The sequence below is a fragment of the Streptomyces sp. CA-250714 genome (assembly GCF_050936705.1).
Lineage (GTDB): Bacteria > Actinomycetota > Actinomycetes > Streptomycetales > Streptomycetaceae > Streptomyces.
On sequence record NZ_JBNJMI010000002.1, the window covers coordinates 2378724 to 2492846 of the forward strand.

Consider the following 114123-nt stretch of genomic DNA (forward strand, 5'->3'; position numbering starts at 1 on the left):
CTCCGTCGCGATCCGCCAGGAACGGCGGAAGCAGTTCCTGGCCTCCGGAGCCCGGCTCGCCGCTGTGATTTGGGAACCAGCGCTGACGTCCTCCATGCCGAGTGCGAAGACGCACCGAGCCCAACTACTCGACTTGCTGTGGCTTCAACAGCAGCCGCTGGTCAGCCTCCAGGTACTCCCGCTCGGCGAATGGTCGGCGGCGGCCAGCTCACCACCGTTCGCCATGCTGTCCTTCGACGGGGAGTGGGCACCCTCTGCAGTCGTCCAGGACACCCATCAGGAGAGCGTCGTACTGGAGGATGAAAACCTGACGACCCCCTACGCCCACGCCTTTGACGCTCTGCGCTCTGCCGCCCTGACCAACGAACAGACGCAGGACTTCATCCAGAGGCTCGTCAGCAGCATCCCCGAGGAAGAGGAACCAACGTGAGCAGCAGGACCGTCGTCGGCCGCTTCCGCAAATCGTCCTACTCAGGCGCCGGTCAGGCCAGCGAGTGCGTGGAAGTTGCCCGCACGGCCGACGGCGGACGCGCGGTCCGCGACAGCAAGGATCCCGCGCGGGGGACCGCGTACTTCTCACCTACGGCTTGGCAGACGTTCATCACCGATCTGAACAGGAATAGGGCGTCATGAAGAAAGCAATCATCACCACGCCGTTCCGCAAGTCGTCTTACTCCCACGGCGACCACAGCGAATGCGTTGAGGTCGCCCACACCACCACCGGCGGGCGCGCGGTCCGCGACAGCAAGGATCCCGCGCGGGGGACCGCGTACTTCGGGGCGGAGGCGTGGGGGGAGTTCATCAGCGGGCTGCGGGGCCGCCCCGTACCGCAGTAGGGGGCCGGCATTGGCTCCGTGGTAGCTAGGGCACCGCACAGTCGGCGCCCTAGCTTCGCGGTCATGAACGTTTCCCGGAATGTCGCGGCGCCCACACCGGCCCTCAAAAGAGGGTTCGCACGGCAGTTGGGAGAGGCGGTCATCCTCTTCCCCCTTGGGCTGTTCGCCCTCGTCATGGCACTCGGAGGGCAGGGCGGGCCCGCCCGGCGGGTGCTGCGGGCGCAGCCGGGGGCGAGCGCGGTGCGGGTCATCGCGCATGCCGCGCTCACCGTGCTGCTGGGCGTACTGGCGCTGATACTGGCGGGGGTGCTCGCCCTCGGCACCGCCCGCGGGCTGTTCTACGGCTTCGTGGACAGCGGTCCGTACGACGACTCCTGGGGCGGGCCCAGCAAGGCCGGTGCCTGGCTCGCGCATTTCGGGGTGAGCCTGCCGATAAGCGCGGCGGCGATCGGGCTGCTGTACGGTCTCGCCGCCCTGCACCGGCGGCTGACGGCCCCGCTGCGCGGCGAGCGCAGGCCCGCATGGGTGCTGCCGACGGTGCTGCTGAGCTGCTTGGCCACCGCGCTGTTCCTGTTCGCGTTCATACGGCAGCTGAACTGAGCGACGGCCCTCACGGAGGGTTCTACTCCTCCCCCTGGGACCAGGCGGCGACCGGGAGGGAGAGGTAGACGCCGAAGTCGTCGAGTCCGGTGGCCTCCTCGATGCTCTCGTGGAGCAGATCCACGCGCTCCTGACGGTTGGCGGCCCTGCTCTCGAACCACTTGGAGCGCACTTCGATCACAACGTCCAGGCCGCAGCGGTCGAAGGGGCCGAGCTTCCGGAATCTGAGCTCCACATCGCCTGGCTGCAGGTCGCCGTCATAGGGCTCCTCGGGGCACTCCACGGCTACGGACACCAGGTGCGGCAGTACCGAGCCGAGTTCGAGAAGCAGCTCTTCGGAAACGTCCGGTGCATAGGTGACTTCAACGAGCGGCATCGGTTCACTCCTGACCGGGCGCTGTGCGGGCCCGTCGGCGACAGTGGCAGCTGTAGGCATACGTGAAGCCCCCGACCGGCGCAAACGCAAAACGGGGTGCGCGGCCGGTCGGCCTTCGGTTTGATGAGCGCATGCTCTCCGCCGACCGCATACTCGCCTTCGCGGCCATGTCGTTCGTGCTCATCGTCGTTCCGGGGCCCAGCGTGCTGTTCGTCGTCGGGCGGGCGCTGGCGCACGGGCGGCGGGCGGCGCTCACCACGGTGGTGGGCAACACCCTGGGCGCGTATGTGCTGGTGATCGCGGTGGCGCTGGGGGTCGGCACGCTGGTGGAGCGGTCGGTACTCGTCTTCACGGTACTGAAGCTCGCCGGCGCCGCCTACCTCGTCCATCTGGGCATCAAGGCGTGGCGGCAACGCCGTTCGTTGCAGGACGCGTTCGAGAGCACGGCAGCCGCGCACGGCGGGCTGCGCACGCTGTGGGAGGGCTTCGCGGTCGGGGTCGCCAACCCGAAGACGATCGTGTTCTTCGCCGCCGTACTACCGCAGTTCGTGGACCGTGAGCAGGGGCACGTGGCCTTGCAGATGCTGCTGCTCGGCCTCGTCTTCAACGCCATCGCCGTCGTGTGCGACGGCACCTGGGGGCTGGCCGCGGCCACCGCGCGCGGCTGGTTCGCCCGGTCTCCGCGGCGACTGTCCATGGTCGGCGGCGCGGGCGGGCTCGCCATGATCGGGCTCGGTGTCACCGTCGCCGCGACTGGGCGCAAGGAATAGGCCGTGTCCTGATCGGCCCCGCCCGCCCCCGCCGCGACAAGCGGTTATACGGATCACGCATAGGTGCGGGCGGCGGCGTATTTCCGTGGGCGCCGAGGGAGTTCCTACGTTCCGGGGCGTGGCAGCAGCCGCTGCTCCCCCCTGCGAACCCCTGAAGGAACTCCCTCATGCGTCTCATCTCTCTCCTGGCTGTGGGCGCGTTCGCGCTCGGGCTCGATGCCTATGTGACCGCGGGGCTCTTGCCCGACGTCGCCGGTGATCTCGGCTCGTCGATCGCCGCCGCCGGACAGATGGTCACCGCGTTCACGCTCGCGTATGCCCTCGCTTCGCCGCTGCTCGCCGCACTCCTGCCGGCGCAGCGGCAGCGCGCGGGATTGCTGGGGGCACTGGGACTGTTCACCCTCGCCAACGCGGGCAGCGCTCTGGCGCCCACGCTGGGTGTTCTGCTGCTGAGCCGCGCGGTGGCCGGGGTGGGCGCCGGGGTGTACCTCGCGCTGGCCGCTGCCTCGGCCGCTTCCGTGACCGGTCCCGAGCACCGTGGGCGGGCGCTGGCGATGCTGATGGGCGGAATGAGCGGGGGAACCGTGGTCGGGGTACCGGTCGGCGTGCTGGTCGCCGAGCACGCCGGATGGCGCTCGACGCTGTGGCTGGTCACCGCGTTGGGGGCGGCGGCCTTCGGCGGGCTTGTAGCGCGGCTGCCGCGCTTCGGCGAGGGAGAGGGCAAGGGCGACGGCGGCTCCGGCGGCGAGGGTTCCGCCGTCGGGCTGCGGCAGCGGATGGCCGTGCTGGCCGACCGCCGGGTGACCTCGATCGTGACCGTCTCGTTCCTGGCTGCCGTCGCCAGCCTCGGCCTCTACACGTACCTCGCCCCCGTCATGGCCGCCCGCCCCATGGGCGAGGTCGACGGGATCACGCCGTATCTGTGGGCGTGGGGCATCGGCGGCGTGGCCGGCAGCGTGCTGGTCGGGCCGCTCGTGGACCGGCTGCGCAGGCCGTACGCCGTCGTCACCGGTATCGGGCTGCTGCTCGTCCTGGCGCTGGCCGCGCTGCGTCCGGCGGCCTCGCTCTCGCCGCTGCTCGCACTGGTGCCGATCGCGCTGTGGGGTGCCGTGGGGTGGGCGCTCCAGGTGCCGCAGCAGCACGATCTGATCGCGGCACAGGGTGCGGGCGGCGGCCCGGTGGCCGTGGCGCTGAACGAGTCCGCGCTGTATCTGGGCAGCGCGGTGGGCTCGGGGCTGGGCGGGCTGGCCTTCGGGCTGGGCTGGGACGCCTCGGTGCTCCCCTGGTTCGCGGCGGCCTTCGCGGCACTCGCGCTGCTCGTCCATCTGACCTGGGTACGGGCCACCACCGCGCGGCACGCGGAGCGCACCGGGGAGCCGTGCCGGGCCGAGGTCTGAGCCTGCTGTGTTCACGCCTACTCTGGGATGGACACGTCGGACAGGGAGCGGCCAGGCAGTGCTCGACAAGGACATAAGCCTTCGCCACCTGCAGGCGTTCGCGACGCTGGCCGAGACCCTCAATTTCACCCAGGCCGCAGCAGAGCTGGGCGTGCGGCAGCCGACGCTGTCCCGCACGGTTCGCCGCCTGGAGGAGCAGATGGGGGTCAGGCTGCTGGAACGGAACACTCGCACCTGCGCCCTCACACCTCAGGGCGCACGCCTGCGCGACGAGCTGGCCGATCTGCTGCCGCGCCTGGAAGCCGCGCTGTCGCCGGACGAGCCGGGCACGCTGCGGCTGGGCTTCACCTGGCTGCTGCCCGGCGCCTGGCTGCACGAGGCGATCGAACGGTTCGAGGACGAAACCGGGACGCGCGTCGTCCTCTCCCGCAAGGACGAGCTGCTGGCGGGCATCACCCGCCGCGCCGTCGATGTCGCCCTGTTGCGGATCAAGGAGGTCCCACGCGGGTTGCGCGCCCGCGAACTGGGCCGGGAGCGGCAGGTCGCGGCGGTGGCCCGCAACTCGCCGCTTGCCGCGCTGTCCTCGCTGGCGTGGACGGAGCTGGCCCGGCATCCGATCGTCGCCAACACGGTGAGCGGAACGGTGCGCGGTGAGTGCTGGCCGGCCGAGCACCGCCCCGAGACGATCGTGGAGTGCGCCAACTTCGACGAGTGGCTGGAGCTGATCGCGGCGGGCCGGGGCATCGGCGTGGGCCCCGCACTGCTGAGCCGCCGCCGACCGCACCCGGCGGTCACCTTCGTCCCGCTGACCGGCGTCGAACCGGTGCCCCTGCGCCTGGTGCACCCGGCGCAGGGCTCGCACCCGCACGCGGAGCGGTTCACGCGGATCGCCGAGCGGGTGCTGGCCGAACACCGGCAACGACTGGGCGACGGCCCCGCGGCAGCCGCCTGACGGCGGGCGTCCCCTGTCCCCCCGGGCACCCCGCAGCCGCGACCAACCGGCAACGTCCCGCAGTCAACGACCCACAACCGGCGCCCCGCACACGACGATCAACAGCCGACGCCCCGCACCCGCGACCAACCGGCAACATCCGGAAGGCAGGCGTGCCCCCGGCACCGGTCGCGCGGGCGGTCACCGTCTCGGCGTCACGCCCGGTGGTACTGGATCGGGCGGCGCGGCTCGGCGCCGAGTTCGGCCGCGGCCTCGTTCGCCCAGCACGGCCGGCGCAGCAGTTCGCGGCCGAGCAGCACCGCGTCGGCCTGGCCGGAGGCGACGATCTGCTCGGCCTGCCGGGGCTCGGTGATCAGGCCGACGGCGCCGACCGGCAGGTCCGTCTCCTTCTTGACCCGTTCCGCGAACGGCACCTGGAAGCCGGGCGCCGCCTCGATACGGGCGTCGGGCGCGTTGCCGCCGGTGGAGGTGTCGAGCAGGTCGACTCCGCGGGCGAGCAGTTCCTTGGCGAGGCGGACGGTGTCATCGCCGGTCCAGCCCTCGCGGCCGTCCTCGGGGTTCTCGGTCAGCCAGTCGGTGGCGGAGATACGGAAGAACAGCGGCAGTTCGTCCGGCCACACCGCTCGCACTGCCTCGACGACCTCCAGCGCGAACCGCGTACGGCCCTCGAAGGAGCCGCCGTACTCGTCGGTGCGGCGGTTGGTGAACGGCGAGAGGAACTCGTTGATCAGGTAGCCGTGCGCGCCGTGGATCTCGACCACTTTGAACCCGGCCTCGTGCGCACGGCGGGCGCTGTCCGCGAACTGCCGCACAACTCCGGCTATCTGGTCCCGCGTCAGCTCACCCGGAGTCGCGTGCGCACCGGAGAAGGGCAGCGGGCTCGGGGCGACCGGCTGCCAGCCGTGATCGCGGCCGGGCGCCAGGGGCGCACCGCGCTCGACCCAGGTGCGCTCGGTGGACGCCTTGCGTCCCGCGTGCGCCAGCTGGATACCGGGGACGGTGCCCTGCTCGGACAGGAAGCGGGTGATACGGGTGAACGCCTCCTGCTGGCGGTCGTTCCACAGCCCGAGGTCGTAGGGGCTGATCCTGCCCTCCGGGGTGACCGCCGTCGCCTCGACCAGCGCCAGCCCGAGCCCGCCCGAGGCCCGCGCGCCCAGATGTGCGAGGTGCCAGTCGGTGGGGACGCCCTGCTCCGGACCGTCGGGGGCGGCCGAGTACTGGCACATCGGCGCCATCCAGACGCGGTTGGGCACGGTCACCGACCGCAGGGCGAGGGGCTCGAACAGTGCGCTCACAGCGCTCTCCATTCCATTGAGGGCCGAACAGCGCTATTACGGTAACCATCGTACTACGGCACCTGTCAAACTTTGATGACTGCCGTACTATGAAAGCGTGCCGACGACAACCGCCGTACGCGAACTCCCGCACCCCGCACGGGAAGAGATCCACCTGGAGGCAGTGCTGCACGCACTGGCCGACCCGGTGCGGCTGCGGATCGTCACCTGCCTGAACGCCTACGGCGAGGGCGAGGGCAACGGGGCCACCTGCTCCCAGATCGAGCTGCCCGTCTCCGCCTCGACCGCCACCCACCACTTCCGCGTGCTGCGCGAGGCGGGCGTCATCAACCAGTGCTACCGCGGCACCGCCAAGATCAACTGCCTGCGCCGGGCCGACCTCGACACCCGCTTCCCGGGGCTGCTGGATGCGGTATTGAGGGCAGCAGCCAGCTGAAACCCACCCTTTCGGGGCCCCGCCAGGTGATCCGCTCACATTGTCGGTGCGCCTGGCTACGGTGAGTTGTGTCTGGAACTCAGCACCTGGAGGGCGCATCATGACAGTGATGCTCGATCGACCGACAGCCATAGATTCCCCCGAGGAACCGGAACCGAACCCGGCACTACAGCCCAGCTTCGATTCGCTGTTCTGGACGCTCTTGACCATGGAGGTGCCCGAAGGCTTCCGGGCAGAGATCGTCGGGGGAAACATCGTCATGTCACCGTGGTCGAAGGGGTACTACCTCGATGTGATGGACTCGCTCGTCGAGCAGCTGATGCCAAGGCTGCCGAAGGATCAGCGCGTCTCATATGCCCCGTTCCTCTTTGCCCTGCCCGGACAGGAACGAGCCTACGGACCGGACATCTACGTGGCGGCACGCGAAGCATTCCGGACGTACGACAGGTACATCGACGGCGAAACCCTCACGCTCGTCGCCGAGTTGACCTCGAACGCGACGCGCGATGTCGACTGGAACGACAAGCTGCCGGTCTACGCCAAGGCCGGTATCCCCGTGTACCTGCTGCTCGACATGCAGGACCGCTCCATCTCCGTGTTCTCGGACCCCACGCCGGAGGGATATGCCGAGCGCACGACATGCCGGTTCGGCAAGCCTGTGCAGCTGCCCTCGCCGTTCGACTTCGAACTGGACACCGTCCCATTCGATGCGGCGCCGGGGAAGAAGGCCACAGAGCCGGAAGCCCCGGAAAAGGAGGCGTGAGCGGGGCCCGCTCTGTCAAAGTGCCCGCATGGACAGACAGATGCGCTCCCTCCTCGCCCACACCGACCACCCCATCGCGGCACCGCTGGACGACTCCTCCGTCGACCGGCTGCTCTCCCGTGCCGTCATACGCGGCGACGAACGCGTGCTCGACCTCGGGTGCGGTGAGGGGGCGTGGCTGCTGCGCGTCCTTAGGCGGCATCCGGGCGTGACGGCGGAGGGTGTTGACGTCTCAGCAGGCGCCCTGGAACGCGCCCGGCAGCGCTCCCAAGAAGCGGGGCTCGCGGAGCGGCTGACGCTGCACCGTACCGAGGCGGCGGCGTTCCCGGCTCAGCGGCGCTTCGACGTGGTGCTGAGCGTGGGCGCGGCGCACGCGTTCGGCGGGCTGCTGCCCACCCTGGACGCCGCACGCGGGCAGTTGGCGCCCGGCGGCACCGTGCTGGTCGGTGACGCGTACTGGGAGCGGGAGCCGAGCCCATGGGCGCGCGAGACGCTGGGCGAGTACGAGGACCTGGCGGGAACGGTCGAGAAGGTCATCGCGGACGGCTGGACGCCGGTCTACGCGCACCTTTCCACCCGGCACGAGCTGGACGACTACGAGTGGAACTGGACCGGCTCCCTGGCCCGCTGGGCGCTGGACAACCGCGAGCACCCCGACAGCGCCGAGGCGCTGCGAGCCGCGGCCCTGCACCGGGACGAGTGGCTGCGCGGCTACCGGGAGAGCTTCGGCTTCGTCTGCCTGGCGCTGCGCCGCACCACCGAGTGAGCCCGTTGCATACGTACGAGGCCCGGCACCCCCTCGCGGGGTGCCGGGCCCTCGGCGTACGCGTGGCTCAGCAGCCGAGGAGGCGGCCGGCCAGGTAGCCCTCGATCTGGTCGAGGGAGACGCGGTCCTGCTTCATGGTGTCGCGCTCACGCACCGTGACGGCGTTGTCGTCGAGGGTGTCGAAGTCGACGGTGACGCAGAACGGGGTGCCGATCTCGTCCTGGCGGCGGTAGCGGCGGCCGATGGCACCCGCGTCGTCGAACTCGATGTTCCAGTGCTTACGCAGCGTCTCCGAGAGGCCACGGGCCTTGGGCGAGAGCTGCTCGTTGCGGGAGAGCGGCAGCACGGCGACCTTGACCGGGGCGAGCCTGGGGTCGAGGCGCATCACGGTGCGCTTCTCCATCTTGCCCTTGGCGTTGGGCGCCTCGTCCTCGATGTAGGCGTCGAGCATGAAGGCGAGCATCGCGCGGTTCACACCGGCCGCCGGCTCGATGACGTACGGCGTCCAGCGCTCGCCCGCCTCCTGGTCGAAGTACGACAGGTCGTGGCCGGACGCCTTGGAGTGCGCGGTGAGGTCGAAGTCGGTGCGGTTGGCGACGCCCTCCAGCTCGGAGAACTCGCTGCCGCCGAAGTTGAAGCGGTACTCGATGTCGGCGGTGCGCTTCGAGTAGTGGGAGAGCTTGTCCTTCGGGTGCTCGTACCAGCGGATGTTCTCCTCGCGGATACCCAGGTCGCGGTACCAGGCCCAGCGCTGGTCCATCCAGTACTGGTGCCACTCCTCGTCCTCGCCCGGCTTGACGAAGAACTCCATCTCCATCTGCTCGAACTCGCGGGTACGGAAGATGAAGTTGCCCGGAGTGATCTCGTTCCGGAACGATTTGCCCATCTGCGCGATACCGAACGGCGGCTTCTTGCGCGAGGTCTGCTGAACGGCGGCGAAGTTGGTGAAGATGCCCTGCGCGGTCTCGGGACGCAGGTAGGTGACCGAGCCGGAGTCCTGGGTGGGGCCGAGGTGGGTGGAGAGCAGCCCGGAGAACTGCTTGGGCTCGGTGAAGCCGCCCTTGTTGCCGCAGTGCGGACAGTTGATGTCGGCCAGACCGTTCTCCGGCTCGCGGCCGTGCTTGGCCTCGTACGCCTCGGTCAGGTGGTCGGCACGGAAGCGCTTGTGGCACGAGGTGCACTCGGTGAGCGGATCGGTGAAGGTGGAGACATGACCCGATGCCTCCCAGACCTCGGGGGCCAGAATCACCGACGAGTCGATGCCCACCACGTCGTCGCGGGAGGTGACCATGGAGCGCCACCACTGGCGCTTGATGTTCTCCTTCAGCTCCACGCCCAGCGGCCCGTAATCCCAGGCGGCCCGCTGGCCGCCGTAGATCTCACTGCACGGGTAGACGAAGCCACGGCGCTTGCTGAGGCTGACAATTGTGTCGATCTTGTCGGCGGCCACGGTGCTCTCTTCATTGACGACGAGACGGAATACCTCAGATTACTGGGGGCCGTAGGGGGCGCGGCAAATCGGTTCCGGCCGGGGTTCCGGCAGCGGTTCCGGTATCGCACTGTGATCACGGAGCGCAAAGCTCTAGTTGACAATCGTTTCCAATTTCGCTGAAAATGACTGTCATGAACATCGGCCCCCGCCCCCGTCGGCTCATACGCACCAGTGCCACCCTCAGCGCTCTCGGCCTGGCCTCCCTCTCCCTCGCCGCCTGTGGCAGCGGCTCGGGCGACAACGGGAAGGTCCAGGTCGCCGCGTCCTTCTATCCGATGGCGTATCTCGCTCAGCAGATCGGCGGGGAACACGTCGAGGTGCAGAACCTCACCAAGCCCGGCACCGAGCCGCACGACCTGGAGCTGAGCCCGAAGCAGACCGGGGAGCTCAGCGAGGCGGACATGATCGTCTACCTCAAGGGCCTGCAGCCCGCCGTGGACGAGGCGGTCGACCAGTCCGGCGTCAAGAACGTCGCGGAGGCAAGCTCCTTCACCACCCTGGAGAAGCACGGGACCGACGTGCACGGCGAGGAAGGCCACGACGAGCACGGGCACGAGGAGCACAAGGAGAAGAGCCACGAGGAGAAGGGCCACGACGAGCACGAGGGCCACGACCACGGCGACAACGCCGCGGGCGACCCGCACGTCTGGCTCGACCCGGTGCGCTACGCCGAGGTCGCCGAGGGGGTCGGCAAGAAGCTCCAGAAGGCGGACCCCGACCACAAGGACGAGTACAAGAAGAACACCGAGGACCTCGTCTCCCGGCTGAAGAACCTCGACAAGGACTTCAAGGACGGTCTCAAGAAGAAGAAGACCGACACCTTCATCACCACACACGCCGCCTTCGGCTACCTCGCCGAGCGCTACGGTCTGCACGAGGAGGCCGTCACCGGTATCGACCCGGAGTCGGAGCCCAGCGCGGCGCGGATGAAGGAGCTGCACAAGGTCGCCAAGGAGGACGACGTGGACACCGTCTTCTTCGAGAACACCGCCAGCGACAAGACCGCCAAGACCCTCGCCGGAGACCTGCGTCTGAAGACCTCGGTGCTCAGCCCCATCGAGACCATCAAGGACCCGAAGAAGGACGACTACTTCTCGGTGATGCACCAGAACCTGACCGCGCTCAAGACGGCGCTCGACGCGCAGTGAGCCAGGACGGCACCCGGCGCGCGGTCGCTCAGTGAGGACGTGAGGCATGACGAGGACGACAGCGGCCCCGGACGGCGCCGGCATAGCCGAGGCACCGCCCGCCATCGCCCTGCGCGGTGCCACCGCCGCGCTGGGCGGGCGGCCCGTGCTGCGCGGAGTGGATCTGACGGTGGAGCGCGGCGAGACGGTCGCGCTGCTGGGCGCCAACGGCTCGGGCAAGTCCACCACGATCCGGGCCGTACTGGGCCAGGTGCCGCTCACCGGCGGTGAACTGGAGCTGTTCGGCACCCCGTACGCGCGCTTCCGCCAGTGGCGGCGGCTCGGCTATGTGCCGCAGCGCTCCACGGCCGCCGCCGGGGTCCCGGCGACCGTCCGCGAGGTCGTGGCGGCCGGCCGGCTGGCGCGGCGACGCTTCGGGCCGCTGGGCCGCGAGGACAAGGCCGCGGTCCGGCACGCGCTGGAGCTGGTCGGCATGGCGGACCGGATGCGGGACGCGGTCGAGTCGCTCTCCGGCGGACAGCACCAGCGGGTGCTGATCGCCCGGGCGCTGGTCGCCGAACCGGAGCTGCTGATCATGGACGAGCCGCTGGCCGGCGTGGACATGGCCAACCAGGAGGTGCTGGCCGACACCCTGCGCCGGCAGGTGGAGCGGGGCACCTCCGTACTGCTCGTACTGCACGAACTCGGCCCGCTCGCGCCGCTGATCGACCACGCCGTCGTACTGCGGGACGGACAGGTCGAGCGGGTGGACAACCCCGACCGGCTGCACGATCTGGCCTGCCATCCGCACGGCTCCGTACCCGCCGCCGAGGCGGCACCGAAGATCGAGACGGGGTTGCTCTCATGATCGAGATGCTGGACTTCGCGTTCATGCAGCGGGCGCTGCTCGCCGCGCTGCTGGTCGGCATCGCGGCGCCCGCCGTCGGCATCTACCTCGTACAGCGCCGCCAGGCGATCATGGGCGACGGCATCGGCCATGTCGCGCTCACCGGTGTCGCGCTGGGCTTCCTGCTGAGCACCAACCCGGTGTGGATGGCCGTGCTCGTCGCCTCGCTGGGCGCGATCACCATGGAGCTGATCCGCTGGTACGGCAAGGCGCGGGGCGACATCGCGCTGGCGATGCTGTTCTACGGCGGTATGGCGGGCGGCGTCATGATCATCAACCTGTCGCCGAACGGCTCCAACGCCAACCTCACCACCTACCTCTTCGGCTCCATCACCACCGTCTCCCCCGAGGACATCACCGCCATCGTCGGACTGTCCGTCTTCGTGCTGCTCGTCGCGCTCGGGTTGCGGCGGCAGCTTTTCGCCGTCTGCCAGGACGAGGAGTTCGCGCGGGTCACGGGGCTGCCGGTGCGGCTGCTGAACCTGCTGCTGGCAGTGACGGCGGCGGTGACGGTCACGGTGGCGATGCGGGTGGTCGGACTGCTGCTGGTCAGCGCGCTGATGGTGATCCCGGTGGCCGCGGCGCAGCAGGCCACCCGCGGCTTCGCCGCCACCCTGGGGCTGGCGATGGGCTTCGGCGTCGCCGTCACCCTCTCCGGCACGATGACGTCCTACTACGCCGACGTGCCGCCCGGCGCCAGCATCGTCGTCCTCGCGATCGGGCTCTTCTGCTTGGTCACGGCACTGGCCGCGCCGCTGGCCCGGCGCCGGGCCGCACGTGACGGAGGAAGGACTGTCGCCGGAGGGGAGTCAGAGGGCACCCTGGTAGCGGACGGGAAGGAGAACGCCGCCGAGGGCACGGGGCCGGTGGACCGCCCGAGCAGGGTGTAATACCCGCGCTCCGGGAGCGCCTGGCACAATGGGTGCCCGCGAACGCCGCACCGACCCGGAGTCGCCTCGGCGCCTCCCCGGAGCCGACGAACGTAAGGAGCCAGAGCGTGACCACCGCAGGTCCCCCTGTACGCGGCCGGTCGACCCGGCAACGCGCCGCAGTCTCCGCGGCACTCGCCGAGGTCGAGGAGTTCCGCAGCGCGCAGGAACTGCACGACATGCTCAAGCACCGGGGCGACTCGGTCGGGCTCACCACCGTCTACCGAACCCTCCAGTCCCTCGCCGACGCCGGCGAGGTCGACGTGCTGCGTACGGACGACGGCGAGGCCGTCTACCGGCGCTGCCACAGTGACGACCACCACCACCATCTGGTCTGCCGCGCCTGCGGCAAGGCCGTCGAGGTCGAAGGCCCCGCGGTGGAGAAGTGGGCCGCCTCGGTCGCCGCCGAGCACGGGTTCGTCAACGTGGGCCACACGGTGGAGATTTTCGGCACCTGTGGAGATTGCGCGGCGAGCCACTAGGGCTTGCCCGGCGCCCCGAAGGGGCGCGGGGAACTGCGCGACCAGCCACGACGTAGCCGCAGCCGCCCGCGAACGGCACCAATCACCCGCTCCGCGCTGAGATGCGCGCCTCCACCCCGTCCAAAATCGTCGTCAGGCCGAAGGCAAAGTCGCCGGTGCCCTCCCAATCGTCGTCCGGGGGGCCGTCATCCAGTTCGCCGGAGGCGAGCAGCCCGCGGATGGCGGGAAAGTCACCGGTACCGGTGAGGTCGGTCAGCAACTGCCAGTACCGCTTGTGCGCGTCCTCCCAATCGGCGCCGTGCGACCGGCTCGCCTCGTCGATGTCCGCGAGGAGGGCGACGTTGCTGCGGGCGTGGCCACTGAGGGTGATCAGGACGCCGAGTTTCTCCTCGGCGTCCAGCCCGGTGTCCCGCAGATAGGCCAGTGCCTGCTCCATCCACTCCACCCCGTGCGGGGACAGCGGTGGAGTGCCGATGGGGATGCGGACGATCCACAGATGGCGCCGCAGCACGGCGTGGTAGGCGCGCGCCCAGTGCTCGATGCCGGCACGCCAGCCCTCTTCCGCTGGCGGGCCCGGCACGGGGGCGCCGATGGCCGCGTCCTCCATGAGGATCAGTAGGTCGTCCTTGCCCGCGACGTAGCGGTAGAGGGCCATGGTCGAGACGCCGATCTCGGACGCGACGCGGCTCATGGAGAGCGCGGCGAGCCCCTCGGTGTCGGCGATGCCGATGGCGGCCGCGACGATCCGCCGTACGTCCAGCCCGCGGGCCGGGCCCTTGCCCGGCCGCTCCTTCAGCCCCCAGGCGGCGGCCACGCCTGCCGGGAGACCGCCCGCCGACTGCTGCTCCCGCTTGGTCATCGTCCGCCGTTCCACCCTTCGGGTTGCCATTCACCACTCGGAGCGTGTATAGCATACGCAGTAAAGTTTATTGCATACGCAGTAGTGCGTATCGGATACACAGAAGAGGGGGGACGCGCCATGTACCCAGCGCCGGAGGCGAGTTGGGCGATCGAGACGCAAGGGCTGAGCAAGGCGTACGGCTCCGTACAGGTGCTCCAGGGGCTCGATCTGCGGGTGCGGCGCGGCAGCGTCTTCGCACTGCTCGGTCCGAACGGAGCGGGCAAGACCACCACCGTCCGCATCCTGGCGACGCTGACCCGCGCCGATGCGGGGCGGGCCACCGTGGCCGGTCACGATGTGGTCGCCGCGCGGTCCCGGGTACGCCGGGCCATCAGCCTCACCGGGCAGTACGCGGCGCTCGACGAGGAGCAGACCGGGCTGGAGAACCTGCGGATGATGGCGCGGCTGCGCGGCCGCTCACGCGCCGCCGCGCACACCCGCGCCGAGGAGCTGCTGGAGCGGTTCGCGCTCACCGAGGCGGGGGGCCGCCGGGTGTCGACCTACTCGGGCGGGATGCGGCGCAGGCTGGACATAGCGGCCGGGCTCGTCAGCGATCCGGAGGTGGTCTTCCTGGACGAGCCGACGACGGGGCTCGATCCGCGCAGCCGCCGCACGATGTGGCAGACCGTCGGTTCGCTGGCCAAGGCGGGCGTGACCGTCTTTCTGACCACGCAGTATCTGGAGGAGGCCGATCAGCTGGCCGACCGGGTGGCCGTGCTGGACAGCGGCAGGGTGCGGGCGGAGGGCACGCCCGAGGAGCTGAAGAAGACCGTCACGGCCCAGCGGCTGGATCTGACGATGGCCGGGCACGCGGCGTACGCGGAGCTGGCCGGGCGGCTGGGCGGGCGCGCGCTGCACCGGGTGCCGGAGGAGCTGGTGCTGGGTGTGGCGACCGACGGCAGCGCGGCGCATGTACGGGCGCTGCTGGACGAGTTGGACCCCACGCGCGAGCAGATCGCGCGCTTCGCGCTGCACAGCGCCACCCTTGACGACGTCTTCCTGGAGCTGACCCATGAGTGAGTACGTGGTACTGGCGGGCCGTTCCATCCGGCTGACCCGGCGCAATCTGGATGCGGTGATCATGGCACTGGTGCTGCCGGTGCTGCTGATGCTGGTGTTCGTCTACTTCTTCGGCGGCGCCATCGAGGCGAGCACCGGGGAGTATGTGACCTATGTGGCGCCCGGTGTGCTGATCCTGTGCGCGGGGTACGGCGCCTCGATGACGGCGACCACCGTCTCCAACGACATGACGGGCGGCATCATCGACCGCTTCCGCTCGATGGACACCGGCCCCACCGCCGTGCTGACCGGCCATGTCGCGGCGAGCGTGGCACGCAACGCGGTGGCCACGGCGGCCGTACTGGCCGTCGCGTTCGCGATCGGGTTCCGGCCGCACGCGGGAACAGCCGACTGGTTGGCGGCAATCGGCATCCTGCTGCTCTACATCACCACGCTCTCCTGGCTGGGTGCCGCGGCGGGCCTGCTGGCCAAGACCCCGGAGGCGGCCGGCGGGTTCACCTTCGGCATGCTCTTCCTGCCGTACCCCAGCAGCGCGTTCGTACCGATCGACACCATGCCGGACTGGCTGCACGGCTTCGCCGACAACCAGCCGGTGACCCCGGTGATCGAGTCGCTGCGCGGGCTGCTGCTGGACCAGCCCACCGGCAACAGCCCCTGGCTGGCGTCGGCTTGGTGCCTGGGGCTGCTGGCGGTGACGCTGCCGTTGTGCGCGGCGCTGTTCCGGCGGCGCACCGGCTGACGGCGCGACAGGGCGAGGGGGGCTGACCCGGCGTCAGGAGGCGGGGGGCGCCGGGTCGGAGGTCCAGTGGCGGCGGCCGAGGCTGATCAGGCGGAGCCTGCGGCGGGCCTTGTGCGCCACGACGTCCTCCGGCGGGCCCTCGCCCTGGGCCGCTTCCAGGAAGGCGGAGGCGGTCATCACCATCTGGTCGACGTACGTCTCGCCGAGCATGCGCAGATCCGCCGAACTCCAGCCGCGGGAGACCTCGTCGCGGGCGAGCGCCTCGGCCACCTCCTCCGCGAACCGGTTGAGCTGGGCACCGATGGCGATCCGTACGGCGGCCACCCCGCCATGCCGTTCGCGGCATACGAAGCGGATGTGCTCGGGGTGTTCGTGCACATAGCGGGCGATGGCGTCGACGAGGTGGTCGATGCGCTCACCGTCCTCGCTGCGCTCGGTCAGCCCGGCCTGTATCACCGCGTGCAGGCTGCCCAGCGACTCCTCGACCAGGGCGACACCGAGATCGCTCACGTCCCGGAAGTGCCGGTAGAAGCCCGCGGGTGAGATGCCGACGGCGCGGGTGATCTCGCGCAGGCCGAGGCTGCTGAGGCTCTGCTCCTCCAGCAGCGCCAGTCCGGCGTCCAGCAGCGCGCGGCGCGTCCGGGCCTTCTGGAGGTCCCGCTGCGAGTGGGGGGTGGGGGTGGTGCTGCTCATGGTCTCAGTAAACAGTTGTGCGCCGAGCGCCGCAATGCTGTAGTGTCGAACTCAGTGAACAACTGTAACGACAGTTGTTCACTGAACGTTCAAGCGCACGACGACCGCTCACACACAACGAGTTGGGAGAGAGGAACAGATGATCTTCCTCGTCGCAGCGTTCCTCCTGCTGGGCGTACTGGTGGGCCCGCCGGCCCAACTGCCGCCCGAGGTGACCCTCTCGGCAGCCGCGGTCATCGCCGCCTGGCTGCTGGTCTTCACCGTCCGCGAGCGCACCCGCCGCAACCGGCAGAGGAGTTGACCATGACCACTGTGCTGCTCCGCAAGGGCCGTACCCGGACGGGCGACGCCGACGACATGGCCGTGGCCTCGTTCGTCATGGGACTGGTCGGGCTGCTGGTGTTCAACATCGTCCTCGGCCCCTGCGCCCTGATACTGGGCGGACTGGCACTCGCCCGCGGCACCACCCGGCGCGGCCGCGCCCTGCTGGGCACTGCGTTGGGCGCCGCCGACCTGATCGTGCTGGCCGTACTGGTGACCGCGAACGGCACGGTCTCCTGGAGCTTCGGGAGCTGACGGAGGGCGCCCCGTCAGGGGCGCGGGGAACGGCGCGCGCAACCACAACGCGCCCGCAGCCCGCAGCCAGCGGCAAGGGGCACCCGCTCACGCGCCCTTCGCGGCGCCCTGCTGGCCCTCGTCATTGCGGGCACCGCCAAAGCGGCGGTCGCGCTGGGCGTACTCCAGGCAGGCCGCCCACAGATCGCGCCGGTCGAAGTCCGGCCACAGCACGTCCTGGTAGACCATCTCCGCGTAGGCGCTCTGCCAGATCAGATAGTTGGACGTACGCTGCTCGCCCGACGGGCGCAGGAAGAGATCCACGTCCGGCATGTCGCGGTAGTACAGATACTTCGCGAACGTCTTCTCGTTGACCTTGGCCGGATCCAGCCGGCCTGCCGCCACATCCTCGGCGATGCCGCGCGCCGCGTCCGCGATCTCGGCGCGGCCACCGTAGTTGACGCAGAAGTACAGCGTCATCGCTTCGTTGTCCTTCGTCTGCTCCTGGGCGACCTGGAGCTCCTGCACGACGGACTTCCACAGCTTGGGCATCCGGCCCACCCAGCGGATGCGGATCCCCAGCGCGTCCATCTCGTCCCGGCGACGGCGGATCACATCGCGGTTGAAGTTCATCAGGAAGCGCACCTCTTCGGGCGAGCGCTTCCAGTTCTCGGTCGAGAAGGCGTACAGCGACAGGTTCTTCACACCCATCTCGATGCAGCCCTTGAGCACGTCCATGACGACGCCCTCACCGACCTTGTGGCCTTCCGTACGCGGCAGCCCCCGCTGCTTGGCCCACCGGCCGTTGCCGTCCATGACGACCGCCACATGGTTCGGGACCAGCTCGCCCGGGATCTTGGGCGGCCGGGCACCCGAGGGGTGCGGTTCGGGCGTCGCGTACTCGCGCTGCTGCGACCAGGACAGCATTCCGCGGCGTGCCATCGGTACTCATCTCCAGCGGGCGGGGCTCGGGGGCAGTGCTGACCCGCCCGAGCCTAGCCGCTCCTGGCCGCCGGACGCCTGCCGGACGTAGCGCAGGGAGCGCAGCCCGCGCTCCAGGTGCCAGTGCAGATACGCCGAGACCAGGCCCGAGCCCTCCCGGCAGTGCCGGGGCTCGGCGGCGTCCGCCGTCTCCCAGTCACCGGTCAGCAGGGCACCCAGCAGCCGCAGCGCCTCCGGGGAGGGCACCACGCTGCCCGGGACCCGGCAGTCGGCACACACCACGCCGCCCGACGCGACGGAGAAGAACCGGTTCGGTCCCGGCAGTCCGCACTTGGCGCAGTCCGCGAAGCTGGGCGCGTAGCCGCCCATCGCGAGGGAGCGCAGCAGGAAGGCGTCCAGCACCAGGCCCGCGCCGTGCTCGCCCGTCGCGAGGGTGCGCAGGCCGCCGACCAGCAGCAGATACTGCTGCACGTTCGGCTCGCCCTCGTGGTCGGTGAACCGCTCGGCGGTCTCCAGCATCGCCGTACCGGCGGTGTAGCGGTCGTAGTCCGCCACGATGCCCTGGCCGTACGGGGCGATCGTCTCCGTCTGCGTACAGAGGGGGAGGCCGCGCCCCACCAGTTCGCTGCCCCGTGCGAAGAACTGCACGTCGACATGGCTGAACGGCTCCAGCCGCGCTCCGAACTTCGACTTCGTCCGCCGCACCCCCCGCGCCACAGCGCGCACCCGCCCGTGCCCCCGGGTGAGCAACGTGATGATCCGGTCGGCCTCGCCGAGCTTCTGCGTACGCAGCACGATGCCGTCATCACGGAACAGGGTCATGGCCCCATTCTCCCGCACGCACGCGCCCCGAAGGGGCGCGGGGAACGGCGCGAGCAACCACAACGCAACCCGCGGTCGACGACGGGCGGGCAGGGGCACCCCCTCGCCATCAGGGGGCGCCCGGGGTGATGAGGGCGGACTCATAGGCGGCGATCACAAGTTGTGCGCGGTCACGCACGGAGAGCTTGCCCATGATGCGGCTCACATGCGTCTTCGCGGTGAGCGGCGACAGCGCCAGCGCCTCGGCGATCTCGGTGTTGTTGAGGCCGCGCCCGACCAGGGCGAGGACTTGGCGCTCCCGCGCCGAGAGGGCGGCGAGGGCCTCCGGACACGGCCCGAGCGGCGCGTCCGGCGTCGGCGCCCGCAGTACGCGGGCGATCAGCCGTGCGGTCGGCCCCGGCGAGAGCAGCGCCTCTCCCGCGGCGACGGTACGTATCGCGTCCAGCAGCTCGGCGGGGCGGGTGTCCTTGACCAGGAACCCGGAGGCCCCGGCACGCAGCGCCTCGACCACGTGCTCGTCGGTGTCGTAGGTGGTCAGGACGAGGACCTTCACACTGTCCAGGTCCTTCTGGGCGGCGATCTGCCGGGTGGCCTCGATGCCGTCGAGGTCGGGCATGCGGATGTCCATGACGACGACATCCGCGCGGGAGGAGCGGGTCAGTGCGACCGCTTCCCGGCCGGTCGCCGCCTCCCCCACCACGGTCATGTCCTGAGCGGAGGCGATGAGCATGGCGAAGGCCGCTCGCACCAGCGTCTGGTCGTCGGCGAGGACGATCCGGATGGGGCCGCTGCCGCCCCTGGTGTCCCGTGCGGTTTCCGTCATGTCAGGGATCTCCTCGGTGCGGCGACGGACGTCGGTGCGGCAACGGACGGTCGGGCGGGCAGCAGGGCGGTGACGGCGTACCCGGGACGGGGAGCGCGGGGCCCGGCCTCGAGGGTGCCGCCGACGCTGCGGGCCCGCTCCCGCATCCCGGCGATACCGAACCCGCCGGGGCCGCCCGCCCCCTCCCCGGCGTCCGCCGGGGCGCCGCCGCCCCCGCCGTCGTCGACGACACTGACCCGCAGTGCCCCGCCCACCCCCTCCACCACGGCCCGTACGGAGACGGAGGCCCCCGCGTGCCGTACGGCGTTGGTCAGCGCCTCCTGAACGATGCGGTAGGCGGCGGCGCCCACAGCCGGCGCGGGCGCCAGGGCGTGCGCCGAATCGCGGAGGGACAGTTCGACGTGCGCGCCCGCGTCGCAGGCCGCCCTGGCCAGGTCCGGCAGCCCGGACAGGCCCGGCAGCGGCTCCTTCCCGTCCGCGTCCCCGGCGCGCAGCACCTCCAGGGTGGTGCGCAGTTCGGCACGTGCGCCCCGGCAGGTGTCGGAGATGCCCTCCAGTGCCTTGGCGACCGCCTCCCGGTCCAGCCGTTCGGGGTCGGCCATCAGCACGTGCGCGGCGACGGAGGTCTGCACACCGATCAGGGTGATGCTGTGCGCAAGCAGATCGTGCAGGTCGCGGGCGATACGCAGCCGCTCCTGCGCGACGCGGCGGGCCGCCTCCTCCTCGCGGGTGCGCTCGGCCCGTTCGGCGCGCTCCACGACGGCGGTGAGGTAGTTGCGGTGGATCCGTACCGTCTCACCGAACAGCACACACACCACGATCCACCCCGACGAGCGCATCATGTCGCTCAGCTCGTGGGTCTTCCCGGCGGTGCTCATCACCGTCACCATCAGGCCGACGATCCCGCAGAGGGTGGCGAACGAGCGCAGCGGCGGCCCCACGACGGCCATCGAGTAGAGCGCCACCAACGCCCCCGGTACGGCGGCCAGATGGGAGAAGTCCTGCGCGTGGTACGGGCCGACGCACACCAGGATCCCCAAGACCGTCAGCCACGGCGCCCGGCGGCGGAAGACCAGCAGCGCGCCGGAGCAGGTCAGCAGCGCCCAGCCGAGCAGCGTGGGGAAGCGCCCGTTGGCAGGCGAGGCGGCCAGCGCCATGGCCGTCTGAACGGCGCACACGGCCACCGCGAGCAGCACATCGCGCCGGGTGACCGGCGCTCCCTGCTGCGGAGGCTGCAGCAGGGAGCGCCGTACGAGCGCGTTCAACGGATCCTGAGGCATCTGCACAGGCCCAATCCTGCGCCAGGGGCAGCCGGTTGCGGCAGTGGGTCACGCCTCTCACTCACGGCGTGCGCCCTCGCCCTCCGTACGGAACAGCCGGCCCGGCCACCACATCCACCGCTTCAGCAACTGGCTTGCGGAAGTGACCAGATACGTCCGCACCAAGAAGGTGTCCAGCAGCACGCCCACCGCGATGACCAGGCCCATCTGCGCCATCAGCACCATCGGCAGCGTCGCCAGCACACAGAAGGTGGCGGCCAGCACGATGCCCGCGGAGGCGATCACCCCGCCCGTGGTGCGCAGCGCGGTCAGCGAGGCCTCGGCCACGGGCACCCCGCGCAGCGACTCCTCACGGGTGCGGTGCATCAGGAAGATGCCGTAGTCGACGCCGAGCGCGACGAGGAAGACGAAGGTCATCAACGGGATGCCCGGGTCGAGCCCCTCGAAGCCCAGCACCGGCTCGAAGACCAGCCCGCCCAGGCCCAGCGCGGCCCCCCAGGAGGCGACGACGGCGACCGTCAGGATGAGCGGCGCGACGAGGCTGCGCAGCAGCGCGATCAGGATGACCAGCACCGCGACCAGCACCAGCGGGATCACCACCTGGCGGTCGTCCGCGTTGGTCTCCTGCAGGTCCAGCTGTTGCGCGCTCGGCCCGCCGACCAGCGCCCCGGCCCCGTCCAGCGCGCTCAACTCGCCGCGCAGCTGCCGGATGGTCCGCTGCTCGCCCGCCGATTCCGGCTTGTCCTTGGCGTACACGGCGAACTCCGTCCAGCCGCCGCCGCTGCGCCCCTTCTCGACCCGAACGACACCGTCCGTACCGCGTACGGTCCGCTCGACGTCCCCGGCCGCCGCGGTGCGGGCGAGGACCGTGACCGGCTGGCTGCTGCTCTCGGGGAACGCCTGCTGCACCGTCTCCTGTGCGGAGACCGACTCGGGCTTCTTGGTAAATGTGTCCTGTTCGCGCAGGTCACCCGGCATCGCGAAGGAGCCGAGGGAGAGCGCGCCGAGCAGCAGCGCGCCGCCCACCAGGACGGTGACCGGGCGGCGCCCGGCCGAGCTGCCCATCAAGGTGAACATGGTGCGGCGGACCGGCTGCTTGCTGCCGTACGCCGGGATCAGCGGCCAGAACAGCCGCCGCCCCAGCAGGACGAGCAGCGCGGGCAGCAGCGTCATCATCGCGGCGAGCGCGCAGACGACGCCGACGGCGCCCACCGGACCCAGCGCGTTGACGCTGTTCAGGTCCGCCGCCAGCAGGCACAGCAGTCCTGCCGCGACCGTGCCGGACGAGGCGAGCACCGCGGGCCCGCAGCCGCGCAGTGCGGCGGTCATCGCGTCGAACGGGCGCTGGTGGCGGCGGAGTTCCTCGCGGTAGCGGGACACCAGCAGCAGGGCGTAGTCGGTGCCGGCGCCGAAGATGAGCACCGTCATCACCGAGGTGTTCATGGTGGTGGCCGTCAGATCGAACGCCTGCACAAGCCCGTAGACGAGCGCTCTGGCAGCCAGCGCCGCCACCCCGACCACCAGCAACGGGACCAGCCACAGCACCGGGCTGCGGTAGGTGAGGATCAGCAGCAGTGCGACGACCACCGCCGTGCCCAGCATCAGCGTCCCGTCGACGGACTCGAAGATCTCACTGCTGTCCGCGGCCATCGCCCCGGGACCGCCCAGCTCGACGGTCAGCCCGCGCGGATCGTCCGCACCGCCGTCCCGGATGATCCGGTCCCGGATATCGTGCACCGCTTTGTCCCGTACGTCCTCGTTGCCCATCCCCGTGAGGGAGAACGCGGTGAGGAGGGTCTTGCCGTCCTTCGCGGGGACGGTGCGCGGGAGGGCGCCGTTCTTCTCGCCCGCGAGGGCGTAGCTGTCGGTGATCCGGCGTACCTGGTCACGGGCCGACTCCCGGTCGGCCGCGGTCAGCCCGCTGTCGCGGTGGTGGACGAGCAGCAGTGCGCTGGTGCTGCCGCCGGGCAGTTCCTCCACCAGGTGCTGCACGCGGGTGGAGTCGGCGCTGCCGGGCAGGTAGTCGGTGGGCTTGTCGCGGGTGACGTCCATGAGCTTTCCCGCGAACGGCGCGGCCAGCGCGAGGACGACGACCCACAGTGCGATGACGGCCCACGGTACGGCGCGGGGGCGGCGGCCCGTGGGGGGTTCGTCGCCGGGTGGTGGCGTGGGCGTGTCCGCCCGCTCGGTCACTTCGATCGTGGGTCCCATCCGGGTCCCCCTTTTCCGTCGGGAAACTGACTCCCGACCAGGCTTCCGGCCCGCCGCGCCCGGATCGTCGCCCCCACGACCGAACCCCCCACTACCACCGCGGTCGGCCCGGGGCGCCCGTTACTCCCCCGGTCGTACTCCCGCCGTGGGTCTCCCCCTCCGAGCCCGCCCGTGGCCGGTCAGCGGCTGGGCCCTCGCACCACGCGGCGCAGCCAGTGGAAGGAGTCCTTGGGGGTGCGCTCCAGCGTCGCGTAGTCCACGTGCACGAGCCCGAAGCGTTGCGTGCGGCCCTCGGCCCATTCGAAGTTGTCCAGCAACGACCAGACGAAGTAGCCGCGTACATCGATCCCTTCGGCCAGTGCCGTGTGCAGGGCACGCAGATGGGCGTCGAGGAAGGAGATACGGCGCGCGTCCTCGGTGCGGTCGGGGTACGCGCAGCCGTTCTCGGTGATCAGGACGGGCGGCAACCGGTCGCCGTACCGGTCGCGCAGTGTGCGCAGCGTCTGGGTGAGCCCCTCGGGGACGACGGCCCAGCCGAACCCGGTCCGCTCCCGGTCGGGTATCTCGTGGAAGGCGAAGGGGAGTCCAGCGGGGATGCCGATGCCCGCGAAGTCGCCTGCGGAGTCCCCCGCGCCGACCAGAGTGGGCTGGTAGTAGTTGACGCCGTACCAGTCGAGGGGTTCGGCGATCACCTTCAGGTCCTCGTCGACCGGCCCCGGCAGCAGCGCGGCCAGCTCCGGATCCGGGTAGCGCCCCAGCAGCAGCGGATCCGCGAACAGCCGATTGCTGACGGTGTCGTAGAAGTCGGCCGCGCCGGTGTCCGCCGCGCTGTCGGACAGCGGCTGGACGGGTCCGTGCGAGTTGGCGATGCCGATGGAGCGGGCGCCGTGTGCTCGCAGTACGCGGACGGCCAGTCCGTGCCCGAGCAACTGGTGGTGCGCGGCGGGCAGCGCGTCGAACAGCAGCCGCTTGCCGGGCGCGTGCACGCCGAGGCCGTAGCCGAGCAGGGTCACTTCGGCGGGCTCGTTGAGCGTGATCCAGTGCGCCACCCGGTCCCCGAGGCGGGCGGCGACCGTATCGGCGTAGTCGGCGAACCGCTGCGCCGTCTCCCGTCGCAGCCAGCCGCCGCCCTCCTCCAGCGCGAGCGGGGTGTCCCAGTGGAAGAGGGTGGGCGCCGGCTGGATACCGGCTTCGCACAGGGTGTCGACGAGCCGGTCGTAGAAGTCGAGCCCCGGTGCGTTGACCCGTCCGCTGCCGGAGGGCAGCACGCGGGGCCAGGAGATCGAGAACCGGTATGCGCCGACGCCGAGTTCGCGCAGCAGCGCGACGTCCTCGGGCCAGCGGTGGTAGTGGTCGGTGGCGACGGCGGCGTCGCTGCCGTCCTTGATCCGGCCGGGTTCGCGGACGAAGGCGTCCCAGGCCGACGGCCCGCGCCCATCCTCGTCTGTCGCGCCCTCGATCTGGAACGCGGAGGTCGACACGCCCCACAGGAACCCGTCGGGGAAGGCGGGCAGCGGCTGTCGGCTCGTCATGCCGGGAGCCCACCAGCGTCCCGGTCAGGAGTCAATACCCGTGCTTGACGTGCTCCCTGGCCTAGAGTCCAGGGATTCCAGCCTGGGTCGTCCGACCCTTCCGGGGGCTTCCTGCTTCACCGCGCTGTGCGGGCACGTGTGCCCGTCTTACCGGCACTCCACAGGCGTTTAGTGTCTCCGCCCGTCCGGCGGCGACGATACGGCGTCCTTCGAAGAGAACGTTGCGGGCTGCGTTGTGGTCGCGGTCGTGCACGGTGCCGCACACGCCGCACGTCCACTCCCGGACGTGGAGGGGCTTCGGCCCGTCCCGGAATCCGCAGGCCGAACAGACCTGAGAGGAGGGGAAGGCCCGGTCCACCTTGGCGAAGGCGCGGCCGTGCTTGACCGCCTTGTACTCCAGCATGCCGACGAACGCGGACCATCCCGCGTCGTGCACGGACTTGGCGAGCCGGGTGCGCCCGAGGCCGGACACCGCGAGGTCTTCCACGTACACCGCTTGGTTGTCGCGGATGATCTGTGTGGATGCCTTGTGGTGCCAGTCCCGGCGCCGGTTGGCCACGCGGGCGTGCTGGCGTGCGACCTTGATGCGGGCCTTGGCCCGGTTCTTCGATCCCTTGGCCTTGCGGGACAGCTCCCGCCCAAGCCGCTTGAGCTTCTTCTCGGCCCGGCGCAGGAAGCGGGGGCTGTCGATCTTCCGGCCATCGGACAGGACGGCGAAGGCGGACAGGCCGAGGTCGATACCGCACTCTGCCTCCACCTGGGGAAGGATGTCCGGCTCGGTCTCGACGACGAAGCTGAGGAAGTACCGGCCGGAGCTGTCTTTGGTGACGGTCAGGGACGTGGGTGCGGCCGGAAGCCGGCGGGACCATTTGACTTTGAGGTTGCCGACCTTGGCCACGTACACCGTGCCGTTCTCCTGAAGCGAGAAGGCGTTGGTGTTGAGGCGGATCGACTGCCGGGTGTCCTTCTTCGATTTGAAGCGGGGCGGGCCGACCTTGCGGCCCTGCCACTTGCCCTTGATCGAGTCGAAGAAGTTCTTGTAGGCAGTGTCCAGGTCCCGCAGAGACTGTTGCAGGACGACGGCTGACACCTCGGCGAGCCAGGCGCGTTCCTGGGTGCGCTTGGCCCGGGTGATGCGAAGCCGGGACAGCTCGGCCGACTTCACTTACGGCAGCCCCGCCGCGTGCGCTTCCTTGCGGTCGCGCAGGCAGTCGTTCCACACCACGCGGGCGCACCCGAACGCATGCGCCAGCGCACGGCGCTGGGAGGCGTCCGGGTAGGCCCGGTAGTTGTAGCGGAGCTGCACACCCAGGATCCTACGACGATTGGTCTCATGGATGAGAGGAACGACTACAGGCGTGGCAGACACGTATTTTCGGCGATGCATGTCCACTTGGTCTTTGTGACAAAGTACCGGCGCGGGGTGTTCAACGACGAGATGCTGACGCGCTGCGAAGAGATCATGCGCAAGGTCTGCGAGGACTTCGAGGCGGAGCTGAAGAAGTTCAACGGCGAACACGATCACGTCCACCTCCTGGTGCTTCCCCAAGCTCTCAACTTCGTTCGAGCAGGGGAGACCCCATCCCGCCCAAGGTCGCCGTCTCGAAGCTGGTCAACAGCCTCAAGGGCGTCTCCGCCCGCCGGATACGGCAAGAATCCACCGGCCGGACCAACCGCACCATCATGCACGGACACCTGTGGTCACCCTCGTATTTCTCCGCGTCGTGCGGCGGAGCACCATTGGCGATCGTCCGCCAGTACATCGAGCAGCAAAAACGTCCGCTCCAAAGTGCACGTCAGAGCAGTCTGGAGATGCATTCATCCCCGGCGTGAACGCCGGGGCCTTCTGCAAGAGTCCCGGTAACCGTGCGGAGCGACCGGCGCGGACGGGCCGTCAGGAGGGGGTACGGGCCTGGGCCAGCAGCCGGTCCACGTCCTCGGCACCGAGCTCCAGCGCCCGTCCGATGGTGGTCAGCACCTCGCGCTCGGCCGCGCAGTACACCCCGTCGGCCAGCGCGATCCGCGCCCCTTGCAGTAGCAGGCTCTCGCGGCCCGGTACGGCCAGATGCGGGGTGAGCGGGGCGAGCACCTCGTGCAGTTCGATCTCCAGGGAGATCCTGCCGTGGCCGTGCTGTCTGCTCTCCGCGGTGAGCGCGGCGAGCAGCGCGGTCAGCTCCTCCTCGGTGCAGCCGGGGAAGCCTGCGGCCCGTACGGTCTCGGCGGCCGTCTCACGGGCGGCGCGCGCGTCCGAACCGCCGGCCGCCAGCACGGCGAGCGCCACGCTGTGCACCGCCTCGCGCAGCATTGTGGCGAGCCGCCCGGTGGTGGGCCGGTCGAGGGTGTCGGCGCCGAAGTGGCCGCGGCAGGCCACGCATTCGACCACGGGCCCCGCGAGGCCGCGCGGGATCAGCGGGAGGCCCAGTACGACGAACCGGCGCCGCCCCGTGCGCCTGCGGTAGCGGCGGTCACCTCCGCAGCCGGGGCAGAAGAAGTCGCCGTCGTCGAGGGTGCGCCAGCTCGTGCGGACCCCTGCGAGACGTACACGGAAGGGTCGTTGGCGCATGGCCTCGCACCTCCATCACGATTCGGCAACGTCGCCGGGTGACGTGATATTAACCACAGCCGGGCGCCGGAGACAGCCCCTGGAGCCGTTTTCGGTCTCCCCAAGTCGCGTGCCGCCGACGCCCGGTGGGTGACATTCCGTGCGGAAACCCTTACCTGTAGGCGCGGTTCACGGCGGAGACGGCGGCCTTGATGGAGGCTCGCACAATGTTGGCGTCGATGCCGACGCCCCACAGGACCTGGCCGCCGATGGCGCACTCGATGTAGGCGGCGGCCTGGGCGCCGACGCCCTCGCTCATGGTGTGCTCCACGTAGTCGAGCAGGCGTACGTCCAGGTCGACGGCGTGCAGCGCGTCGAAGAAGGCGGCCAGCGGGCCGTTGCCGGTGCCGCTGAGCACCACGGGCTCGCCGTCGACCATCGCCTCGACGGTCAGCGCGTCGGCGCCCTCGCTGGTGGTGGAGGTCTGCGCGCCGCGCAGTGCGATACGGCCCCAGCTCTTCTCGGGGGTCGGCAGATACTCGTCCTGGAAGATCGCCCAGATGTCGGCGGGCGTCACCTCGCCGCCGTCGGTGTCGGTCTTCTCCTGGATGATCTTCGAGAACTCCACCTGCATCCGGCGGGGCAGATCCAGGTTGTGCTCGCCCTTGAGCACATAGGCGATGCCGCCCTTGCCGGACTGCGAGTTGACGCGGATGACGGCCTCGTAGGAGCGGCCCACGTCCTTGGGGTCGATGGGCAGGTAGGGAACGGCCCACTCGATCTCGTCCACGCTCTTGCCCGCCTCGGCGGCGCGGGCCTCCATGGCGTCGAAGCCCTTCTTGATGGCGTCCTGGTGGGAGCCGGAGAAGGCGGTGTAGACGAGGTCGCCCACGTACGGGTGGCGCGGGTGCACCTCCATCTGGTTGCAGTACTCGTAGGTGCGCCGGATCTCGTCGATCTGCGAGAAGTCGATCATCGGGTCGACGCCCTGGCTGAACAGGTTCATGCCCAGCGTCACCAGGTCGACGTTGCCGGTGCGCTCGCCCTGCCCGAACAGACAGCCCTCGACGCGGTCGGCGCCCGCCATCACGGCCAGCTCGGCGGCGGCGACGGCGGTGCCGCGGTCGTTGTGCGGGTGCACGGACAGGCATACGTGCTCGCGCCTTGAGAGGTGGCGGCCCATCCACTCGAAACGGTCGGCGTGCGTGCTGGGTGTGGAGCGCTCGACGGTGGCGGGCAGGTTGAGGATGATCTCGCGGCCGTCCTCGGGCTGCCATACGTCCATGACGCCCTCGCAGACCTCCAGCGCGAAGTCCAGCTCGGTGTCGGTGAAGATCTCCGGGCTGTACTGGTAGCCGAAGACGGTGCGGTCGTCCAGCAGCTTCTCCGCGTACTCCATCACCAGCCGGGTGCCGTCCACGGCGATCTGCTTGACCTGGTCGCGGGTGCCGCGGAAGACGACCTCGCGGAAGACCGGGGCCGTGGCGTTGTACAGGTGCACCGTGGCGTGGTGGGCGCCCTTCAGTGACTCGACGGTCCGCTCGATCAGCTCTTCGCGGGCCTGGGTGAGGACGGAGATCGTCACGTCCTCGGGGATCGCGTCCTCCTCGATGATGGAGCGCACGAAGTCGAAGTCGGTCTGGCCCGAGGAGGGGAAGCCGACCTCGATCTCCTTGTAGCCCATTCGGACCAGCAGGTCGAACATCTCCCGCTTACGGGCCGGGGACATCGGGTCGATCAGCGCCTGGTTGCCGTCCCGCAGATCGGTCGACAGCCAGCGCGGGGCCTTGGTGATCCGGTTGCCCGGCCAGGTGCGGTCGGGCAGGTCGACGGCCTCGTACTGCCCGTACCTGTGGACCGGCATCCCGGAGGGGCGCTGGCGTACGGAGGCGGCGGTGAGCGGGGTGGCGCGGCCGATGGGCGCCTGGGTCGGGCGGGCAGAGCGGGCCGGCTGCTGGGATGTCATGGCGTTCAGGCTCCTGTGAGGTGGCTGTTCCAAGACCGACGACAGCACTGAACTCCGCGGGGAGGGGGTCGGCCTCGCGGTGGCTACAGACCCTCGCCGCGGCAGCTAAGAAGAAGCAGCCCGAAACGCATGATGTTGGCAGCATAGCCGAGCCCTGCTGTGCAGCCAGTGGCGTATCACCATGCGGGATGTCGCCGTGATGTCGGCGAAAAGGACATCCCGGCGGCCCGTTCAACACCGTTTTGTGCGAATCATGGCCGCTACCGGTGACAGCTCGGTAACCCAGTGCCACATTGCTTTCTATGAACGCACATCGCGCGCACTCATCGCAGACCCATCCCGTCTTCTGCACCATCGTGCCTCCACACCTCCTCGACCAGGTGTCCAGGCACAGCGACGACGTCCTCTCCAGGCCGGCCCGGCGCACCCTCGAGCGGGACGCGACGCAGCGCACCCGGCGCCGGATCACCACGGTGCGTCACGGCCTCCTCGCGGCAGCACCGTCCGCGCCGGACATCGACCCCGCCGACCGCAAGCCGCAGCGCACCATCTCCGACGCGGAGAACACGGAGCAGCTGCCCGGCAAGACGGTCCGCGAGGAGGGTTCCGGGCCCGTCCAGGACGCCTCGGTCAACCGCGCCTACGCAGGTCTGGGCGCCACCTTCGAGCTCTTCCTGAGCGTCTACGACCGCTACTCGATCGACGGCGCGGGGCTGCCCCTGGACGCGACCGTGCATTTCGGCGAGGAGTACGGCAACGCCTTCTGGGACGGCGAGCGCATGGTCTTCGGCGACGGCGACGGCGAGATCTTCCGCGACTTCACCCTGCCGGTCGACGTCATCGGCCACGAGCTGACCCACGGCGTGACCCAGTACACCGCCAACCTGGAGTACTTCGGCCAGCCCGGAGCGCTCAACGAGTCGGTCTCCGACGTCTTCGGCTCGCTGATCAAACAGCACAGCCTGGGCCAGAGCGCACAGGAGGCAGACTGGCTGATCGGCTCCGGACTGTTCACCGAACGGGTGGAGGGCGAGGCCCTGCGCTCGATGAAGGCGCCCGGCACGGCCTACGACGACGACGTCCTCGGCAAGGACCCGCAGCCGGCCACGATGGAGGACTACGTCAACACCGGCTCCGACAACGGCGGGGTGCACATCAACTCCGGCATCCCCAACCACGCCTTCTACAAGCTCGCCGTGGACCTGGGCGGCAACGCCTGGGAGCGCGCGGGCCAGATCTGGTACGACACCCTCACCGGCGGCTCGCTCCAGCCCGAAACGGACTTCGCGGGGTTCGCCGCGGCGACCACCGAGGCCGCCAAGTCCCGCTACGGCGACGGCAGCGACGAGCACGAGGCGGTACGCAAGTGCTGGTCCGAGGTGGGTGTGACGGCGGAGTGACGGACAGCTGACGCCGTCCGCCCGAAGCTGCCGTTCCGGCACTTAACGTGCGGGCGGATCGCCGGGAAGATGGACGTATGCGTATCACTGTCATCCGCACGGGTGGCTTCGGCGGGCTCACCCGCCGGGCCACCCTCGAGACCGCCGGCCGGCCCGACGCCGAGGAGCTCGCGCGCCTGGCCGACCAGGCGGTGCGCGAGGGGCTCCGGGAGGCGCCGATGGGCGTGCCCGACGGATTCCACTACGAGGTGAGCATCGAGACCGGCTCCTCGGCCGCCACCGCCCACTTCGCCGACCCCAAGCTCACCGAGGCGCAGTCCACCCTGGTGAGAAAGGTGCTCAAGGAAGGAGCCTGAGCGCCCCGCTGCCCCTGACCCTCCCGGGTCAAGGGCAGCTCGTCCGGGCGAGGCGCTGCCGGTCAGGGCAGGTAGTACATGGGGTTGGGCAGCTTGACCTTCCGGTTCGCGTACCCGCCCTTCAGATCGCTGTACTGGTCGCCGAAGTTGGCGAGGATGTCGTAGCCCTGGTCCTCGATGTGCTTGCGGGTGCCCGACTTGTACTCGACGGTCGTGCAGTCGCTGCCGCAGTCGAGGTAAGGCGGCGGGTGCTCCTCGTTCTTGAGGAAGAAGCGGTCCTTGCCGACCGGGTTCTTGTAGCCGACCTTCTTCAGGTTCCGCACGCTCCAGTCGCGCTGGTACTCCTTGCGCCCGGTCACCAGGAACACCGTGATGCCCTTGCTGTCGGCCCAGTTGACGAGCTTGCGCATACCGAAGACCGGGTCCATGTTCTCGGTGCGCAGATACTCGTCCTGCGCCTCGGGCGTGAAGTGGTAGCCGATCCGGCGCTCGAAGTTGTAGGTGAGCAGCGTGGTGTCGTCCACGTCGAACACGACAGCGGGCTTCTTCTTCGAGCCGTTCCCCGAGCGGTACTTGCGCAGGTCGCCTTCGAGGTCTTTGCGGGCCTTCGCGGCGATGCCGCGGGTCTGCTCGGCGTAGTTGCTGTGCGGCGAGGCGTAGTGCTCGCCGTCCGGGGTCTCGATGTCGCCGTAGTACGCCTCGATCTTGGTCTTCACCTGATCGAGATTGGGTATCTCCTTGTCGGTCCTGGGCGCCGCGTGATCTGCCGTGGCCTGGCCGACCCCGAAGAAGGCCGTACCCGCGACGGCGGCGACGGCCACGAGGGGCAGAACTGATCGGAGAGAACGGGGCATTGCGCGGCTCCTCGCGGCGACTGGCAGTTGGCAGGGGCATGAAACCCCGTGATCTCCGGGAACGTAACAGCGCGCACAACGACTCATCTACGCGCGGAGATTCAACGCTTCGTAAAAACTGCACCGGCTCCGGCTCGCCGACGGAGGCACATCTTGGGAGGCCGACGACGTCGCGAGCGGGACGGTGGCGAACCCCGGAACTCGCGTCACCGCTGGTAGTCGCTCGCTTACGGAACGCGTCCACGAGGCCACCAGGGCCGTCACTTTACCGCCCCACGCACCTCTCCCGCCCCTCCCGCCCCGCGATCCCGTGCGGGGGAACGCCTCTGCGCGCGCACCGGCGGCGCCGCGGACGCACTATGGTCGGTGGCACGCCGCACGGTCGGCAGGTACGCCCCGCGGCCGCAGGCCGGGGCGGGACGGGGACGGCGAAGTCGACGGTCGACGCCGGAAGGCACGGTGAGCACGGTGAGCACGCGCAGGACCCCCGAGGCCGGTCGTCCCATGCCGGGCCAGTCCGGCAGGGGCGCGGCACATTCCCCGCATCCCGGGCACCCGGCCCGCCCACTCCCCTCCCGCGCACACCCGCGGCAGACGCACCGCGCCGCGCTCTCCCGGCCGCTGTTCGACCCGCTGGCAGCGGTCCGCCCGCCGGACGCCCCCCGCTGGGACGTGTATCTGACCGGCACCGTCTTCCTCGACATCATCTTCACCGGGCTCGACTCGGCTCCCGTACGCGGCACCGAGTCCTGGGCCCGCGGCATGGGCTCCTCACCCGGCGGCATCGCCAACATGGCCACCGCGCTCGCCCGCCTCGGCCTGCGCACCTCGCTCGCCGCCGCGTTCGGCGACGACATGTACGGCGACTACTGCCGCGAGGAGTTGGAGGCGGGCGAGGGCATCGACCTCTCCCTCTCCCACACCGTCCCCGGCTGGCACTCGCCCGTCACCGTCTCGATGGCGTACGAGGGCGAACGCACGATGATCTCGCACGGCCACGAGGCCCCGCCCAAGAACGCGGCCACCGCCTACGACCCGGACGCCCCGGAATGCCCGCCACCGGCCACCGCGTGCGTCTCCTCGCTGGTGCCGGGGCGCGCCCAGGAGTGGATCGCGACGGCCGCGCGGCGCGGCAGCCGTATCTTCGCCGACGTCGGCTGGGACGAGACCGGCCGCTGGGATCTGGCGGCGCTGGCCGAACTGCCCGACTGCGAGGCGTTCCTGCCCAACGCCGCCGAGGCGATGCGCTACACCCGCACCGAGACCCCGCAGGCCGCCGCGCACGCCCTCGCCGCGCACGTCCCGGTCGCGGTGGTCACCATGGGCGCCGACGGTGCGTACGCGGTGGACGCGCGCACCGGGGAGACCGCGAGCGTGCCGGGCATCACCGTCGAGGCGCTGGACACCACGGGCGCGGGCGATGTGTTCGTCGCGGGGTTCGTCACCGGCAGCCTCGCCGGGTGGCCGCTGGCCGACCGGCTCGCCTTCGCCGGGCTGACCGCCGCGCTGTCCGTCCAGGAGTTCGGCGGCTCCCTCTCGGCGCCCGGCTGGCCCGAGATCGCCGGCTGGTGGCGCCGGGTGGGCTCCCAGGAACCCGACTGCCGCCACTACGGGTTCCTGAGCCGCATCCTCACCGACTGCGCGGCATCGGCTCCGCCGCGGCGTGCCGTACCCACGCTGGGGTTCCGGCGGGGCTGCGACCGCGAGGGCTGAGCCCGCGCGCTGCCGTGCCGGGCCTGCGGTCCGGGAGGACACCGCGGGGTGACCCGGGAGCGCGAGCCGGATAAACCGCCGCAACACAGGGTAAACACCCAACAACTTTCTGTATGGGTACACAGTGGCGCACGCCGCCGCCGCGACGCCTCCGGCGAGCCCCGGCCCCGCTGTCCCTGCCGTCCCTCCTCCCTCCTCGAAAGGACACGCGATGCGCTACGGAAACGCGCTGCGGGAGGAAATCCGCTCTCCCGGTACGACACCGCTCATCGGGATCTACGACATGTACTCCGCGTCCGTCGCCGCCCAGCACTTCGACGGCTTCTTCGTCTCGGGATTCGGGTTCGCCGCCTCGCACTACGGGCTGCCGGACATGGGCTTCATCGCCTGGCCGGACATGGTGGCCTTCCTGGAACGGCTGCGGCTGGCCTTTCCAGCCCAGCATCTGCTGGTGGACATCGACGACGGCTACGTGGATCCCGAGGTCGCCTGCCACGTCGTCCAGCGGCTGGAGAAGGCCGGAGCGTCCGGGGTCGTCATGGAGGACCAGAAGCGTCCGCGCCGGTGCGGCCACGCCGACGGGAAACTGCTGCTGCCCCTGGAGGAGTACCTCGAGAAGCTGCACCTCGTACTGGAGAGCAGGCAGGACCTCGTGGTGGTCGCCCGCACCGATGCCACGGAGGAGGCGGACATCGTGCGCCGGGCCGAGGCGCTGGCGGCGACCGAAGCGGACGTCGTCCTCGTCGACGGGGTGCGCAGCACGGAGTGGATCCGCCGTATCCGCGCGGTCACCGGCGACAAGCCCCTGCTCTTCAATCAGATTGCGGGCGGCAAGTCCCCGCGGCTCTCGCTGTCCGAACTGACCGACCTGGGGTACCAGGTGGCGATCTACAGCACCCCCTGCCTCTTCGCCGCGCACGCCGCGATCGACGCCGCGCTCACCGAGCTCAAGGCGGCCGACGGGCGGCTGCCCGAGTTCGTCGCCGGCTCGGTCGGCGTTCGGGCCTCCACCGAGCTGCTGGAGAAGAACATCAGCAGACACCACCCGCGCGACCCCGAGCTCGTCTCCGTCTGACCCCGGCGTGCCCGGCCACGGCCTGCCAGGAGCTGTTTTACGAACGTAAAACTCCGTCTGCCCTCTGCGTCCCGCCCCTGCGCAAATCCGATGAGCGGTGTCGGAGTGGCGTCGTACCCTGGAGCCGTAGTGGAAGAACGCCGCAGCGAGGGAGATGAGCAGGCCCCAGAGGCCGCCCATGACGCAGACAACCCCATCCCAGGCCGGATCCGGGCAGCAGACAGCCCGCTTCACCGTGCCACCCACGCACCCCATGGTCACGGTGCTGGGCTCCGGAGACTCTCTGCTGCGCGTGATCGAGGACGCGTTCCCCGGTACGGACATCCATGTCCGGGGCAACGAGATCAGCGCGACCGGTAACGCCGCGGAGGTCGCTCTGGTCCAGCGCCTGTTCGACGAGATGATGCTGGTGCTGCGCGCCGGCCAGCCGATGACGGAGGACGCGGTGGAGCGTTCGATCTCCATGCTGCGCGCGCAGGAGAGCGGCGCCGGCGCCGCCGACGAGACACCCGCCGAGGTGCTCACCCAGAACATCCTCTCCAACCGGGGCCGAACGATCCGTCCCAAGACGCTCAATCAGAAGCGCTATGTGGACGCCATCGACAAGCACACGGTCGTCTTCGGCATCGGCCCGGCCGGCACCGGAAAGACGTATCTCGCGATGGCCAAGGCGGTGCAGGCGCTCCAGGCCAAGCAGGTCACGCGCATCATCCTGACCCGGCCCGCGGTCGAGGCGGGCGAGCGGCTCGGCTATCTGCCGGGCACGCTCTACGAGAAGATCGACCCGTATCTGCGGCCGCTGTACGACGCGCTGCACGACATGCTCGACCCCGACTCGATCCCCCGTCTGATGGCGGCCGGGACGATCGAGGTGGCGCCGTTGGCGTATATGCGCGGCAGGACGCTGAACGACGCGTTCATCATCCTGGACGAGGCGCAGAACACGAACCCCGAGCAGATGAAGATGTTCCTCACCCGGCTCGGCTTCGACTCGAAGATCGTGATCACGGGCGATGTGACCCAGATCGACCTGCCGGGCGGGACGAAGAGCGGGCTGCGCCAGGTGCGGGAGATCCTGGAAGGCGTCGAGGACGTCCACTTCTCGCTGCTGACCAGCACGGACGTGGTCCGGCACAAGCTGGTGGGCCGTATCGTCGACGCGTACGACCGCTACGACAACGCCCAGCAGCAGCCCGGTCCGGCCGAGGGCGACAACGCGGGCGCGGGCGCGCACGCGAACCGCGGCCACCGCAAGAGGAAGTAACCGGCAACCACCATGTCGATCGACGTCAACAACGAGTCCGGCCGCCAGGTCGACGAGGAGGCGGTGCTCGACATCGCCCGCTACGCCTTGGCCCGGATGCGTATCCATCCACTGTCGGAGCTGTCGGTGATCGCTGTCGACGCGGACACCATGGAGCAGCTGCACCGGCAGTGGATGGATCTGCCGGGACCCACGGATGTGATGTCCTTCCCGATGGACGAGCTGCGCCCGCCGTCCCGGGACGAGGAGGAGCCCCCGCAGGGCCTCCTCGGTGACATCGTGCTGTGCCCGGAAGTGGCCGAGAAGCAGGGCGCGGACGCTCCGACGAAGCACTCCATGAACGAGGAGCTGCAACTGCTCACCGTGCACGGGGTGCTGCATCTGCTGGGTTACGACCATGAGGAGCCCGGCGAGCGGGCCGAGATGTTCGGCCTGCAGTCCGCGATCGTCGACGGCTGGCGCGCCGAGCACGGCCTGTCCGGGCCCTCACCGGCCCCCACGACGACATCGTGAGCACACCACTCGTCGCCGCCGTCGTCCTGCTGGTGATCGTGGCATGGCTGGCCGCCTGCGCGGAGGCGGGCCTTGCACGTACCACCAGCTACCGGGCCGAGGAGGCGGTACGCCAGGGCCGGCGCGGCGGCGCGAAGCTCGCGGCGGTCGCCGCCGAACCGACGCGCTATCTCAACCTGGCCCTGCTGATGCGGGTGGCCTGCGAAGTGGCGGCCGGCTCGCTGGTGACGTACGAGTGTCTGCGGGCCGTCGACGGCACGTGGCAGGCGCTGGCCGTGGCCATAGGAGTGATGGTCTTCGTCTCCTACGTCGCCATCGGCGTCTCGCCGCGCACCATCGGCCGCCAGCACCCGCTGAACACGGCCACGGCCGCCTCGTACGTACTGCTGCCGCTGGCCCGCATCCTGGGCCCCGTGCCGCAGCTGCTGATCCTGCTCGGCAACGCGCTCACCCCGGGGAAGGGCTTCCGCAAGGGACCGTTCGCCAGCGAGGCGGAGCTGCGCGCGATGGTGGACCTCGCCGAGCGGGAGTCGCTGATCGAGGCCGAGGAGCGGAAGATGGTGCACTCCGTCTTCCAGCTCGGCGACCGGCTGGTGCGCGAGGTGATGGTCCCGCGTACCGACCTGATCACCATTGAGCGGTTCAAGACGATACGGCAGGCGCTGACGCTGGCGCTGCGCTCGGGCTTCTCGCGGATTCCGGTGGTCGGGGAGAGCGAGGACGACGTGGTGGGCATCGTCTACCTCAAGGACCTGGCCCGGAAGGTGCACATCAGCCGGGATGCGGAGACCGAGCTGGTCTCCACCGCGATGCGGCCCGCCACCTTCGTGCCGGACACCAAGAACGCGGGCGATCTGCTGCGGGAGATGCAGCAGGACCGGATCCATGTCTCCGTGGTGATCGACGAGTACGGCGGCACGGCCGGGATCGTCACCATCGAGGACATCCTGGAGGAGATCGTCGGGGAGATCGCCGACGAGTACGACCGCGAACTGCCGCCGGTCGAGGAGCTGGGCGACGGCCGCTACCGGGTCACCGCGCGGCTGGACATCGGCGATCTGGGCGAGCTGTTCGGGCTGACGGGGCTGGACGACGAGGACGTGGAGACGGTCGGCGGGCTGCTCGCCAAGTCGCTGGGCCGGGTGCCGATCGCGGGTGCGACCAGCACGGTCGATGTGTCCGAGGACCGCTCCGACCCCACCCTGACGGGCCTGCGGCTGACGGCCGAGTCCCCGGCGGGCCGCCGGAACAAGATCGTGACGGTGCTCGTCGAGCCGGTACGCGAGCCGGTGCGGGCGGACGGCGAGGAGAGCACGGCGCTCAGCGAGAGCTGAGCGCCCGGCGGTTGCTGTCACAGGCGGCACCTACGCTGAGGTCATGACGCCGGAAGAGCTCAGAGCCTGCTGCCTGGAGCAGAACGGTGCGTGGGAGGACTATCCGTTCCCCGGGCACCCGGGGCTGGCCACCTTCAAGGTCGGGAAGAAGATCTTCGCCCTCAGCGCCCTGGACGAGGACCCGCTCCGGGTGAGCCTCAAATGCGATCCGGAGATCGCGGTGCGGCTGCGCGAGTCGTACCCGGCGGTGCGGCCCGGCTGGCACCTCAACAAGCGCCACTGGAACACGGTGACCCTCGACGGGAGCGTTCCGGACGTGACCGTGCGGGAGATGGTGGAGGACTCCTACGACCTGGTGGTCGCCGGGCTGCCGCGGTGGGAGCGGCTGCGGCTGGGGCAGGGCTGACGGTCCCCGTGCGGGAGCCGCCTGCGGGTTGAGCTGACGGTCCCGGTGCGGGAGCTGCTTGCGGCTTGAGCTGACGGTCTCGGTGCGGGAGCTGCTTGCGGCCTGAGCTGACGGTCCCGGTGCGCCGCCGTCCGCCACCTGTTCGGCGGTCCCCGGCTCGCGGTCGCGGGTTGCGGCTGGTGGGTTGAGGGAGAGGCCGTCCGAAAGGCGATCCCATGCGCGCTGCACGCTGCTCCCCCGTCGCCGGTGCCCTGGTCGCCGCCGCCTTGCTGGCCCTGACATCGGGCTGCGGCGACGACGATGGTGCGGGGCCGGGCAAGACCCCCTCGCCCTCGCCGCCGCCGACGAAGACCGGCGCCACTCCGACCGGTTCGCCCTCGAAGGTGTCCGGGCCGCTCAGCGAGCAGCAGGCCCGGGCCTCGCTGCTGGCCGAGGGCAATCTGCCGGCCGGCTGGCGGCACGCGGACCTGGACGACTCCACGGCAGCGGGTGACGCACCCGACGATCTGAGCACCAGGGACCGCAACTGCAAGCAGCTGCTCGACGCCCTCGGCGGCGACCTGGACCGGCATGAGGCGCGGACCGACGCGTCCCGCGACTACCGCAGGAGCGCGAACGGTCCGTACCTCTCCAGCGAGATCGCCTCCTACGACAAGGCGGACGGCGACGGTTCGAAACGGGCGCTGAGCACCTTCAAAAGTGTGCGGTCCAGCTGTAAGAAGTTCACCGCGAAGAACAACGCGGTGACCGTCGACTTCACCGTCTCCCCGTTGAAGGTCGAGCCCGGTGCCGACAGCGCGTGCGCCCGGCTGCGGGGGGCCGCCAGGGGCGGCCCGGCCGATGGGAAGCAGCTCACCCTCGACCTGGTGCTGGCGCGGGTGAAGCAGTCCACGACGGGGCTGGCGCTGTTGTCTGTCGGCGAGGGCGACAAGGCGCTGACCGCTCGGGCGGCGCGGGCCGCCGCCGAGCGGCTCAAGGATGTGACCGCCGGGCGCACTCCCTCGCCGACGGTGCCGCCGGAATAGAGGGCTGTGCTGCGGAGGGGGTGCCCCTGCCCGTTGTCCGCAGGCTGCGGGCGCGTTGTGGCTTGTCGCGCAGTTCCCCGCGCCCCTGACGGGGCGCGCCCCCCGGCTAGCGCTGCGCAGCAGACCCGCGGCGGCCCAAGGTGAGGGCCACCAAGGTGCCGATGGCGAGGAGGACGAGGGTGTCGGCGCCGAGGCCGAGCTTGATCCCTCCCAGGGTGGCATCCGCGGCCGGGGTGCCGCCCTCCCGGAGGACGCCCGCCCAGCCGACGGACAGCGCGCTCAGCAGCGGGATACCGAGGGCCAGCCCGAGCTGCATGGCGCTGGTGACCAGCGAGGTGGCACGGCCCTGGTCCGCGTCGTCGAGACCCGAGGTGGCGGTGACGCCGTAGGTGACGACGGCCACCAGATGCAGCCCGCTGGCCAGCGAGACGGCGGCCACGACCAGCCACAGCCCGCTCTCGACGCCCAGACCCAGCAGGGCCGCGGTCAGCACACCCTGGCCGAGCAGGCCCAGTGCGAGGGTGCGCGGGGCACCGATCCGGCGGGCGATCCGAGGGGCGAGGGCGCCGCCCGCGACGGAGGCGAGCCCCTGCACGCCGAAGACGAGCCCGGAGACGAGCGCGGAGACGCCCAGCAGGTCCTGGAGGTAGAGCGTCATCAGGAAGACGACGGCGGTCATCATCGAGACGGTGACGAGCCCGGCCAGATTGCCGAAGGCGACCGAGGGGCGGCGCAGCATCCACAGCGGCAGCAGCGGCTCCGCGCTACGGGCCTCCACCCGGACGAACAGCGCGAGCAGCAGCAGTCCGCCGACGATCGCGGCAGGAACGTCGGGCCGGGTGAAGCCCTCCTCGGCTGCGGTGGACAGCCCGTAGACGATGCCGAAGAGCCCGCCGGTCACGGTGAGTGCTCCGGGCACGTCCAGCCGGGTGCGCTGCCCCCGGCTCTCGCTCAGCAGCCGGGGCGCGGCCAGCAGCACCAGCACGCCGCCCACTCCGAGCAGTCCCATGGTGGAGCGCCAGCCGAGGGTGTCGGTCAGGATGCCGCCGAGGACCATGCCGACGGTGAAGCCCAGCGCCATCAGCGAACCGTTGATGCTCAGCGCCTTGGTGCGCTTTGGTCCCTCGGCGAACGAGGTGGTGATCAGCGCCATGCCGGTGGGCACCAGCGCAGCGGCACCGAGCCCCTGGAGGGCACGCCCGGCCAGGAAGAGCGGCGCGTTGGGCGCGAGCGCCGCCAGCACCGAGGCGCCGGTGAAGACGGCCAGCCCGGTCAGGAACGTACGGCGGCGGCCCAGCTGGTCGCCGAGGCGGCCGAAGAGCAGCAGAAAGCTGCCGGTGGGCAGCGCGAACGCGGTGACGGCCCACTGCAGTCCGGCCTCGCCCAGCCCCAGGTCGGGGCCGAGGACGGGCAGCGCGACATTCAGTACGGAGAAGTCGAGCGCGACGAGGAACTGCGAGGCGCACAGCACCACGAGGAGCAGCACCTCGCGCGGGGTGAAGCGATGGGATACAGCCGGCTGTTCGGAACGGACGGATTCGGTGACCGGCTCGGGCGCGGTCGTCTCCGGTACGGAAGCGGTCGTTGGCATGATCACAGCCTGCTGGCGCGGAACACACCGTGGGGAGCTGCTGTTTATGGTGGTGCCCGCACCACCACTCAGGGAGGGGATCAGGTGGCCAGTGCCCCGAGGAATCGACCGGAGAGAACCCGGCGCGGTCAGGAGCTGCGCACATTCCTGCGCTCCCGCCGGGCCCGGGTCTCCCCCGCCGAGGCCGGGCTGCCGGACGGGGGCGCGCGGCGCAGGACCCCGGGGCTGCGCCGCGAGGAGGTGGCCGTGCTCGCCGGGGTGGGCGCCTCCTGGTACCAGTGGCTGGAGCAGGGCCGGGACATCACCGTCTCGCCGCAGGTCCTGGACGCGGTGGCGCGGGTGCTGCGGATGAACCCCGCCGAGCGCCGGCATCTGTACGTACTGGCGGGCCTCAACCCGCCGCTGCCCGAGTCGGAGTACGACCGCGACTATCTGTGCGACGGGATGCAGCGGCTCATCGACGGCTGGATGCCGTACCCGGCGCACATCATGGACCCGTACTTCAGCGCCGTCGGGCTCAACGAGTCGGCGCGACTGGTGATGGGCATGGACGCGCAGGAGAACTGCATCATCAACTTCTTCTGCGACGAGCGCTATCGTGCCCGCTCGAAGAGCTGGGAGCAGAACGCTCCGGGCGTCGTCGCCGAGCTGCGCGCCTCGCTGGCGGAGTGGCCCGAGGACGAGGGGTTCCAGCTGCTGCTGGACCAGCTGTTGGCGAACAGTGCGGACTTCCGCCGGCTGTGGGAGCTGGCCGATGTGTCCCGTCCGGGGCAGCGGATCAAGGAGCTGGACCATCCGGTGGTGGGTGCGCTGCACTTCGAGTCGACGACGCTCCAGGTGCCGGCCCGGCCCGATCTCAGGCTCATCCTGCACAACCCGGTCGCGGGCACCGGCACTGCCGAGAAGCTCCAGCGGCTGGCCGAGCCCGAGGTGCGCCGCGCCACGATCCACCGGGTCGCGGGGTGAGCCGCCCGGCAGCCGCGGGACGAGGCACCCGGCAAGGGTGTCGTGGCCACCGCATATGCTCGCCGTCATGAGTGACCAGAGCACCGCCGGGCTGGATCCGGAAGACCGCAAGATCGTCACCCTGGCGCGCAGCGCCCGCGCCCGCAACGCCGTGCCGGAGGGCGCCGCCGTACGGGACGAGACGGGGCGTACCTACGTCGCGGGGTCGGTCGCGCTGCCCTCGCTGGAGCTGTCCGCGCTGCGCACGGCCGTGGCGATGGCGGTGGCCTCGGGCGCCACGTCCCTGGAGGCGGCGGCCGTGGTCTCCGAGGCGGAGCAGCTCCCGGCCGAGGACCTGGCGACCGTACGGGACCTGGGCGGGCCCGGCACCCCGGTGCTGCTCGCGGGGCCGGACGGCGAGGTCCGCTCGACGGTGCAGGCGGGCTGAGCCCCGGCCCAGGGCCGGGCCTCCCCGTTCATCGGGGACAATGGTCGTCATGAACGCATCTTCTGCCGCCGCCAGCACTACAGAAGGCGGTACTCCGCGCGAAGCGCCGCCACACCGGTCGGGCTTCGCCTGCTTCGTCGGCCGCCCGAACGCGGGCAAGTCGACGTTGACCAACGCGCTGGTGGGCACGAAGGTCGCGATCACCTCCACCCGGCCGCAGACGACCCGGCACACGGTGCGCGGCATCGTGCACCGCCCGGAGGCGCAGCTCGTCCTGGTGGACACCCCGGGCCTGCACAAGCCCCGCACCCTGCTCGGCGAACGCCTCAACGACGTGGTCCGCACCACCTGGGCCGAGGTCGACGTCATCGGCTTCTGCGTACCCGCCGACCAGAAGCTCGGCCCTGGCGACCGGTTCATCGCGGGCGAGCTGGCCGGGCTGAGGAAGCGCACACCGAAGGTCGCCGTCGTCACCAAGACCGATCTGGTGTCCAACGAGGCGCTGGCGGAGCAGCTGCTCGCCGTCGACCAGCTCGGGCGGGAGCTGGGCATCGAGTGGGCGGAGATCGTCCCGGTCTCCGCCACGGAGGGCTCACAGGTGGGCCTGCTGGCCGATCTGCTGGTGCCGCTGCTGCCCGAGGGGCCGCCGCTGTACCCGGACGGCGATCTGACGGACGAGCCCGAGCAGGTCATGGTCGCCGAGCTGATCCGCGAGGCAGCGCTGGAGGGCGTACGGGACGAGCTGCCGCACTCGATCGCGGTGGTCGTCGAGGAGATGGTGCCCCGCGAGGACCGGCCGGCGGACCGCCCGCTGCTGGACGTGCACGCCAACATCTTCATCGAGCGCCCCAGCCAGAAGGGCATCGTCATCGGCCCCAAGGGCAAGCGCCTCAAGGAGGTCGGCAGCACCTCGCGCCGGCACATCGAGGCGCTGCTGGGCACGCCGGTCTACCTCGATCTGCATGTGAAGGTCGCCAAGGACTGGCAGCGCGACCCCAAGCAGCTGCGCCGGCTCGGCTTCTGAGGGTTCCGTACATCTGCGGCAGTTCCGCACATCCGCGGCCGACCGCGGCCAAGGCTCAGCCGCGCTTGGGCACCGGGATCCGCATCAGGTCCTGGGCCGCTGTGAGTTCGCCCTCGAACCCGGCTGCGCGGGCCTCGGCGGCGAACAGTGCGGTGTCCTGGTAGCGCTGCGAGAAGTGCGTCAGCACCAGATGCCGTACTCCCGACTCGGCGGCCACCCGACCCGCCTGAAAGGCCGTCAGGTGCCCGGAGACCTCGGCCAGCTCGGTGTCGGCCTGCAGAAACGTCGACTCGATGACGAGCATGTCGCAGCCCTCGGCCAGCTCGTACACCCCCTCGCACAGCCGGGTGTCCATGACGAAGGCGAAGCGCTGGCCCCGCCGCGGCTCGCTGACCTCCTCCAGCCGCACCCCGCGCAGCTCCCCCTCGCGCTGGAGACGGCCCACGTCAGGACCGCTGATACCGCGCTCGGCCAGCAGGCCGGGCAGCATCCGGCGGGCGTCGGGCTCCGTCAGCCGGTACCCGAAGGTGTCGATACGGTGCGAGAGCCGGCGCGCCTCCAGGGTGAACGGCAACTGAGGCTCCTCCGCGCCCCCGGCGAGCACCCCGGGACCGGCGATCGGCGCCTCGCGCAGCCGCACCGTGTCGTGGAACGGGGTGGCATGGCGCAGCCGGTCGAAGTACTGGCGCCCGCTCGCCGGAAAGTACGCCGTCACCTCGTGCGGCACCCCGTCGAGGCTCATGTGCTGGATGACGCCGGGCAGCCCGAGCGTGTGGTCGCCGTGAAAGTGCGTCAGGCAGATACGGGTCAGATCGTGCGCGGCGACGGTGGTGTGCAGCATCTGCCGCTGGGTGCCCTCACCGGGATCGAACAGGATGCCCTCGCCGTCCCACAGCAGCACATATCCGTTGTGGTTGCGTTGCCGGGTGGGCACCTGGCTGGCGGTCCCCAGCACGATCAGCTCTCGCACCGACAACCCGCCTCACCGCCTCACCCGGGCGGCCATTCGAGGCCACGGCCCCCGAGAACGTGCGCGTGTGCGTGGAAGACCGTCTGGCCCGCGCCCGAACCGGTGTTGAAGACCACCCGGTACCCGGTGCCGGGGCCGCCGTGCGGCACGGCGATCTTCTCCATCTCCGCCACCTCACCGGCCACCCGCACCACATCGGCGATCAGCTGCGGGGAGGCCGCCGCGAGGGAGACCGCGTCCGGATAGTGCGCCCTCGGGATCACCAGCACGTGGGTGGGCGCCTGCGGGTTGATGTCCCGGAACGCGACGGTCGTATCGGTCTCCCGCACCAGCGTCGCGGGTACCTCACCGCCGACGATCTTGCAGAACAGGCAGTCCTGCTGCGGTTCTCCGTTGGAAGCCATGCCGGGATGTTACCCGAGCGCAGGTTGGGGCCCCGGGGTTTGGCGGCCCCTCAGCTCCAGCGTTCGGACGGCCCCTCAGCTCCAGCGGCCGCAGCGGGCGAGCACCACCGCGGCGGCGGCCGTCCCGGCGGTGGAGGTGCGCAGCACGCTGGGCCCGAGCCTGTAGGGCTCGGCGCCCGCGGCGGCGAACAGCTCCAGCTCCTCCGGGGCGACCCCGCCCTCGGGACCGACGACCAGCACGATCTCTCCCTCCGCCGGCAGGGCGGCGGTGGCCAGCGGTGTGCTGCCCTCCTCGTGCAGCACCCCCGCGAAATCGGCGGACCTCAGCAACTCCGCGACCTCCCGCGCCGATGCGAGGTCGGCGACCTGCGGAAAGCGCAGGCGCCGCGCCTGCTTCCCCGCCTCCCGCGCCGTACTCCGCCACTTGGCGAGGGACTTGGCCGCCCGGTCACCCTTCCACCGGGTCACGGCCCGCGAAGCGGCCCACGGCACGACGGCGTCCACGCCCGTCTCCGTCATCGTCTCCACGGCCAGCTCGCCCCGGTCCCCCTTGGGCAGCGCCTGTACGACGGTGATCCGGGGGCGCGGTTCCGGCTCGGTACGGATCTCGCGTACGGCGACCTCCAGTCGGTCCTTGCCCTCGGCGGCGGTCACACTGCCGTACGCCCCCGTTCCCGCGCCGTCCGTCAGCACGACCTCCTCCCCCGGCCGCAGTCTGCGGACGGAGACGGCGTGCCGCCCTTCCGGTCCGTCGAGTACCACGGTGCCGGGGCGCAGCAGAGCGGAGTCGGCGAGGAAGACCGGCGCGCTCACGAGGCCTCCTCCCGCAGGGCCGCGCGTGCCTCGGCGAGCTCGGCCGCCAGCACCTCCACCAGCTGTCCCGCGGGCATCTCCCGTGCCAGCCGATACCCCTGACCCGCCCACAGGGCCATCGCCTGCGGATCGCCCGCCTTCGCCGCGGCCTTGCGCAGCCCGGCCGTCAGATAGTGGAGCTGCGGATATGCGGCGGGCGCGTACGGGCCGTGCTCGCGCATGAAGCGGTTGACCAGTCCCCGCGCCGGGCGCCCCGAGAAGGCCCGGGTCAGCTCGGTACGGGTGAACAGCGGGTTGGCCAGCGCCTGCTTGTGCACCGGGTGGGCGCCGGACTCCCGGGTGGCCAGAAAGGCGGTGCCGAGCTGCGCCGCGACGGCGCCGGCCGCGAGCACAGCCGCGATCTGCTCGCCGCGCATCAGTCCGCCCGCGGCGACCAGCGGCAGCCGCACCGCCTCTCTGACCTGCGTGATCAGGGTCAGCAGCCCGATGCCGCCGCTCCCCCGGTCGGCCTGCGGATCGTCGCGGTGCGTGCCCTGGTGGCCGCCCGCCTCTATGCCCTGCAGACACACGGCGTGCGCACCGGCCGCCTCCACCGCCCGGGCCTCGGCGACCGAGGTCGCGGTCACCATGGTGTACGTGCCCAGCTCGGCGAACCGATCAAGCACCCGGCGGGCGGGGCAGCCGAAGTGGAAGGAGACGACCGGGACGGGGTCGTCGTGGAGGATCGCCAGCTTCGCCTCGTACGCGTCGTCCGTCATGCAGTCGGTGTCGCCCAGCTCCGTCTCGTACCAGGTGGCCTCGCCCGCGAGCTGTTCGCGGTAGACGACCACCGCGGACGGGTCGGTGGTGCGGGGCTGCGGCATGAAGAGATTGACGCCGAACGGGCGCCCTGTGAGCCGCCGCAGCTGCCGGATCTCCTCGTACATGGCCTCCGGCGTCTTGTACCCGGCGGCCAGGAAGCCCAGGCCCCCCGCCTCGCTCACCGCCGCGGCCAGCTCAGGACGGGAGACCCCGCCTGCCATCGGTGCCTGGATGACGGGATGCGCAGTCAGCTCGGAGAGCGAAGGCGACGAGGTGGACATGACCACATCCTGTCACGCCCCCACCACAGCGCCGGCCGAGCCCCAACAGCCCCGCGTCAACGCCCGTTACAGCACCTCCCGGGGGACACCCCCCGGACCCCCGGCCGGACCCGAACAGCCCCGCCTCAACGACCGTTGAAGGCATCCTTCAGCCGAGAGAACAGCCCCTGCTGCCCCGGCCGACTGCATCACCCGGGGGACAACCCCCGAACCCCCGGCCGAACCCGACCGGCCCCGCCTCAACGACCGTTGAAGGCATCCTTCAACCGCGAGAACAGCCCTTGCTGACCCGGTTGGAACTGGCCCGTCGGCCGTTCCTCGCCGCGGAGTTTCGCCAAGCGGCGGAGGAGTTCCTCCTGCTCCGGCTCCAGCTTGGTCGGCGTCGTCACCTCGACGTGGACGATCAGCTGGCCTCGACCGCCGCCGCGAAGATGGGTGATGCCGCGCTCGTGGAGCGGGATCGACTGGCCCGACTGCGTGCCGGGGCGGATGTCGACCTCCTCCATGCCGTCCAGCGTCTCCAGCGGCACCTTCGTACCGAGAGCCGCGGCCGTCATCGGGATGGTGACCGTGCAGTGCAGGTCGTCACCGCGACGCTGGAAGACGGGGTGGGCGTTCTCGTGGATCTCCACGTAGAGGTCACCGGCGGGGCCGCCGCCCGGGCCGACCTCGCCCTCGCCCGCGAGCTGGATGCGGGTGCCGTTGTCGACGCCGGCGGGGATCTTCACGGTGAGGCTGCGCCGCGAGCGCACCCGGCCGTCGCCCGCGCACTCCGGGCAGGGGGTGGGTACGACGGTGCCGAAGCCCTGGCACTGGGGGCACGGCCGGGAGGTCATGACCTGGCCCAGGAAGGACCGGGTGACCTGGGAGACCTCGCCGCGGCCGCGGCACATGTCGCAGGTCTGCGCCGAGGTGCCGGGCGCGGCTCCGTCACCGTTGCAGGTGCCGCAGACGATGGCGGTGTCGACCTGGATGTCCTTGGTGGTGCCGAACGCGGCCTCTTCCAGGTCGATGTCCAGCCGGATCATGGCGTCCTGGCCCCGGCGGGTGCGCGAGCGCGGCCCGCGCTGCGCCGCCGTACCGAAGAAGGCGTCCATGATGTCGCTGAAGTTGCCGAAGCCCGCGCCGAACCCGCCGGCACCGGCGCCCGCTGCGCCCGAGGCCGGGTCGCCGCCCAGGTCGTAGACCTGCTTCTTCTGCGGGTCCGAGAGCACCTCGTAAGCGGTGTTGATCTCCTTGAACCGCTCCTGGGTCTTCGGATCCGGGTTGACGTCCGGGTGCAGCTCGCGCGCGAGTCTGCGGAACGCCTTCTTGATCTCGTCCTGCGAGGCGTCACGCTGCACGCCGAGGACCGCGTAGTAGTCCGTCGCCACTTATGACTCCGCCAGGATCTGTCCGACGTACCGTGCCACTGCGCGTACAGCTCCCATCGTTCCGGGGTAGTCCATGCGGGTCGGTCCGACCACACCGAGCTTGGCGACCGCTTCGTCGCCCGAACCGTAGCCGACCGAGACGACCGATGTGGAACTCAGTCCCTCATGCTGGTTTTCATGCCCGATTCGTACGGTCATGCCGGGGTCCTTGGCCTCGCCGAGCAGCTTCAGCAGCACGACCTGCTCCTCCAGCGCCTCCAGTACGGGCCGGATGGTGAGCGGGAAGTCGTGCCCGAAGCGGGTCAGATTGGCGGTGCCGCCGATCATCAGCCGCTCCTCGGTCTCCTCGACCAGGGTCTCCAGCAGGGTGGCCAGCACCGTCTGGATCGTGCCTCTGTCGTCGGCGTCGAAGGCCTCCGGCAGATCCTGCACCAGGGACGGGACCTCGGTGAAGCGCTCGCCGACCACCCGGCTGTTGAGCCGGGCGCGCAGGTCGGCCAGCACCGTCTCGCCGATCGGCGCCGGGCAGTCGATCATCCGCTGCTCGACCCGTCCGGTGTCGGTGATCAGCACCAGCATCAGCCGCGCGGGCGCCAGCCCCAGCAGCTCCACATGCCGCACCGTCGAGCGGGTCAGCGACGGGTACTGCACCACCGCGACCTGCCTGGTGAGCTGGGCGAGCAGCCGGACCGTTCGGCCGACGACGTCGTCGAGGTCGACGGCGCCCTCGAGGAAGTTCTGGATGGCGCGCCGTTCGGGGGGCGACAGCGGCTTGACACCGGCGAGCTTGTCGACGAAGAGGCGGTATCCCTTGTCGGTGGGGATCCGGCCCGCGCTGGTGTGCGGCTGGGCGATGTACCCCTCGTCCTCCAGCGCTGCCATGTCGTTACGGACGGTGGCCGGGGACACCTTCAGGTTGTGCCGTTCCGTGAGGGCCTTGGAGCCCACCGGTTCCTCCGTGCCCACGTAGTCCTGGACGATGGCGCGGAGGACTTCAAGTCGACGCTCGCTGAGCAAGGCGCACACCTCCCGTCCGGCCGCTGGTCTGGAGTCCCGATTCCCTGGCGGTCTCTGGCACTCGTCCTGCCGGAGTGCCAAGTCCCTGAGCCAGTGTACGGCCGGTCACCACGGCCAGGGCAAGGGCCGCCTGCTCGCAGGGCCCGACCGTACCGCGCCACTGCCGGGACAGCGCCGCTTCCGCGCGGCCGAGGGCACGGTGGTCGGGCTGCCGTTAGCGTCGTCGTATGCAGCCGTTCGGTAAAGACGCGAGGCAGAATCCGCCGGCCGACGACCGGCGCTGGGAACGGGTCGCGCCCGGAGTGCTGCGGCGCAGACTGCCGCAGTGGGACGCGACGGTGGGTGCCGTCGGCGGCGAGGACGGCGCGCTGGTGATCGACACCGGGTCCTCGCTGCTGGAGGGCGCCGAGATCCGTGCCGACGTGGCAGCGCTGCTGGGGCACCGCGTGACGCGGGTGGTCCTCACCCACCCGCATTTCGACCACATCTTCGGTACGGCGGTCTTCGCCGGCGCCGAGGTGTACGCGGCGGTCGGCGTCACCGAACTGCTGGCTCGCAGCGCCGATCTGCTGCGGGACGACGCCGTGGCGCACGGCCTGCTGGAGGACGAGGCCGCGGAGGCGGCGGACGTGCTGGTGCGCCCGCACCATCCGGTCAGCGGGCAGCTGACCCTCGACCTGGGCGGGCGCGAGGTCGTACTGGTCAACGTGGGCCCCGCGCACACCGAGCACGATCTGGCCGTACTGGTGCCCGGCACCCCCGACGTCGTCTTCTGCGGCGATCTGGTGGAGGAGTCCGGCGCTCCCCAGACCGGCGCCGACGCCCACCCCGCCCGCTGGCCGGCGGCGCTGGACCGGCTGCTGGCGCTGGGCGGCGAGGAAGCGGTGTACGTACCGGGACACGGGGCGCTGGTCGACGCGGCCTTCGTACGGGCACAACGGGACGAGCTGGCACGCCGGTTCGCGTCGTACGGCACGTAGGCGCCAGGTTGCGCGGCACGATAGGCGCCCGTCGTACGACTCGTAGGCGCCCGTCGTACCGCGCGTAGCTGCCCGGCGTGCAGCGCGAAGGCGCCCGGTGTGCGGCGCGTAGCAGAATGTGCGGCATGCGCAGCCGTTACGACAACCCCGATCTGACTCCGCCGTGGAAGCGCCCTCGGGCCGTGCCGGAGGTGGCCGCCGAGCTGGATCTGGTGGTGGAGGAGGTCACCACGGGGTTCTGCGGGGCGGTCGTGCGGTGTGAGAAGACGGCTGAGGGACCGACGGTCACGCTGGAGGACCGCTTCGGCAAGCACCGGGTCTTCCCGATGACACCGGCGGGCTTCCTGCTGGAGGGGCGGACGGTGACGCTCGTACGCCCCCGCGCGGGTGCGGCCGCCGAGGGCGGTGCCCCGGCGGCCGGGCGGCGGCTGACGGCTTCCGGCTCCATCGCCGTACCCGGCGCGCGGGCCCGGGTGGCACGGGCGGGCCGGATCTACGTCGAGGGGCGGCACGACGCCGAGCTGGTCGAGAAGGTGTGGGGCGACGACCTGCGGATCGAGGGGGTGGTCGTGGAGTATCTGGAGGGCGTCGACGATCTGCCCGCCGTCGTGGAGGCGTTCTCACCGGGCCCGGACGCGCGGCTCGGCGTACTGGTGGACCACCTGGTCCCCGGCTCGAAGGAGTCGCGGATCGCCGCCCAGGTCAGCGGCGACCACGTGCTGGTCGTGGGGCACCCCTACATCGACATCTGGGAGGCCGTGAAGCCCGCGTCGGCGGGCATCAGGGCCTGGCCGCGCATTCCGCACGGCCAGGACTGGAAGACCGGCGTATGCCGCGCCCTCGGCTGGCCGGAGCACACCGGCGCTGCCTGGCAGCAGCTGCTGGGCCGGGTGCGCTCCTACAAGGACCTGGAGCCCGCGCTGCTGGGCCGGGTCGAGGAGCTGATCGACTTCGTCACCGCTCCGGCTGAGTGATCTTCGGGGCGACCGCGATCTCACCGTAATCCGAGCGGTGCCGGACAATGGGGAGCATGCCCTCCGCACTCCCCGACGGTGAGCCCGTCCCCACCGACGGCTCGCTGCCCCCGCACGCGCTCGACAGCGCTGGCGCCCGCCCGCTCGGCTTCTATCTGCACGTCCCGTACTGCGCCACCCGCTGCGGCTACTGCGACTTCAACACCTACACCGCCACCGAGCTGGGCGGATCCTCCCGCGACCGGTACGCGGAACAGGCTGTCGAGGAGATCAGGCTGGCCCGCCGGGTGCTCGGCGAGGACCCGCGCAAGGTCGAGACGGTGTTCGTGGGCGGCGGGACCCCCACCCTGCTTCCCGCCGCCGATCTGGGCCGGATGCTGGCGGCGATCAGGGACGAGTTCGGACTGGCCGGGAACGCCGAGGTCACCACTGAGGCGAACCCGGAGTCGGTGGACGCCGACTACCTCGGCGAGCTGCGCGAAGCGGGCTTCAACCGGATCTCGTTCGGTATGCAGAGCGCCCGCCCGCACGTACTGCGTGTACTGGACCGTACGCACACTCCCGGGCGGCCCGAGGAGTGCGTCGCGGAGGCCCGCAAGGCGGGCTTCTCGCATGTGAACCTCGACCTGATCTACGGCACGCCGGGGGAGACCGACGACGACTGGCGCGCCTCCTTGGACGCCGCGCTCGGCGCGGGTCCGGACCACGTCTCGGCATACGCGCTCATCGTGGAGGAGGGCACCCAGCTCGCCCGGCGGATCCGGCGGGGCGAGGTGCCGATGACCGACGACGATGTGCACGCGGACCGCTATCTGATCGCGGAGGAGCGGCTGACGGCGGCCGGTATGGAGTGGTACGAGGTCTCCAACTGGGCGGTGGTGGGCGACACGGCGGCCCGGTGCCGGCACAACGAGCTCTACTGGACCGGCGCCGACTGGTGGGGGGCGGGACCCGGCGCGCACAGCCATGTCGGCGGGGTGCGCTGGTGGAACGTCAAGCACCCGGCCGCTTACGCGCAGGCCCTGGCCGAGGGCCGCTCCCCCGGCGCAGGCCGCGAGCTGCTGACCGCCGAGGACAGGCGCGTCGAGCGGATCCTGCTGGAGCTGCGCCTCAGCCAGGGCTGCCCCCTCTCGCTGCTCGCCCCGCAGGGGGCCAAGGCTGCCGAACAGGCCCGCGACGAAGGGCTGCTGGAACCGGGTCCGTACCAGGAGGGGCGCGCGGTGCTCACGCTGCGGGGGCGTCTGCTGGCGGACGCGGTGGTCAGGGAGCTGGTGGACTGAGCCGGTCGGCCGGGCCCGGCGGACAGGGGCCGATCAGGCCGGTCGGTTCAGCCGTCGCGTACGGCTTCGGTTCGCTCCGGCACCCGCAGGACCAGCATGGCCAGGTCGTCGGCGGGCAGGTCAGCCGCGAAGGCGTACACCGCGCGGCGCAGCCGGTCGGCCGTGCCGGCCGCGTCCAGGCCCGCGCAGTCGGCGAAGCGGGTGGCGAGGCCGTCGCCGTCGTCGAACAGCCTGCGGCCGCTGCGGCGTTCGGTCACTCCGTCGGTGACGCACAGCAGGGTGTCGCCGGGGTGCAGTGTGAAGGACTGGCACTCGTACCCGACCTGCTGGGCGACACCGAGGAGTAACTGCGGTGCCGCGGCCGTCCGTACGGCGCCGGAGGCGTCCCGCACCAGTGGCAGCGGGTGCCCGGCGCAGGCCAGCGTGCAGTCCACGAGCCCGTCACGGAAGGCCAGTTCGCCGTAGACGACGGAGAGGAACCTGGCCTGCTCGCCCACCTCCCGGTTGAGCCGGTCCAGGGTCTCGGGCACGGAGTGGCCCTCCCTGGCGAGCAGCCGCAGCACCGGGCGGGCCAGTCCGGTGACCACGGCGGCCTCCGGGCCGTTGCCGCACACATCGCCGAGGGCGAAGCGCCAGCGGCCGTCGGGCAGCCGCAGCAGGTCGTAGAAGTCGCCGCCCGCCCAGGCGCCCTCACCGGCGGGTTCGTAGACGAGCGCGGTGTCGAGACCGGGTACGTGCATCTCCTCGCTGGGCAGCAGCCCGCGCTGGAGAATCTGGCTGATGTTCGCCTGGAGCGTGTAGCGGCGCGCGGAGAGCACGGCGAGCGCCACCCGGCGCGCGAAGTCCTCCACCAGGCCCATCACTTCGTCCGGTATCCGCAGCAGCCCGGTGCGTCCGATCACCAACGTACCGACCGGTCGGCCTCCCACCACCAGGTCGCACAACACCGCGGCGCCGCTGCCGCTGCCCGTCGCGGGGCCGGCGGGCCGCTGCCAGGGGGCGGCCTGACCCGGCAGTACATGGGACGCGGCGACAGGCGGCTCCCCGGCGAGCTCGGCCCGCAGCTCCTCGATGCGGCTCTCCTGCGCGTGCCACACCCGGGCCAGCCGGGGCAGTCGGGAGCGTTCGCCGTCCCACAGCCATACGGCGCACCAGTCGGCGAAGCGCGGCACCATCAACTGCCCGGCGAGCGAGGCGACCTTGTCCTCGTCGGTGTGCCCGGCGAGCAGATCGGACGCCTCGGCGAGGAAGGAGAGCGCACCGCTGTTCGTCCACTCGCGGTACGGGTGGGAGGCCGAGGGCGCCGTCAGGGGCTCGGCGCAGGGCGGGGGCGACGTGTCCTCGGGGAGGGGATTCCCCGGGAGCGCGTCGCCGGGGAGCGCCTGGCCGGGGAGGGCTTCGTCGGTGAGGGCCTCGCCGGGGATGGCCTCGCCGGTGGCGGCCAGGGGGTGCGGTGCGGGACCGAGCTGGAACCACACGGACTTGCGGTCCCTGCGGTAGCTGATGCCCCACTCCTTGGCGAGGGCGCCGACCAGCCGCAGGCCGAGGCCGTGGCCCTCCTCGCCGTGTGCGGCCACCCGGCGCGCGGGATGGCGGTCGGCCACCTCCGCGTAGACGACCCCGGCGGCGTAGCGGCACTCCAGCTCGACCGAGGTGCCCGCGTGCACGACGGCGTTGGTGACCAGCTCGCTGACCAGCAGCACCGTGTCGTCGGCCGAGTCACCGCCGACGTTCCACCTGCCGAGCGCCGCCCGGGTGAAGCCGCGGGCAGCCGCTGCCGCGAGCGCGTTGGGCGGCAGTTCGGTACGGACCGTGTGCGGCATCTCGCCCCCGGTCTGTGCCGCCCCCCGCGGTGGCCTTGTGGCCGGCCTGTCCGGCTCTGTTCGGTCCGCTTCGTCCGCGCTGTCCATCGCACCCCTCCCCGGGCTTTCCCGGGCAACCCCCCGGCTGTTCCTACCGCCGCGCTCGGCGCGGTAGAGCAAGGGTGACAGAAGGGGCCCGGCCATACGCGCCGAGTCACGGAAATCGTGGCTGAACACCGCCGTTTCCGTCCCTGAACGGTTGACACCGGTCGGCCGCCGGGTACTCTGCTCGCCTTCCTCGGTCCCTTTTCATGACCGGCCGGCAAACGACAGCCAACGGTGCAGCGATGACAACAGAATCCCCAGGGCGTACCGGCGCCACCGCACACGAAGCCGGCATCCTGCTCGTCGACGACATGGAGGACAATCTCGTCGCGCTGGAAGCCGTGCTCGGCGTGCTCCAGGTTCCGCTGGTGCGGGCACGGTCGGGCGAGGAGGCGCTACAGGCGCTGCTGCGGCAGGAGTTCGCGCTGGTCCTGCTGGACGTGGTGATGCCGGGGATGGACGGTTTCGAGACAGCGCAGCGCATCAAACGGTGCGAGCAGACCAAGGACACCCCGATCATCTTTCTGACCGGGGCTGAGACGGCACAGGACACCGGGTACGCCTACCGCGGCTACGCGACGGGAGCCGTCGGCTACTTGACCAAGCCGTTCGACCCCTGGGTGCTGCGCACCAAGGTGGCGGTCTTCCTCGATCTGCACCGCAAGAACCGCCAGTTACGCCGGCTGCGCGAGGAGGAGCAGCACCGGCTGGACGACTTCGCCACCCGCCTGGCGGCGGTGGAGAGCCACCTGGCAGCCGGCGCCACCCCCGACACGGCCCGCCTCGCCCGTGACGTAGCTGCGCTGGCAGAGGCGCTGGACGAGCTACGCGGCGCCTGACAGCCGCAAGGGCTTGCGCGGCAGGCCTGCCTCACCCCTCCCGTTGTTCTGGTAAGGGGATGCCCCTGCCGGACGTTCGCAGCCTGCAGGCGCATTGCGGCTGGTCGCGCAGTTCCCCGCGCCCCTTCGGGGCGCGTCAGCGCTCCCGCGTACCTTCGTACATTTCCTCGATCAGGTCCCCGAACTCCTTCTCCACCACCGGCCGCTTCATCTTCAGGCTCGGCGTCAGTTCACCGTGCTCGATGTCCAGGTCACGCGGGAGGATCCGGAACTTCTTGATCGTCTGCCAGCGCTGGAGCCCCGCGTTGAGCTGCTCGATGTAGCCGTCCACCAGACCGCGCACCTGCTCGGAGGAGACCACCTCGGCGTAGGGCTTGCCCTTGAGGTCCTCGTGATCCGCGGCCCAGGCCGTGATGGCGGGCTCGTCCAGGGTGATGAGCGCGGTGCAGTAGTTCCGGCCCGCGCCGTGCACCAGGATGTTGGAGACGTACGGGCAGATCGCCTTGAACTGGCCCTCCACCTCGGCAGGCGCGATGTACTTGCCGCCGGAGGTCTTGATCAGGTCCTTCTTGCGGTCGGTGATCCGCAGATACCCGTCGTCGGACAGCTCGCCGATGTCGCCGGTGTGGAACCAGCCGTCCTCCTCCAGGACTTCGGCGGTCTTCTCGGGCAGCCCGTGGTAGCCCTGCATGATGCCGGGGCCGCGCAGCAGGATCTCGCCGTCCTCGGCGATCCGCACCTCGGTGCCGGGCATCGGCTTGCCGACGGTGCCGGTACGGAAGTTGTCGGTGCGGTTGCAGAAGCTGGCGGCCGACGACTCGGTGAGCCCGTAGCCCTCCAGCACGGGGATGCCCGCACCAGCGAAGAAGTAGCCGAGGTCGGGGGCGAGCGCGGCCGAGCCGGAGACGCAGCCGACCATGCGGCCACCGAACGCCTCGCGGAGCTTGCTGTAGACGAGCCGGTCGGCGATGGCGTGCTTGACCTTGAGCCCGGTTGGCGCGTCGGCCACCCCGGTACGACGCTGGTTGTCCTGCGTCGTACGCGCGTACTCGCGGGCAACCTCGGCCGCCCACTGGAAGATCTTGTACTTGGCCGCACCGCCGCTCCGCGCCTTCTGCGCGACACCGTTGTAGACCTTCTCGAAGATGCGCGGCACGGCGCACATCTTCGTCGGCTGGACGACCGGCAGATTCTCGATGATCTTGTCGATCCGGCCGTCCACGGCGATGACGTGCCCGGAGTCGATCTGCACGGAGATCAGCATCTTGCCGAAGACGTGCGCCAGCGGCAGCCACAGGTACTGCACGTCGTCCTTGTTGAGCAGGCCCGTCTGCGGGACCGCGCGGGCCATGTACGACCAGGCGTCCTGCGCCAGCCGGACGCCCTTCGGCTTTCCTGTCGTACCGGAGGTGTAGATAAGCGTGGCCAACTGGTCGGAGCGCAGTCCTCGCACCGTTTCGGTGACGGCGTCGGGGTGCTTCTCCCGGTAGGCGGCGCCGCGCCGCTCCAGCTCCGCGAAGCTCAGCGCCCAGTCGCCCTCGGTGTCCTCGGCGGTGGGTTCGCCGTCGATCAGCACCACATGCGCGAGGTTCGGCAGCTCGTCCCGGTGCGCACGGATCTTCGCGAGCTGGGTGGCGTCCTCGGCGATCAGCACCCGGCTGTCGGAGTCGGCGAGGATGTAGGCCGTCTCGGAGGCGTTGGTGCTGGGGTACACGGTGGTGGTGGCGGCGCCGGCGCACAGGATGCCCAGGTCGCAGAGGATCCACTCGATCCGGGTGCCGGATGCGATGGCGACCCGCTCCTCGGGGCGTACGCCCAGGTCCATCAGCCCCGCGGCGATCGAGTAGACCCGTTCGGCCGCCTCGCGCCAACTGTAGGAGCGCCACTCGTCGGGCCCTTCGCTCTCACCCGCGGGCCGGATCACCGGATAGCGGTACGCCTCCGCGTCCGGGGTGGCCTCGACCCGCTCCAGGAAGAGCGTCGCCACGGAAGGCGGCCGGTTCTCGATCAGGGACTGTGTGTCGCTCACGACATCCTCCGGGACCCGCGTCCTGCTTGTCGTCCTGCTTGATTTGCGTCCTGCTCGGTTGCGTCCTGCTTGTGGGGCTCGCACGCCGCGTAGGGCTTGTGGGGGTTCGGCACGGCTTGTGGGGCTTGTGGGGGTTCGCGCGGCTTGTGGGGGGCGCGCGCTTGTCGACTCGCTCGCCGACGCACTTATTGACTCACGAGTAACTATTGGGCAGTGATCAGAGTAAAGGCAGCAGCCCCCTTACGTAAGGGGTCTGCCGCTACGTAAGGGGGCTGCTGCCGAGTGCGCTCGCGACGGGCCGGTCGCAAAAGGGCGCGCCGCCGCAAAAAGGTACGGGGCTACTTCTTGGCCTTGGCCTCGCCGCCGCTGTCGTCACTGGACAGCGCCGCGATGAACGCCTCCTGCGGCACCTCCACGCGGCCGACCACCTTCATCCGCTTCTTGCCTTCCTTCTGCTTCTCCAGCAGCTTCCGCTTACGTGAGATGTCACCGCCGTAGCACTTGGCGAGCACGTCCTTACGGATGGCGCGGATCGTCTCGCGGGCGATGACGCGGGCGCCGATGGCGGCCTGGATGGGTACCTCGAACTGCTGCCGGGGGATGAGCTCGCGCAGCTTGTTGGCCATCCGAGTGCCGTAGGCGTACGCCTTCTCCTTGTGGACGATCGCGGAGAACGCGTCCACCTTGTCGCCCTGGAGGAGGATGTCGACCTTGACCAGATCGGCCGTCTGCTCGCCCGTGGGCTCGTAGTCCAGCGAGGCGTAACCGCGGGTCTTGGACTTCAGCGCGTCGAAGAAGTCGAAGACGATCTCCGCCAGCGGCAGCGTGTAGCGCAGCTCCACCCGCTCCTCGGACAGATAGTCCATGCCCTGCAGATTGCCGCGCCGCGACTGGCACAGCTCCATGATCGCGCCGATGAACTCGCTGGGCGCGATGAGTGTGGCCCGTACCACCGGTTCGTGCACCGTGGCGATCTTCCCGGTCGGGAACTCGCTCGGGTTGGTCACCACGTGCTCGGTGCCGTCCTCCATCTCGACGCGGTAGATCACGTTCGGCGCCGTGGCGATCAGATCCAGGCCGAACTCGCGCTCCAGCCGTTCCCGGATCACCTCCAGATGCAGCAGCCCGAGGAAACCCACCCGGAAGCCGAAGCCCAGCGCCGCCGAGGTCTCCGGCTCGTAGGTGAGCGCGGCGTCGTTGAGCAGCAGCTTGTCCAGCGCGTCACGCAGCTCCGGATAGTCGGAGCCGTCCAGCGGATACAGCCCCGAGAACACCATCGGCTTGGGGTCCTTGTAGCCGGGCAGCGGCTGCTCGGCGCCCTTGGTGAGCAGGGTGACCGTGTCACCGACCTTGGACTGGCGGACGTCCTTCACCCCGGTGATCAGATAGCCGACCTCACCCACGCCCAGCCCGTCGGCCGGCGTCATCTCCGGCGAGTTCGCACCGATCTCCAGCAGCTCGTGAGTGGCGCCGGTGGACATCATCCGGATCCGCTCACGCCTGCCGAGCATCCCGTCGACGACCTTGATGTAGGTGACGACACCGCGGTACGCGTCGTAGACCGAGTCGAAGATCATCGCGCGCGCCGGAGCGTCCGCGTCCCCGGTCGGCGGGGTGACCTGGCGCACCACGTGGTCCAGCAGCTCCTCGACGCCCTCGCCGGTCTTGGCGGAGACGCGCAGCACCTCCTCCGGCTCACAGCCGATGAGGTGCGCCAGCTCGGCCGCGAACTTCTCGGGCTGGGCCGCGGGCAGGTCGATCTTGTTGAGCACGGGGATGATCGTGAGGTCGTGCTCCATCGCCAGATAGAGGTTGGCGAGGGTCTGCGCCTCGATCCCCTGTGCGGCGTCGACCAGCAGGATGCAGCCCTCGCAGGCCGCCAGCGAGCGGGAGACCTCGTAGGTGAAGTCGACGTGCCCCGGGGTGTCGATCATGTTCAGGACGTGCGGGGTGTCCGGATTGTCGGTGGGCGCCCAGGGCATCCGCACGGCCTGGGACTTGATCGTGATGCCCCGCTCGCGCTCGATGTCCATACGGTCGAGGTACTGCGCGCGCATCTGCCTCTTGTCCACGACGCCGGTCAGCTGGAGCATCCGGTCGGCAAGCGTGGACTTGCCGTGGTCGATGTGCGCGATGATGCAGAAGTTACGGATCAGCGCCGGGTCGGTACGGCTCGGCTCCGGCGCGTTCGTTGGGGTCGCGGGCACGCAGTGTCCTGTCGGTTCTGGCCTGTCGGTTCGGGCTGTCGGGTCGTACGGCGAGGTCTCGGGGGTGTCCCTGGCGTGTCCCGGTCGGTACACGCGGAGACGCCCTGGGGGGCGTTCGCGGACGCGTTCGGGGGGCTGTGCGGGCCCGTCGAGACGGTGTGTCGTATCCCATGGTCCCATGCGCGCGGGGTACCGACGGATTGGGAGGGCCGGTACCCCGGCTGGTAGCCTGACCGACTGTGCCTTATGGCACTGGACGGTGCCTGCTGGCACCGGCGTTTGAAACTCCGAACCGCAAAGGCTCATTCGTGGCGAACATCAAGTCCCAGATCAAGCGGATCAAGACCAACGAGAAGGCACGGCAGCGCAACAAGGCCGTGAAGTCCGAGCTGAAGACCGCGATCCGTCGCACCCGCGAGGCCGTGGCCGCCGGTGACGCCGAGAAGGCGCTCGAGGCCCAGCGGCACGCCGCCCGGAAGCTCGACAAGGCCGCCAGCAAGGGTGTGCTGCACAAGAACAACGCCGCCAACAAGAAGGCGGCGCTGGCCAAGCAGGTGGCCTCCCTCAAGGGCTGACCACCTCTTCTTTCTCGCAGCTTCTCTCAGCTCGTCGGTCTCCCGACCGCTCGGACGTTGTGAGGCGGGCCCTCTCTCATCCGCCGTACGCCCGAGCAACCGCTTGAGACAGCGCGCCGCACGCGGCCTGCGTTCGCCACGCGGGTGCGGCGCATCACACAGCTCAAAGCAAGGCCCCGTCCCAGCCCCTCCCCAGGGCCCAGGCGGGGCCTTCGCCATGCGCCGCGGGGTCTTCGCCATGCGCTGCGGGGTCCACGGAGACGGCTTGGTGGTGGCTTGGCGGTGGGCGGATCGGGGTTGGCCAGCACCGGGGGCCGGGGTGGCGGGTGGGTCGGCGCAGTGGTGGTCGCCACAGTGGTTGCCGGCCCGGCGGGCGGGCGGCCGATTCTGCGGGCGGCTGACTGAGGAGTCAGCTGGCTCAGGGGGGCAGTCGGCACAGAGATCTGCCAGCCTCACCGGTCCGCCGGATCAGCGGCCGACTCGACGGTCAGCCGGTTCCGCAGGCAGCCGACCCAGGGGTCAGCCAACAACCGGGCGGTCTGCACAGCGGGTGGGCCAACACAGGGGCCAGCCGGAACAGCGAGGGCCTGGCACAGGGGTCGGGCGGCGTCAGCAGGAGCGGCCTCAGCGGGAGCGGGCCGCGCCGGCGATGGTGACTACGGCCTTTTCCAGCGCGTACTCCGGGTCCATGCCGCCGCCCTTGACGGCCGCGTCCGCCTCGGCGACGGCCCGCAGCGCGGTGGACACCCCGTCCGGGGTCCAGCCGCGCATCTGCTGCCGTACCCGGTCGATCTTCCAGGGGGGCATCCCGAGCTCACGCGCCAGATCGCCGGCCCGCGCCCCGCGCGGGGCTCCGGCCAGCTTGCCGATGGCCCGCACTCCCTGCGCCAGCGCACTGGTGATCAGCACCGGCGCGACCCCGGTGGCGACAGCCCAGCGCAGCGTCTCCAACGCCTCGGCCGCCTTCCCCTCGACGGCCCGGTCGGCGACGGTGAAGCTGGACGCCTCCGCCCGGCCCGTGTAGTAGCGCCCGACCACAGCCTCGTCGATGGTGCCCTCGATATCGGCGGTGAGCTGGGCACATGCCGAGGCGAGCTCGCGCAGATCGCTGCCGATGGCATCCACCAGCGCCTGGCACGCCTCGGGCGTCGCCGCCCGGCCCAGCGAACGGAACTCCCCACGGACGAACGCCAGCCGGTCGGCGGGCTTCGTCATCTTGGGGCACTCGACCTCACGCGCACCCGCCTTCCGCGCGGCATCCAGCAGGCCCTTGCCCTTGGCGCCTCCCGCGTGCACCAGGACGAGCGTGATCTCCTCCGCCGGGGCCGCCAGATATGCCTTCACATCCTTGACGGTGTCTGCCGCCAGGTCCTGCGCCCCGCGCACGACGACCACCTTCCGCTCGGCGAAGAGCGAGGGGCTGGTCAGCTCGGCCAGCGTGCCGGGCTGAAGGTCCCCCGGCGCCAGGTCCCGCACATCGGTGTCGGCATCGGCGGCACGTGCGGCATCGATCACGGCCCGCACGGCACGCTCGATGAGCAGCTCCTCCTGCCCCACCGCCACGGTCAGCGGGGTGAGCGGATCGTCCGAGGTCTTCTTACGCGTACCAGCCATCGCGACCAGCATCCCACGCCGCACCGACACCACGGCCGGCAGAGCGCCCCCGCGAAAGCCACCCGCCGGGGCGCCGTTGAGAGAATGCCCCGGTGAACGACGTACGTCATGTGCTGGTGCTACCCGACAGGGACGCGGCCGAGGAGGTCGCCGCGCAACTGGAACTGCGCCTCGGGCTCGCCGATGAACCTCAACTCGTCCGGGACGCCCTCGCCGGGGAGGACGACGCCGAGGACGCCCAATGGCTGGTGGTCCTCGAAGATCCGCACGCCGACTACGACCCCGCCCTGCTGGACTCCCTCGCCGCAGCCCACGAGGGCTGGTTGGAACGCGACTGACCCGGCTGTCACGGTCAGGAGCGGCCAGGCCGTGGCGCCCCGCGCCCGGTGACGGCGGCGCCTGCTCCCCCGATCCGGGGCTGCCCCGCTGGGTCACCACGGCGGGGGTCCCGTCCGGGCGCCGTGTCAGCGCCAGCGCCCCGTTCCGGTCCGTCCGCGCCACGACTGCCCCCGCGGCGGCCAGCGCACCCAGCGTCTCAGGGGCCGGGTGCCCGTACGGGTTCTCCCGGCCCGCCGACACCAGAGCCACCCGCGGCCGGAGCTGCCGCAACAACTCCGGCTCCTGGTACCGCGAACCGTGGTGCGCGACCTTGAGCACATCGACCTGCGGCAGATCGGGCCGCAACGCCAACAGTCCCTGCTGCGCCCTTGGTTCGAGGTCACCGGCCAGGAAGAGCCTGAGGCCCGACGTACGGACGAGCAGCGTGACGCTCGCGTCGTTGGCACCCCCGCCTTCCTCCTCTCCCCCGCTTCCGCCGCCGATTCCCGCCGCCCCACCTGTCGGATCCCCACCAACAGGCATCGGCGGTGCCGGTGGCGGCCACACCACCTCCCAACGCAGATCCCCGGCACGCCGCCGCTCCCCCATGTGCGAGGCGTGCACCGGCACCCCCGCGTGCCGCGCGATCCGGCGCACGAACTCCGCCTGATCCGACGGCTCCGCCAGCCCCGTCGTCCGGATCGCTCCCACGCTCCGCCCCCGCAGCAGCCCGGGGAGCCCCGCCACATGGTCGGCGTGGAAGTGGGTCAGCACCACCAGCGGCACCGTTTCCACCCCCAGCTCCCGCAGGCACCGGTCCACAGCGGCAGGATCGGGCCCCGCGTCCACCACGATCGCCCCGCCGGCACCTCCTCGCTCCCCGTCCACAGCCAGCACCAGCGCGTCCCCCTGCCCCACATCGCAGGCCACCATCCGCCACCCCGTGGGCGGCCACCCGGTGAACGGCCGTACCAGCGGCACCGGACGCAGCATCGCCACCAGCAACCCCAGCGCGCAGGCGGCACCCAGCCACGGCCGGCACCGCACCGGCAACCGCGCCGCCACCACCAACACCCCGGCCAGTGCGGCCGCGAGCCCCAGCGCACCCGTCCATGTGCCGGGCCAGCCGATCTCGGCGCCCGGCAGCCCGGCCCCCGTCCGTGCGATGCCCGCGATGGCCCGCACCGGCCAACTCGCCAGCCACGCCAACCCCTTCGCCACCGGCATCGCCACCGGCGCCGCCCCCAGCGCGGCGAACCCCAGCACCGTGGCTGGTGCCACTGCGAACTCCGCCAGCAGGTTGCACGGCACCGCCACCAGACTCACGTGCGCCTCCAGCACCACGACCACCGGCGCACACGCCGCCTGCGCCGCTGCCGCAGCGGCCAGCGCCTCCGCCGCTCTTCCCGGACAGCCGCGCCGCCGCAGCGCCACCGACCAGCGCGGCGCCACCGTCAGCAGGGACGCCGTGGCCAGGACGGAGAGCAGGAAACCGAAGTCCCGTGCCAGCCAGGGGTCGTAGAACACCAGCAGCAACACCGCCGCCGCCAACGCGGGCAGCAGCGAGCGCCGCCGTCCGGTGCCGATCGCCCACACCGTGATCAGGCCGCAGGCCGCCGCCCGCAGCACACTGGGTTCCGGCCTGCACACCACCACGAAGCCGAGCGTCAGCAGCCCGGCCAGCACCGCTGTTGCCCGTAGCGGAAGACCGAGCCGGGGCGCGAGGCCCCCTCGCTCCGCCCGGTGGGCAAGGCCCGGCGGCCCGATGAGGACGACCAGCAGGATCGAGAGATTCGCTCCGCTCACCGCCAGTAAGTGCGTCATGTCCGTCGCGTGGAAGGCGTCTTCCAGCTCCTGGCTCAGCCGGGAGGTGTCCCCGACCACCAGTCCCGGCACCAGCCCCCGCGCGTCCCCGCCCAGCCCTCCGCTCGCCTCACGCAGACCCGCCCGCAGCTCACCCGCCGCCCGCTGCACGGCCGTCGGCCCGGTGACGATCTCGGGTGGACCAGGCCCCACGCGCAGCACCGCGGCGATGTCCTGGCCTCCTCGCCGACCCGCGGCAGGCGGCACCGACTGGGCCCGCACCCGTAGCCGGGTGGAGGGCAGCACCCGCAACCACGCGGCCCGCGACGCGGCGGACGCCGCCGGCTTCGCTCCTCCTCCGTCGCCGTTCTGCTCCAGCCGGACCAGGAGCAGCACCGGCGTACGCAGTCGGGTCCTGGCGCCGTCCTCACCCACCAGCGCGACCGCTTCGGCAGGAACCACCACCATCCCGGCCAACTGCTGCGCGCCCTGCGTCCTTGGCCGCGTCATCCTCGGATCTTTTGTGACAGTGGCCTCTACGGTCACCCGCGCCTGGCGCTCCGCCAGCCCGGGTAACGGCCCCCTGCGCAGGTCGGCCGCGTGCAGCGCCGCGCTACCGCCCGCCGCCGCGGCGCACAGCAGGGTGCCGGCCGCACCCACCAGCAGCGTCCGGCTTCCTCGCCGAAGGCGGACGCCGCGACCGAGGGCACCCCCAGCCGCCCCGAGCAGCCCCGCGGGCCCCTCGTTCCGCGCCGCCGCGGCACCTCCCCGGACCGACCAGACCAGTAGCCCGAGCCCCGCGATCCCGCAGAGCGCGACGCCGACCACGGCACGTTCCGCCGACGCACCCAGTAACAGGGCGGTGGCGGCCCATGCCGCCAGGGCGGGCAGCACCAGCCGCAGGTCCAGCGGCTCTTCGCGCACCGACCCCCCGTTGCCCGTCGTGGGATCCGGTGCGGGCGCCCCGCGCGCGGCTCCGTCCCCGGGGTCCGGCCCTCCGCCGCGCCTGGGCGGCCCGGCCCGGACCTCGGCCGACGGTCCGCCGCCGGTCACGGTGTCACCTGCGGCTTGATGTCCGCGAACCGCTTCTCCCCGATCCCGTTGACCTCCTGAAGCTCGTCCACGGAGCGGAAGCCGCCGTGTTCCGTGCGGTAGTCCAGAATGTGCTGCGCCAGCACGGGCCCGACGCCCGGCAAGGTCTCCAACTGCTCCTGGGTGGCCGAACCGAGACTGACCGGTGCGCCGGACGCACCGCTCGCACCCCCCGGACCGGCCGCAGCACCCGACGCGGCGCCAGAGCCCGGCGCCGGGCTCGCGGCGGCTCCTGCCCGGCCCGGCGCGCCCACCACGATCTGCTCGCCGTCCACCAGCAGCCGTGCCCTGTTCAGCCCGCCGGCGTCCGCTCCCTTGCGCAATCCACCGGCGGCCTCCAGCGCGTCAGCCACCCGGGAGCCCGCCGGCAAGTGCTGCACGCCCGGTTCGCGAACCTTCCCCGACACATCCACCACCAGCCGCTTGCCCCGTGCGGCACCTCCGGCGCCGGGAGCGCCCCCACCCGCGACGGGTGCCGCCGAAGCGCTGCCAGCCTCCCGGGGGCGCCCCGAGGCGCCCTCCTGGACATTCGGAACCGCGACGCCCTGGGGTCGTCCGGTCCAGAAGTGGTGGACGGCGAACCCGATCGCGACCAGCAGCACCAGGCAGAGCGCCACCAGCGTCTTCGGCTCGATCCCACACCGCACCCGCAGCCACACCGGCAGCCGCTCCTCCAGAGCGAGCCCCCAGCGCTCCCGCCACGACAGCCGGGCCGACGCCTCGTCCAGCTGCTCCTGCTCCCCGTCTCGCCGCCCAGTCCGCTGGTGCTCCTCCCGCCGCTGGTGCTCCTCCCGCCTCTCGTGTTCCTCCTGCCTCTCGGCGAAGAAGCCCGCGCCCACCCGCCCCGGCTCGGAGCCGTCCCCCGGTCCCGGCTCCGACCACGGCTCCCATTCCGGCTCCGGTCCCACCCCAGGACCCGCCGCCGGCTCCGGCCTTCTCACCAGCTGCCGGGGCGCCATGTGCTGCTCTCCCGGCGCCAGTTCGGCCGGTTCAGGACTCGATGGACCGTCCGGCCCCTCCACGTCCCCCTGCCGTCGGCGCCTGCGCTCCCTGCTGCGGTGCACGGCAGTACGCGCCGCCGCGATGGCATCGGCTCGCGGCATGACAGGGAGATCCGATTCGTCGGCGAGCCGCTCGACAGCGGGTCGCCCGACGGTGGGCCGCTCGACCATGGGACGTGTCCTCGTGCGGGGCTCGGGCATCGGGGCCTCACCCTGCGACTGCTCCGTCAGAAGGGACCGGGCGCGCGCCGCCGCGCGAGGCTCCGGAGCCGCCGGGCGCATACGCCGCGGCATGCGGTGGGCACCCCGACGCCCCGGGCCCGTACTCGGGGCGGCGCGCGGGCCCCGGGGCGGCCGACGACGCGGGGGACGACGGGTCCGGGTGCCGGTGCCGGGGCCGGGGCCGTCGACTCCGTCGTCAGCCGCCCGCTCCCCCTGCGGCTCGCCCAACTCTCCGTACGCGTCCTCCCAGGAGCTCCGCCCGTCCCACGACTCGTCCGGTGACTCCCCGCCCGCAGGCCGCGGACGTGCTGTTTCTGCTGCTCGTTCGCTCATGCCCACCGACGGTAGGCAGTCGGCGCCCACTGCGGTGATCTTGCTCGATTCCCGTGGATAACCCGGGAGTTGTGGAAAACTCGCTCACTCTTCCGAGGGAGTTCGCATCCATGGAAGTCCGCATCCATGCAAGCTCGCCCCCGAGGAAGTTCCCAGCCATGGGAGCTCACCCCCGCGGAAGCTCACCCGTGCAAGCCCACCCCCCAAGCCCCCTCACCTGAGCGAGAGCACAGCCCCCACCAGCCCCGGACCCGTGTGAGCCCCGATAACCGCACCGACCTCGCTCACATGCAGCTCGCCCAGCCCCGGCACCCGCGTGCGGAAACGCTCCGCGAGCTGCTCGGCACGTTCGGCGGCGGCGAGATGGTGCACGGCGATGTCCACCCGCGCCTCCCCGGCCCGTTCCACCACGATCTCCTCCAGCCGCGCGATGGCCTTGGACGCGGTTCTGACCTTCTCCAGCATCCCGATCCGGCCGTCCGCCACCTCCAGCAGCGGTTTGACGGCGAGCGCGGAGCCCAGCAACGCCTGGGCGGCGCCGATGCGGCCACCCCTGCGCAGATAGTCCAGGGTGTCGACGTAGAAGACCGCCGAGGTGCCCTCGGCACGCTTCTCGGCTGCTGTCACCGCCTCGTCCAGCGACGCACCCGCCTCGGCCGCCTCCGCGGCCGCGAGCGCGCAGAATCCCAACGCCATGGCCACCACCCCGGTGTCCACCACACGCACCGGCACAGGCGCCTCCTTGGCGGCCAGCAGTGCGGCGTCGTACGTACCGGAGAACTCGGCCGACAGATGGAGCGAAACAATGCCTGCCGCCCCCGCCTCGGCAGCGGCCCGGTAGGTGCGGGCGAAGGTCTCGGGGCTGGGCCGGGAGGTGGTGACCGGACGTCGTTCGCGCAGCGCGGTGGCCAGCGAGCGCGCGGAGATCTCCGTGCCCTCCTCCAAAGCCTCCTCGCCGAGTACGACGGTCAGCGGAACGGCGTCGATTCCATGCCGCCGCAGCGCCTCGGGCGGCAGATAGGCGGTGGAGTCCGTGACGATCGCTAGGGGGCCGTGCATGGAACGGAGGGTATCGGGCGGGCGAACGGAGCGACTCAGGAGGCGCTCCGCGGGCGCCGCTTGCGGAACGACGGCACCGAACTGTTCCGGTCAGCTGTGGGATCGGTCAGCGACGGGTCGAGGCCCTGCCCGGACGGCCCCAGCTCGGGCCGGGCGGCCTGCTGAGCCGACTGCCCGGCGGCGGAGGACGCTTCCTCGGCCGCAGCCGCGCCACTGTCTGCCGCGGCCCCCCTCGCCCCACCGGCGGCGGAACCGCTCGCGAACCCGCCCGCGGCCGAGGGGTCGGCCAACGGTTTGTCGCTCGCCGGGGCAGGGGTCCAGTGGCGCAGGGCGCCGGACTCGATGTCGATCCGGTCGCGCAGCGCGCTCAACCCCTCGGCGTCGAACTGCCGTGCCCGGTCCTGCGCCGCGAAGCGTAGCGAGTCCGCCGACTGCTTGATGTGCCGCATCCGCTCCCGCGCCTCGGGCAGCCGGGCGGCGATCCGGGAGTGGTCCGGCTCGCGCTCCATCAGCAGCCGCAGTTCGCCGTCCAGATGCCGGGCGTGCTCGTGGAGCCTGTCCAGAAGGTCGACGGCCTCGGAGAGGCCCGGGTCGTTCTGCGCGCCGGCCTCCAGCGCGACCCGCGTGCTGTCGATGGAGGCACGCAACTCCAGGCGGATACGGGCGGTTTCACCGACAGGACCGGGCTGTACGGAGCGCGCCCTGAGCACGGTCTCCTCCGCCGTGCGCCGCACCTGCGCCCCGGTGCGCTCAACACCGCGTTTGACGGCCCGCACCGTGCGCAGCGTGATGATCGTGCCGAAGATGAGGACGGCCAGTACGAACACCAGGCCGATGACGGCTACCACGTCCACAGGTCGCTCCTCCGTCGTCAGTCGCCCCGTCTCCGTTCAGCGTAAACGGGCGGGGGCGGCTCCAGGTTCCACAGAACCCGGAGCCACCCCCATGAAGTCCCGTAAGGGCGCGGCACCGGCAGCACCACGAGGCGCCCGCCGTCACTTACGCCCTGCTCTTTCGTGCTACGCCCTGGGTCCTCGCGCCGGGACGGTTGCCCAGGGCGATCAGGCGCGATCAGATCAGGGCGATCACGCCAGGGCGATCAGACCGGCCAATCACACCGGGCCAATCACGCCAGGACGATCACGCCAGGACGATCAAGCCGGAACGATATTGACCAGCTTCGGCGCGCGGACGATCACCTTGCGCACCTCCGCCCCGCCCAGCGACTTCACGATCACGGGCTCGGCCAGCGCCAGGGCCTCCAGCTCGGTCTCGGACACCGAGGGCGCCACCTCCAGCCGGGCCTTGACCTTGCCCTTGACCTGGACGACGCAGGTCACGGTCTCGTCCACCAGGTAGGCCGGGTCGGCGACGGGGAAGTCCTCGTAGACGACCGACTCCTCGTGGCCCAGCTTGCGCCACAGCTCCTCGGCGATGTGCGGAGCCAGCGGCGCGATCAGCAGCACCATGGTCTCGATGACGGAGCGGGGCACCTCGCGCAGCTTGGTGACATGGTTGTTCAGCTCCGTGATCTTGGCGATCGCGGTGTTGAAGCGCAGCCCGGCCATGTCCTGGGTGACGCCGTCGATCGCCTTGTGCACGGCGCGCAGCGTCGCCTCGTCCGGCTCGGTGTCGACGACGGTGACCTCGCCCGTCGTCTCGTCCACCGCGTTGCGCCACAGCCGCTGCAGCAGCCGGAACTGGCCCACGACCGCACGGGTGTCCCAGGGCCGGGAGACATCCAGCGGGCCCATGGCCATCTCGTACAGCCGCAGGGTGTCGGCGCCGTAATCGGTGCAGATCTCGTCCGGGGTGACGGCGTTCTTCAGCGACTTGCCCATCTTGCCCAGCAGCCGGCTGACCTTCTCGCCCTGGTAGTAGTACGCGCCGTCGCGCTCCTCCACGTCGGCGGCCGGTACGGCGATGCCGCGCGCGTCCCGGTAGACGTACGCCTGGATCATGCCCTGGTTGTACAGCTTGTGGAACGGCTCGGAGGACGAGATGTGCCCCAGGTCGTGCAGCACCTTCGACCAGAAACGCGCGTACAGCAGATGCAGCACGGCGTGCTCGGCACCGCCCACATACAGGTCGACGCCGCCCTTCGGCTGCCCCTCGCGCGGGCCCATCCAGTAGCGCTCGATGTCCGGGTCGACCAGCTTCTCGTCGTTGTACGGGTCCAGATAGCGCAGCTCGTACCAGCAGGAGCCCGCCCAGTTGGGCATGGTGTTGGTCTCCCGCCGGAAGCGGCGCGGGCCCTTGCCGTCGCCCAGGTCCAGGGTGACGTTGGTCCACTCCTCGTTCCGGGACAGCGGGGTCTCCGGCGAGGTGTTCGCGTCGTCCGGGTCGAAGGTGCGCGGGGAGTAGTCCTCGACCTCCGGCAGCTCCAGCGGCAGCATCGACTCCGGCAGCCCGTGAGCGATGCCGTCCTCGTCGTAGACGATCGGGAAGGGCTCGCCCCAGTAGCGCTGCCTGCTGAACAGCCAGTCGCGCAGCCGGTAGTTGACGGTGCCCTCACCCAGGCCGTGCTCCTCCAGCCACTGCCGCGTCCGCTCCTTGGCCTCGTGCACGCCCAGGCCGTCCAGCGAGATGTCGTCGTCACTGGAGTTGACGATGGTCGCGTCGTACGAGCTGAACGCGTTCTCCCAAGTCGAGGTGTCCGTCCCGCGGCCGTCGGTGGGCTCGACGACACAGCGCACGGGCAGCTCGAAGGCGCGCGCGAACTCGAAGTCGCGCTGGTCGTGCGCCGGTACAGCCATGATCGCGCCGGTGCCGTAGCCCATCAGCACATAGTCGGCGATGAAGACCGGGATCTTCTCCTGGCTGACCGGGTTGGTGGCGTAGGCGCCGGTGAAGACACCGGTCTTGTCCTTGGCCTCAGCCTGACGCTCGACGTCCGACTTGCCCTCCGCCTGCGCCCGGTAGGCGGCAACCGCCTCGGCCGGTGTCGCATGGCCGCCGGTCCACACCTGGTGGGTGCCCTCGGGCCAGACATCGGGGACGACGGTCTCGACCAGCGGGTGCTCGGGGGCCAGCACCAGGTAGGTGGCGCCGAACAGGGTGTCCTGGCGGGTGGTGAAGACGTCGATGTACGCGTCCCCGATGGGGAAGCGGATCTTCGCGCCCTCGCTGCGGCCGATCCAGTTGCGCTGTTGCAGCTTGATCGCCTCGGGCCAGTCCAGGTCGTCCAGGTCCTCCAGCAGGCGGTCGGCGTAGGCGGTGATCCGCATGTTCCACTGCCGCAGCTTGGCCTTGAAGACCGGGAAGTTGCCGCGTTCGGAGCGGCCGTCGGCGGTGACCTCCTCGTTGGCCAGTACGGTGCCCAGCCCCGGGCTCCAGTTGACCGGTGCGTCGGAGGCGTAGGCCAGCCGGTACTCGCCCAGCAGATCGGCCCGCTCCCGCTCGCTCAGCTCGCTCCAGGCACCCCAGCCCTCGGGCGTCTCACGGGCACCGGAGGCGAACTGCTCGACCAGTTCCTCGATGGGACGTGCCTTGCGTGCCTCGGTGTCGTACCAGGAGTTGAAGATCTGCAGGAAGATCCACTGGGTCCAGCGGTAGTACTCGGGATCGATCGTGGCGAAGGACCTGCGCTCGTCGTGCCCCAGGCCCAGGCGGCGCAGCTGTGCCGTCATCTGCACCATGTTGGCCTCGGTCGAGGCGCGCGGGTGGGTGCCGGTCTGGACGGCGTACTGCTCGGCGGGCAGCCCGAAGGCGTCGAAGCCCAGGGTGTGCAGCACGTTGTACCCGGTCATACGGGCGTAGCGGGCGTAGACGTCCGTCGCGATATAGCCCAGGGGGTGCCCGACGTGCAGCCCCGCACCCGAGGGGTACGGGAACATGTCCATGACGAACTTCTTGGGCTTGGCGGCCCGCTCCGGGTCGCCGCCCAGTGAGCCCTCGCCGGGGTTGGGCGCCTCGTAGGTGCCGTGCTTCTGCCAGAAGTCCTGCCAGCGTGCCTCGATGTCGGCGGCCAGGGCCGCCGTGTAGCGATAAGGGGCCGCGGTCTCGGCGGCAGTGGTCGTCTCGCTCATCGTCCTCAAAGCTCCATCGGTCGTCTCTGCCCAGCGCTCCTGAAACGAAAAAACCCCTCGCACAGGAGGGGGAGCCGCGCCGATCCCGGTCCACGGGAGAGGGACCGGTGCTGATTCAGCGCGGCTCGCTAAGCAGAAGGCGTACGGCACGCATAGCGCACAGGGTACCGCACCCACCGATCCCCCCGCCTGGAGCCCAGAACGTGAGACAGTCGCGCAAAACGAGAGGGGCCCACCCTCCAAAGGGGGTGTGGGTGGCGAAGCCCCCACAACGCGGCGAAGCCGCAAAACACAAAGGAAGCGAGGCGGCCTGCTTCGCAGGCACACCTCGCCTCTCGCTTCCGTGGAGCTAAGGAGAATCGAACTCCTGACCTCTTGCATGCCATGCAAGCGCTCTACCAACTGAGCTATAGCCCCAGATTTCTGGTCCGCCGGGGCTTCCCCGCGGCGGCTTCGCCAGCTTACACGGGGTACACCGCGTTGTGCCAAATCGCTTTCCGGTATGCCCCGAGCTGGGCGGAGCCCGCTCCCGATCAGCTCAGCCCCGCGGGTGCCGGTGGCACGACAGTCGATACGGTCGGCTCGTGAGCACGTTTCACCAGGCCGCCGAGAGCAAGTGGGCGCCGGCACTCAGGGGATACCTTGGGCTCAAGGGATATCTGCTGCGGCGGCCGGTCACTCTGGCGATAGCCCTGTCCATGGTCTCCTTCGCCGCATTCTGGGCCGCCCAGCGCACGGCGGATGTGTCCATGATCGACCTGATGGTCTACCGGGCCGAGGGCTGGACCGTGCGCAACGGTTACGACCTGTACTCGATGCGCGCCACCTACGCCGACCTGCCCGCCACCTACCCGCCCTTCGCCGCGCTGCTGTTCCTCCCGCTGACGCTGCTGGACGTGGCCGACATGCGCGGGGTGGCGACGTTCGGCAACCTCGCACTGCTGGTCGTGCTCGTCCATCTGTCCCTGCGACTGGTGGGACGTCCGCTGCACGTTCCACGGGGAGCTGCGGCACTGGGGATCGCCTCACTCGTGGTGTGGTGCGAACCGGTGTGGACGACGCTGCGCTATGGGCAGATCAATCTGCTGCTGGCCGCACTGGTGCTGTGGGACCTGACCCGTCGTCCGGGGCACCGCTGGGCGGGCGTGGGTATCGGGATCGCGGCGGGCATCAAGCTGACGCCCGCGCTGTTCGCCGTTTTCCTCACGCTGTACGGGCTGGTCCGCGGCTGGCGGCGGCTGCGGCGCACGGGCCGTACGGCGGAGCTGTGGAACCCGTGGCTGCGGCAGGCGACCGTTGCGACAGTGACCTTCCTGGGTACCGCGCTGCTGTCCGCGCTGGTGCTGCCGCACGACTCCCGGCGCTTCTGGGGCGGTGCCCTCTTCCAGTCCGACCGGGTCGGGCGTACGGAGATCTCGGACAACCAGTCCCTGAGCGGCGTGACAGCGCGTCTGCTGCACACCGGTGAGCCGGGCTGGCTGTGGGTGGGGCTTGCCGCGCTGGCGGCCGTGCTCGGCCTGGGCGCGGCTGTTGCGGCGGCGCTGGCGGGGCAGCGCGGGCTGCCGCACGGGACCGCCTGGGCTGTCGTCGCCTGTGCTGTCACCATGCTGCTGATCAGCCCGATCTCCTGGTCGCACCACTGGGTGTGGTGCCTGCCGCTGATGCTGCTGCTCGGCGTGGAGGCGCGGCGCCGCGGCAGTCGCCGCTGGCTGGCCGGGGCGCTGCTGGCCGACCTGGTGTTCTGCTCGTACGCGCTGTGGTGGGTACCCCGTGACGCGGGTTCCTCCCATCCGCCCGAACTCCACCAGAACGGCGGCCAGATGCTGCTGTCGGCCTGCTACCCGCTGGTGGGGACGGCGTTCTTGGTCGTCACGGCTGTGGTGGCGCTGCGCACACTGCGCGGACAGGGCGGAGGGCACGGCCCCGTGGAGCGGAGGACGGTGGCGAGGGCGGGAACGGTGGCCGAGGCGGGGGCTCAGGCCGTCGCGAAGGAGTAGAAACGCTTCAGCGTGCAGTGGGCTTCCAGCAGGCGGCCGTAGATCGGCTCGCCGTCCAGCTCACGGTAGGTCTCGATCGGGTCGCCTTTTATGATCAGGGCCCGGGCGCAGTCCTCGCACCAGTACTGATACTCGCTGTTGACCGGTTCCATGTCGCGGACGATCGGGGTGCCGCTACCGCACCAGTCGCACTTCCTGCTGTGGGCGCCCATCCCTCACTCAGCTCCAGATGTGGCCGCAAGCCGTGCACACGTAGGACACTCCTCCATTGTCGCCGAGCACTTGAGCGACGTTCGCAGAACCGCAGGACGGGCACTGAAGGTTGCACGGAGCGCCCCGGGAGAGCTCCGTACGGAGCGGGGAGCACCGAGGCGCGGGCCCGGAGCCGTCCTCGTCGAGGACCGTCGCCGACATCGCACTCGTCCCTCCCCTTCCCCCTTCCAGCCGTCACGATTCTGCCACGTTCCGGCTTCCGGCCTAAGGGCCGGTCAGCGATCCCCTGCCAATCCCCTTACCCGGCGCACCAGCCCGTTGAACGGGCCCGCCACAGCGCCCACCAGCGATCCGGTCACCAGTGCCGCGCAGGTGACGGTGAGCGCGTGGGCCGAGGTGGCGGCGGACGGCGCCGCACCCTCCACCCGCTCCAGGAAGACGGCGCCGAACAGTGCCACCCCGCTCAGCAGTCCGAGCTGCGCGGTGGTCACCAACAGGCCGCTGGCGTCGGCTGCTTCGCTCTGCCGCACGCTCGCCAGCGTGCGCGACAGTACGGGGTTGTAGGCGAGGGACATCCCGATTCCGCAGGCGGCCTGACCGACGTACAGCCAGGCGCCACCGTCACCGCCGTCCGACAGCAGCGCCCCCAGCCATCCGAACGAGGCCGCCGCGGTCAGGAACCCGGCGGCCGACAGCCGGGGGTGCCACGACTGCGGAAGGCGCCGCCAGTTCGTACCGACCACCGCGAACAGCACAGCTGTCGGCACCATCGCGAGTCCGGCCAGCAGTGCGCTCTGCCCCAGGCCGGTCTGCAGGTGCAGCATCAGCACCAGGACGAATCCGGCGTTGACCGCCATCATGCAGAAGATCCGTACGACAGCCAGTGGTACGCCCGGTGCTCGCAGGACCAGCGGTGAGATCAGCGGCCTGCCGCCGCGCCGGGCCAGCCGCATCTCGTAGCGCGCGAAGGCCGGAACGAGCGCGGCGCACAGCGCCAGGGATATCCACCCCCACAGCGGCCACCCCTGCTCCCGTCCGAGCACCACGGGAACGGTGAACAGCAGCAGCACCGCGCCGAGCAGGGCCAGCCCCGGCAGATCCAGGGCGCTGCGCTCCTCGGCACCGCCCCTGGCCTCATCGCGCACGCCCATCAGCCAGGGCGCGAGGGCGAGCAGGGCGAGGCCCACCGGAACGTTGATCAGGAAGACCGGGCGCCAGCCCCAGCCGAACAGGTCGGCGCTCACCAGCACCCCGCCCAGCAGCTGACCCGCCGCGGCGCCGACGCCGAGCACGGCCGCGTAGGCGCCCAGCGCGCGGGTGCGGGCGAGCCCGGTGAATGTGCGCTGGATCAGGCTGAGCACCTGCGGCAGCATCGCGGCGCCGCCCGCGCCCTGGACCAGCCGGAAGGCGATGAGCTGGCCTGTGCCCGTGGCCAGCCCGCAGGCCAGTGAGGCGACGGTGAACAGGACGAGGCCGCCCAGGAACACCCTGCTGTGGCCCAGCAGTGCGCCCAGCCGCGCCCCGGTGATCAGCAGCACCGCGTAGGCGATGGTGTACCCGGCGATCACCAGCTGGAGCCCCGCCCCCGAGGCATGCAGGTCCGCACGCAGGTCGGGGGCCGCGACGTTGACGATGAAGGTGTCCAGCAGCGCCATGAACTGGCCGGTGAGCACGATCGCCAGCAGCCACCCCGGGCGCGGGCCACGGCGTGCGGTGCCGGACCCGCTGTCAGTGGCGTGCTCTTTACTGAGGCTGCGGCTGTCGCGTATCCGGCGCTCGGAGGCCGGGTCCGCCGCCGGGGTGGAAGTCCGCGCGGCCGGAACGGGAGTAGCGGAAGACGAAGGAGCGAAGGTCATGCACAGAGCCTGGCCGGGCCGGGTCGAAGATCCCGAGAGCCCGGCGATGCTGGTACTGACAGCACCTGGCAGCCGTTGTGCGCTGCCACGACGATGGGGGATGTGACAGTCATCGCCGACACAGGAACGGAGCCGCAAGCGGGCGCTGCCGCCGGAACGTCGCGCACGGCAGGCCGGCGCCGCAGGTCCGAGCTGGCCGCATTCCTGCGCAGCCGTCGCGCCCGGGTATCGCCCGCCGACGTCGGCATGCCCCCGGGCCCCCGCCGCCGCACCCCCGGGCTGCGCCGCGAGGAGGTCGCCCAGCTCTCCGGCGTGGGTGTGACGTGGTACACGTGGCTGGAGCAGGGCCGTCCGATCAACGCCAGCGCGCAGGTCCTGGACGCGGTGGCGCGCACGCTGCGCCTGGACGAGGCCGAACGCGAGCATCTGTACCACCTGGCGGAGGTGCCCCGCCCGCCGTCCCCGGAGCGGATCGCCGAGACCGTCGAGCCGGAGGTGCACCGCATCCTCGGCGCGATGGACCCGATGCCCGCCGTGGTCTACAACGGCCGCTACGACGTGCTGGCGGCCAACAGCGGCTATCGGCACCTCTTTCCGGTCCTCGATCTGGTGGGCCAGCCCGAACGCAATGTGCTGTGGCAGCAGTTCGTGACGATGCCGCCGTGCTGCTGCCCGATCCTCAACCGGGAGGCGGAGCTGTCGCTGATGGTGGCGACGCTGCGCGGCACCTACGGCCGGCACGTCGGTGAGAGGCCCTGGGAGCAGTTCATCAGCCGGATGTGCGAGGCGAGCGAGGAGTTCGCGCAGCTGTGGCGCAGCGGGGACGTGGCCCCGCCCGGAGCGCGGATCAAGCTGGTGCAGCACGCCTCGGTCGGTCAGCTGCGGCTCAGCTCGACCTCGCTCCAGATCAGCGGCGCGGCCGAGACACGGATCGTGGCCTATGTGCCGCACGACGACGAGACCGAGGAGCTCCTCGCGCGGCTGCGGACGATAGAGGACCCGATGATCGGCTGCCCGGAGCACGCCCAGCCGCTGTCACGCATACACGAGCGACTGCTGCGCGCGAGCAGACGGAAGGCGGAGGAGCTGAGCCCGAGGGACGTGCGGCCCTGCGCGTCCCGCCCCGGCATGCCGGACGCGGGCTGACCGCCGTAGCCGTCCCGTCTGGGCACGCACATCAAAGATCCCGCCCTCCGTGAAGGAGGACGGGATCCGAGAGGTCCACGTGGAGCTAAGGAGAATCGAACTCCTGACCTCTTGCATGCCATGCAAGCGCTCTACCAACTGAGCTATAGCCCCGAGGACCGGCGCCGGAGCGCCGTGAACGAGATGCAGCTTAGCGGGTGGCCAGGCGGAATGAGAAATCCGGCCGCCCGCCGCCCTCGACGGCCGCTGAGCCGCCGGCGGCCTCAGTCGTCGTCGCCGAGCACCGGCTCGGGCAGGCTGCCCGCGTTGTGCTCCAGCAGCCGCCAGCCACGCACCGTCTCACCCAGGACGGACCAGCTGCAGTTGGACAGCCCGCCCAGCGCCTCCGAGGTGCTCGGCGGCAGCCCGATGAGCCGTCCGATGGTGGTACGGATGGTGCCGCCGTGGCTGACGACGACGAGCGTCCCGCCGTCCGGCAGCTTGTCCACGCCACGCTCCACCACGGGCGCCGCCCGCTCCGCGACCTCGGTCTCCAGCTCACCGCCGCCCCGGCGCACCGGCTCGCCCCGCTTCCAGGCGGCGTACTGCTCGCCGTAGCGGGAGACGATCTCCTCGTGCGTGAGCCCCTGCCAGTCGCCCGCGTAGGTCTCCCGCAGGCCCTCGTCGTGGGTGACGTCGAGACCGGTCAGCGCGGCCAGCGTCGCGGCCGTGGCGGCAGCGCGCTGCAGGTCCGAGGCCAGGATCGCGTCCGGGCGCAGTCCGGCGAGCAGCCGCGCCGCCCGCCGTGCCTGGTCGAGCCCGGCATCCGTGAGCGGGATGTCGGTCGAGCCCTGGAAGCGCCGTTCGAGATTCCACGCGGTCTGGCCGTGCCGCCACAGAACGATCTTGCGGTTCCTTACCGCCCCCGTGCCGTTCAGCGCAGTTCTCCGTCCAGTTCGTCCGCCTGCTCGGAGCCGGCCGCCATCGCGTTCGCGTGCTCGGCGGCCTTGCCGCGGGTCGCCTTGGCGTCCTCGGGGAGCTCCAGCTGCGGGCAGTCCTTCCACAGCCGCTCCAGGGCGTAGAAGACGCGCTCCTCGCTGTGCTGGACGTGGACGACGATATCGACGTAGTCGAGGAGCACCCAGCGGCCGTCACGCTCGCCCTCGCGGCGAGCGGGCTTGGCGCCCAGCTCCTTGTTCAGCCGCTCCTCGATCTCGTCGACGATGCCCTTGACCTGCCGGTCGTTGGGCGCCGAGGCGAGCAGGAAAGCGTCGGTGATGGCGAGTACGTCGCTGACGTCGTAGGCGACGATGTCGTGCGCGAGCTTGTCGGCCGCCGCCTGGGCGGCGGTGTTGATCAGCTCGAGGGAACGGTCCGTGGCGGTCACAGGCAAGGCTTTCGGATCGGAAACATCTCGTATTCCAGGGTCTCACGGCCGCGCGACCGGATTTCTGCCCTGCCGTCGCGGCCGTTCTTCTCAGTCCTTCTTCGCCGTCCCGGCCGGTCCTTGTTCGGCGTCCCGGCCGGTCTCGGCTGTCCCGGGCCCGGTCAGCCCCGGTAGTCGGCGCCCAGCACGACCGTGACGTCCGCGTTGGCGGCGCCCTTGGCCTTGCGGACTGTGCTGCCGGGCAGCCCCAGCGTCTTGGCGATCTCCGCCGCCTTGGCCTTCTGCCCGGCCTCGGCGTAGGTCACCAGGGACCTGGTGCGGGTGGTGCCCGTGCCACCCTTGACCACCGTGTAGCCGCCGTTGACCAGCGCGGCAGAGGCGGCGTTGTCCAAGCCGCGCTTGCCGGTGGCGTTCTTCAGGCTCACCCGGGGGGCCGCGTCGGGGTCGGAGTTCTTGACGCTGCCGCCGAGCACCTTCTTGACGACCTGGTCGCTGACCTGCGGGCTGAGCGTGCCGTCGGCCCGTACGGGCAGGGTCCGGGTGCGGTAGTCGCCCTGCTTGGCGCGGTTCGCCAGCTTGGCCAGCGAGGTGCCGAGCTGGGACTCGGACAGCGAGGGGTCGGGGATCTGGCCGAGCGACTCGACGGTCTTGGTGGCCGCTCCCGCGTCGCCGGAGAGCTTCTTGAGCACCGCCTGCATGACCTGCCCGAACCGGGCGAGCTGCTTGGTCTGGAGCTCTCCCGGGGCGCGGTAGGTGGCGTAGGCGACGGCGGCCCGTCCGTCCAGGTCCTGCCTGCTGCCCTGCTTGACCTGCGGACCTTCGCCCTTCTTCGCACCGGGCACGGTGGTGTCGGTGTTCACCGCGATACCGCCGACCAGCTCGACGAGGTTCTCCAGGTAGGGGGTGTCCAGCCGCCAGGTGCCCTTGATGCCGGAGCCGAGCAGGGTGTTCAGCGAGTCACGGGTGGGCCCGGCGCCCTGGTCCTCCACGGACTTTCCGAGTGTGGTCGTCCTGCCGTCCTCCGTGGAGACGGCCAGCGAGTTGGGCAGCAGCACGGTGGAGCCCTCGCCCGCGCCCTCGTTGTCCACGAGCAGCGCCGTCGAGCTGACTCCGCCCCGCTCGCGCAAGTGCACCACGATCACGTCCCGGTGCGCGCCCGCCGCGGCCCCACCGCTGCCCTGATCGTCGCCGGTGCCCGGCAGCATGCCCGCGTACCAGAGGTAGCCCACGCCTCCCGCCAGCACCAGCGCGAGGGCGACGACGAGTGCCACGACACGGTTGCGGCCCTTGCGCTTGGCCTCCTCGCGGCGCTCGGTGCGGCTCTCGGTGAATTTGAGCCAGTCGATGACGTCCTCGGAGTCGTCGCTGGTCTCCTCGACGAACGAGAACTGCTCGGTGCGGTAGTCGCCCTCCGTGCCGGAGGACGACTCGGTGCGACCGGAAGCGGCGCCGCCGGCCGCGGCTTGTGCCGGCCGGGCCTCGGCCGCCGACTGCTCGTACTGCTGCGCGTACTGCTGCTGATCGCCGTACTGCTGCTGCGCGTACTGACGGCCGTACGTTTCGTGCTGCTCCTGCTGCGGCGGCCGGCCCTGCGGGGGCAGCCAGTCGGGCTGCTGCTGCGTCTGCGGCTCGGTGTATGCGGGAGCCTGCTGTTGCGCGTACGGGTCGTAGGTGTCGTAGTAGCCGCCCTGCTGCGCCGGATAGCCCGCATAGGGGTCGTACGACGGGTTCGCGTCCTGTGCGGTGTACGCGTCGGGGCCGGGGCCCTCCTGCTGCGCTTCCTGCGGGCGGTATACGGGCCTGCCGTACTCGTCGTAGCCGGTGATCTCGGGCTGCCGGCCGTACGGGTCGTATCCGTAGCCGTCGCTCACGCTCGCGAGTCCCCCTCCGTGCCGCCCTCGTCGTGCCGGTACAGCGCGCGCTTGTTGATGTACCGCACGACGCCGTCAGGGACCAGGTACCAGACCGGATCGCCGCGTTCCACCCGGGCGCGGCAGTCCGTCGAGGAGATGGCCAGCGCGGGGACTTCCACCAGGGAGACGCCGCCCTGCGGCAGGCCAGGGTCGGCCAGCGCGTGCCCCGGGCGGGTGACGCCGATGAAGTGGGCCAGCGAGAACAGCTCTTCGGTGTTGCGCCAGCTCAGAATCTGCGAGAGCGCGTCGGCACCGGTGATGAAGAACAGGTCCGTGTCCGGATTGGCCTCGGCGAGCTCGCGCAGCGTGTCGATCGTGTACGTCTTGCCACCGCGGTCGATGTCGATCCGGCTGACCGAGAACTGCGGATTCGACGCAGTCGCGATCACCGTCATCAGATAGCGGTCCTCGGCCGGCGAGACCTCGCGGTGGCTCTTCTGCCACGGCTGCCCTGCCGGTACGAACACCACCTCGTCGAGGTGGAAGCGTGCCGCCACCTCGCTGGCGGCCACCAGGTGGCCATGGTGGATGGGGTCGAAGGTGCCACCCATCACGCCGAGCCGCCGCTTACCGGTCCCGGGCACTATGTCCTCTCCCATGCGGGACGACTTTACGCTCAGCGATCCCGGTCGGGCTCAGCGATCCCGGTTGAAGCGCGTGGTGATCCACAGCAGCAGGAACAGCGCCAGCAGCGCGCCGCCACCTGTCAGATACGGGTTGAGGCTCTCGTGCTGACCGTGCCCACCGTGCTCGCCCCCCGAGGCGAGGGTCAGCAGGGTGTCATGTGCGGTGCTGGGCAGAGTCATCGTCGCGGAACCTATCCCGTGAGGCGCGGACAGTTGGCTGCGTCGTCCCGGTGGCCGCAATCCGGTGAGCACACCGGCGCGGACGCGGAACTGCGCAGCCACATCGTAAGCGGGGACCCTCCGGCGCCTCACCCCGACTCATCCGGAACGCAACGGGAACGGCTCGCTCCGCGTCCCACCCTCTAGTGTGGACAGCCCAGTCGAAGAGGGGGAAACACCATGACAGACGGCACAGGCGGCACGGAACGCCTGCCGGGCCGCGAGAGGCGGCGCTTTGAGGGCATCTCGTCACGCGCTTACGAGCACCCGACCGACCGCTCGGCGCTGGTCGCGCTGCGCAAGCTGAGCGGGTTCGACACCGCGGTCAAGGCACTGAGCGGTCTGCTGCCGGAGCGCAGCATGCGGCTGTTGTTCCTCTCCGACTCGGTGCGGGTCAGCGACCAGCAGTTCGCCCATCTCAACGCGATGCTGCGGGACGCCTGTTACATCCTGGATCTGGAGAAGATCCCGCCGATGTACGTCACCCAGGATCCGAAGCCCAACGCGATGTGTGTGGGCATGGACGAGCCGATCATCGTCCTCACCACCGGCCTGGTCGAGCTCCTGGACGAGGAGGAGATGCGGGCCGTGGTCGGCCACGAGGTCGGGCACGCGCTGTCCGGTCACGCGGTCTACCGGACGATATTGCTGTTCCTGTCCAACCTGGCGTTCAAGGTCGCCTGGATCCCGCTGGGGAACGTGGCGGTCATGGCGCTGGTGACGGCGCTGCGCGAGTGGTTCCGCAAGTCGGAGCTGTCGGCCGACCGGGCCGGACTGCTGGTGGGCCAGGACCTCCAGGCGTCGATGCGCGGACTGATGAAGCTGGCGGGCGGCAACCACCTGCACGAGATGAACGTCGACGCCTTCCTGGCGCAGGCCGAGGAGTACGAGGCGGGCGGCGATCTGCGCGACTCCGTACTCAAGATCATGAACGTGCTGCCGCGCTCCCACCCGTTCACCACCGTGCGCGCAGCGGAGCTGAAGAAGTGGGCGGCCAGCCGCGACTACCAGCGGATCATGGACGGCCACTACCCCAAGCGCGCGGACGACAAGGACACCTCGGTCCGGGACTCGTTCAAGGAGTCGGCCAACCACTACTCCGAGTCGGTGCGCAACAGCAAGGACCCGCTGATGGGCTTCGTCCGCGACCTGGCGGGCGGCGTCGGCGATGTCGGCGGCAGGCTGCGCGACACCTTCACCGGCGGCCGGGGCGGCTCCGGCGGCCAGGACGGGACGAACGGGCGGGCTAACGGTTCGGACGGGAAGGATGGTCCGGGCTCGGCTGAGCGTTAGACGCCAGCAGCCCGCACATCGAGGCGGTGGACCGGCCCCGCGCGTACGGGTCGGTCCCCGCCTTTCCCGCGTCCTTGGCCCGCTCGCCCGCCAGCAGCGGCGTCAGCGCGTCGGCGGTGTCGGCACCGCAGTTCATCGGCCCGGCACGCATGGCGACCTGCCGCACATTGACCTGGTGGTCGCGCAGGTCCTGCCGCTCGAAGCGGAAGCGCACCTCGCGGCGTACGGAGAACAGGGACGCGCTCTTGCTCGCTTCCTGGGCCTCGCCCGCGCCCTCGGCCCCGCCCTTGCCCGTGTCGGCTGGGCGTACGGCGTAGACGAAGACATGGTCGGCGGTGACCTCCAGCCCGTCGCCGACCTCCTGGACCGCGAGCGTGCCGTCGACCCGTACCTTCGTGCTGGCCAGCGCTGTCCTGCCGCGGTCGAAGCGCACCATCCAGGCCGTGGCGGCGTGCCGTCCGTCGTTGCGGGGGTCCTCGACGCTCTGGTCGAACTGGCGCTGCTGGCGGGGGTTGAGCAGGACGCGCACCGGCCGCACGGCGCCTCCGGTGAGCACATCCGGGTCGAGCGAGCTCTCCACGACGTAGTCCTTGGCCACGGAGAGTGCGGCAAGCACCTGGCTCTCGGAGAAGTGGGCGCTGCTCCGAACGGGTGGTAGCGCCACTCCATCGGCCCCCGTCGCGAACCGGGCGGCGGGGCTGTTCTCGAACAGATCCGCCGGGGTGCTGCCGGGGACCGAGTCGGTGGGTGCCAGCGGCAGCACCTCGCTGTGCAGCGGCTCGGCGCCGGTGCGTACGGGGGACCGGTACGGGTTCCGTATGCCCATGTAGATGGCGGTGCCGAAGGCGAGGGCGATCAGCAGCACCAGGATCAGGCCCTGCCGGGAGAAGCCCAGGCCCGTCCTGCCGCGCTGCTCCGCCTCGGGGCGGGGGCGTACGGCGGCGTGCTCCTCGTCCTGGAGGCGCTCCTGCGCGGAGAACTCCTGGAGCCGCGCAGCCTTGATGAACGACTCGTCGAACACCAGGGATCGGTATTCGTCGTCGCCGCCGTTGGGAGCGCCGTCGGGCGTCCCGTCAGGAGGATCCACTCGCCCGCCCATAGGAACAGGGTAGGACCGACCGGGCGGACGCGAACGGCGCGGCCCCGGCCAACTTGCGGGAACCCGTTCATGCTGTTCCGCCGCTCGAGCCGACCGCGATGGGTCACCGTCCGGCCCGGCCACCGGACGCGTGCCGGGCCCGGCCGCGGGCCGGCCACCGGGGGCGGGCTCAGCCGCCCGGTGGCTCCGCTGAGACGCTGGGCAGGGCACCCGGCCCGCTGGGGTCCACACCCGTGGTGGCGGGCGGCGGCGCGGGGTCCTGCCGCTGGTTGGAGGTGCCCCGGTAGACGGCCGAGAAGGCGAGCGCCACCATGCCGATCCCCATCACGACGGCCAGCACCCAGGCGACGGGCCGCTGCCAGCCGCGGTGGCCGCGGTAGGGGCGCGGGCCCCCGCCGCGCGTCGCGTAGCGGCCGTAGGTGTGCCCGTACCCGAAGTCGGAACCGTGCTCGAACGCGGGGTCCAGCTCCGGGGGGCAGCCCTCGGAACCGTCGTACTCCAGGCGGTAGTCGGAGCGGTCGAAGCGGCCCTCGTCGTCGTCCGGGTCGTCGTCGTAGGGGTCGTCCGCGTCGCCGAACTCGTCGTGCGGGAACTCGCCATCGTGGCGTCCGTAGCCGAAGCCGTCCTCCGCGGCCCGGAGGTTCTCCCGCTCCGCCTGCTCGGCGTGCGACTGGGCGGAGGCGAGTATCCGCTCGGCCGCGCTCGGCTCGTGGACCTCGGCCGCGCGTACGAAGTCCTCGTCGAGCACCACGGACGCGAACTCGTCGTCCGCTGCCCCGTGGTCGCGGTACTCGGGCTCCTCGCCGTCCGGGAACGGCCTGCCCCCCACGTCGTCCGGCACGCGATCCAGCGTAGACCTATGCCATCAATTTGGGCAGGCCCGGAGGGAACCGGGAGGAAAATCGGTGCGGTTCAGTCCCGGATGTGACCGTCCCCTGTGACCACGTATTTCGTGGAGGTCAGCTCCGGCAGACCCATGGGACCGCGCGCGTGCAGCTTCTGCGTGGAGATCCCGATCTCGGCGCCGAAGCCGAACTGGGCGCCGTCCGTGAACCGCGTGGAGGCGTTCACCATCACGGCGGCGGAGTCCACCAGCGCCGTGAAGCGGCGGGCCGCGGCGGTGTCGGCGGTGACGATCGCCTCGGTGTGCCCGGAGGACCAGGCGCGGATGTGCTCGACGGCGGCGTCCAGCGAGGGCACCACGGCCGCCGCGATGTCGTACGAGAGGTACTCGCTCGCCCAGTCCTCGTCGGTGGCCGGCAGCACGGTCCGGCCGGAGGCACCGGCCGCGGTCTGCCAGGCGTTGTCGCCGTGCACGGTGACGCCCGCGTCGGCGAGCGCTTCGAGGGCGCGCGGCAGGAAGGCGTCGGCGATCCCCGCGTGCACCAGCACGGTCTCGGCGGCGTTGCAGACGCTGGGGCGCTGGGCCTTGGAGTTGACGAGGACGGCGAGCGCGGTGTCGATGTCGGCGCGCTCGTCCACGTAGACGTGGCAGTTGCCGGTGCCGGTCTCGATGACGGGGACGGTGGACTGCTCGACCACCGTTTTGATCAGCGAGGCGCCGCCGCGGGGGATCAGCACGTCCACCAGGCCCCGGGCGCGCATCAGCTCGGTGACGCTTTCCCGGCTCTCGCCGGGCACCAACTGCACCACGTCGGCGGGGAGTCCGGCCTTGGCGACCGCGTCGCGCAGTACCGCGACCAGCGCCGTGTTGGAGGCGTGCGCGGAGGACGAGCCGCGCAGCAGCACGGCGTTGCCGGACTTGAGGCAGAGCGCGGCGGCGTCGACGGTGACGTTCGGGCGTGCCTCGTAGATGATCCCGACGACGCCCAGTGGGACCCGCACCTGGCGCAGCTCCAGCCCGTTGGGCAGCGTCGAGCCGCGCTGCACCTCGCCCACCGGGTCGGGCAGCGCGATCACGTCGCGGACGTCGGCGGCGATGGCCGCGACCCGGTCGGGGGTGAGTGTGAGGCGGTCGACGACGGACTCCGCCGTGCCGGCGGCACGCGCCTTGGCGACGTCGGCCGCGTTGGCGGCGACGATCTCGTCCGTCCGCGCCGTGAGCGCCTCGGCAATGGCCAGCAGGGCGGCGTCACGGGTGGCGCGAGAGGCGGGGGCGAGGTCGGCTGCCGCAGTCCGCGCGCGGCGGGCCGCCTGAACGACGGGGGTATCGGATGCGCTCATGGCGCGCATGGTAGTCGGGCCACCCGGCGGGCCGCCCCGGCGTCTCAGCACGGTGTCCCGGAGCGGCGTCCCGGAACGGCGTCTCAGAACCGGCGTCTCAGAACGGGTGCACCCCCATCGGGCTCGCGGGTGGCGGCCCGTAGCCCTCGGCGACCCGCTGGTGGAAGGTGTCACGGCCGATCACCTCGAGCCCCACGATCTCCCAGGGCGGCAGCTTGGCCGAGGACCGGTGCTCGCCCCACAGCCGCAGCGCGACGGCGGCGGCGTCGTGCAGGTCGCGGGCCTCCTCCCAGTACCGGATCTCGGCGTGGTCGTTGGCGTAGCGGCTGGTCAGCAGGAACGGGTGGTCGTGGGCGAGCTGTTCGAGAGCACGCCGTACGTCGGCCAGCGGCGCCTCCCGCCCCGCGACGCTGAGCGTGATGTGCCAGAGCCGCGAGCCGACTCGTGCCTCGGGCTGGGGAGAAGACGCCATGTCGACGCTGGCCAGTCGTCTCACCGGTGGCCTCCTGAAGTGGTACTGGTGCTGCTGCGCTGGTGTCGGTGGGGTTGCTGGTGCTGTGATGTCCGAGAGTGCTGATTGTGACTGACGGTGCCACTCTCGGGACGGTGCGTGCACGTGCGGTTGCACGTGCTGCTCGCATCGCCCGCGTCAAAGTTGACCAGTCCGAGGGCGCGCGCGGGGCCGTTTTGCGGAAGGTGTCCGTGGAAAGGCTGGACTTTTTCCCGTACTGCAACCGTTCGCCCGAATCAGATGCGCAGCGGACAGCACCGGTCAGGGGCCCAGCGGACAACACCGGTCAGGGGCGCAGCAGTACGAGGTCGTCGCGGTGGACGACCTCGCGCTCGTAGGCCGGGCCCAGCTCCCTGGCCAGCTCGTGCGTGGTGCGGCCGAGGAGCCGGGGCAGCTCCTTGGCGTCGAAGTTCACCAATCCGCGCGCCACGGCGCGTCCCCCGGTGTCCCGCAGCTCCACCGGGTCGCCTGCCGAGAAGTCACCCTCCACCCCGGCGATACCGGCGGGCAGCAGCGAGGTACGGCGGTCCACGACGGCGCGCACGGCGCCCTCGTCCAGGGTGAGCGCCCCGGTGGGCGTGGACGCGTGCGCGAGCCACAGCAGGCGCCCCGCCGCGCGCCGTCCCGTCGGGTGGAAGTACGTGCCCGTCTCGCGGCCCGCCAGTGCGTCGGCAGCGTGCACGGCGGAGGTCAGCACCACCGGCACACCGGCGCCCGCAGCGATGCCCGCGGCCTCGACCTTGGTGACCATGCCGCCGGTGCCGATGCCCGCGCTGCCCGCGCTGCCGATGTCGATGCCCTCCAGGTCGGCGGGGCCACGCACCTGGGAGATGCGGCGGGTGCCGGGAGTGGCGGGGTTTCCGTCGTAGAGGCCGTCCACGTCGGAGAGGAGGACCAGCAGATCGGCCCGGACGAGATGGGCGACCAGCGCGGCGAGCCGGTCGTTGTCGCCGAAGCGGATCTCGTCGGTGGCCACCGTGTCGTTCTCGTTGACGATCGGTACGGCGCCCATGGCCAGCAGCTGGTCCAGGGTGCGGTAGGCGTTGCGGTAGTGCGCCCGTCGGCTGGTGTCGTCCGAGGTCAGCAGCACCTGGCCGACGCGGCGGCCGTAGCGGGCGAACGAGGCCGTGTAGCGGGCCACCAGCAGCCCCTGGCCGACACTTGCGGCTGCCTGCTGGCGGGCCAGGTCGCGAGGGCGCTTGGCCAGCCCCAGCGGCGCCAGCCCGGCGGCGATGGCCCCGGAGGAGACCAGCACTATCTCCCGCCCCGGGAGCCCGGCCTGCTCGGCATCCCCGGGCTCGGCGTCGATGTGCTTGGCCAGGACGTCGACGAGGGCGTCCACCCGGTCGGCGTCCAGCCCGCCCGCCGCGGTGGTCAGCGAGGAGGAGCCGACCTTGATGACGACGCGGCGCGCTTCCCGCACGGCATTACGGGCCGCCCGCTCACTCTCGGTGACGCCGTCGTACCCGCTGCGGCTCTCCCCTGCAGCGCCCGCCACGCGCCCTGTCCCGCTGTCTCCTGTCACGCCCGTACGTACCCCTCGCACCTGTGCCGCCGCGGCGGTGGGGCGCCGCTGTGCGCCCGTGACCCGTGACCCGCCGTGCTCCTGTCTCGCAATCTACGTCAGCGCTGGTCCGGGCCGCTCATCCGTTTCGCGCAATGGACGCGTGAGGATGGTTACCTTTGACCAGGTAAACACGCATCCGGGACCGGCGAAGATTGTCACTTGACCCACGGGCGTCATACGGTCAGTGGTCAACCCTGGCCACCGTCACCGGCCACCCCTTTGCCATTCCCGTCGACCCTCGATCTCCATGCCAGGAGCCCAGCCCGTGCCCTCTGCCGGACTCTCCACACGACGCGCCGTGCAGCTCGCGGCCCTGCTCGCGCTCGCGGTGTTCTACACCGTGCAGCTCGCAGGTGCGCTGCTGCCGAACGTGCCCGTCTTCGTCGCCGCCTCGCTGGCGGGACTCGCCCTCGACCTGTACCTGACGCACAAGCAGCCCGGACTGCTGGCGCTGCTCGGGAAGGTCCGTTTCGACGTCACCACGCGACAGCTGCTCCGCGACATGCTGGTCGTCATCGGGCTGGTGCGTATTCCCGAGGTCCCGCCGGACATCGAGCGACCGCTCACCCTCCTGCTGCTGGCCGCCTACGCCGCACACTTCCTGTGCCAGGCGGTGGCCCAGCTGGTGCGCCGGACCCGCACGCTGCCGGTCGTCACCCGCAACATCGACACCTCGGCGCTCAATCTCGCCGACGCGCCCTCCCGGCTGCTGGCCCGGCAGCCCAGCCGCAGGCTGCTGCGCTTCTCCATCCCCGGCACCGTGGGACTGATGCTCAGTGCGAGCCTGTCGGTGCAGGAGTGGGGTCTCATCGGTGTGAGCTGCACCCTGCTGCTGTCGCTGAGCAGCGCCTTCTACCTGGCCACCTGGCTGCTGCCGAAGAACCGCTCCAGGAGCGAGCAGGACGTGCTGGCGTGGCTGGACAAGTGGCTGGCGGAGTACCAGCCGACCGTCGGCATGTACTTCTCCGGCGGCGCCTCCTCCGCGTACCAGGCGAACATGTGGCTGAGCACCCTCGCCCAGCTCGACGGGCGGCCGCTGATCGTGCTGCGTGAGCGGTTCATGGTGCAGAAGATCGACGCCACCGACATCCCGATCGTCTGCATCCCCAAGGTCGCCCATCTGATGCGGCTGGAGCACTCCACGCTCAAGGTGCTGCTGCACCCGGCCAACTCCGGCAAGACCTCACAGGTGCTGCGCATCCCCACCCTCAAGCACGCCTTCATCAACCACGGCGAGTCCGACAAGCTCTCCTCCTGCAACCCCTACGCCAAGGCGTACGACCAGGTGTGGGTCGCCGGCGAGGCAGCCCGCGAGCGCTACCAGCTCGCCGAGGTCGGGGTGGACGACAAGGACGTGGTCGAGGTCGGCCGCCCGCAGCTGAGCCCCATCCAGCACGCCGACGAGCGCGCCGCGGCGCCGAAGAGCGAGTACACGACCGTGCTGTACGCCCCCACCTGGGAGGGCTGGGACGGCAACCCGGGCAACACCTCGGTGCCGCTGGCGGGCGAGAACATCGTCAAGGCGCTGCTGGCCGACCCGAAGGTACGGCTGCTGTACAAGCCGCACCCGATGACCGGCTCGGTCGACCCCCGCGCGGGCGCCGCCGACCAGCGCATCCGCGCCCTGATCACGGAGGCCAACGCCGCCCGCGGCGGCTCCCGGCGCGACCCGGAGGCCGTCGCCGAGCTGGAGCGCCGCACGGCGGAGCTGGACCGGGTCTCCACCTCCGCGTTCCGCCGCAGCGCGGACGAGATGGAGCGGATGAAGATCCAGGGCACGCCCGAGGAGGGCAACGCCGACCGGGTGCGGGCCGCGACCGAGGCGTGGGAGGCGGCCTACTGGGCGTCCTTCCCCGAGTGGGAGCACCAGATCATCGCCGGGTCGCGGCCCGCGATCTTCACCTGCTTCAACCAGGCCGACCTGCTGATCTCGGACGTCTCCTCCGTCGTCTCCGACTACCTCAGCAGCGAGAAGCCGTACGCGGTGGCGAACACCAGCGGCATGACGGAGGACGAGTTCCGGGGCACCTTCCCGACCGTACGGGCCGGCACGGTGCTCACGCCGGACGCGGAGCAGATTCCGGCGCTGCTGGAGTCGGTGCGCCATCCGGAGAAGGACACCCTGGTGCGGGCCCGCAAGGAGCTCAAGACGCATCTGCTGGGCCCCTCCGACCCGCCCTCGCTCGCCCGCTTCAACGCCGCCGCGCTCAAGCTTGCGGAGGAGGCCGAGGCCCGCAACGCCCGCGTCGCGCAGCGTACGGCCGAGATCCCCGGCCAGCGGGAGGCGGAGGAAGCCGCCGAGGAAGCCGAGATGGAGGCGCCGGGTCCCGCGGACCCGGAGGACGTGGTGCCGACATGATGCGCTGAGCTGCCTGTCATAGCGCTGTGCCGCGCTGCGGACGCCACACCGAACCGTTCGGGCGGCGCACACGCAGCGCACCGGCGCACAGGGGCGCGGAACGGTGCAGGGCCCCGGGAGGAGTTCGCCTCCCGGGGCCCTTCCGTATGTCTGCGTCACTTGCATCCCACCCCTCCCAGGTGTCTGCGTAACCGCCTGAAAGCCCGGCACCCGCGTACCTACGCTCGCAGGCGACTCGGCCCGCACCATCCGCCGGGTTCGGCACCAGCAGCCAGGAGGGGACGCACGTGACACGTCTGAGAACCGCCGCAACACCACTTGCCCTGCTTCTGGTGGCAGGGCTCCACCTCGCCGGCCCCTCCCCCGCCGCGGCCGCCTCGCCGGGCACCGGCACCGGCCCCGTCTTCAACCTGCCCAACGGCAGCGCCGCCCAGCAGCGCGCGATTCGCAGCGATCTGCTGGCCCGGATCAAGGCCGCGGCGCCGCGGTCCACCATCAAGGTGGCCCTCTACCACTTCTGGGACGCCGAAGTGGCCCGCGCGCTCGCCACGGCCCACACCGCGCCCAAACGCCGCGTCAACGTCCGCGTGCTGCTGGACGAGTCCAGCGTGAGCGCGAGGCCGTCCAACACGTCGTACACGATCCTCCGCAAAGCGCTCGGCACCGACCGGGCGAAACGGTCCTTCGTCGGGCTCTGCCCCGCGCAGAAGTCCTGTCTGGGCAGCCCGCGTTCGGGCGGGTCCATCGCGCACAACAAGTTCTGGCTCTTCTCCCGCTCCGCCGGTTTACGGAACGTGGTGGTGCAGACGTCCTCCAACCTCTCCCCCGGCAACTACACCAAGTTCTGGAACGACGCCATGGCCGTCTCCCAGGCCCGCACCTACGCGGCCTACAGCCGCTACTTCGACAAGATGGCCCAAGGGGACTGGCGCGCCTGGCGCTACACCCGCGCCGACGCGGCCCCGTACACCGGCTACTTCTTCCCGCGAGCGCGCGGCGGCGACACCGTGACCGGCATCCTCGACCACGTCACCTGCCGCTGGAAGGACGTCAGGGGCAGCCATCGCACCACCGTCCGGCTGGCCATGTTCAAGCTCACCCGGCAGAGCGTCGCCGACAAGCTCACCGCGCTGCAACGGAAGGGCTGCGCCGTCGACATCGTCTACGCCGAGACCGACAGCAAGGACAGCACCGGCTCCCCCGGCACCTGGGAGACGCTGCACGCGCCTCGCGGTCCGGCACTGCGGTGTCTGCACTACGACGACGACGGCAACCGGAAGACCGCGCGGGAGGTCATCCACTCCAAAACCCTGATGATCTCGGGCCGGTACGCCGGCGCGCGGGACAAGCTTGTGTGGACCGGCAGCCACAACTACTCCGGGCCGGCGCTCACCAAGAACGACGAGGCCCTGCTGAAGGTCGACAGCTCAGTGGTGCATGACGCCTATGTGCGGCACTTTCGCTCTGTGCGGGCGTCGGCGCGGCCCGGGCGCGCCGACGATACTCCCAGCTGTAAGGGGGTGAGCCCGCAGCCGGAGCAGTAGGCCTGTGGTCGTGTTCCGGTAAGGGGGTGCCCCTGCCCGACGCTCGCGGTCCGGCGGGTTGCGTTGTGGTTTGTCGCGCAGTTCCCCGCGCCCCTTACGGGGCGCGGGGAACTGCGAACAACACGCCTACCCCTCGAAGGGGTTGAAGTCCTCGTATTCGCCCAGGGCTTCGTCGCGTTCGGCTTCGCGGTCGCGGCGGCGTTGGGCGGCGGGGCGGGGGGTGTCCATGCGGTGGTCCTCGCCGCGGCGGCCGAGCATTTCGGCGCCGGTGACCATGGTGGGCTCCCAGTCGAAGACCACGGCGTCGTCCTCGTCGCCGATGGCGACGCCGTCGCCCTCGCGGGCGCCCGCCTTCAGGAGCTCCTCCTCGACACCGAGGCGGGCGAGGCGGTCGGCGAGATAGCCGACGGCCTCGTCGTTGTTGAAGTCGGTCTGCCGCACCCAGCGTTCGGGCTTCTCGCCGCGCACCCGGAAGAAGCCCTCCTCGATGCGGGTCACCGTGAAGCCCGCGTCGTCGACGGCCTTGGGGCGGATCACGATCCGGGTGGACTCCTGCGCGGGGCGCGCGGCGCGGGCCTCGTCCACCAGGCCCGCCAGCGCGTACGACAACTCCTTGAGGCCCTGCCGGGACACGGCGGAGACCTCGAAGACGGGGAAGCCGCGCTGCTCCAGATCGGGCCGGATGATGTCGGCCAGGTCCTTGCCCTCGGGGATGTCCGTCTTGTTGAGGACGACGACGCGCGGCCGGTCCTCCAGGCCGCCGTAGCGGGCCAGCTCCGCCTCGATCACGTCCAGGTCGGAGGCGGGGTCACGGTCGGTCTCCAGCGTGGCGCAGTCCAGCACATGGACCAGCACGGAGCAGCGCTCGACGTGCCGCAGGAACTCCAGCCCGAGCCCCTTGCCCTCGCTGGCGCCGGGGATCAGTCCGGGGACGTCCGCGATGGTGTAGACGGAGCCACCGGCGGTGACCACGCCCAGATTGGGCACCAGCGTGGTGAAGGGGTAGTCGGCGATCTTCGGCTTGGCCGCCGAGAGCACCGAGATCAGCGAGGACTTGCCCGCGCTCGGGTAGCCGACCAGTGCGACGTCGGCGACCGTCTTCAGCTCCAGAACGACGTCCCGCGCCTCGCCCGGCTCGCCCAGCAGCGCGAATCCGGGGGCCTTGCGCCGCGCGGAGGCCAGCGCCGCGTTGCCGAGCCCGCCGCGGCCGCCGCGGCCCGCGATGAAGGTGGTGCCGGCGCCGACCATGTCGGCCAGCACCTCGCCCCGCTTGTCGAGCACGACGGTACCGTCCGGTACCGGCAGCACCAGGTCCTTGCCGTCCTGCCCCGAGCGGTGCCCGCCCTCGCCGGGCCGGCCGTTGGTGGCCTTGCGGTGCGGGCTGTGGTGGTAGTCGAGCAGTGTGGTCACGTCCGGGTCGACGACGAAGATCACGTCGCCGCCGCGCCCGCCGTTGCCGCCGTCGGGCCCGCCGAGCGGCTTGAACTTCTCCCGGTGCACGGAGGCGCAGCCGTGTCCACCGTTACCCGCGGCGACATGGAGCTCGACGCGGTCCACGAAGGTGGTCATAGGGATGTGCCTCCAAGGCGTGCTGGGGGGTGTACTGCGCGCGTACTACGCGCCGAGGGCGGACCTGCTTCCCGTACGTACGCATACGCCGTACGTACGGGAGAAGGAGGTCCGCCCTCGGGTGTGGAGAGTGTGCCGTCCGGCTGCTTACTTGGCGGCCGGGACGACGTTCACGACCTTGCGGCCGCGGTGGGTGCCGAACTGCACCGCACCCGCGTCCAGCGCGAACAGGGTGTCGTCGCCGCCGCGGCCGACGCCCTTGCCCGGGTGGAAGTGGGTACCGCGCTGGCGGACCAGGATCTCACCCGCGTTGACGACCTGACCGCCGAAGCGCTTCACGCCGAGGTACTGCGGGTTGGAGTCGCGACCGTTCCGGGTGGACGATGCGCCCTTCTTGTGTGCCATCTCTCCTCAGTCCTTACTTCTTGGCCGGGGCGGGGATGTCGGTGACCTTCAGCGCGGTGTGCAGCTGGCGGTGGCCGATGCGCTTCTTGTACCCGGTCTTGTTCTTGTACTTCTGGATCCGGATCTTGTCGCCCTTGTGGTGGTCCACCACCTCGGCCTGAACCTTCACGCCCGCCAGGACCCAAGGGTCGCTGGTGACCGCGTCACCGTCGACGACGAGCAGTGTGGAGAGCTCGACGGTGTCGCCGACCTTGCTCTCGGAAATACGGTCAACCTCGATGACGTCGCCCACAGAGACCTTCTGCTGGCGCCCGCCGGTGCGCACGATCGCGTACACGCGGAACTCTCTCTCGCTCGAATCGAAGCTCCTGACGCCAGCCGCCCGCCCGCGCGAAAGCGCGGATCTGATCCGGGAGGATTGAGCGGCCTCTCCCGGGAGCCGGGAGGGATTTGCTCAGGAGCAGCGTGCCCGGGTGAGGGCATGCCGACGGTCAAGGGTACCCCATACGGACCTGGGGCCTGGTCGGGGCGGGGAGGGACCGGCCCTCCCCGCCCTTCCCGGTCAGTCCTCCGAGGCCGACGCTGACACCGAGGCTCCGGAGCCGCCTTCCTGCTCGGCGGCGGCCGTCTTCTTCGCCGCGGACTTCCTGGCGGTCTTCTTCGCCGCCGGCTTCTCCGCCGACTTCTCGGTCGCCTTGGCGGCCGTCGCCTTCGTGGCCGACTTCGTGGCCGCCTTCGCCGTCGTCTTCTTGGCCGCGGCCTTCTTGGCCGTCGCCTTCTTCGCCGGGGCCTTCTTGGCCGCCTTCTTCGCGGCGGTCTTCTTCGCCGGAGCGACGGCCTCGCCCTCGTCCGCCGGAGCGGTGGTGGTGACCGTGCGGGTCACCCGCCGCCGCGGGCGGACCGGAGCCACATCGGTGACGACCTCGCCGACCACCGGCTCGGGCTCGGCAGGCGCGGCAACCGGAGCGGCCACCTCGTCCGAGGGGACGACCAGCACAGCGGCCGCGTCGTCACTCGTCCGGGGAGTACCGGCCGGTGCGCTGGCCTTGCGCGTCACCCGGCGCCGACGGCGGGCGCCGGTGGCGGGCTCGGGCTCCGGCTCGGCGGGAGCAGCAGGGGCCTCCGCCGGGGCCGCGGCCTCGGCGGCGTCGGGCGCGAGCGCGCGCTCCGAAGCAGCCGCCTCCATGACGGCCGCCTCCGCAACGGCCTGCTCCGAGACGGCCGGCTCCGGTGTCGGCTCGACCACCTCGGCGGTCTCGCTCGCCGCCCTCCTCGGCGACCCCGCGGGGGCGCTCGCCTTGCGGCTGCCCCGGCGACGCCGGCCACCGCGCGAAGCGGCAGCCGCGGCCTCCGCCTCGGCGGCGCTGCTGAACAGCTCCTCGTCCGGTACGAACTCCACCGGCACGGGCACCGGCGCCGAGGCATCGGCGGCCTCGGCCGCCACCTCGGCGGGCTCCACCGCGACGGCGGCGGGCTCGGTGGCGGGCGAGGGCTCGGGCTGCGCCGGAACGGGCTCGACCGGCGCGGGCTCGAAGGGGACGGGTGCGGGCTGCGGCTGGGCCTTGTCCGCCTTGCCCTTGCCCTTCTTGCCCTTCTTGCCGCCGGCGGTACCGGTGACCGTGGCCTGGTCCATGTGGACGATGACGCCGCGGCCGTTGCAGTGCACACACTGCTCGGAGAACGACTCCAGCAGCCCCTGCCCGACCCGCTTACGGGTCATCTGCACCAGGCCCAGCGAGGTGACCTCCGCCACCTGGTGCTTCGTACGGTCGCGGCCCAGGCACTCCAGCAGCCGGCGCAGCACCAGGTCGCGGTTGGACTCCAGGACCATGTCGATGAAGTCGATCACGATGATGCCGCCGAGGTCGCGCAGCCGCAGCTGGCGCACGATCTCCTCGGCCGCCTCCAGGTTGTTCCTGGTGACCGTCTCCTCGAGGTTGCCGCCCTGGCCGGTGAACTTGCCGGTGTTGACGTCGACGACGATCATCGCCTCGGTCCTGTCGATCACCAGCGAGCCGCCGCTGGGCAGCCACACCTTGCGGTCCAGCGCCTTGGCCAGCTGCTCGTCGATGCGGTACGTCGCGAAGACGTCCACGTCCGAGGTCCACTTCTGGAGCCGCCGGCCCAGGTCCGGCGCCACGTGGGAGACATAGCCGTGGATGGTCTCCCAGGCTTCGTCGCCGCTGACGATGACCTTGGAGAAGTCCTCGTTGAAGATGTCCCGCACCACTCGGACGGTCATGTCGGGCTCGCCGTACAGCAGCGTGGGCGCGTTGCCCTTCTGGGCCTTCTTCTGGATGTCCTCCCACTGCGCCTGGAGCCGCTCGACGTCGCGGCGCAGCTCGTCCTCGCTGGCGCCCTCGGCCGCCGTACGGACGATCACGCCGGCGCCCTCGGGGACGACCCGCTTGAGGATCTGCTTGAGCCGGGAGCGCTCGGTGTCCGGGAGCTTGCGGCTGATGCCCGTCATGGAGCCCTCGGGCACATAGACGAGGTAGCGGCCGGGCAGCGAGACCTGGCTGGTCAGCCGGGCGCCCTTGTGGCCGATCGGGTCCTTGGTGACCTGCACCAGCACCGACTGGCCGGACTTGAGCGCGGTCTCGATACGGCGCGGGCCGTTCGCCATGCCCAGCGACTCGAAGTTGACCTCGCCCGCGTACAGCACGGCGTTGCGGCCCTTGCCGATGTCGACGAAGGCGGCCTCCATCGACGGCAGCACGTTCTGCACCTTGCCGAGGTAGACGTTGCCGACGTACGAGGTCGACTGCTCCTTGTTGACGAAGTGCTCGACCAGCACATCGTCCTCGAGGACGGCGATCTGGGTGCGCTCGCCGCTCTGCCGGACGATCATCTCGCGCTTGACGGCCTCACGGCGGGCCAGGAACTCCGCCTCGGTGATGATCGGCACCCGGCGACGGCCCTGCTCACGACCCTCGCGGCGGCGCTGCTTCTTGGCCTCCAGACGGGTGGAGCCCTTGATGGCCTGCACCTCGTCGGAGGGCTCTTCCTTCTTCTTGCGGGGCTCGCGGACCTTGACGACGGTGCGCTCGGGGTCGTCCGCCGTGACGGTCTCGGTCGCCGGGGCCTCCGCGTCGCCGGACCGGCGACGGCGCCGACGGCGGCGGCGCGAGCTGCTGCTGGAGGGTCCGCCGGAGGGCGCTGCCTCCTCGTCGCCCGCGGCTTCAGCCGCGGCCGGCTCGCCGGCCTCGGCCTCCTCCGCGGCCTCGGGGCGCTCCTCGCGCTCCTCCTGCTCGTCGGTCTCCGCGCCCTCGGCCTGCTCGGCGCTCTCGCCACGGCGACGACGGCGGCCACCCCTGCGGCGACGGCGTGCGGGACGCTCGTCAGCCTGGGCGCCCTCCTGCTCCTCGCCCTCGGTGTCCTCGCCGCCCTCGCGGTCCTCCCGCTCCTCGCGGGCCGCGGGCTGCTGCTCGGCGGGCGGCTGTTCGGCCGACTCCGCGCGGCGACGACGGCGACGGCGCGGGGTGCCCGCGGTCTCGTCCTCGACAGCGGCCTCCGGCTCGGGCTCGACCTCGGCCTCTGCCTCGGCCCGGCGCTCCGCCTCGGCGGCAGCGGCGGCGGACTGCGGGGTCTGGAAGGCCGGTTCGGTGAAGACGGGCGGCTGGAACATCGCCACGGGCGGCGCGGGCCGCTTCCGGCGCCCGGCACGGGCCTCCGACTTCTCGGCCTTCTCGGCCTTCTGAGGCTTCTCAGCCTTCTCAGCCTTTTCCGTCTTCTCGGGCTGTCCGGCCGTCTCGGCGGCGACCTCGGCGCCCTCGGCTGCCCGAGAGGCTCCGCTGGTGGGGGCCGCGAAGCCCTTGGCCACCTTCGGCTCGGCGGGCTCCGCCTCCTGCGGCGCCTCGGCTGCCTTGCCGCCCTTGCGGGTCGCGCGACGACGCGTACGGGCAGGCGCGGAAGCCTCGTCGGCCGCGGGCTGCTCAGTCGCTGCCGCCTCGGTGGTCTCGGCGGGTGCGGTGGCCTCGGTGATCTCTGTCGCCTCGGTGGAGGCGGGTGCGGCGGCGCGGGTCGCCCGGCGCCGGGTACGGCCGCCTGAAGCGGGCTCGGCGGGCGCCTGGGTCTCCGGCTCGGCCTCCGCCTCGGCAGCGGCGGACTTACGGGGGGCCGCGCGGCGGCGGCTGCGCGTCTTCGGCGCCTCGGGCTCGGCCTCGGCCGCCAGGGAAGCAGCCGCCTCGGAGCCCTCGACGGACTCGGCGGCCTCCGCGGCCTCGGTCGTCCCGTCCGCGGGCGCGGACGTCTTACGGCTGGTGGCACGGCGCCGGGTACGCGCCTTCGGCGCCTCGGCCTCAGCCTCGGCGCTCCCGGCCTGCTCGGCGCTCACGGACTCCTCGGCGGACTCCGCCGGAGCCGGCGATCCCGCCGGAGCGGTGGCCTTACGGGTAGCACGGCGGCGGCCGGACTTCGGCGGCTCCGTCCCCACCTCGACAGTGCCCCCGGCGCCCTCGGGCTGCGCGGTGGCAACGGCCTGCTCGGCACCCTCGGGCTGCTCCGCGGGCTCCGCGGGAGGCGGCGAACCCGCCGGGGCGGTGGCCTTACGGGTGGCGCGGCGGCGGGTACGAGCGGCGGGGGCCGGAGCGACCTCGGCCGGGGCCGTGGGGGAAGCCTCCCCCTCGGCGCTGTCCGAGCCCTGGGCCCCGGCGTCCTGCGGGGCGTCCGCAGCGCTGTTCCGCACGGTCAACGGCGCGGACTCGGCGGCGGCCGCGTCGGCGGTCTCCCCGGTGTCCGCGGTCGGCGGGCCCGCGGGGCGGCTGGCGGCACGGCGACGGCGGCGCGGAGGCAGGGTGTCGCTCGGTGTGCTCAGGGCACCACCGGCGGTCTCGGGCGCACCGGCGGCTCCGCCGCCGACAGTGGCCTCACTGTCGACGACCGACCCGCCGGACGCGGTGGATCCACCGGGAACGGCGGAGGTGGCGGCTTCCGCGGAAGCGGCGCTGCCGACTGCGGCTGCCTCGGCTTCGTTGGATTCAGTTGGTTCGAGCATGCGGGCGGTTCTCCCGTCACGCTCCCGGGCGCCGCGCTCGTGGGGTCCGGGGCGATGCACCCTCGCGGGTGGATCGCTCTCCGGGGCGCGGGCGCCGCACGGGAGCTCGTTGTCTCACTCGCCGGTTCCGGCCCTTGTCCGGCCCGGCTACGGCGAAAGTCTGCTGGTCTGTGCGCTCGCCTGCCGTACGGCTGCCCGGGTGGCTCCCTGGCGTGCGTCGTCGGCGGCGGCGCGGCTTCGGCGGCTGTCCTACGCGGTGACGCCCGGCACCGTCGCGGCGCTGGAGATTCCTGAGCCGATGGGCTCCGGAAGCGCGTCGCGGTCAGGTGCGAACGGGTCGGTCACCGTGCCGCTCTCCTCATCGAGCGGCCCCTGCGCCAGCCTGGTCACCGCTGCGGCAACCGGCGGCGCCAGGTCGGCCGTAGCGCGGAGACCGGACAGGACGTCGTCGGGTCGTACGGCAGGTGTCACGTGTCGTACTACCAGGCGCAGTATCGCACAGGCCCCCTTGCCGGGCCTATCGGTGCTGATGGCGGCGTCCGCTTCGGCGTCACGGCCGGTGACCGTCAGCGAGCGGACGGCTGCCCTGGCGTCGAAGGACCGGATGCCCTTCTTGGTCTGCCGCTGCACCTCGACGGACTCGGCGGCGAGGAACGCTTCAGCTGCCTGGTGTGCCTCCTGCGGGGTTACTCCGTCGAGCCGCAGCTCCCACACGGACGCCTGGAGCCGGTCGCTGAAGTCGGAGCCGTGTGCCTCGACAGCGTCGACGATGTCGAGGCCGTCCGGCATGCAGCTGTCGAGCAGCGCGCGCAACTGTTCGGGGTCGCGCTGCTGGACGAGGGCGATCTCCAGGTACTCGGCCTCGCTGCCGGTGCCGGTGGGGGCGGCGTTGGCGTAGCTGACCTTGGGGTGCGGGGTGAAACCGGCGGAGTACGCCATGGGTACCTTGGCCCGGCGCAGTGCCCGTTCGAAGGCGCGCTGGAAGTCGCGGTGGCTGGTGAACCGAAGGCGGCCTCGCTTCGTGTAGCGCAATCGGAGCCGCTGCACGGTGGGTGCGGGCGGCGGGCCTTCGGGCTGTCGCTTGCCCAGTGGTTCTCTCCTCGGTGCCGGGCGGCGCGCGGGGCGCGGCCGCCCATGTCGTATGGGTCTGTCTCGTGCGTCGTGTACGAAGGCGGAAGTCCGCACCGGCCAGGCCGGCGCCCTCGGTGACGAGGCGCCTCACCTGCGGCCGGACACCGGGAGTGTCCGGCGGGCGGGCCCGGGGCCCGCCCCGGGTCGGTGCGGATGATCCTGCTGCCCAGGGTACGCGGCTGCCCTACGGCAGCGGCTCCCGCTCCTTGGAGCGGCTGCCGCCGAAGAGCGCACGCCGTATCTCTGCCCGCGTCGCGCGCACCGATTCCCGCGCTGTCCGAAGCGCCGCCCGCACCGACCGCCCCGCGGCCCGCAGCGAACGGCCCACCGCCCGCCCGGCGGCGGCGAGCGGACGCCACAGCCAGTCGCGCAGCACCCGCCCCACTGGCGCCAGCACATACCGCCACAGCCCCACGAACGGGGCCACCAGCAGTATGTACAGCACTCGTCCGAGGAACCGGAGGACAACCGCGGTCACCCGGCCGGCCATCCGCCAGGCGATGACGACAGCGCCCGCGATCTCCCGTACGACCAGCGCGACACCGCGCCCCACGGGGGCCAGCACCCAGCGGTGGAGGGCGACGGCGGGTGCCACGAGCAGCCACCGCCACAGCCACGCCAGCGCGGCGCCCACCCCGCGTACCGCCGCCACGACCGCATGCCCGAGTGGGGTCAGCACATAGCGGTAGAGGCCCACCACCGGGGCCACCACGAGCCACCGCCACAGCCAGGCGAGGGTCACGGCGATACCCCGCCCCACGGGGGCGAGCACATACCGCCACAGCAGCACCATGGGCAGCAGCAGAAGGTGCCGCCCCAGCCAGGACAGCCCGCTGCCGAGGCCGCGCAGCACGGCCAGCACCGCGTGGCCGAGCGGGGTGAGCAGATGGGCGTACGCCCACACCAGCGGCGCGACGATCAACACCCGTACGACGAACGCGACAGCGGCGGCGATGCCCCGGCCCGTCGGCGCCAGCACATACCGCCACAGAGCGACCCACGGCCAGACGAAGAGGGCCTTCGCCGTCCAGACCAGGGCCAGCCCGGCGCCCCGGAGAACGGGGGCGAGGACGGTGCGCCAGAGCCAGCTCGCCGGGGTGACGACCAGCGTGCGTCCCAGCCATGCCAGCCCGCGCCCCACCGGCACCAGCACCCCGCGCCGGAGCGCCCGCCCCGTCAGCACCAGTCCGTCCCACAGCAGACGGACGGGCAGCACCAGCACGAACATCACGATCCGCACCGGCAGCCGCACCGCCGCCGTCAGACAACCCTCAGGTTCCTTCGCGTGCTCCTCGCGAGGCGGGGTGGCGCCGTGGCGTGCCTGATATCCGTTCACGCTGCTGGGGACGGGGAAAACGAACCCACCGGTTCGGCCGGCGCTGTGCGGATCCGGTAACGGGCCGGCTCGCGGGCGCCTCGCCGGAGCTGTTCGGCCAGCATCCCCGGGGCTACTTCACCACCGTCAACGGCAGCAGCTTCTTGCCCGTCGGGCCGATCTGGATCTCCGTGTCCATCTGCGGGCACACGCCGCAGTCGAAGCAGGGGTCCCAGCGGCAGTCGGGGACCTCGGTCTCGTCGAGGGCGTCCTGCCAGTCCTCCCACAGCCAGTCCTTGTCGAGACCCGAGTCGAGGTGGTCCCAGGGGAGCACCTCCTCGTACGAACGCTCGCGGGTGGTGTACCAGTCGACGTCGACGCCGGTGCCGTCCAGTGCCTTGGCGGCGGACTCCATCCACAGGTCGTAGGAGAAGTACTCGCGCCAGCCGTCGAACCGGCCGCCGCGCTCGTAGACCTCGCGGATCACCGCGCCGAGGCGGCGGTCGCCGCGGGAGAGCAGGCCCTCCACGATGCCCGGCTTGCCGTCGTGGTAGCGGAAGCCGATGGAGCGGCCGTACTTCTTGTCGCCGCGGATCTTCTCCCGCAGCTTGGCCAGCCGGGCGTCGGTCTCCTCGGCGGAGAGCTGCGGCGCCCACTGGAAGGGGGTGTGCGGCTTGGGGACGAAGCCGCCGATGGAGACGGTGCAGCGGATGTCGTTGGACTTGGCGACCTCGCGGCCCTTGGCGATGACGCGGGTGGCCATGTCGGCGATCTGCAGCACGTCCTCGTCGGTCTCGGTGGGCAGTCCGCACATGAAGTACAGCTTCACCTGGCGCCAGCCGTTGCCGTAGGCGGTGGCGACGGTGCGGATCAGGTCCTCCTCGGAGACCATCTTGTTGATCACCTTGCGGATGCGCTCGCTGCCGCCCTCGGGGGCGAAGGTGAGGCCGGAGCGGCGGCCGTTGCGGGTCAGCTCGTTGGCCAGGTCGATGTTGAAGGCGTCCACCCGGGTGGAGGGCAGGGACAGCCCGACCTTGTCCTCCTCGTAGCGGTCGGCCAGGCCCTTGGCGATGTCGCCGATCTCGCTGTGGTCGGCGGAGGAGAGGGAGAGCAGGCCCACCTCTTCGAAGCCGGTGTTCTTCAGCCCCTTGTCGACCATCTCGCCGATCCCGGTGATGGACCGCTCCCGCACCGGGCGGGTGATCATGCCCGCCTGGCAGAACCGGCAGCCCCGGGTGCAGCCGCGGAAGATCTCCACGGACATCCGCTCGTGCACCGTCTCCGCGAGGGGGACCAGCGGCTGCTTCGGGTAGGGCCACTCGTCCAGGTCCATCACGGTGTGCTTGCTCACCCGCCACGGGACGCTGGAACGGTTGGGCACGACGCGGGAGATCCGGCCGTCGGCCAGGTACTCGACGTCGTAGAAGCGCGGTACGTACACCCCGCCGGTCTTCGCCAGCCGCAGCAGCAGCTCGTCCCGGCCGCCGGGGCGGCCCTCGGCCTTCCAGGCCCGGATGATCTCGGTGACCTCCAGCACGGCGTGCTCGCCGTCGCCGATCACCGCCACGTCGAGGAAGTCCGCGATCGGCTCCGGGTTGAACGCCGCGTGCCCGCCCGCCATCACGATCGGGTGGTCCTCGGTGCGGTCCTTGGCCTCCATCGGGATGCCGGACAGATCGAGCGCGGTGAGCAGGTTGGTGTAGCCCAGCTCGGTGGAGAACGAGACGCCGAGCACATCGAAGGCGCCGACCGGGCGGTGCGCGTCCACGGTGAACTGCGGGACGTCGTGCTCCCGCATCAGCTTCTCCAGGTCCGGCCACACGCTGTAGGTGCGCTCGGCCAGTACACCCTCGCGCTCGTTGAGCACCTCGTAGAGGATCATGACGCCCTGGTTGGGCAGCCCCACCTCGTAGGCGTCCGGGTACATCAGAGCCCAGCGGACGTCCGCGGAGTCCCAGTCCTTGACGGTGGAGTTCAGCTCGCCACCCACGTACTGGATCGGCTTCTGGACGTGCGGGAGGAGGGCCTCTAGCTGGGGGAAGACCGACTCGACGGGCATCTCGGCGCACTTTCTGGGGGCACCCCCGGCCGGAGGCTGGGGGAAGGGGACAGGGCCAGTCGTCCAGAGTAACGGTTGGCCGTACGTGCCCCGGAGGGCCGCGTGCCCTGCTCCTTCCCCGCAAAGAGAGAGGGGAGGGGCAGGGCACACAGCTGTCGCGCGGGGTCCTACGCCGCTGTTCTACGCCGCTATCGGCCGCTGGGTCCGGATCGACTGCAGCAACCCCACCGCGATCCACACCGCGAACATCGACGTACCGCCGTACGAGACGAACGGCAGCGGCAGTCCGGCCACCGGCATGATGCCGAGCGTCATCCCGATGTTCTCGAACGACTGGAAGGCGAACCACGCGATCACACCGGCCGCGACGATGGTGCTGTACAGCTCCGTCGACTCGCGGGCGATCCGGCAGGCGCGCCAGATCATTACGGCGAGCAGGACGAGGATCAGTCCGCCGCCCACGAAGCCCAGCTCCTCGCCGGCGACCGTGAAGACGAAGTCGGTCTGCTGCTCGGGGACGAACTGGCCGGTCGTCTGGGTGCCCTCGAAAAGGCCCTTGCCGGTGAGGCCGCCGGAACCGATGGCGATGCGGGCCTGGTTGGTGTTGTAGCCGACGCCCGCGGGGTCGAGCGCCGGGTTGGCGAAGGCCGCGAACCGGTTGATCTGGTACTCGTCCAGCAGACCGAGCGTCCACACCAGCACCGCTCCCCCGGCACCCGCCAGGCACAGCCCGATGATCCAGCGGTTGGAGGCGCCGGAGGCCAGCAGCACGGCGAGCACGATGATGACCAGCACCATCACCGAGCCGAGGTCCGGCATGGCCAGGATGACCACTATCGGCAGGGCAGCCATACCCAGGGCGTGCAGGACGGTGCGGTGGTCGGGGTGCTCCTGGTCGCCGGCGTCGACCTTGGCGGCGAGCAGCATCGCCATACCGAGGATCACCGTGATCTTGATGAACTCGGCGGGCTGGATGGTGAAGCCGCCACCGAGGTTCAGCCAGGCCCGCGAGCCGTTGATGGTGGCGCCGAGCGGGGTGAGGACGCAGATGCCGAGCAGCACGGCGATGCCGTAGAGCACCGGTACGGCGCTGCGCAGTCTGCGGTGCCCCAGCCAGACGGTCCCTATCATCAGCGCGATCCCGATGCCGAGGCTGATGACGTGCCGTACCAGGAAGTACTGCGGGTCGCCCTGGTTGAGCTCGGTCCGGTTGCGGGTGGCGGAGTAGACCAGCAGCGAGCCGATGACCGCGAGCGCGATACCGGACAGCATGATGATCCAGTCCAGCCGCCACACGATCGAGTCACGTGCGGTCAGCCGGTCCCAGGCCGAGCGGCGGCGGGGGCCGTAGCCGCCGAGGGCGAACGTCCGGGTGCTCACGGGCGGCCACCTCCGGCGAGCTGATGGGTGTCCCGGGCCTGCCTGGCCCCGTCCCGGCGGCGCTGTTGCTGCTCGCCCTCGTTGCGTACGGCCTCGGCCTCGCGGCGGGTCCGGGGTGACTCCCCTGGCGGCGAAGCGGTGGGAGGCCCGCCGGAGGGCGAGGCGGACGGGCTCTTGGACGCGTCGTCGGCGGGCCGCTTGTCGCGCTCGGCGACGATGGCGCCGTCCTTGTCGATCTTCGGCAGCTTCGTCTGCGGCTTGGGCAGCAGCGCCTTCTTCTTGTCGATGTCGCCGTCCTTGCTGACGCCGTACATCGCGTCGTAGATCTTGCGTACGGCGGGCCCGGAGGCGCCGGAGCCGGTGCCGCCCTGGGAGATGGTCATCACGACGGTGAAGTCGTCGGTGTAGGTGGCCAGCCAGGAGGTGGTCTGCTTGCCCGCGACCTCCGCTGTACCGGTCTTGGCGCGCATCTTGATCTTGTCCTGCGGCCAGCCCGCCTCGCCGAACCGCCAGGCCGCCGTGCCGTGGGTGGCCACGCCCTGGAGGGCCTTGTCCATCTGGCCGAGCGTCTTCTTGCCCAGCGGCAGCTTCCCGTGCGAGCGCGGCGCGATGTCCTTGACGGATTTGCCGTCGGGGCTGACCACGGCCTTGCCGAGAGTGGGGTCGTACAGGGTGCCGCCGTTGCCGAGCGCCGCGTAGATGGTGGCCATCTGGATCGGGGTGACGAGGGTGTCACCCTGCCCGATGGAGTAGTTCACGCTGTCACCGGCGCGCATCTTCATGCCGGAGACGCAGTTCTCCTTGGCGATCCGCTCGGCGTAGCTGGGCCGGTCGTTGGCGTTGTCGGCCTGCTTGCACCAGGCGTCCTTGTTGGCCTCCCAGTAGTCCTTCTTCCACTTGCGGTCCGGGACGCGGCCCTCGACCTCGTTGGGGATGTCGACGCCGGTCTTCTTGCCGAGCCCGAACTGGTCCGCGGTCCGGTAGAACCAGTCCTTGGCGCCCTTCTTGGGCAGGTTCCCGCCGTCCTTCTTCCACTGCTTGTAGGCCAGGTCGTAGAAGACGGTGTCGCAGGAGACCTCCAGCGCGCGCCCGAGGTTGATGTTGCCGTGGCTCTCGGACTCGAAGTTCTTGAAGACCTGGCCACCCACCTTGTAGGACGAGGAGCAGTTGTAGTTGCCGTTGAACGGATAGCCCGCCTTGACCGCCGCCGTGGTGGAGATGACCTTGAAGATGGAGCCGGGCGCCGCCAGCCCCTGGATCGCGCGGTTCAGCAGCGGGTAGTTGGACTTCTTACCCGTCAGCCTGGAGTACTCCTTGCCGGAGATACCGCCGACCCAGGCGTTGGGGTCGTACTCGGGGTTGGAGGCCATCGAGACGACCCGGCCTGTCTTGTTCTCCATCACCACGACGGCGCCCGCGTCGGCCTTGTAGTTACGGCCGGTGTTCTTGTCGAACTCCTTGCGGGCGTCCTTCATCGCCTTGTCGAGCTGCTTCTCGGCCACGGCCTGGACCCGCGAGTCGATCGAGGTGACCAGATTGGAGCCGGGCCGTGCCTTGTCGCTCTCGGCCTCGCCCATCACCCGGCCGAGGTTGTCCACCTCGTAGCGGGTGACACCCGACGAGCCGCGCAGCTGGCTGTCGTAGGAGCGCTCCAGCCCGTTGCGGCCGATCTCGTCGGAGGCGAGGAACGGCGAGTCGGTGTCCTTGGCCTTCTCGATCTCCTCGTCGGTGACCGGTGAGAGATAGCCGAGCGCCTGCGAGGTGTTGGCCCCGTACGGCGCCGGGTAGCGGCGTACGGCCTCCGGCTCGGCGGTGATCCCGGGGAACTCCTCGGACCGCTCGCGGATTTGCAGGGCCTGCTTGGGCTTGGCGTCGTCGGTGACCGGAATCGGCTGGTAGGGCGAACCGTTCCAACAGGGCTGCGGGGTCTTGGCGTCGCAGAGCCGGACCTTCTCCTTGACGGTCCTGGGCGACATGTCCAGCACCCTGGCGAGCCGTTCGAGGACGGCCTTGCCGTCGTCGTCCTGCTTCATCAGCTCGGTGCGGGAGGCGGAGACCACCAGCCGGGTCTCGTTGTCGGCGATGGGCACGCCCCGCGCGTCCAGGATGGCGCCGCGCGTCGCCGGCTCGACGACCTGCTGGACGTGGTTGCCCTTGGCTTCCTTCTGGTACTCGTCGCCGTTGCGGACCTGGAGATACCACAGCCGGCCGCCCAGCGTCAGCAGCAGCGACAGCACCAGGATCTGGATGACGACCAGCCGAATGGTGACCCGGGACGAGCGGCCTGTTTCGGGGATATTCGTCACAGCCGCTTGACCCCCTTGATCTTGCCCGTCTTGCCGCCGCCCAGGCTCACGGTCTTGTTGCGCGGGGTGCGCTTGCCGGCTTTCAGCCCCTTGCCCGACTTGCCGAGCAGGCTGCTGCCGGCCGAGGCGCCGAGGCCGGCGCCGGAGGTGAGCCAGCCGTAGGCGCGCATCCCGCCGTCCGCGCTGCCGCCGCCGGGCTCGGCCCCGATCGGGTCCTTCTCACCGCGCCGCGCCAACGACATGATCAACGGAACGACGAACGGCGCCAGCAGCAGGTCGTAGACGGTGGCCGTGACCAGCAGCCCGGTGAGGCCGACCTGGCGGGCCACGGTGTCCCCGACCAGCGCGCCGACCCCCGCGTACAGCAGCGTGGAGCCGATGGCGGCGGAGGCGACGACGAGCATGGGCACGGTGGCCGAGCGGTGCTGCCCGGCCTCCGGCTTGGTCAGCCCGGCGGCGTAGCCGATGAGGCAGAGCACCAGCGCGTAGCGGCCCACGGCGTGGTCGGCGGGCGGGGCGATGTCGGCCAGCAGCCCGGCGCAGAAGCCGACGAGGGCGCCCGCGGTGTGGCCGTAGACCAGTGCGAGGCCGAGGACGACGAGCAGCAGCAGGTCGGGTACGGCGCCGGGCAGTTGGAGTCTGGCCAGCACGGTGACCTGCAGCATCAGGGCGACGATCACGAGAGCGGCCGAGAGCAGCATCCGGTTGAGGTACACGTGGATCAGCTCCTGGGCGAGGGCGTACCGCTGGGCGTCTTGGTCACGGTCACCGTGGGGGCGGGCTTGGGCTTCGGTGGCTTCTTGGACTTGAGGACCTCGTCGCGCGGGTCCCGGTGCGGCGGCTGGACGACGACGCCGACCACGTCGAGCCGGGTGAAGCCGACGTAGGGCCGCACCCGCACCGTCCGGGTGAGGTCGCCCCGGTGCCGGTTGACCTTGGTGATCTCGCCGACGGGAACGCCCGGTACGAACGGCTTGTCGTTGCTGGAGCCGAAGGTGACCAGCCGGTCGCCCTTCTTCACCCGGGCGTTGCCGTTGAGCAGCTGGACGTTGAGCGCGTTGCCGCCGCGCCCGGTGGCGAAGCCGAGCTCGTTGCTCTTCTCCATCCGGGTGCCGACGGTGAAGTCGGGATCGTTGGCCAGCAGCACGGTAGAGGTGGAGGGGCCGACGGTGGTGAGGCGGCCGACCAGCCCGTCACCGTTGAGGACGGTCATATCGCGGCGCAGCCCGTCCGCACGGCCCGCGTCGATGGTGACGGTCCAGGAGAAGCCCTGGGCCGCGCCGATCGCGATGACCTGGGCGCCCTTGACGCCGTAGCCGCCCGCGCCGGCGGTCTTGAGCAGTTTGTCCAGTTCCTGGGCCCGGGATCGGTTGCGATCGCTGGAGCCGAGCTTCTGCCGCAGCGCGGCGTTCTCCTGCTCCAGCCGGCTGAGTCTGTCGTGGCGGGCACCCGAGTCACGGACTGCGGCGATGGCGTTGCCGACGGGGTCCACCGCCGTAGCCATTCCGTTCTCCACCGGGCCAAGGACGGAGGCGGCTCCTCGCCGCGCACCGTCGAGCGGCGATTGCTCGCCCCCTCTGAGATCCACCGTGATCAGTGCGAACGCGATGGCGATCAGCAGGACGAGCAGCAGCCGGCTTTCTCGTGTGTCCCTCACGTGCGGCGGCCGTGCCTTTCTCTGGGGCAGCCCCGCGTCCGCGGGGTGCCTGGCGGCGGCCGCCACTGCGTTCGAACGACCCGCCGCGTGAACGGTCAGTTATTGCGAACAGGCGAACCCGCCGGCTCGGCGCTCAGCGGCGCGGCTGGGCGTCGAGCACCTGCTGGAGCGCCTCGAACTCCTCCACGCACTTTCCGGAGCCCAGCGCGACCGAGTCCAGCGGATCCTCGGCGATGTGGATGGGCATGCCCGTCTCACGACGGAGCCGCTCGTCCAGACCGCGCAGCAGTGCACCGCCACCCGTGAGCACGATGCCGCGGTCCATCACATCGCCGGACAGCTCCGGCGGGCACTTGTCGAGGGTGGTCTTGACCGCGTCGACGATGGCGTTGACCGGCTCCTCGATGGCCCTGCGGACCTCGGCCGCGGAGATCACCACGGTCTTCGGGAGTCCGCTGACCAGGTCACGGCCGCGGATCTCGGTGTGCTCGTCCTTGTCCAGGTCGTGCGCGGAACCGATGGTGATCTTGATGCTCTCAGCGGTGCGCTCTCCGAGCAGCAGGCTGTACTCCTTCTTGATGTGCTGGATGATCGCGTTGTCCAGCTCGTCGCCCGCCACCCGGATCGACTGCGCGGTGACGATGCCGCCGAGCGAGATCACGGCGACCTCGGTGGTGCCGCCGCCGATGTCCACCACCATGTTGCCGGTGGCCTCGTGGACGGGCAGCCCGGAACCGATCGCCGCGGCCATCGGCTCCTCGATGATGTGCACCTGGCGGGCGCCGGCCTGGGTGGACGCCTCGATGACGGCGCGCCGCTCGACTCCGGTGATCCCGGACGGCACGCACACCACCACGCGGGGCCGGGCGAGATAGCGCCGCTTGTGGATCTTCAGGATGAAGTAGCGGAGCATCCGCTCGGTGATCTCGAAGTCGGCGATGACGCCGTCCTTCAACGGCCTTACGGCCACGATGTTGCCAGGGGTGCGGCCGATCATCTTCTTCGCCTCGGCGCCGACCGCCAGGATTCCGCCTGTGTTGGTGTTGATCGCGACGACGGACGGCTCGTTGAGGACGATCCCGCGACCCCTGACGTACACCAGCGTGTTGGCGGTCCCGAGGTCGACAGCCATATCACGGCCGATGAACGACATGTTGGTTCCCATGGATGCGTCTGGCCTTCCAAGTGGGGCGATGTGGTGTGCGGCTACGGAAGGATGTGGAGTTCCGCGCTGGCATGCTCAAAGCGCGAGGCTTCCATCGTAGACGCGCTTGCTCGAACACGTAGAGACGGTTCCTCCGCCATTGTCGGCGGAAGTCCGAACGGCCACCGTAATGGTGACGTCGTGTCGGAGCCGAGCCCCCGGCCCATTCCGCCTCAGGCGGCCGATTCGGCGTCAGCGGTGGTCGAGCTGTCGAGCTCAGGAAAAGCTGGGGTAGAAAATCTTCAGCTCCCGCTCCGCGGACTCCTCCGAGTCCGAGGCGTGAATGAGGTTCTCCCGCACGATGGTGCCGAAATCGCCGCGTACGGAGCCGGGAGCGGCCGCGATCGGGTCGGTGGGGCCTGCCAGTGCCCGGATTCCTTCGATCACCCGTTCGCCCTCGACGACCATGATGACGGACGGCCCCGAAGCCATGAACTCCATCAGCGGCTCGTAGAACGGACGGCCCTCGTGCTCCGCGTAGTGCTGCTCCAGCGTGGCGCGATCCAGCGTACGCAGCTCCATGGCCGCGATGGACCAGCCCGCCTTGCGCTCGATACGGCCGATGATCTCGCCTACCAGGCCGCGCCTGACCGCATCGGGCTTGAGGAGGACGAGGGTGCGCTGGCTCATGTGTGCGGCTCCTTGGCTGGGGTCGTACGGTGACCAGAGGTTACCTGTGGCCCACGGCTGCGGTGACGCCGGGGATCACTTTTCCGCCGCCCTCTCGCAGCACTTACGGGTCACTTATGCGCCACTTCCACCATCAGCCCGCGGATTCCGCTCCGGCCGCGGGTTCAGCGCCGGCGGCGAAGCGGGCTTTCGCCTCGTCGACCTTCTTGCCAAAGTGCACCGAAGCCCACCACAGTCCCCCGAAACAGGCACCCAGGAAGAACATCGCCGGGACCACGAATCCACTGGCGACCAGGGCGATCTGAAGCGCCCAGCCGAGCTGTACGCCACCCGGACGGGTGATGACGCCACACAGCAGTACGCACAGCGCCATGGCGATTCCGCTGACCGTCCAGACGGTGGCCGCCGAAAGGTCACTCGTTCGCATTGCAACCAATCCGGCGAAACCGATGACGAAGAACTCGCCGATCAGCGTGGACGCACACAGCGTTCGCATCTAGCGCCTCCCTCCCAGCAGCAGCCGGGCCTCGCCGACCGTGATGACCGAGCCGGTGACCAGCACCCCGGCCCCCGCGTACTCGCCCTCCTCCTCGGCGAGGGTGACGGCCTCCTCCAGCGCGGCGTCCAGCCGGGGCTCCACCTGGACGCGCTCGTCGCCGAAGACCTCGACGGCGACGGCGGCCAGCTCGTCCACGTCCATCGCGCGGTGGCTGGAGTTCCGGGTGACGACGACCTCCGCGAAGATCGGCTCGAACGCCTCCAGCAGACCGCGCACGTCCTTGCCCGTGCTGGGCGCGACGACGCCGATGAGCCGGCTGAAGTCGAACGCCTCGCTGATGGCCTCCGCGGTGGCCTGCGCCCCGCCGGGGTTGTGCGCCGCGTCCAGCAGCACCGACGGGCTGGTCCGCACCAGCTCCAGGCGGCCGGGCGAGGCGACCGAGGCGAACGCCTGCCGCACCACGTCGATGTCGAGGGTGCGGGCCTGCCGCTGGCCGATACCGAAGAACGCCTCGACGGCGGCGAGTGCCACACACGCGTTGTGTGCCATATGGGCGCCGTGCAGCGGCAGGAAGATGTCCGGGTACTCACCACCGAGACCGCGCAGGGTCAGTTGCTGCCCGCCGACGGCCAGCTGCCGGGATACGACACCGAACTCCATGCCCTCGCGGGCGACCGTGGCGTCCACCTCGACGGCCTTCTTCAGCACCACCGAGGCGGCCTCCACCGGCTGCTGGGCGAGCACCACGGTGGCGTCCGGCTTGACGATGCCGGCCTTCTCCTGGGCGATCCGCTCGGGCGTGTCGCCGAGCCGGTCGGTGTGGTCGAGGGAGATGGGGGTGATGACGGCGACGCCCGCGTCGATGACGTTGGTCGCGTCCCAGGTGCCGCCCATCCCGACCTCGACGACGGCCACGTCCACCGGCGCGTCCGCGAAGGCGGCGTACGCCATACCGGTGAGCACCTCGAAGAAGGAGAGCCGGTAGTCCTGCTGGGAGTCGACCATCTCGACGTACGGCTTGATGTCCTCGTACGTCTCGATGAAGCGCTCGGCCGAGACCGGCGCTCCGTCGATGCTGATGCGCTCGGTGACCGACTGCACATGCGGCGAGCTGTAGCGACCGGTGCGCAGCTCGAAGGCGCCGAGCAGCGCCTCGATCATGCGGGCCGTGGTGGTCTTGCCGTTGGTGCCGGTGATGTGGATGGACGGGTAGGAGCGCTGCGGCTCGCCCAGCACGTCCACCAGCGCTGCGATGCGCTGCACCGAGGGGTCCAGCTTGGTCTCGCCCCAGCGGGTGGCCAGTTCCTCCTCGACCCGGCGCAGCGCCCGGTCCACCTCGGGGTCCTCGGGCCGGCCCGGCACCACGTCGGGCTGCGGGGGCCCGGCCTGGGCCCGCAGGGTGCGGCTGCCCGCCTCGATCACCGCGAGGTCGGGATCGCGGTCGGTCTCCTCTTCGACGATCTCCTCGAACGCGGAGGGCTCGGGCGAAGCGGGCTCGGGTTCGTGGGGCTGGGGCGTGTCGCTCACGCGGACCAGTCTACGGAAGAGTTCCGCAGTGTTTTCCGCCGCAACGGCGCTCAGCCGTACACGAGCTGACCGGCCGTGCCGAAGTCGGCCGAGGCCGGTTCGGCACCGCCGATCACGTCGTTCGTGCTGCTCGCCGTCGGGGCGGAAATCAATTGAGCCGGTCCAGCTGCTGCTGCAGCCGCGCGACGTCGGCCTCCGCAGCGGCCTTGCGGCCCCGGATCTTCTCCACCACATGGTCGGGCGCCTTCGCCAGGAACGCCTCGTTGGAGAGCTTTGCCCCGGTCTGCGCCAGTTCCTTCTCCGCGGCGGCCAAGTCCTTGGCAAGCCGCTTGCGTTCGGCCTCCACGTCGATCGCGCCGGACAGGTCGAGGCTGACCGTCGCGCCCGCGACCGGCAGCGAGGCCGTGGCCTGGAAGTCCTCCCCCGCGCGCTGGAGCCGCAGCAGCTGGCGGATGGCGGCCTCGTGGTCCACCAGCACGGAGCCTTCCAGGTCCAGCGAGGCCGGGACCTTCTGGCCCGGCTGGAGGCCCTGGTCGGCGCGGAAACGGCGCACCTCGGTCACCGCCTGCTGAACGGTGGCGATCTCGCGCTCGGCGGCGACGTCGCGGAAGCCGGAGTCCTTGGGCCAGGCCGCGACCACGATCGACTCGCCGCCGGTCAGCGTCGTCCACAGCGTCTCGGTGACGAACGGGACGACGGGGTGCAGCAGCCGCAGCGTCACGTCCAGGACCTCGCCCAGGACGCGGCGGGAGACCTCGGCGGGCCTGCCGCCCTTGGCGAAGGTGGTCTTGGACAGCTCGACGTACCAGTCGAAGACCTCGTCCCAGGCGAAGTGCCGCAGCGCGTCGGAGAGCTTGGCGAACTGGTAGTCGTCGTAGTAGCCGTCGACCTCGGCCAGCACCTCGTTCAGCCGGGAGAGGATCCAGCGGTCGGTGGCCGCCATCTCGCTCGCGTCCGGCAGCGGGCCCTCCACGGTGGCACCGTTCATCAGCGCGAAGCGGGTGGCGTTCCACAGCTTGTTGGCGAAGTTGCGGGACGCCTTGACCCAGTCCTCGCCGATCGGCACATCGGTGCCGGGGTTGGCGCCGGAGGCGAGGGTGAAGCGCAGCGCGTCGGAGCCGTACGCGTCCATCCAGTCCAGCGGGTCGACGACGTTGCCGAAGGACTTGGACATCTTCTTGCCGTGCTCGTCGCGGACGAGGCCGGTCAGCGCGATGGTGTGGAAGGGGGGCTCCTCCATCACGTACATACCGAACATCATCATCCGCGCGACCCAGAAGAAGATGATGTCGTAGCCGGTGACCAGGACGTCGGTGGCGTAGAACTTCTCCAGGTCGGGCGTCTGGTCCGGCCAGCCGAGCGTGGAGAACGGCCACAGCCCGGAGGAGAACCAGGTGTCCAGGACGTCCGGGTCCTGGTGCCAGCCCTCGCCACTCGGCGGCTCCTCGTCGGGGCCGACGCAGACGACCTCGCCGTCCGGGCCGTACCAGACGGGGATGCGGTGGCCCCACCACAGCTGGCGCGAAATCGTCCAGTCGTGCATGTTGTCGACCCAGTCGAAGTACCGGGACGACATGTCGGCGGGGTGGATCCGCACGCGGCCGTCGCGCACCGCGTCGCCCGCGGCCTGGGCGAGCGGGGCGACCTTGACCCACCACTGCATGGACAGCCGCGGCTCGATCGTCGTCTTGCAGCGGGAGCAGTGTCCGACGCTGTGCAGGTAGGGGCGCTTCTCGTGGACGACGCGGCCCTGCTCGCGCAGCGCGGCCACGATGGCCGAGCGCGCCTCGAAGCGGTCCAGGCCCTGGTAGGGGCCGTGCGCGGTGATGACGCCGCGCTCGTCCATGACCGTGATCATGGGGAGGTCGTGGCGGCGGCCGATCTCGAAGTCGTTCGGATCGTGCGCCGGGGTGACCTTGACCTGTCCGGTGCCGAACTCGGGGTCGACATGGCTGTCGGCGACGACGGGGATGGTGCGGTCGGTCAGCGGCAGCTTGATCTGCTTGCCGATCAGATGCTGATAGCGCTCGTCGTCCGGGTGGACGGCGACGGCGGTGTCGCCCAGCATCGTCTCGGCGCGGGTGGTGGCCACGACGACGGAGTCCTCGCCCTCGCCGTACTTGAGCTGGACCAGCTCGCCGTCGTCCTCCTGGTACTCCACCTCGATGTCGGAGATGGCGGTCAGACAGCGCGGGCACCAGTTGATGATCCGCTCGGCGCGGTAGATCAGCCCGTCGTCGTACATCTTCTTGAAGACGGTCTGGACGGCGCGCGAGAGGCCCTCGTCCATGGTGAAGCGCTCGCGGGTCCAGTCGACGCCGTCGCCGAGGCGCCGCATCTGGCCGAGGATCTTGCCGCCGTACTCCTCTTTCCAGCGCCAGACGCGCTCGACGAACGCCTCCCGGCCGAGGTCCTGGCGGGACTTGCCCTCCTCGCCGAGCTGCTGCTCGACCTTGTTCTGGGTGGCGATGCCCGCGTGGTCCATGCCGGGCAGCCACAGCGCCTCGTAGCCCTGCATCCGCTTACGGCG

At 71.0% G+C, this 114123-nt stretch carries 98 protein-coding genes, 2 tRNA genes and 4 pseudogenes (2 of these 104 running past the window's edge); 42 read left to right on the forward strand and 62 right to left on the reverse strand.

All coding sequences use genetic code 11. The annotated features are described in order from the left end of the window. The 4 genes from ACQEU8_RS29545 to ACQEU8_RS29560 all read left to right on the forward strand — a co-directional run. Positions 1-430, forward strand: the 3' portion of a protein-coding gene (locus tag ACQEU8_RS29545; RefSeq protein WP_433106434.1) for a helix-turn-helix domain-containing protein. Its footprint begins 446 nt before the window's first position; only the last 430 of its 876 coding nucleotides appear in the window; its start codon lies off the left edge, out of view; its stop codon occupies positions 428-430. Continuing rightward, positions 427-633, forward strand: a complete 207-nt coding sequence (locus ACQEU8_RS29550) for a DUF397 domain-containing protein (RefSeq protein ID WP_433106436.1) — start codon at positions 427-429, stop codon at positions 631-633. Before ACQEU8_RS29545 ends, ACQEU8_RS29550 begins: the two co-directional genes overlap by 4 nt. Beyond that, the gene (locus ACQEU8_RS29555) at positions 630-836 is read left to right on the forward strand and encodes a DUF397 domain-containing protein (RefSeq protein ID WP_433106438.1); all 207 of its coding nucleotides are present in this window, start codon (positions 630-632) and stop codon (positions 834-836) included. Before ACQEU8_RS29550 ends, ACQEU8_RS29555 begins: the two co-directional genes overlap by 4 nt. A gap of 63 nt (positions 837-899) precedes the next feature. Further along, positions 900-1436, forward strand: coding sequence for a hypothetical protein (locus ACQEU8_RS29560; RefSeq protein WP_433106440.1), 537 nt, complete (start codon positions 900-902; stop codon positions 1434-1436). 22 nt (positions 1437-1458) lie between these two features. Here ACQEU8_RS29560 and ACQEU8_RS29565 read toward each other — a convergent pair whose 3' ends face one another. Further along, positions 1459-1812 carry a hypothetical protein gene (locus ACQEU8_RS29565; protein ID WP_433106442.1) on the reverse strand — a complete coding sequence of 118 codons (354 nt, stop codon included), beginning with the start codon at positions 1810-1812 and terminating at the stop codon, positions 1459-1461. 131 nt (positions 1813-1943) lie between these two features. Here ACQEU8_RS29565 and ACQEU8_RS29570 point away from each other — a divergent pair, with 131 nt between their 5' ends. From ACQEU8_RS29570 to ACQEU8_RS29580, 3 genes are all read left to right on the forward strand, one after another. Beyond that, positions 1944-2582: a LysE family translocator gene (locus ACQEU8_RS29570; protein ID WP_433106444.1), complete on the forward strand. Its 639-nt coding sequence runs from the start codon at positions 1944-1946 to the stop codon at positions 2580-2582. A 167-nt stretch (positions 2583-2749) separates the two neighbouring features. Further along, positions 2750-3979 (forward strand): MFS transporter, encoded by a 1230-nt coding sequence (locus ACQEU8_RS29575; RefSeq protein WP_433106446.1) that lies wholly within the window; start codon positions 2750-2752, stop codon positions 3977-3979. A gap of 58 nt (positions 3980-4037) precedes the next feature. Beyond that, positions 4038-4931, forward strand: coding sequence for a LysR family transcriptional regulator (locus ACQEU8_RS29580; protein ID WP_433106448.1), 894 nt, complete (start codon positions 4038-4040; stop codon positions 4929-4931). Positions 4932-5125: 194 nt separating this feature from the next. Here the strand turns inward: ACQEU8_RS29580 and ACQEU8_RS29585 are convergent, their stop codons facing one another. Then, positions 5126-6226 carry an NADH:flavin oxidoreductase/NADH oxidase gene (locus ACQEU8_RS29585; protein ID WP_433106450.1) on the reverse strand — a complete coding sequence of 367 codons (1101 nt, stop codon included), beginning with the start codon at positions 6224-6226 and terminating at the stop codon, positions 5126-5128. Positions 6227-6323: 97 nt separating this feature from the next. Between ACQEU8_RS29585 and ACQEU8_RS29590 the strand changes: the two genes are divergently transcribed. The 3 genes from ACQEU8_RS29590 to ACQEU8_RS29600 all read left to right on the forward strand — a co-directional run bounded on the left by ACQEU8_RS29590 (position 6324) and on the right by ACQEU8_RS29600 (position 8191). Then, positions 6324-6662: an ArsR/SmtB family transcription factor gene (locus ACQEU8_RS29590; protein ID WP_433106452.1), complete on the forward strand. Its 339-nt coding sequence runs from the start codon at positions 6324-6326 to the stop codon at positions 6660-6662. Positions 6663-6762: 100 nt separating this feature from the next. Next, positions 6763-7425 (forward strand): Uma2 family endonuclease, encoded by a 663-nt coding sequence (locus tag ACQEU8_RS29595; protein ID WP_433106454.1) that lies wholly within the window; start codon positions 6763-6765, stop codon positions 7423-7425. Between the two features lie 28 nt (positions 7426-7453). Next, positions 7454-8191 (forward strand): SAM-dependent methyltransferase, encoded by a 738-nt coding sequence (locus tag ACQEU8_RS29600; RefSeq protein WP_433106457.1) that lies wholly within the window; start codon positions 7454-7456, stop codon positions 8189-8191. 67 nt (positions 8192-8258) lie between these two features. Here ACQEU8_RS29600 and ACQEU8_RS29605 read toward each other — a convergent pair whose 3' ends face one another. Then, positions 8259-9641 carry a glycine--tRNA ligase gene (locus tag ACQEU8_RS29605; protein WP_433106459.1) on the reverse strand — a complete coding sequence of 461 codons (1383 nt, stop codon included), beginning with the start codon at positions 9639-9641 and terminating at the stop codon, positions 8259-8261. Between the two features lie 173 nt (positions 9642-9814). Here ACQEU8_RS29605 and ACQEU8_RS29610 point away from each other — a divergent pair, with 173 nt between their 5' ends. The 4 genes from ACQEU8_RS29610 to ACQEU8_RS29625 all read left to right on the forward strand — a co-directional run bounded on the left by ACQEU8_RS29610 (position 9815) and on the right by ACQEU8_RS29625 (position 13128). Then, positions 9815-10831 (forward strand): metal ABC transporter substrate-binding protein, encoded by a 1017-nt coding sequence (locus tag ACQEU8_RS29610; protein ID WP_433106461.1) that lies wholly within the window; start codon positions 9815-9817, stop codon positions 10829-10831. Positions 10832-10877: 46 nt separating this feature from the next. After that, positions 10878-11678 carry a metal ABC transporter ATP-binding protein gene (locus tag ACQEU8_RS29615; RefSeq protein ID WP_433106463.1) on the forward strand — a complete coding sequence of 267 codons (801 nt, stop codon included), beginning with the start codon at positions 10878-10880 and terminating at the stop codon, positions 11676-11678. After that, positions 11675-12607, forward strand: coding sequence for a metal ABC transporter permease (locus ACQEU8_RS29620; protein ID WP_433106465.1), 933 nt, complete (start codon positions 11675-11677; stop codon positions 12605-12607). The genes ACQEU8_RS29615 and ACQEU8_RS29620 overlap by 4 nt, the downstream gene beginning before the upstream one ends. Positions 12608-12714: 107 nt before the next feature. After that, positions 12715-13128 (forward strand): Fur family transcriptional regulator, encoded by a 414-nt coding sequence (locus ACQEU8_RS29625; RefSeq protein ID WP_433106467.1) that lies wholly within the window; start codon positions 12715-12717, stop codon positions 13126-13128. 82 nt (positions 13129-13210) lie between these two features. Here the strand turns inward: ACQEU8_RS29625 and ACQEU8_RS29630 are convergent, their stop codons facing one another. Continuing rightward, positions 13211-13987 carry a TetR/AcrR family transcriptional regulator gene (locus ACQEU8_RS29630; RefSeq protein WP_433106469.1) on the reverse strand — a complete coding sequence of 259 codons (777 nt, stop codon included), beginning with the start codon at positions 13985-13987 and terminating at the stop codon, positions 13211-13213. Positions 13988-14107: 120 nt separating this feature from the next. Here ACQEU8_RS29630 and ACQEU8_RS29635 point away from each other — a divergent pair, with 120 nt between their 5' ends. Further along, positions 14108-15049, forward strand: coding sequence for an ATP-binding cassette domain-containing protein (locus tag ACQEU8_RS29635; RefSeq protein WP_433106471.1), 942 nt, complete (start codon positions 14108-14110; stop codon positions 15047-15049). Beyond that, on the forward strand, positions 15042-15788 hold the full coding sequence (locus ACQEU8_RS29640) for an ABC transporter permease (RefSeq protein WP_433106473.1): 747 nt from the start codon (positions 15042-15044) through the stop codon (positions 15786-15788). Before ACQEU8_RS29635 ends, ACQEU8_RS29640 begins: the two co-directional genes overlap by 8 nt. Positions 15789-15821: 33 nt before the next feature. Here the strand turns inward: ACQEU8_RS29640 and ACQEU8_RS29645 are convergent, their stop codons facing one another. Next, entirely contained in the window at positions 15822-16481 is a 660-nt protein-coding gene (locus tag ACQEU8_RS29645; RefSeq protein ID WP_433106475.1) for a TetR family transcriptional regulator, read from the reverse strand. Between the two features lie 139 nt (positions 16482-16620). Here ACQEU8_RS29645 and ACQEU8_RS29650 point away from each other — a divergent pair, with 139 nt between their 5' ends. Next, positions 16621-16782: a hypothetical protein gene (locus ACQEU8_RS29650; protein ID WP_433106477.1), complete on the forward strand. Its 162-nt coding sequence runs from the start codon at positions 16621-16623 to the stop codon at positions 16780-16782. Positions 16783-16784: 2 nt separating this feature from the next. Continuing rightward, positions 16785-17057, forward strand: a complete 273-nt coding sequence (locus tag ACQEU8_RS29655) for a DUF4190 domain-containing protein (protein WP_433106479.1) — start codon at positions 16785-16787, stop codon at positions 17055-17057. Positions 17058-17144: 87 nt separating this feature from the next. On the opposite strand, the gene ACQEU8_RS29660 is transcribed toward ACQEU8_RS29655, so the two are convergent. From ACQEU8_RS29660 to ACQEU8_RS29690, 7 genes and pseudogenes are all read right to left on the reverse strand, one after another. Further along, the gene (locus tag ACQEU8_RS29660) at positions 17145-17978 is read right to left on the reverse strand and encodes an isoprenyl transferase (RefSeq protein ID WP_433106481.1); all 834 of its coding nucleotides are present in this window, start codon (positions 17976-17978) and stop codon (positions 17145-17147) included. Between the two features lie 75 nt (positions 17979-18053). Beyond that, a pseudogene (recO, locus tag ACQEU8_RS29665) lies at positions 18054-18800 on the reverse strand (DNA repair protein RecO); the annotation flags it as partial. Between the two features lie 109 nt (positions 18801-18909). After that, on the reverse strand, positions 18910-19623 hold the full coding sequence (locus tag ACQEU8_RS29670) for a response regulator (RefSeq protein ID WP_433106483.1): 714 nt from the start codon (positions 19621-19623) through the stop codon (positions 18910-18912). Next, positions 19620-20903, reverse strand: a complete 1284-nt coding sequence (locus ACQEU8_RS29675; RefSeq protein ID WP_433108811.1) for a sensor histidine kinase — start codon at positions 20901-20903, stop codon at positions 19620-19622. The genes ACQEU8_RS29670 and ACQEU8_RS29675 overlap by 4 nt, the downstream gene beginning before the upstream one ends. 57 nt (positions 20904-20960) lie before the next feature. Next, positions 20961-23114 carry an MMPL family transporter gene (locus ACQEU8_RS29680; RefSeq protein WP_433106485.1) on the reverse strand — a complete coding sequence of 718 codons (2154 nt, stop codon included), beginning with the start codon at positions 23112-23114 and terminating at the stop codon, positions 20961-20963. 179 nt (positions 23115-23293) lie between these two features. Further along, positions 23294-24646 carry a GH1 family beta-glucosidase gene (locus ACQEU8_RS29685; protein WP_433106487.1) on the reverse strand — a complete coding sequence of 451 codons (1353 nt, stop codon included), beginning with the start codon at positions 24644-24646 and terminating at the stop codon, positions 23294-23296. A gap of 61 nt (positions 24647-24707) precedes the next feature. Then, a pseudogene (locus ACQEU8_RS29690) lies at positions 24708-25952 on the reverse strand (RNA-guided endonuclease InsQ/TnpB family protein). A 27-nt stretch (positions 25953-25979) separates the two neighbouring features. Between ACQEU8_RS29690 and tnpA the strand changes: the two are divergent. Continuing rightward, positions 25980-26479, forward strand: a pseudogene (gene tnpA / locus ACQEU8_RS29695) (IS200/IS605 family transposase). Positions 26480-26540: 61 nt separating this feature from the next. Here tnpA and ACQEU8_RS29700 read toward each other — a convergent pair. Together ACQEU8_RS29700 and leuA are read right to left on the reverse strand one after the other, a co-directional pair. Beyond that, entirely contained in the window at positions 26541-27209 is a 669-nt protein-coding gene (locus ACQEU8_RS29700; RefSeq protein WP_433106489.1) for a TerB family tellurite resistance protein, read from the reverse strand. Positions 27210-27360: 151 nt separating this feature from the next. Beyond that, the gene (gene leuA / locus ACQEU8_RS29705) at positions 27361-29154 is read right to left on the reverse strand and encodes a 2-isopropylmalate synthase (RefSeq protein WP_433106491.1); all 1794 of its coding nucleotides are present in this window, start codon (positions 29152-29154) and stop codon (positions 27361-27363) included. Between the two features lie 302 nt (positions 29155-29456). On the opposite strand from leuA, the gene ACQEU8_RS29710 reads away from it, so the two are divergent. Then, positions 29457-30554, forward strand: coding sequence for a M4 family metallopeptidase (locus ACQEU8_RS29710; protein WP_433106493.1), 1098 nt, complete (start codon positions 29457-29459; stop codon positions 30552-30554). A 77-nt stretch (positions 30555-30631) separates the two neighbouring features. After that, the gene (locus tag ACQEU8_RS29715) at positions 30632-30910 is read left to right on the forward strand and encodes a protealysin inhibitor emfourin (RefSeq protein WP_433106495.1); all 279 of its coding nucleotides are present in this window, start codon (positions 30632-30634) and stop codon (positions 30908-30910) included. Positions 30911-30972: 62 nt separating this feature from the next. Here the strand turns inward: ACQEU8_RS29715 and ACQEU8_RS29720 are convergent, their stop codons facing one another. After that, positions 30973-31764, reverse strand: a complete 792-nt coding sequence (locus ACQEU8_RS29720) for an HAD family acid phosphatase (protein WP_433106497.1) — start codon at positions 31762-31764, stop codon at positions 30973-30975. A 459-nt stretch (positions 31765-32223) separates the two neighbouring features. Between ACQEU8_RS29720 and ACQEU8_RS29725 the strand changes: the two genes are divergently transcribed. From ACQEU8_RS29725 to ACQEU8_RS29755, 7 genes are all read left to right on the forward strand, one after another. Then, on the forward strand, positions 32224-33477 hold the full coding sequence (locus ACQEU8_RS29725; protein WP_433106499.1) for a PfkB family carbohydrate kinase: 1254 nt from the start codon (positions 32224-32226) through the stop codon (positions 33475-33477). A 211-nt stretch (positions 33478-33688) separates the two neighbouring features. After that, complete coding sequence (locus ACQEU8_RS29730) at positions 33689-34552, forward strand: isocitrate lyase/PEP mutase family protein (protein ID WP_433106501.1); 864 nt, start codon at positions 33689-33691, stop codon at positions 34550-34552. A 178-nt stretch (positions 34553-34730) separates the two neighbouring features. Beyond that, entirely contained in the window at positions 34731-35816 is a 1086-nt protein-coding gene (locus tag ACQEU8_RS29735) for a PhoH family protein (protein ID WP_433106503.1), read from the forward strand. 12 nt (positions 35817-35828) lie between these two features. After that, positions 35829-36329, forward strand: a complete 501-nt coding sequence (gene ybeY, locus ACQEU8_RS29740; protein ID WP_433106505.1) for an rRNA maturation RNase YbeY — start codon at positions 35829-35831, stop codon at positions 36327-36329. Then, a complete protein-coding gene (locus ACQEU8_RS29745; RefSeq protein WP_433106508.1) occupies positions 36326-37663 on the forward strand; it encodes a hemolysin family protein in 1338 nt (445 codons plus the stop codon). The genes ybeY and ACQEU8_RS29745 overlap by 4 nt, the downstream gene beginning before the upstream one ends. A 43-nt stretch (positions 37664-37706) precedes the next feature. Further along, positions 37707-38069 carry an MmcQ/YjbR family DNA-binding protein gene (locus ACQEU8_RS29750; protein WP_433106510.1) on the forward strand — a complete coding sequence of 121 codons (363 nt, stop codon included), beginning with the start codon at positions 37707-37709 and terminating at the stop codon, positions 38067-38069. Between the two features lie 215 nt (positions 38070-38284). After that, a complete protein-coding gene (locus ACQEU8_RS29755) occupies positions 38285-39094 on the forward strand; it encodes a hypothetical protein (RefSeq protein ID WP_433106512.1) in 810 nt (269 codons plus the stop codon). 106 nt (positions 39095-39200) lie between these two features. Here the strand turns inward: ACQEU8_RS29755 and ACQEU8_RS29760 are convergent, their stop codons facing one another. Continuing rightward, positions 39201-40685: an MFS transporter gene (locus ACQEU8_RS29760; protein WP_433106514.1), complete on the reverse strand. Its 1485-nt coding sequence runs from the start codon at positions 40683-40685 to the stop codon at positions 39201-39203. An 84-nt stretch (positions 40686-40769) separates the two neighbouring features. On the opposite strand from ACQEU8_RS29760, the gene ACQEU8_RS29765 reads away from it, so the two are divergent. Genes ACQEU8_RS29765 through era form a run of 3 tightly spaced genes read left to right on the forward strand, consistent with a single transcriptional unit; the run spans position 40770 to position 43102 of the window. After that, positions 40770-41651, forward strand: coding sequence for a helix-turn-helix transcriptional regulator (locus ACQEU8_RS29765; RefSeq protein WP_433106517.1), 882 nt, complete (start codon positions 40770-40772; stop codon positions 41649-41651). A 55-nt stretch (positions 41652-41706) separates the two neighbouring features. Beyond that, a complete protein-coding gene (locus ACQEU8_RS29770; RefSeq protein WP_433106519.1) occupies positions 41707-42078 on the forward strand; it encodes a cytidine deaminase in 372 nt (123 codons plus the stop codon). Positions 42079-42127: 49 nt separating this feature from the next. Beyond that, positions 42128-43102, forward strand: coding sequence for a GTPase Era (gene era, locus ACQEU8_RS29775; RefSeq protein WP_433106521.1), 975 nt, complete (start codon positions 42128-42130; stop codon positions 43100-43102). A 55-nt stretch (positions 43103-43157) separates the two neighbouring features. Here the strand turns inward: era and ACQEU8_RS29780 are convergent, their stop codons facing one another. From ACQEU8_RS29780 to hrcA, 6 genes are all read right to left on the reverse strand, one after another. Beyond that, positions 43158-44078 (reverse strand): ribonuclease Z, encoded by a 921-nt coding sequence (locus ACQEU8_RS29780; RefSeq protein WP_433106523.1) that lies wholly within the window; start codon positions 44076-44078, stop codon positions 43158-43160. Positions 44079-44092: 14 nt separating this feature from the next. Continuing rightward, positions 44093-44476 (reverse strand): histidine triad nucleotide-binding protein, encoded by a 384-nt coding sequence (locus ACQEU8_RS29785; protein ID WP_433106525.1) that lies wholly within the window; start codon positions 44474-44476, stop codon positions 44093-44095. Between the two features lie 75 nt (positions 44477-44551). Beyond that, the gene (locus ACQEU8_RS29790; protein ID WP_433106527.1) at positions 44552-45289 is read right to left on the reverse strand and encodes a 16S rRNA (uracil(1498)-N(3))-methyltransferase; all 738 of its coding nucleotides are present in this window, start codon (positions 45287-45289) and stop codon (positions 44552-44554) included. Further along, positions 45286-46371, reverse strand: coding sequence for a nitronate monooxygenase (locus ACQEU8_RS29795; protein WP_433106529.1), 1086 nt, complete (start codon positions 46369-46371; stop codon positions 45286-45288). The genes ACQEU8_RS29790 and ACQEU8_RS29795 overlap by 4 nt, the downstream gene beginning before the upstream one ends. 239 nt (positions 46372-46610) lie before the next feature. After that, entirely contained in the window at positions 46611-47744 is a 1134-nt protein-coding gene (gene dnaJ / locus ACQEU8_RS29800) for a molecular chaperone DnaJ (protein ID WP_433106531.1), read from the reverse strand. After that, positions 47745-48761, reverse strand: a complete 1017-nt coding sequence (gene hrcA, locus ACQEU8_RS29805) for a heat-inducible transcriptional repressor HrcA (RefSeq protein ID WP_433106533.1) — start codon at positions 48759-48761, stop codon at positions 47745-47747. Positions 48762-48988: 227 nt separating this feature from the next. Here hrcA and ACQEU8_RS29810 point away from each other — a divergent pair, with 227 nt between their 5' ends. The 3 genes from ACQEU8_RS29810 (at position 48989) to hemW (ending at position 51995) form a co-directional block, all read left to right on the forward strand. After that, positions 48989-49741 carry an MBL fold metallo-hydrolase gene (locus tag ACQEU8_RS29810; protein ID WP_433106535.1) on the forward strand — a complete coding sequence of 251 codons (753 nt, stop codon included), beginning with the start codon at positions 48989-48991 and terminating at the stop codon, positions 49739-49741. A 125-nt stretch (positions 49742-49866) separates the two neighbouring features. Further along, entirely contained in the window at positions 49867-50715 is an 849-nt protein-coding gene (locus ACQEU8_RS29815) for a DUF3097 domain-containing protein (protein ID WP_433106537.1), read from the forward strand. A gap of 56 nt (positions 50716-50771) precedes the next feature. Then, entirely contained in the window at positions 50772-51995 is a 1224-nt protein-coding gene (gene hemW, locus ACQEU8_RS29820) for a radical SAM family heme chaperone HemW (protein ID WP_433106539.1), read from the forward strand. 47 nt (positions 51996-52042) lie between these two features. Here hemW and ACQEU8_RS29825 read toward each other — a convergent pair whose 3' ends face one another. Next, entirely contained in the window at positions 52043-53818 is a 1776-nt protein-coding gene (locus ACQEU8_RS29825; protein ID WP_433106541.1) for a SpoIIE family protein phosphatase, read from the reverse strand. 326 nt (positions 53819-54144) lie between these two features. Here ACQEU8_RS29825 and ACQEU8_RS29830 point away from each other — a divergent pair, with 326 nt between their 5' ends. Next, complete coding sequence (locus tag ACQEU8_RS29830) at positions 54145-54741, forward strand: response regulator (RefSeq protein WP_433106543.1); 597 nt, start codon at positions 54145-54147, stop codon at positions 54739-54741. 136 nt (positions 54742-54877) lie between these two features. On the opposite strand, the gene ACQEU8_RS29835 is transcribed toward ACQEU8_RS29830, so the two are convergent. Both ACQEU8_RS29835 and lepA read right to left on the reverse strand, forming a co-directional pair. Beyond that, entirely contained in the window at positions 54878-56770 is a 1893-nt protein-coding gene (locus ACQEU8_RS29835; RefSeq protein WP_433106545.1) for an AMP-dependent synthetase/ligase, read from the reverse strand. A gap of 338 nt (positions 56771-57108) precedes the next feature. After that, entirely contained in the window at positions 57109-58977 is a 1869-nt protein-coding gene (gene lepA, locus ACQEU8_RS29840) for a translation elongation factor 4 (protein WP_433106547.1), read from the reverse strand. A gap of 308 nt (positions 58978-59285) precedes the next feature. Here lepA and rpsT point away from each other — a divergent pair, with 308 nt between their 5' ends. Beyond that, positions 59286-59552: a 30S ribosomal protein S20 gene (rpsT, locus tag ACQEU8_RS29845; protein ID WP_433106549.1), complete on the forward strand. Its 267-nt coding sequence runs from the start codon at positions 59286-59288 to the stop codon at positions 59550-59552. Positions 59553-60176: 624 nt separating this feature from the next. Here the strand turns inward: rpsT and holA are convergent. Then, positions 60177-61178: a DNA polymerase III subunit delta gene (gene holA, locus ACQEU8_RS29850; RefSeq protein ID WP_433108813.1), complete on the reverse strand. Its 1002-nt coding sequence runs from the start codon at positions 61176-61178 to the stop codon at positions 60177-60179. 80 nt (positions 61179-61258) lie between these two features. Between holA and ACQEU8_RS29855 the strand changes: the two genes are divergently transcribed. Next, on the forward strand, positions 61259-61504 hold the full coding sequence (locus tag ACQEU8_RS29855; protein ID WP_433108815.1) for a hypothetical protein: 246 nt from the start codon (positions 61259-61261) through the stop codon (positions 61502-61504). 298 nt (positions 61505-61802) lie between these two features. Here the strand turns inward: ACQEU8_RS29855 and ACQEU8_RS29860 are convergent. The 6 genes and pseudogenes from ACQEU8_RS29860 to ACQEU8_RS29885 form a co-directional block, all read right to left on the reverse strand. Next, positions 61803-63797, reverse strand: a pseudogene (locus tag ACQEU8_RS29860) (ComEC/Rec2 family competence protein); the annotation flags it as partial. 539 nt (positions 63798-64336) lie between these two features. Beyond that, entirely contained in the window at positions 64337-65551 is a 1215-nt protein-coding gene (locus tag ACQEU8_RS29865; protein ID WP_433106551.1) for a helix-hairpin-helix domain-containing protein, read from the reverse strand. 597 nt (positions 65552-66148) lie between these two features. Beyond that, on the reverse strand, positions 66149-66994 hold the full coding sequence (locus ACQEU8_RS29870) for a DegV family protein (RefSeq protein WP_433106553.1): 846 nt from the start codon (positions 66992-66994) through the stop codon (positions 66149-66151). A 35-nt stretch (positions 66995-67029) separates the two neighbouring features. After that, positions 67030-67848 (reverse strand): hypothetical protein, encoded by an 819-nt coding sequence (locus ACQEU8_RS29875; protein ID WP_433106555.1) that lies wholly within the window; start codon positions 67846-67848, stop codon positions 67030-67032. 300 nt (positions 67849-68148) lie between these two features. Next, entirely contained in the window at positions 68149-71022 is a 2874-nt protein-coding gene (gene leuS / locus ACQEU8_RS29880) for a leucine--tRNA ligase (RefSeq protein ID WP_433106557.1), read from the reverse strand. 344 nt (positions 71023-71366) lie between these two features. After that, positions 71367-71439 (reverse strand) — tRNA-Ala (locus ACQEU8_RS29885). 281 nt (positions 71440-71720) lie between these two features. On the opposite strand from ACQEU8_RS29885, the gene ACQEU8_RS29890 reads away from it, so the two are divergent. Then, complete coding sequence (locus tag ACQEU8_RS29890; protein WP_433108817.1) at positions 71721-73019, forward strand: glycosyltransferase 87 family protein; 1299 nt, start codon at positions 71721-71723, stop codon at positions 73017-73019. Here the strand turns inward: ACQEU8_RS29890 and ACQEU8_RS29895 are convergent. From ACQEU8_RS29895 to ACQEU8_RS29905, 3 genes are all read right to left on the reverse strand, one after another. Next, positions 72998-73231: a hypothetical protein gene (locus ACQEU8_RS29895; RefSeq protein WP_433106559.1), complete on the reverse strand. Its 234-nt coding sequence runs from the start codon at positions 73229-73231 to the stop codon at positions 72998-73000. The genes ACQEU8_RS29890 and ACQEU8_RS29895 overlap by 22 nt on opposite strands. Before the next feature lie 7 nt (positions 73232-73238). Next, positions 73239-73433, reverse strand: coding sequence for a hypothetical protein (locus ACQEU8_RS29900; protein ID WP_433106561.1), 195 nt, complete (start codon positions 73431-73433; stop codon positions 73239-73241). A 74-nt stretch (positions 73434-73507) separates the two neighbouring features. Next, the gene (locus ACQEU8_RS29905) at positions 73508-75088 is read right to left on the reverse strand and encodes an MFS transporter (protein ID WP_433106563.1); all 1581 of its coding nucleotides are present in this window, start codon (positions 75086-75088) and stop codon (positions 73508-73510) included. 93 nt (positions 75089-75181) lie between these two features. Between ACQEU8_RS29905 and ACQEU8_RS29910 the strand changes: the two genes are divergently transcribed. Beyond that, a complete protein-coding gene (locus ACQEU8_RS29910) occupies positions 75182-76234 on the forward strand; it encodes a helix-turn-helix transcriptional regulator (RefSeq protein ID WP_433106565.1) in 1053 nt (350 codons plus the stop codon). A gap of 80 nt (positions 76235-76314) precedes the next feature. On the opposite strand, the gene ACQEU8_RS29915 is transcribed toward ACQEU8_RS29910, so the two are convergent. The 6 genes from ACQEU8_RS29915 to ACQEU8_RS29940 all read right to left on the reverse strand — a co-directional run bounded on the left by ACQEU8_RS29915 (position 76315) and on the right by ACQEU8_RS29940 (position 80319). Next, positions 76315-76387 (reverse strand) — tRNA-Ala (locus ACQEU8_RS29915). Positions 76388-76497: 110 nt separating this feature from the next. After that, positions 76498-77151 (reverse strand): histidine phosphatase family protein, encoded by a 654-nt coding sequence (locus tag ACQEU8_RS29920; protein ID WP_433108819.1) that lies wholly within the window; start codon positions 77149-77151, stop codon positions 76498-76500. After that, the gene (gene rsfS / locus ACQEU8_RS29925) at positions 77148-77600 is read right to left on the reverse strand and encodes a ribosome silencing factor (RefSeq protein WP_433106567.1); all 453 of its coding nucleotides are present in this window, start codon (positions 77598-77600) and stop codon (positions 77148-77150) included. Before rsfS ends, ACQEU8_RS29920 begins: the two co-directional genes overlap by 4 nt. Before the next feature lie 161 nt (positions 77601-77761). Then, complete coding sequence (locus ACQEU8_RS29930; RefSeq protein WP_433106569.1) at positions 77762-79471, reverse strand: LytR C-terminal domain-containing protein; 1710 nt, start codon at positions 79469-79471, stop codon at positions 77762-77764. Then, the gene (gene nadD, locus ACQEU8_RS29935) at positions 79468-80112 is read right to left on the reverse strand and encodes a nicotinate-nucleotide adenylyltransferase (protein ID WP_433106571.1); all 645 of its coding nucleotides are present in this window, start codon (positions 80110-80112) and stop codon (positions 79468-79470) included. The genes ACQEU8_RS29930 and nadD overlap by 4 nt, the downstream gene beginning before the upstream one ends. 36 nt (positions 80113-80148) lie before the next feature. Then, a complete protein-coding gene (locus ACQEU8_RS29940; RefSeq protein WP_433106573.1) occupies positions 80149-80319 on the reverse strand; it encodes a hypothetical protein in 171 nt (56 codons plus the stop codon). A gap of 219 nt (positions 80320-80538) precedes the next feature. Here ACQEU8_RS29940 and ACQEU8_RS29945 point away from each other — a divergent pair, with 219 nt between their 5' ends. Beyond that, positions 80539-81651: a M48 family metallopeptidase gene (locus tag ACQEU8_RS29945; RefSeq protein ID WP_433106575.1), complete on the forward strand. Its 1113-nt coding sequence runs from the start codon at positions 80539-80541 to the stop codon at positions 81649-81651. Here ACQEU8_RS29945 and ACQEU8_RS29950 read toward each other — a convergent pair. The 5 genes from ACQEU8_RS29950 to proB form a co-directional block, all read right to left on the reverse strand. Then, positions 81605-82750, reverse strand: coding sequence for a hypothetical protein (locus ACQEU8_RS29950; protein ID WP_433106577.1), 1146 nt, complete (start codon positions 82748-82750; stop codon positions 81605-81607). The genes ACQEU8_RS29945 and ACQEU8_RS29950 overlap by 47 nt on opposite strands. 169 nt (positions 82751-82919) lie before the next feature. Beyond that, a complete protein-coding gene (locus ACQEU8_RS29955) occupies positions 82920-83591 on the reverse strand; it encodes a hypothetical protein (protein ID WP_433106579.1) in 672 nt (223 codons plus the stop codon). A gap of 71 nt (positions 83592-83662) precedes the next feature. Then, a complete protein-coding gene (locus tag ACQEU8_RS29960; protein ID WP_433106581.1) occupies positions 83663-84943 on the reverse strand; it encodes a glutamate-5-semialdehyde dehydrogenase in 1281 nt (426 codons plus the stop codon). Positions 84944-85031: 88 nt separating this feature from the next. Continuing rightward, positions 85032-85406, reverse strand: coding sequence for a hypothetical protein (locus ACQEU8_RS29965; protein ID WP_433108820.1), 375 nt, complete (start codon positions 85404-85406; stop codon positions 85032-85034). Between the two features lie 325 nt (positions 85407-85731). Beyond that, positions 85732-86868: a glutamate 5-kinase gene (gene proB / locus ACQEU8_RS29970; RefSeq protein ID WP_433108822.1), complete on the reverse strand. Its 1137-nt coding sequence runs from the start codon at positions 86866-86868 to the stop codon at positions 85732-85734. A 409-nt stretch (positions 86869-87277) separates the two neighbouring features. Here proB and ACQEU8_RS29975 point away from each other — a divergent pair, with 409 nt between their 5' ends. Beyond that, complete coding sequence (locus ACQEU8_RS29975) at positions 87278-89371, forward strand: hypothetical protein (protein ID WP_433106583.1); 2094 nt, start codon at positions 87278-87280, stop codon at positions 89369-89371. Between the two features lie 287 nt (positions 89372-89658). Continuing rightward, positions 89659-90915 carry a phospholipase D-like domain-containing protein gene (locus tag ACQEU8_RS29980; protein ID WP_433106585.1) on the forward strand — a complete coding sequence of 419 codons (1257 nt, stop codon included), beginning with the start codon at positions 89659-89661 and terminating at the stop codon, positions 90913-90915. Between the two features lie 126 nt (positions 90916-91041). Here ACQEU8_RS29980 and obgE read toward each other — a convergent pair whose 3' ends face one another. From obgE to ACQEU8_RS30060, 16 genes are all read right to left on the reverse strand, one after another. Next, a complete protein-coding gene (gene obgE, locus ACQEU8_RS29985) occupies positions 91042-92484 on the reverse strand; it encodes a GTPase ObgE (protein ID WP_433106587.1) in 1443 nt (480 codons plus the stop codon). A 147-nt stretch (positions 92485-92631) separates the two neighbouring features. Further along, the gene (gene rpmA, locus ACQEU8_RS29990) at positions 92632-92889 is read right to left on the reverse strand and encodes a 50S ribosomal protein L27 (RefSeq protein WP_099880750.1); all 258 of its coding nucleotides are present in this window, start codon (positions 92887-92889) and stop codon (positions 92632-92634) included. A gap of 13 nt (positions 92890-92902) precedes the next feature. Beyond that, the gene (gene rplU / locus ACQEU8_RS29995) at positions 92903-93226 is read right to left on the reverse strand and encodes a 50S ribosomal protein L21 (RefSeq protein ID WP_030886289.1); all 324 of its coding nucleotides are present in this window, start codon (positions 93224-93226) and stop codon (positions 92903-92905) included. Positions 93227-93451: 225 nt separating this feature from the next. After that, positions 93452-97885, reverse strand: a complete 4434-nt coding sequence (locus ACQEU8_RS30000; RefSeq protein ID WP_433106590.1) for an Rne/Rng family ribonuclease — start codon at positions 97883-97885, stop codon at positions 93452-93454. 249 nt (positions 97886-98134) lie between these two features. Then, on the reverse strand, positions 98135-98932 hold the full coding sequence (locus ACQEU8_RS30005; RefSeq protein WP_433106592.1) for a TIGR03936 family radical SAM-associated protein: 798 nt from the start codon (positions 98930-98932) through the stop codon (positions 98135-98137). A gap of 268 nt (positions 98933-99200) precedes the next feature. Next, the gene (locus ACQEU8_RS30010; protein WP_433106594.1) at positions 99201-100352 is read right to left on the reverse strand and encodes a hypothetical protein; all 1152 of its coding nucleotides are present in this window, start codon (positions 100350-100352) and stop codon (positions 99201-99203) included. A gap of 112 nt (positions 100353-100464) precedes the next feature. Next, the gene (locus ACQEU8_RS30015) at positions 100465-102390 is read right to left on the reverse strand and encodes a TIGR03960 family B12-binding radical SAM protein (RefSeq protein ID WP_433106596.1); all 1926 of its coding nucleotides are present in this window, start codon (positions 102388-102390) and stop codon (positions 100465-100467) included. Positions 102391-102570: 180 nt separating this feature from the next. Then, positions 102571-103770 (reverse strand): rod shape-determining protein RodA, encoded by a 1200-nt coding sequence (rodA, locus tag ACQEU8_RS30020; protein ID WP_433106598.1) that lies wholly within the window; start codon positions 103768-103770, stop codon positions 102571-102573. Beyond that, positions 103767-106076, reverse strand: coding sequence for a penicillin-binding protein 2 (gene mrdA, locus ACQEU8_RS30025; protein ID WP_433106600.1), 2310 nt, complete (start codon positions 106074-106076; stop codon positions 103767-103769). Before mrdA ends, rodA begins: the two co-directional genes overlap by 4 nt. Next, positions 106073-106792 carry a rod shape-determining protein MreD gene (gene mreD / locus ACQEU8_RS30030; protein WP_433106602.1) on the reverse strand — a complete coding sequence of 240 codons (720 nt, stop codon included), beginning with the start codon at positions 106790-106792 and terminating at the stop codon, positions 106073-106075. The genes mrdA and mreD overlap by 4 nt, the downstream gene beginning before the upstream one ends. Before the next feature lie 5 nt (positions 106793-106797). Beyond that, entirely contained in the window at positions 106798-107733 is a 936-nt protein-coding gene (gene mreC / locus ACQEU8_RS30035) for a rod shape-determining protein MreC (RefSeq protein WP_433106604.1), read from the reverse strand. Between the two features lie 133 nt (positions 107734-107866). Further along, on the reverse strand, positions 107867-108886 hold the full coding sequence (locus ACQEU8_RS30040) for a rod shape-determining protein (RefSeq protein ID WP_026004902.1): 1020 nt from the start codon (positions 108884-108886) through the stop codon (positions 107867-107869). 267 nt (positions 108887-109153) lie between these two features. Next, the gene (gene ndk, locus ACQEU8_RS30045; protein ID WP_433106606.1) at positions 109154-109567 is read right to left on the reverse strand and encodes a nucleoside-diphosphate kinase; all 414 of its coding nucleotides are present in this window, start codon (positions 109565-109567) and stop codon (positions 109154-109156) included. A gap of 133 nt (positions 109568-109700) precedes the next feature. After that, positions 109701-110063, reverse strand: coding sequence for a DUF4233 domain-containing protein (locus ACQEU8_RS30050; protein WP_433106608.1), 363 nt, complete (start codon positions 110061-110063; stop codon positions 109701-109703). After that, positions 110064-111593 (reverse strand): bifunctional tetrahydrofolate synthase/dihydrofolate synthase, encoded by a 1530-nt coding sequence (gene folC, locus ACQEU8_RS30055; protein WP_433106610.1) that lies wholly within the window; start codon positions 111591-111593, stop codon positions 110064-110066. It lies immediately after the preceding gene. 148 nt (positions 111594-111741) lie between these two features. After that, positions 111742-114123 carry the 3' portion of a valine--tRNA ligase gene (locus tag ACQEU8_RS30060; RefSeq protein WP_433106612.1) on the reverse strand. The gene runs 252 nt beyond the window's last position, so 2382 of the gene's 2634 nt are visible here — the last part of the coding sequence; the start codon falls outside the window, past its right edge; its stop codon occupies positions 111742-111744.

Excerpts from the sequence above, each read along its gene's own strand:
- ACQEU8_RS29555 (WP_433106438.1), top strand. The coding sequence starts at position 630 with ATGAAGAAAGCAATCATCACCACGCCGTTCCGCAAGTCGTCTTACTCC.
- ACQEU8_RS29560 (WP_433106440.1), top strand. The coding sequence starts at position 900 with ATGAACGTTTCCCGGAATGTCGCGGCGCCCACACCGGCCCTCAAAAGA.
- ACQEU8_RS29565 (WP_433106442.1), bottom strand. The coding sequence starts at position 1,812 with ATGCCGCTCGTTGAAGTCACCTATGCACCGGACGTTTCCGAAGAGCTG.
- ACQEU8_RS29570 (WP_433106444.1), top strand. The coding sequence starts at position 1,944 with ATGCTCTCCGCCGACCGCATACTCGCCTTCGCGGCCATGTCGTTCGTG.
- ACQEU8_RS29575 (WP_433106446.1), top strand. The coding sequence starts at position 2,750 with ATGCGTCTCATCTCTCTCCTGGCTGTGGGCGCGTTCGCGCTCGGGCTC.
- ACQEU8_RS29595 (WP_433106454.1), top strand. The coding sequence starts at position 6,763 with ATGACAGTGATGCTCGATCGACCGACAGCCATAGATTCCCCCGAGGAA.
- ACQEU8_RS29600 (WP_433106457.1), top strand. The coding sequence starts at position 7,454 with ATGGACAGACAGATGCGCTCCCTCCTCGCCCACACCGACCACCCCATC.
- ACQEU8_RS29610 (WP_433106461.1), top strand. The coding sequence starts at position 9,815 with ATGAACATCGGCCCCCGCCCCCGTCGGCTCATACGCACCAGTGCCACC.
- ACQEU8_RS29615 (WP_433106463.1), top strand. The coding sequence starts at position 10,878 with ATGACGAGGACGACAGCGGCCCCGGACGGCGCCGGCATAGCCGAGGCA.
- ACQEU8_RS29620 (WP_433106465.1), top strand. The coding sequence starts at position 11,675 with ATGATCGAGATGCTGGACTTCGCGTTCATGCAGCGGGCGCTGCTCGCC.
- ACQEU8_RS29630 (WP_433106469.1), bottom strand. The coding sequence starts at position 13,987 with ATGACCAAGCGGGAGCAGCAGTCGGCGGGCGGTCTCCCGGCAGGCGTG.
- ACQEU8_RS29635 (WP_433106471.1), top strand. The coding sequence starts at position 14,108 with ATGTACCCAGCGCCGGAGGCGAGTTGGGCGATCGAGACGCAAGGGCTG.
- ACQEU8_RS29640 (WP_433106473.1), top strand. The coding sequence starts at position 15,042 with ATGAGTGAGTACGTGGTACTGGCGGGCCGTTCCATCCGGCTGACCCGG.
- ACQEU8_RS29645 (WP_433106475.1), bottom strand. The coding sequence starts at position 16,481 with ATGAGCAGCACCACCCCCACCCCCCACTCGCAGCGGGACCTCCAGAAG.
- ACQEU8_RS29650 (WP_433106477.1), top strand. The coding sequence starts at position 16,621 with ATGATCTTCCTCGTCGCAGCGTTCCTCCTGCTGGGCGTACTGGTGGGC.
- ACQEU8_RS29655 (WP_433106479.1), top strand. The coding sequence starts at position 16,785 with ATGACCACTGTGCTGCTCCGCAAGGGCCGTACCCGGACGGGCGACGCC.
- ACQEU8_RS29660 (WP_433106481.1), bottom strand. The coding sequence starts at position 17,978 with ATGGCACGCCGCGGAATGCTGTCCTGGTCGCAGCAGCGCGAGTACGCG.
- ACQEU8_RS29670 (WP_433106483.1), bottom strand. The coding sequence starts at position 19,623 with ATGACGGAAACCGCACGGGACACCAGGGGCGGCAGCGGCCCCATCCGG.
- ACQEU8_RS29675 (WP_433108811.1), bottom strand. The coding sequence starts at position 20,903 with ATGCCTCAGGATCCGTTGAACGCGCTCGTACGGCGCTCCCTGCTGCAG.
- ACQEU8_RS29680 (WP_433106485.1), bottom strand. The coding sequence starts at position 23,114 with ATGGGACCCACGATCGAAGTGACCGAGCGGGCGGACACGCCCACGCCA.
- ACQEU8_RS29685 (WP_433106487.1), bottom strand. The coding sequence starts at position 24,646 with ATGACGAGCCGACAGCCGCTGCCCGCCTTCCCCGACGGGTTCCTGTGG.
- ACQEU8_RS29700 (WP_433106489.1), bottom strand. The coding sequence starts at position 27,209 with ATGCGCCAACGACCCTTCCGTGTACGTCTCGCAGGGGTCCGCACGAGC.
- leuA (WP_433106491.1), bottom strand. The coding sequence starts at position 29,154 with ATGACATCCCAGCAGCCGGCCCGCTCTGCCCGCCCGACCCAGGCGCCC.
- ACQEU8_RS29710 (WP_433106493.1), top strand. The coding sequence starts at position 29,457 with ATGAACGCACATCGCGCGCACTCATCGCAGACCCATCCCGTCTTCTGC.
- ACQEU8_RS29715 (WP_433106495.1), top strand. The coding sequence starts at position 30,632 with ATGCGTATCACTGTCATCCGCACGGGTGGCTTCGGCGGGCTCACCCGC.
- ACQEU8_RS29720 (WP_433106497.1), bottom strand. The coding sequence starts at position 31,764 with ATGCCCCGTTCTCTCCGATCAGTTCTGCCCCTCGTGGCCGTCGCCGCC.
- ACQEU8_RS29730 (WP_433106501.1), top strand. The coding sequence starts at position 33,689 with ATGCGCTACGGAAACGCGCTGCGGGAGGAAATCCGCTCTCCCGGTACG.
- ACQEU8_RS29735 (WP_433106503.1), top strand. The coding sequence starts at position 34,731 with ATGACGCAGACAACCCCATCCCAGGCCGGATCCGGGCAGCAGACAGCC.
- ybeY (WP_433106505.1), top strand. The coding sequence starts at position 35,829 with ATGTCGATCGACGTCAACAACGAGTCCGGCCGCCAGGTCGACGAGGAG.
- ACQEU8_RS29750 (WP_433106510.1), top strand. The coding sequence starts at position 37,707 with ATGACGCCGGAAGAGCTCAGAGCCTGCTGCCTGGAGCAGAACGGTGCG.
- ACQEU8_RS29755 (WP_433106512.1), top strand. The coding sequence starts at position 38,285 with ATGCGCGCTGCACGCTGCTCCCCCGTCGCCGGTGCCCTGGTCGCCGCC.
- ACQEU8_RS29760 (WP_433106514.1), bottom strand. The coding sequence starts at position 40,685 with ATGCCAACGACCGCTTCCGTACCGGAGACGACCGCGCCCGAGCCGGTC.
- ACQEU8_RS29770 (WP_433106519.1), top strand. The coding sequence starts at position 41,707 with ATGCTCGCCGTCATGAGTGACCAGAGCACCGCCGGGCTGGATCCGGAA.
- era (WP_433106521.1), top strand. The coding sequence starts at position 42,128 with ATGAACGCATCTTCTGCCGCCGCCAGCACTACAGAAGGCGGTACTCCG.
- ACQEU8_RS29785 (WP_433106525.1), bottom strand. The coding sequence starts at position 44,476 with ATGGCTTCCAACGGAGAACCGCAGCAGGACTGCCTGTTCTGCAAGATC.
- ACQEU8_RS29795 (WP_433106529.1), bottom strand. The coding sequence starts at position 46,371 with ATGTCCACCTCGTCGCCTTCGCTCTCCGAGCTGACTGCGCATCCCGTC.
- ACQEU8_RS29810 (WP_433106535.1), top strand. The coding sequence starts at position 48,989 with ATGCAGCCGTTCGGTAAAGACGCGAGGCAGAATCCGCCGGCCGACGAC.
- ACQEU8_RS29815 (WP_433106537.1), top strand. The coding sequence starts at position 49,867 with ATGCGCAGCCGTTACGACAACCCCGATCTGACTCCGCCGTGGAAGCGC.
- hemW (WP_433106539.1), top strand. The coding sequence starts at position 50,772 with ATGCCCTCCGCACTCCCCGACGGTGAGCCCGTCCCCACCGACGGCTCG.
- ACQEU8_RS29825 (WP_433106541.1), bottom strand. The coding sequence starts at position 53,818 with ATGCCGCACACGGTCCGTACCGAACTGCCGCCCAACGCGCTCGCGGCA.
- ACQEU8_RS29830 (WP_433106543.1), top strand. The coding sequence starts at position 54,145 with ATGACAACAGAATCCCCAGGGCGTACCGGCGCCACCGCACACGAAGCC.
- holA (WP_433108813.1), bottom strand. The coding sequence starts at position 61,178 with ATGCTGGTCGCGATGGCTGGTACGCGTAAGAAGACCTCGGACGATCCG.
- ACQEU8_RS29865 (WP_433106551.1), bottom strand. The coding sequence starts at position 65,551 with ATGGTCGAGCGGCCCACCGTCGGGCGACCCGCTGTCGAGCGGCTCGCC.
- ACQEU8_RS29870 (WP_433106553.1), bottom strand. The coding sequence starts at position 66,994 with ATGCACGGCCCCCTAGCGATCGTCACGGACTCCACCGCCTATCTGCCG.
- leuS (WP_433106557.1), bottom strand. The coding sequence starts at position 71,022 with ATGAGCGAGACGACCACTGCCGCCGAGACCGCGGCCCCTTATCGCTAC.
- ACQEU8_RS29890 (WP_433108817.1), top strand. The coding sequence starts at position 71,721 with ATGGTCTCCTTCGCCGCATTCTGGGCCGCCCAGCGCACGGCGGATGTG.
- ACQEU8_RS29895 (WP_433106559.1), bottom strand. The coding sequence starts at position 73,231 with ATGGGCGCCCACAGCAGGAAGTGCGACTGGTGCGGTAGCGGCACCCCG.
- ACQEU8_RS29900 (WP_433106561.1), bottom strand. The coding sequence starts at position 73,433 with ATGTCGGCGACGGTCCTCGACGAGGACGGCTCCGGGCCCGCGCCTCGG.
- ACQEU8_RS29905 (WP_433106563.1), bottom strand. The coding sequence starts at position 75,088 with ATGACCTTCGCTCCTTCGTCTTCCGCTACTCCCGTTCCGGCCGCGCGG.
- ACQEU8_RS29910 (WP_433106565.1), top strand. The coding sequence starts at position 75,182 with ATGGGGGATGTGACAGTCATCGCCGACACAGGAACGGAGCCGCAAGCG.
- nadD (WP_433106571.1), bottom strand. The coding sequence starts at position 80,112 with ATGGGAGAGGACATAGTGCCCGGGACCGGTAAGCGGCGGCTCGGCGTG.
- ACQEU8_RS29940 (WP_433106573.1), bottom strand. The coding sequence starts at position 80,319 with ATGACTCTGCCCAGCACCGCACATGACACCCTGCTGACCCTCGCCTCG.
- ACQEU8_RS29945 (WP_433106575.1), top strand. The coding sequence starts at position 80,539 with ATGACAGACGGCACAGGCGGCACGGAACGCCTGCCGGGCCGCGAGAGG.
- ACQEU8_RS29950 (WP_433106577.1), bottom strand. The coding sequence starts at position 82,750 with ATGGGCGGGCGAGTGGATCCTCCTGACGGGACGCCCGACGGCGCTCCC.
- ACQEU8_RS29960 (WP_433106581.1), bottom strand. The coding sequence starts at position 84,943 with ATGCGCGCCATGAGCGCATCCGATACCCCCGTCGTTCAGGCGGCCCGC.
- ACQEU8_RS29965 (WP_433108820.1), bottom strand. The coding sequence starts at position 85,406 with ATGGCGTCTTCTCCCCAGCCCGAGGCACGAGTCGGCTCGCGGCTCTGG.
- obgE (WP_433106587.1), bottom strand. The coding sequence starts at position 92,484 with ATGACCACCTTCGTGGACCGCGTCGAGCTCCATGTCGCCGCGGGTAAC.
- rpmA (WP_099880750.1), bottom strand. The coding sequence starts at position 92,889 with ATGGCACACAAGAAGGGCGCATCGTCCACCCGGAACGGTCGCGACTCC.
- ACQEU8_RS30000 (WP_433106590.1), bottom strand. The coding sequence starts at position 97,885 with ATGCTCGAACCAACTGAATCCAACGAAGCCGAGGCAGCCGCAGTCGGC.
- ACQEU8_RS30015 (WP_433106596.1), bottom strand. The coding sequence starts at position 102,390 with ATGCCCGTCGAGTCGGTCTTCCCCCAGCTAGAGGCCCTCCTCCCGCAC.
- ACQEU8_RS30040 (WP_026004902.1), bottom strand. The coding sequence starts at position 108,886 with ATGTCGTTCATCGGCCGTGATATGGCTGTCGACCTCGGGACCGCCAAC.
- ndk (WP_433106606.1), bottom strand. The coding sequence starts at position 109,567 with ATGAGCCAGCGCACCCTCGTCCTCCTCAAGCCCGATGCGGTCAGGCGC.
- ACQEU8_RS30050 (WP_433106608.1), bottom strand. The coding sequence starts at position 110,063 with ATGCGAACGCTGTGTGCGTCCACGCTGATCGGCGAGTTCTTCGTCATC.